We start from the raw sequence: 113,687 nt of genomic DNA on the forward strand, positions 1-113,687 counted from the left end.
CGTCATCCTGTGCATATTCCCTGATCTCGGAAAGCCATTTGGGATGTATGCAATCTCCTGTTGCCACAAGATTGATTCCCTTTTTGGCGGCTTCCCGGGCCATCACAGGCAGTTCCATCTTATTGGAACAGGCCATGGAATATTTGGAATGCAGGTGCAGGTCGGCATTAATTAACATGCTTACCCGATATAACCCAGGTCCTCATCACTCGGTGGTGTTTCCGGGAGCGTCTGTTGCTGTTGCTGCTGTTTGGCTTCTACGAGGTTGGCCATGATTTTCTCCATCTCTTTAGCACGTTCCTCAAGTTCACTGATATCAACCTCGATATCAAGTATACTGCTCAGCACAGCAAGCAGGGACTGGGCACTTTTAGGATCTACAAGATATCCTGACGTGTATCCCATAAGACATGCAGCATCAATATCCCTGAATTTGCTCAGGCCAAGGATCAGTCCCGAAGCTCCAACAATTCCGCCGTTGGGTTCTTTTTCCTTGAAGGTGACTCCGTGCTCTTTAAGACTTTCTGTAAGCTCTTCCTTATTCACGGCACCCATAACTTCATCAACATGGTCCAGCTGTCCCGTTGGGAATCCTCCGAGAGAATATATCCTGGAAACCCCGTACTCTTCGGCAATATCCAGGTACAGGTCACACAGCTCGTAATGTCCCTCTGAATTTGTACTTTGCTGGTCGCCTGCAAGCAGCAGGATGTCCTTGCCATTTACCTGGAATGTATAGAATGCGTTACTTACAAGTCTCACTGTACTATTTTCATCCACGAGTACCTGAGGTGGGAAAGAGGTGGAATATATTTCCAGAAGCTTTTCTGCTTCGAATTGCTCGATGAGATGATCAACAACAAGTTTGCCCACATGTCCCACACCCGGCAGGCCGACAAGCAGGGTAGAATCCTGAATTTCAATCTCAGTATTTTGACGCACGATTTTTGTATTCTGCATTGGAATCAATTCCTTTTGCTCAATCTGCGATATTTCCCGTAAGGGTCACGGGGAGAATAGCGGGCAGGTGAAGGTTTGATTGGCCTTCCCCCGCATTTGGGACACGTTTCCTGTAGGGTATATTCCCCGCAGGAAATGCATTTCAAAATCTTTTTACCCAATCGTTATCACGCCTTGGCAGTTTCGGCATGCCTGTGGAAGGCACCTTCTCCGCCAAGATATTCTATTTTTTCGATGGCTTTTTCTGCAGATTCCTTCAGGACAGATTCTGCGATCTTATAATCAGGAGCTATTACCCTGATACGGTATCTGGGTGCACCGGTATATGTTATATCCAGACGGACATCTTCCATCTTCACTTCACTGGCGGCCCGTAAGGCCTCCTTGATGATCTCGATCCCGTTCGGTGCAGAACTTGTAAGGTCTATATGTCCGGCAATCTCCACAAACGGCAGTTTGATATTGTCCTGTGCGAGTTTGACAATGATTTCAACAACTTTTTCATCGATCTTGAGGTTGCTGAAGGCATTTTCCCCGCGCATGGCAGCTTCTTCAAAGGCAGAATATTTGCTTCCGAATTCTGTGTCAAAAGAATCTTCTATTTCCTGAAGTTGCTGTTTGTCGAGTCTTGCTTCTTCTGCAACGAACTGAAGCCATTTCTCAGCCTTCTGTTCGTTCTTCCATTCCTGGATCTTAGCCCTTTTCTGATGTTCATTTACATCTTTGAGGGAAAGGTCAATATGGCGACGTGAGGTATCTACTCTCAGGACCTTGCAGACAATTTTCTGTCCTTCCCTGACGTGATCCCTGACATACTTGACCCATCCTGCCTTAATCTCAGATATATGGATGAATCCTTCTTTCCCGTCGTATTCCTCAAGAGTCGTGTAGGCGCCAAAGTCAGTAACATTTTTTACCGCACAGACTACAAAATCACCGACTTCAGGCCATTTGTTGTTGTCCATTAATATCCCTTATTCGAGTACTTCCAGTATATGTGTTGTAATTGCAGATTTTCCGCCTGTTGGTTCTGCAAGGGTCCTGCCGCATACAAGACAGGTGACTTTCTGGCTTGCACTGCCAAAAATAACCTGCTCATTGGAGCAATCATTGCATTTTACTTTCAAAAATCTACTTTTTGGTTCGGCCATTTATGCTCACTCCTTGAAATCGAATTTCTTTGCACGGAAGCAGGGTCTCTGATGTGCCTTGTTGCACTTGCTGCAACGGTATCGCAGGGCAATCCTTTTTGTTGGCTTGTCACCACTTGGGACCTTGGAGAACTTCCCACTGTTTCCTATACCAGTATGCCTTTTCTTCTGCCTTCTGATACGTGTGGTCATTGATTCCCTGCCCTTTTTAACCTTTTCAGCAACATGTTCTGTATGGGTTTTGCAGTAAGGGCAGTATGTTCTGAACCTTTTTGGGATCTTCATTATCTTCACACCTTTAATGTTGATTTTTATTCCTGATTTATTGGATATGCAGCACCACGTTTTACCAATCCCTGAGCATTCATGGAAGGCAAAACCACAACGTCTTCTGCTGCAAGTGTATAATTGAGATTATCCATCGCTTTTATGGTAGGAAGGTCTTTCAATATTCGGACAACAAAGTATTCCTTACTTATATTGTTTTTGCCCGTATCTTCCTCTGCAGGGAGTTCCTGCGAGATGGTCCCGGTTTCCTCTTCTTCATCTGTTTCATCAGATATTATACTTTCTTTCGCAAAACCCTTCTCCTGCCTATCCTGCGGGTTCATGATAGGTTCGAGCAATTCGGACCTTGCAATCTGGATTGCTGAAAGGGTGGCATCAAAAACTTTGCGTTCGGATTCCAGGAGTTTGTCAAGGTCCTGTCGGGATGAGATGTTGGAAAATGCATTTGAGGTTGCTCTGGATGTTATTTTACGGATTCTCCTGATAAAAATCGTTTCCACATCATTGAGGGCACTTTGCATTTCGTCTTCTAAAATCTTTGATTCAACTGATCGCGGATTGTTGATCTTTTTGATTTCTTCTTCCAATTCCCGTATATATTCATCAACCTTTTCATAAAAATCATAGGGAAGGGAATTTAAAGATGAGCTGTTTTCCTGGCGGAGAATACTCTTTAATTCAGTACGATCCATATTCAGCAACCCCTCTGCACATCAAATACACCGCTGCATATTCGGGAAGTTCCTGTACTCCCTCTTCAACCCGGATATCCAGATCCTTCATTTGTACTTCAAAAGGTTTTATGGCTTTTAACGTTACCGGCTTATCCGAAAAAGCAACAGCATCCTGAAGTGGTTCGAAATCCTCCATGTCTTCCAGACCTAAAGGAATTACCTTCATCCCTGAGCCGCCGTGCAGGGAACCCGGTAATCGTATCAATCTTTTTATATCTGCGGTGACCGGTTCATCCACCTGTGCTGATCCCGCCAGCGTGACTCGATGCTGGTCGATGGTATTATCAAAAAATTGGGCCATTATGGCTTTGAAATCCTTAATTTTTCCAAAATCCAGTCTTCCTCTGCGTATGTCTTCCAGGGCTTTACTGTCTTTGGATATCCGGTTCATCCGTTGCTGTGTTTTTTTGCCAAATCCCTTTGTATTTTTTATATCCGCAAAACGCTCCTTTTCTTCCTTTTGTCCTTCTTCTTCAAGATATGAGGCAATATATTCAGCAAGTCTTTTCCCCCAGCCGGTATCGGGGTTTTTGATGACATATTTGGAAAGTATCTCAGTTCGGTCATTGAAGGTACGTGTTCCGGTTCCATGGTCTCCGATCATGAATTCTTTCTGGTAGAAATATTCAGATTTAATCCCCTTTCCTCCCACATAATCCACAATTTCCCTTCTCTGGGAACTTTCCAGATTCCATATTAAGGGGTCAGTTATATGGAAGTGGTATCCCCTCCCACCGGAAAAGACGGCTTTTATATTATCTTCGTCAAAACCAAAATCATCTACCAGGAAATCCAGCAGTCTCAATGATTCTGTTTTTACCATATCCAGCATTGCTGCATAGGAAGAAGGGGCATCCTGCAAGTGATCAGCATCCAGATCAAAAATCAGGTCTGCACCCTGCCATTTTTTCTCTTTCATTGTGGGTGCATCCGGATAATCATAAAGGGCAACCGAATGATACACATGGGCCGGTTGCATCGATACAAGATAATCTCTGAGTTCTCCTTGCGTACCGAATGCTTTATGCCTGTACATCATGGTTTCCGGCATGGAATCATACGATATGAATCCCCATTCACGGTTGGTCAGGGAATGGGGGGCATGTATCTTTGCCTCCCTGTAATAATCATGGAACCTTGATTTGAGATAGCGTCTTGTTGATGTGTTCATCTTCTGTGCCTTTTCCATCTCTAATTTTAATCGGGGATATTAATCTATTGCACAAAACTTTATAGCCCCTTCCCCAATTAGTACAGTTTATGAAAGAAGAGATGACAAGTGCGGATGTGGCTGCACTGGCAACGGAACTTGGCACAGGGGAGGATTCCCTGGTCGATTCCAAGATAGGGAAGATTTATCAGCCCGGTGAGAGCCTCCTGCGTATCCACCTCTATATTTTTAAGAAAGGTAAGGCCAATCTTTTAATTGAAGCCGGAAGCAGGTTGCACCTTAGTGAATATATCCCTCCCAGTCCTAAAAACCCACAATCCTTTCCCATGCTTTTGCGTAAACACATAATGGGTGGACGTATAACTTATTTCAGGCAATATGATTTTGACCGTATTATTGAGATTGGTATAAAAAGAGGGGACGATGAGACCGTTCTTGTCGTAGAGATATTTGGACAGGGCAACATAATATTGCTGGATTGCGACAGAAAAATCATTCTGCCTATGAACCCTGTTACTTTTAAGGGCCGACGTATCAGGAGTGGTGAGATCTACCAGTACCCTGAAGCGCAGTTGACACCTCTTGATGTGAATGAGGACCAGTTATGTGAAGTATTTTCCCATTCCGACTCGGATGTAGTGCGAACCCTGGCAACGCGTTTTAATCTGGGAGGCATCCTTTCAGAAGAAGTCTGTCTGCGAAGTGGTATCGACAAAACCCTTCCTGCTTCGGAAGTTAATCCGCAGGTCGCCTCTAGATTGATTGAAGCAATAGGTTTCCTTTTCTCCCCCCTGGAAAAAGGGGAGTTAAACCCCTGTACTGTTAGCAAACCTGACTCAAAAGAGACTTTTGATGTAGTGCCCTTTGATCTGGAAAAATATTCAGAGTTTGAAAAGAATTACTATGATTCATTCAATAAGGCTCTGGATGATTTCTTTGGCAAAAGAGCTGCTAAATCCCTGGAGCAAAAAAAGGAAGCCACTGTGAAAGAAAAAACAGAAGATGTTTTCCTGCGCAGGCTCAAACAGCAAGAGGGTGCCATTAAGAAATTTGAGAAGGATATAGAGAAAAACACCTCCATTGCCGAGAAGATATATGAACACTATCAGGACATAGAGCAATTACTGCAAACGCTGCTTGATGCCCGTGAAAAAGATTATTCCTGGAAAGAAATCCAGTCAATAATCTCGGATGCAAAGGATCAACTGCCTGCGGCTAAAAAGATAATAAATATCGATGGTTCACAGGGTCTTGTAATGCTGGATCTTGACGGCAAGAAGGTGAATATTGATGTAAGGCTGACCGTTCCCCAGAATGCCATGCGCTATTATGAGAAAGCCAAAAAACTGGAAAAGAAACGTAAAGGTGCCCTTGCTGCAATCGAAGATACGAAAAAGGCAATGAAAAAGAAAAAGACTGCACCGAAAAAGCATTTCAAGGTAGTTCATAAGAAACACTGGTATGAACGTTTCCGATGGTTCTTTTCTTCTGATGGTTTCCTTATTGTAGGGGGCAGGGATGCCACAACCAACGAAGAAATTGTAAAAAAATACATGGAAAAAAGGGATCTCGTATTCCATACTCAGGCACCGGGTGCCCCTATTACTGTTATCAAGACAGAGGGAAAGGACATTCCCGAAACAACCCTGCAGGAAGCAGCAGAATTCGTGGTTTCATTTTCAAGTATATGGAAAGGCGGCCAGTTTAGCGGGGATTGCTACTGGATCTATCCCGAACAGGTCACAAAGACACCGGAATCCGGGGAGTACCTCAAGAAAGGTTCCTTTATTATCCGTGGTGAACGTAATTATTACCGGGATGTGCCTGTCAGAGCTGCCGTGGGGCTGGAACTCAAACCTGAGACCCGGGTAATTGGGGGCCCTGTAGCCTCTGTAAGATCACGGGGTGAACATGTTGTAGAACTCACACCCGGCAAATTCAACCAGAATGATATAGCAAAGAAGATATATCGTATATATGTGGACAGTCTAAAAGATGTGCATTTTGTAAAGCAGATAGCATCCCCTGATAAGATTGCCAATGTATTACCCCCGGGCGAATCAGATATCAAAAAGTGAACCGTGATTGTATGAGAGTTACCAAAAAAAATCTGAAAGGAAATGAAGGGGAAATCACCGTCGTACCGGAGACCCTGGATGACCTCTGGCATCTTAAGTACATAATCGAGAAAGGGGACCTTGTATTCGCCTTGACCAAACGCAAATCCGACTCTTCCAACGATAAGATACGTCCTGAAAAAACCGAGAAGAAGACTGTGCGGCTTGGTATAAGGGTCGAAAACCTGGAATTCCATAAATTTTCCAACCGTCTCAGGCTTCATGGTCCCATTGAGCACGGTATGGATGCCGGTTCTTATCATACCCTGAATGTCGAGGACGGGGTTGATATTTCCATAATAAAGCGCTGGAAAAAAGACCAGATTGAAAGGATTAATGAGGCAGAGGCATCCTCGAAAAAACCGGGCGTGATAATTGTTGCAGTCGAGGAAGGGGATGCTGACATTGGGCTTGTGCGCCATTATGGTGTGGAATCCTATGCCCATATCTGCCAGTCTTCGGGAAAAGGGGAGGGCACTCTCAGAGAGGTCTTTTTCAATGAGATTCTTGACAAGCTTAAATATGTGGTTTCAGATTCTCAATCTGTCGTGGTTGCAGGACCCGGGTTTACCAAGGATGATTTTCTCAAATACATTGAATCAAATGACCCTGAGCTTGCGGCAGGTATTATCGTGGAGGATACTTCTTCGATAGGCACATCTGGTTTTCAGGAAGTGTTGCGCAGAGGTGCGGTTGACAGGATAATGGAACAATCACGTATAGCCCGGGAAGCATCCCTCATGGAGTCCCTGCTAAAGGAAATAGCTATGGATGGCAAAGTTGTCTATGGGGTAGAGGAAGTTAAGCGGGCCAACAATTACGGTTCCATTGAAACGCTTCTCATTTCCGATGAATTCCTGCTTCATGAACGGGAGAAAGGCGAAGGTGGAGGAATTGACTCTTTCATAAGGAATGTAGAATATTCTCAGGGTAAGCTTGTGGTTTTCAGTACAGAGTTTGAACCCGGGCAAAAACTGGAAGCGCTTGGTGGAATTGCCGCACTCCTGAGATTTAAAATTTGATCAGTGTTTGCGAATGGCCCTGTCGTTACACTCTATAGAGGCCATTTCCTTGCCATCCATGAACATCCGTACTGTTCCGCCACTTTCTGAAACAGTTATTGCAACTGACACGGTGTCCCTTGTTATAGCAGCTGCTGATACATGCCTGCCTCCCAGTCCCTTATTTATCCCTATGTCCTTTGCATCAACATCCAGATAACGACCTGCAGCATGCACTACTCCTTCTTTGGATATTATAAATACGCCATCAAGCAGAGCAAATTCTTTAATGGATTCCCGGTTGTTTTTCTTTAAGATGTTCCTTTCATCTTCAGGATGGCCTGAATAAGGGTTGAGGATCATCTGGTGGGAGCGCTGCATCACTTCTTCAAGATCACCGATTATAAAAGCTGTACCTACGGGGCTGCCTTCCCTGCCCATGGAAGCAATTTCCAGAGCAATTTTAAGAACTGCTCTTATTATTTCAGGGGAGACTCTCTGTTCAAATTTTTCCAGCGCTTTTAATAGTGGATTCCCTGAAATATTATGGATTATTACAGCCCCTGAATCATCTGTAATTATCAGTCCTACAACATTTCCTTTTTTAATATTCCCGATTGCCTGCTCAATAGATGCTGCATTTTCTACATCTTCTATGGAAACCGCGGCATCTCTCTGGATCTGGTTGACAATTTGTTTTAACCTTCCTTCTTCTTCGTCAAGAGGTATCAGGCTTTCAACGGCATTTCTTGATGGATTAGCAGCAAAGTAGACGGGCAGGTCGCAATCAAATAAATTTCTGTCAACATCTCCTGATACGATTATTGCAGTAGCCTTAATTTGTGTTGCAGTTTCAATTGCGGATTTTACAAGTATGTCAGCGGTGTCCATTTCATCCCCGTTTTCTTTTGTATAGATTATATTTTTGCTACTATTAATTTTTGTCTATATAATAAAATAAGGTTTAGTATCCTGTGTCGTTATTCTATTAAAGAATACCATTAATTTCAATATGGTGATTTGGTTTGGTAAGGATATTTGTTGCTGTGGAGTTGCCGGTGGATTTTACACAGGTAATAAAAGAAGTACAGGAAAATTTCAGGGAACTGGGAAAGATGAAAATTGTCCCTGCGGAATTGGTCCATGTAACCTTGAAATTTCTGGGGGAAGTTGATGAAGACAAAATTGCGGAAATAACACAATCACTTGAAAATATTTCCTGTGAGCCTTTCACATGCCTTATAAAAGGGGTGGGGATATTTCCCAATGCCAAAAGACCGCGTGTATTATGGCTTGGTATCGAAGGCGATTTTGGCCCTTTGTATAAGCAGGTTGAATACTACCTTGAAAAAGAAGGTTTTGAATCCGATACGCGTGAATTTACTGCTCATGCAACTATTGCACGAATAAAACACATTCCTCGCTCCAATATGAACCAGTTTGCCAGTATAGTTGAGGAAACGGAGGATGTCGAATTCGGGAAATTTACGGTTGACAATTTCAGGCTAAAAAAAAGTATATTGACTCCAGAAGGGCCTGTATATGAAACCCTCCGGCAGTTCAATCTTTAAGTTGTTCGTATTTAGCAAACCCGCTTGACCTGGTAATCTCTTTCTCACTGTTTATAAGGAGGCATTCCACCCCTTCCAGCTTTTCTATCATTTCAAGCCCCTTTTCTTCTTCCATCACAAAAACAGTAGTTGCAAGTGCATCTGCCTCTATGGCTGTAGGAGCTATTATAGTTGCACTGATCAGGTGTGAAACGGGATAGCCTGTGCGGGGATCCGCAATGTGTGATACGCTGGCGGATTTGTTATAGTAGCGTTCGTAGTTGCCGCTGGTCGCAACAGCTATATTGCGGGCATTGATTATGGTTATTGGTTCTGCTTGTTTATCCGGGTCCTGAAGCCCGATAGACCATTCCTGTCCATCGGGTTTTTCTCCTATATATCGTCCGTCTCCACCAGCATTGACAAATCCATCATCAATTCCGTTTTCCTGCAGGCTCCCGATTGCCCTGTCTACGGCATATCCCTTGGCAATTCCTCCAAGAACGATTCCCATATTCTTTCCAATAATTATTGTGTTGTCATTTATGGTGATATTTGAGGAGTTTACGAGGGAAAGTGTGTTGTTTATTTCGTTCTCTGTAGGGGGAATATTAGGTTTATCGGGTCCGAATTTGCTTGCCCACAGGTCCAGTACGGGTTTTACAGTTATGTCAAATGCCCCATCGCTGATCTGTGAATAATAAATTCCACGTTCAATTACGTATATTATATCATCACTGGCATTTTTGATTTCCTTGTTTTCATTGAGGATGTAGGTCTCACTGCTTTTGTTGTAGGAATCAAGCAGATTGGATGCCCTTTCCATTTTCATGAAAGCATCTTCAATGCTGTTATATGCATGTACTTCATTGTTGTCCACAACAGTTATTGTGACACTTGTGTCCATCAGCATTCTTGTCTGGTTATATGTACGGTATTCTTCAGAATTATCTTCAGATGTGGATTGCACGTATGCAAACCCAACAGTTATAATGATTATTAATGTAAGAATCAACAGGTATTTCGGGTTCATGCGAAGGGAAATGAGGTGTTTTATTTTAAACTTAATTCGAAATCTATAAATATATTCAATTGGTCAGTTCTGCCTTAATAATAACGAATCACGATTATGTCATCATTCCTGCTTTATGGATGTATACTCGCCACAATGGCGGGTGTCTAATGCGAGAGCAGGTTATATAGAAGGAATATATTGTTACCTGAATGGTTAGATTGGTATTATGACCAGTATCTGAAGAAGTTGCAAAATTATAATGTGTGATCTTTATGGCAAGTTTGAAAGCAAGTCTCGTTGCGGTTTCATTTATCGTCCTTGTATTAGCAGGGATAAACCTGTATTTGGGATACAGTGGAAACGATCTTCTTGCACACCACTATATGACAGATGGTGAATGGACAGACTCAAGTTGTGGTGGCTGTCATATGGGTGTGTATGAAGAAGTTGCTGAATCCTCTCATGTACAGAGGGACATCGCTCAGTGGGAACCCCTGACCAATTATCACGTTGAGGTCCAGGGAGAAGAACAGTGGGTGAAAGAATATGGTCGCTATCATCCTGGCGGGGGTGAACTGGAAGAATACGGTGTTGATATTGATTGTATGAGCTGCCATGAACAATATGGCTTATATGATGCTGAAAAGAGAGCTATGGCTTTTGAATCAGGGAATTTCTCCGCTGCCAATGATGCTGCTTTGGAAGATGCCATACCTGTGGTTCAGCAGGATCCCTTACATGTGGCCACCTATACCCTTGATGTGGTAACACCTCTGCCAATGCTCATAGTTTTCCATGATGCTGTGAATGCAGCTCCTACCAAGACTTCATGCATCGACAGCTGTCATGAGATGAATGTCCCGACAACTGCTGTGATGTGGGCTTCAGAGGACTATGAAGAGTACGATGTGCATGCTGAAGTCAATTGTGTTGAATGTCACACTACAGAAGAACACAACATTGCCACAAGCGAGGTTCATGCACCTGAAACAACTGAAGAGGAGTCGGTGCACGGTGAACTGGGTTCCATGAAAAGTTGTGAGGATGCAGATTGTCACGAGGGAATATCCCACGGCCCAATCGCAGATGCTCATCTGGAATTCCTGGAATGCCAGTCGTGTCATATTCCTGCCCTGCCGGGTGGTGAATTGCCCGGAGGCACTCCACTTAAGTCTTTTAACTGGTCATCAGGTGAACGTGTGGATAACTACAGAATGGAAGACTTTGCTCCACAACTTGCCTGGTCCGATGGTGTACAGGAAGGTAAACTCAATTTGCCTGACAGTAAGAATGATAGTGATGTCAAGCTTACTTCTTTCAATGTGGTAACAGGTAGCTGGTGGGACGCAGGCCAGGATTCCGATGTCCTTGCCAATCCACATACCAGTGCTTCAATGGGTGACCCGATACCTACGGCTGAGGTAAAAGCAGCTGATTCAAATGGTGATGGAACGGTAACTTCTGAGGAAATGCAGGCTTATGATGGTGACAGTGAAGATACACCGGATTATCCGAATGCTATCTTGAGGCAGGTTGATCTTCACTATAAGCTGGGACACAATATTGCAGGTTCTGAAACCGGAATGGCAGACCCTCTTATGTGTGATGACTGTCACGGGGTCTCTGCTTCAGAAACCCTTCAGCAAGTCCACTTTGAGGAAAGGCCGGATTGCCAGACCTGTCATGAAGTGCAGCCTGTAATTGACTGGGCAGCCCTTGGATATGACAGTGATCCTGCAGAAACCGATCCTCCTACCAATTTCTCTGCAAAGACCATAGATATAAAAATACCCGGGGCAAAGCCACCTGAGGTAGAAAGGGAGCCTGCATTCTAAGGAGCTGGTATCAAATGGCAGAAATTAATGTAATGGAAACAATCCCTGAAAAAATGATTATTCCTCTCAAGCAGCACAATGGGGATATTTGTGAACCGCTTGTAAGTAAAGGGGAAGTTGTTAAGGTTGGCCAGAAGATCGGTGAATGTCCTTCTGATAAATGTGCTGCAATCCATTCTAGCATCTGCGGGGAAGTGGTTTCAGTTGAGGAAAGCTCACATCCATCCGGCAACAGGATAAACAGCGTAGTTATCCAGCCCATAGAAGAAACAGAATGTGAAGATTTCACTCCCTTCAAAGATTCCGGTAAGGAGCAATTAATCTCGGCTATCAAAGAGGCAGGTATCGTGGAAAATTACGGTACTCCTACGCACCTAGTATTGAATCCTCCTGATTGTGATATCGATACAGTCTTGATCAATGCCACTGCATCGGAATGGGTCGGCCATAGTTATGAAACTCCTCTGGAATATGCATCACAGATGCTTGATTCGCTCCGTTTGTTGATGAAAGCCGCCGGTGCCAGCCGGGGGGCCATTGTTTTGAGAAATGATGATAAGGATTCAATCGATGCCTTTAATGGACTGGATTATGAGGGTAAAACTGTAATGGTGGCCCCTCTTATCGGTAAAAGAAGGGTTGATTATTATTTCAATGACCAGAATACTGATATCATCGTAGTTTCACAGGACAAAATATACGGCAAAAATATTTTTGAATATTTCACTTATAATGTTACAGGCAGGAAAGTACCTTTCCGTTGCACTCCGGCCAGCGCAGGGATTGCTATATGTGGGGTGAAATCTGCAAAAGCCATTCATGACCTGGTCAATACCGGAATGCCATATATAGAAACTGTGGTTACTGTTTCCGGTCAGGTGAATAATCCTCAGCATCTACTGGTAAAAATAGGTACTTCTTTCAAAGATGTTATCGAAGCCTGTGGTGGTTATAGTGGTGAACCTGCAAAACTTATCTCAAATGGGGTAATCACAGGAGTGGCACAGTATGAAGAAGAAGTCCCGGTTACCAAAATGACCACTTCGATTATAGTTCAGGGCAAAGATGAAGTACTAAAGGATATTTCAAAGGAATGTATCCATTGTGCCCGCTGTGTAGATGTGTGCCCCGTAGATCTGACCCCAAACAGGATAGCAGCTCTTGCAAATCAGGGTCGGTTTGATGAATGCAAGCAGATGCATGTGGAAAATTGTATAGAATGTGGTAGATGTTCCTCGGTCTGTCCCAGTAAGATACACATAATGCAGTTGCTGCAGTATTCCAAGGAAGCGATTGCAAAAGCATACGAAGATTTGTCTGAAAAAGAATCATCAAATCTTAAATTAGGATGTGCATGCGGAAGTGAATAAAATGACTCTTACAATATCAGCTCCCCCTCATATCAAGCAAGACACTACATTCAGAAAAATAACCTGGATTAAATTTTTGGCTCTTCTGCCGGTAAGTCTTGTATCAGTTTACTTTTTCGGACTATATGCCCTTGCTCTCATTCTTGCAGGAATTGGTATGGCGGTAGTTACGGAAGTGGTAATACAGAAAGCCTTCAAAAAGGAAGTTACAGTAACCAATGGCCATGCTCCATTGATTGGACTAATGGTTGCCCTATTGGTGCCAGGTGAAGCTCCTATATGGATTCCGATAGTCGGTGCCTTCTTTGCAGTGGCTATTGGTAAACACGCTTTTGGAGGGATTGGTTCATACATTTTCAATCCGGTGCTTGTTGCCTGGGTTTTCCTGCAGTTGGCTTACTGGTCTGCTATGTATCCTGCATCTTTCCCCGAATTGGGTGGCATATCCGATCTGTTTCTTGAAAATGGAGCAGGTCTGCTTGTCGGCGTATCCCCGATTGCTTTAGTTGGCGGATTATATCTGATTTTAAAAAGATATGTAGAATGGAAGGTCCCGCTTTTTTACGCATTGACGACCCTTGTGCTTGCCCTGTTGATTGGGGACAAGCTCAGTCATGTTGTAACCGGTGCATTTGTTTTTGGTGTGTTATTCCTTGCAACTGATTCTCCTTCATCTCCCGTTACAAAGAATGGAAGAATTATTTATGGTATTTTCTGTGGGCTGTTGACTGTGATATATGGTCACTTTGCAAACTACATATTTGCGGTTTTCTATGGTATATTCCTGGCAAACTGTGTAGCATCATTTATTGATAATAACACTCTGCCTCGGTCATTTGGAGAAGAATCCTTACTTCAACGTAAATACCGCCTTATGGTGGATAAAATACCCCTTGAAAAACTGGGGGTGAAAATTGATGACTGAGTCCCCTAAAGACATTGCAGTAATCATAGGAAAGCTGGTTCTTGTTAGTCTGGTTGCAGCTTTACTGCTAGGCCTGACTTATGTACCTACACAGGAGCAGCTTGAGAAAAATGAAGTAGCAGCTAAAAAAGAGGCCCTCTCGCAGGTAGTTCCTTCTGCGTCTGATTTTGAACCAGTGTATGGCAATGAGGTAGATGAAGAAGGGAATCGCAATATTCTTTATTACAAAGCAGTGGATTCTTCGGGTAATCTGGTAGGTTATGCTTTCTTCAAGACACAGTCCGGTGCCCAGGACGTGATTCAATTGGCCGGAGGTGTAGATCCCTCTTTCAATAAAGTCACAGGAATGGAAGTAATGAAACATTCCGAAACACCGGGTCTTGGTTCCAAAATTGCGGAAGAGGACTTTAAGGGCCAGTTTAGGCAACTCCCCATCGGTGACCTTCAGCTTTCTAGTGCTGGTGGCTCAATTGATGCTATTACAGGTGCAACAATATCCTCGCAGGCTGTGGTGGACGGGCTAAATACAAAGATCGATGATGTAAAGGAGCAAGAAACGTAAAACAGGTGATATTATGAGTAAAGCATTCAACGAATTCATTCGTGGAATTACAAAAGATAATCCCATATTTGCCCTTGTACTGGGTTTATGTCCTGCTCTGGCTGTAACTACATCGGTTGATAATGCGATAGGAATGTCTGCTGGTACAGCTTTTGTATTGGTTGGAGCCAACCTTATGGTTTCGGCCCTGAGGAATTATATTCCTTCCACTGTAAGGCTACCGATATTTATCCTGATCATTGCTACATTTGTGTCTATTGTAGATATGGTGATGGAGGCGTATACTCCTCCACTATATGCGGCACTGGGTGTTTTCATCCCTTTGATCGTAGTAAACTGTGTGATAATTGGAAGGGCAGAAGCCTATGCTAATAAGAATAATACGTTTTATTCCCTGATAGATGCATTGGGAATTGCTGTGGGTTTCCTTCTGGCTCTGGTTGCAATAGGTGGTATCCGTGAACTTCTGGGTACCGGTCAGATTGTGGTATTTGGCCAGATGATATTGAATATTCCAATGATAACTCCTGCTTCTTATATGATCCTGCCTCCTGGAGCTTTCCTTACAATAGGTATACTTATGGCGGTTATCAATCACAGGCGTGCAAAAAAACTTGCAAGAGGTGAATAAAATGGTAGAAAAAGCTTTATTTGCCATTTTCATGGAAGGTCTTTTCATAAAGAACTTCCTTATAATACAGTTTCTTGGACTGTGCTCATTCCTTGGTGTAACCAAAGATACCAAGAGTGCAGCAGGTATGTCCGGTGCTGTTATTTTTGTAATGACAATGGCTTCGATTGTTTCATATGTAATTTATACTTTCGTTCTCATTCCACTGGATCTTCAGTTTTTGAGACTTATCAGTTTCATTGTAGTAATTGCTGCACTTGTGCAGCTTGTAGAATTCGTAGTGCGGAAGAATATCCCTTCCCTTTATAGGTCCCTTGGTATTTACCTTCCTCTTATCACAACAAACTGTGCGGTTTTAGGTGTGGTTTTGTTGAACGTTATGAATGAATTTTCATTCATGCAGAGTCTTGTGTTTGGTATATCGGCAGGTCTGGGTTATACAATCGTTATGGTAATGATGTCAAGTATAAGGGAAAAAACCACAATTCTTCCTGTACCTTCTGCAATGAGGGGGCTTCCGCAAGCTTTCCTGATTGCTGCAATGCTTTCAATGGCTTTTGTTAATTACTTCAAGGTGATACCCTTATGAGCATGCCAATCTTGCTAATTCAATCAATGGCCACTCTTGGAGGTCTTGCCCTTGCAATCGGTGTAATGCTGATTGTTGCTTCCAAGAAATTCAAGGTTGATGTAAACCCTCTTGTGGAAGAAGTAAATGAAATTTTGCCTGGTGTAAATTGTGGTGCATGCGGTTATGCCGGTTGTGCTGACTTTGCTGAACATGTGGTGGAGGACAATGCCCCACTTACCGGGTGCCCGGTTGGTGGTTTTGATGTAGCAAAGGAAATAGGAGGTATTCTGGGCCAGGAAGTTTCCGAAGGTGAAGCTGAATACCCTTATGTTAGATGCGAGGGCGGCGTGCATTGTGTGGACCGATTCAATTATGAAGGTATTGAAGATTGTAAAGCCGTAATGATGCTTTCTGAAGGTGAAAAAGGTTGTAACTACGGATGTATGGGCCGTGGGGCCTGTGTACGGGCTTGTCCATTCGATGCTATCCATATTGGTGATGACCGTTTGCCTAAAATTAACAAGAATTTGTGTACAAGCTGTGGTCTTTGTATTGAATCCTGTCCCAACGACATCCTTGTGTTTGCAAAGGAATCAGAAAAGGTGCATGTAGTTTGCATGTCCCATGACAAAGGAAAGACTGTAAAAGCAGTATGTGAAAACGGTTGTATTGGTTGCAAACTTTGTGAGAAGGCATGTCCTGTAGATGCAGTACATGTAACCAAATTCCTTGCAGAGATCGATCAGGAAAAATGTATATCCTGTGGCAAGTGTGTGGAAAAATGCCCTCAGGGCTGTATTGAAATGAGGTGATTTGATGAGTCGTCTTGGTTATTCAACAGTTACCGGCTTGGATGAAAACGTTGAAGCTGTGCTTTGTTATGTAGGTTTCTGGATCACAGGTCTTATCTTCCTTCTCATAGAAAGGGAAAACAGGTTTGTACAATTCCATGCATTGCAGTCTATTCTAACATTTTTGCCTCTTTCCGTAGGTATCTACCTTATTGGCTGGATTCCATATGTAGGCTGGATACTTGCTGATTTTGCAGGATTCTTTTCCCTGTTCCTGACACTTGTCCTTGTTATTATGGCATGGAGGGGTGCAAAGTTCAGGTTGCCTTTTTCAGGAAAAATTGCCTATGAAAAGATTTATAGATGAAGTCACTTATGGCTTCATCTCCTGTCATGTTTTGCGAAAATTTAAACTCTAATTAACACTTATTCTTGCCCCCCTTGCGCTCGCCGAATTTGGAGGATAGCTATGAAAGAAGAAATATGGATTGAAAAATACAGGCCTTACAGGCTTGAAGATGTGGTGGGACAATCAGATACAATTGAAAGATTGAGATCCTATATAAAAACCAATAATCTTCCACACTTGCTTTTTTCAGGTCCGCCCGGTGTAGGAAAAACAGCGACAGCCGTATCGATTGCTAGGGAACTATTTGGTGATGATTGGCGGGAAAATTTTACTGAACTTAATGCCTCGGATGAGCGTGGTATTGATGTGGTCAGGACCAAAATAAAGAATTTTGCAAAAACTTCCCCAATCGGTGGAGCGGATTTTAAGATAATCTTTCTTGACGAGGCCGATGCTCTCACGCCTGATGCACAGTCAGCATTGAGGCGTACTATGGAACGCTATACGAACAATTGCAGATTTATTCTTTCATGTAATTATTCTTCCAAGATCATTGAGCCAATACAATCCAGATGTGCTGTTTACAGGTTTCGTCCTCTTTCCGACGATGCAATAGGTAAACGTTGTCGGCATATAGCAGAAAAGGAAGGTCTGGATATTGCAGATGATGGCATCGAAGCCATCAAATATGTTGCAGAAGGGGATATGCGCAAAGCAATAAATGCCGTTCAGGCTGCTTCAATGTTTGATTCCAGTATCCATGCGGACAGTATTTATCGGATTACTGCCACGGCTCACCCTGAAGAAATAAAAGGCCTTTTGGAAAGTGCTCTTGGGGGCAACTTTATTTCATCTCGCAAAAAGCTTGAAGATTTAATGGTTTTAAGAGGTTTGTCGGGAGAAGATGTTGTAGGTCAGGTTTACAGGTCACTTTTTGATATTGATATGCCTGACCGGAAACTTGTCTCAATTGTTGATGTGGTGGGTGAGATCGATTTCAGGATAACTGAGGGGGCTGACGAGCGCATCCAGCTGGATGCTTTACTTGCCCATCTCTCCATTGAAGGCGAGGAATAAGGGTATTGAATGCTTTTTGGTGACCACCTTATAGGTTTACTGGGTTTGGTTCCTTCCTGGCTTGCTACCATAGTAATGGCTGCTTTGCCGGTAGCCGAGCTCAGGGGTGCAATTCCAATAGCTATAGGTTTATACAATATGTCTCCTCTGGAAGCATATTTTCTGGCTGTTTTTGGTAATATGCTTCCAGTGGTTCCTCTTTTATTGTTTCTTGAGCCGGTGTCATCCTGGCTCAGGCGTTTTTACATTTTAGACAGATTTTTTGGCTGGCTTTTTGCACGCACCCATCGTAACCATTCGGAGAGGTTTGAAAAATACGGAACAATGGCACTGGTGATGTTTGTGGCCATTCCGCTTCCGATTACCGGTGCATGGACCGGCTGTGCAGCAGCTTTTGTTTTTGGAATTAAATTCAGACACGCTCTCATTGCCATTATGGGAGGGATCTTGATTGCCGGTTTTATAGTGACCATATCCACACTGGTGGGAATTGGTTTTATGGATCTTATATTTTAAAATTAGTCGCGTGTCTTGCGTGCAATATCAAATGCCATTTTTATGTCTTCTTCTTTAACTGTTTTTCTTCCTGCATGCCTGGCAAGAGCAATGGCTTCACTTGATATTTTCATGCCGTATTCTTCCAGTATCCTGGCAAGCTCCTCACTTGCACTTTCACTAATTCTCTCTGCCCCTGCTTCTCTGATAACTCTTCCAACTGGTGCAACTGGTATTATTGTCATTCTATTCTTTGTCTCCTGTTAGCAGATAATTTATATGTTTATGTTTTAGTCATCAATTTCTTCATCAAAATCGATACTGACGCTACCTGATTCTTTTGCCAGTGTTTTGGAAATGAATCCTGATTCTAGGTGGCAGGCATGAATTGCTCCACTGGGTACGATACAGGTCGGACATGTGTGTGCTTCCTGTGCCTTTTTGGTGATGTAGTTGTCCCGGATGTCAAAAATTTCCATTCTTGGTACTTCCATATTTGACATTGCCTGTATTTTTTTGCAGTCACTGGCAATATCGACGTTAATCTTTTTACCTTTTTTTTCTGCGTTAATTTTATGCTTGTAGCCACAGATTCTTGAGTTTACAGTAACTTCTGTCATATTTCCACTCCTTTTAAGATTGGTGCTCTATCTGATAATTATATTTGGTGGTCTTATATAACAGTTATGCATATATCTCACAAAACCACTGTGATTATGTTCGTAGCTATAGTTTTTAACCGGCAATAATTCGACATCCTTAAATATCCAAAAGAAAGAGATTATTAGCAGTTCGTTAAAATGACTTAATCATTCTTTTATGAGGGATACAAATTGGATAGAGATAAAATAACTGAAAAGGTTCTTGAAAAACTGGGTCAGATTAAAGGTGTAGGTACTACAAATTTACTTTCTTCAGAGGACAGGGAAACCATAAGGAAAATGGAGAAAAAGGCTGACCAGATGACTTTAATGGGACTGGGCAGAGGTGATAACCAGGGTGTGAAAAAGGTACTTGATATGGATGTACTTGTGTCTTTCCTTACGGATATGGACTATGAATGGCCCTGTGGCCCAAATGTAATCTTAAAGCATAAAGATAAAAAAGTGGGTGAAGATACGGAGGATGCCGAAAGGATCAAAGAAGTGGAAAAGTGTGCCGATTCTCTTGTAATAGGCAATATTATCATTTATGACAAGGGGGTCCTTATGGAGGCCAATAGCAGCAAAGAACCGCTTATAGTTGTCCTCCCCCCCAAAGAATGTGAACCTGTCGGCTGCATTGAAGGCGTTAGTGATGCAATTCTGGCTTCCCCTTCACCTCCCACTGACGAATACATTAAAGAAAGGATGTGTGAGAAGAACGAATGTGGGAGTGGTACATTCCTGCTGGGATTTGATTTTGAGAACAATGGCTGATTTACAGCGTATGTCAATTTAATTATTATGTAACAGTGTGGTTTTGTGATTACTTCACAAAACCTTATATACCTTCGGATTTTATCTTCTTTCTGTATTACTTTCTGTATTGATAGAGGTGTATAACATGTATGGTATTGCTCTAGATTTGGGAACAAGTGGTTTTCGGGCACAATTGATTGATCTTGATACGAAGGATGTTTTAAAGACTGCTATTACAATGCGCCACCCTTTGCCGGGTGGCAACGTGATGGATCATCTGGATTTTTCTATTCAGGTAGGTCCGGATATTTCACATGAAATAATGATGGATACGGTAAAGAAAATAATCGAAAGATTCGATGTTGATCCGGCAGATATCCGGCGTATTGCTATATGCGGAAACCCTATACAGCTTTCAATTTTCCAGAACATTGAGATCCGCGATCTTGCTTATGCAGGTAAAAACAAACAAAAGAAGCTTGGTGTCGAAAATGTGGTGCGGGATGCTCGGGTTTTCAATGCTTCTGAGATATTTGAGGGTGTGATCTCTCTTCCAAATTGTGAAATTATTGTCCCTCCTGCAATCAAACATGAGATTGGTGCAGATGCATTGGCAATGATGATTATGACTGATTTCTATGAGCAGGAAAAACCTTCTCTTGTAACGGATTATGGTACAAATGCCGAAATGGCACTGAAAATAGGGAACAAGATTATTACTGGCAGTGCAGCTGCGGGTCCTGCAATTGAGGGTCAGGGTATTTCCTGTGGTATGCTTGCAAGTCCCGGTGCAATATCCGATGTAAATCCTGAAGGTGATTATTGGAGAATCACTATTCTGGATAAGGATATGTCTCCCCGTAAAGCCCATCTGGTTGAGCCGATTACCGGTGATATAAAAGAATCCAGTGACATGATTGCAAAAGGGATTACCGGTACAGGAGTAATTGCGGCGATTTCGGTTGCCCTGGATACTGGATTAATAAAGAAGCTTCCAAATCTGCCCAACGGTAAAGTTATTCTGGCTGAAGGTGTGGAAATTTATGACCGGGATATCGAAGAAGCAGGCAAAGCGATTGGTGCGATACGTGCTGCACACCTGACTTTACTTGTTGAAGCAGGTCTTGCATATGAAGACCTTGATTATATGTATATGTCCGGCGCAACAGGTGCATATATTGATGCGAACAAGGCCAGAATACTGGGGTCCTGCCCAAACTTCTCCAAATCAATCGTGCAATTTGGTAACACTTCGATCTCCCTTGCAAGGGAGCTTGTGTTTGATGGAGGTCGTCTTGAGGAAGTAAAGGAAGTAGCCAACAGAATAAAGGCTGACCATTTGATGATGGCCGAAAGCAATACTTTTTCGAACTTCTATGTTTGTGAACTTTCCTACTGGACACAGGGAATGCCCATTGAAACATACAATCAGATGCTTGAAATGTATGGTCTTCCAACATTACCCGAGCCTTATAAGGATCCTGTAATTGAAAAAAGGGTAATAAAGGATATCGATGAAGTAGGCAAAGAAGGCCTTGAAGTTGTGAGCGATCTGGGTATCGTAATAGAAGAGGAGGCTCCCAAGTGTATCCTTTGCCGTAAGTGTGAGGAGGAATGTCCAGAAGATGCTATTGTGGCACTGGAAAAGGACGGTAAAAGATACGTGCATTATGATAGTGAAAAATGCCTTGGAACTGCCTGTCATCGTTGCGTGACAATTTGTCCGGTGGACGCAATTCATTACATAGACATTGATATCAAAACACTCTGATATCTCTTTTTTTTTTGAGCGGGCGCGTGTGGAGCGCGCTTTTCTTCCTATTTATAAGTTCCGTTTGTGCCATTCATAATTCTGTATTCCTATTGTCACTCTATACTGATATTTAGAAACAACATTGTCTGTATAATCAATATTAATATGTCGAATAATACTTGTGTATTATTGGGGAGTTTGGAGCAAATTGCCTTGTTTTTGTTACGCAATTTTGTTGCAAAATTGATTTGATATAAATGGTATCCATTATCATCGATAATTCAAAATTGAGAATATTGGGCCAATGACAAATCTAATTGATTTTTAGTTGATTTCTAGCTCATGAATCGATTAATATCTATGATTCTTTCCCTTTTGTGATAATTAGTGGTGACATCATGGTCTGCTTTTCACCGACAAATATATATGGGCGTATTAAAAATCAGATTATGACAGCTAGTAATGGAGATGGAACTTACAGCACTACAAATTTGACGGATATTCGGCAAAGTTTGTTATGTTTATTTATGGAGGTTGTAAGTTTGTCAATGAATAAGGGTTGGTTTTCCTTCCCGTAATTTGTTGGCTAAAAAATTGCATAGGATGCGGATTACCCATCTCCTGGTCCGATGTAAACCTGTGCTGGTGGTTATCCACCAAACCGCGAAATATCGAATAAATATAGGAGTGAAAGGAAAATGAAAGAACACTACTATCCAGGCTCACGCCCATTGGAAGGTGTCGAACTTAATCTCTTCTCCGAAGATGATTTAAGAAAGATCCATTATGCAACAATGGAATGCTTCAAGAACCCTGGTATTCAGGTTTCTGATGCTGAAGCAAGGCAGATCTTCAAGGAAGCCGGCTGTGAAGTCGATGAAAAGAATCAGGTCGTAAAGATCCCTGAATTCCTTGTAAACAGAGCTCTTATGGACTCTCCTTCAAAGTTTACTCTCTGGGGACGTGACAAGAAAAACAATACTGTGCAGGAGCATAAGGGTAAGGTCAACTGGACTTGCTTCGGTACTGGTGTCAAGATGTGCAACTATGAAGCACCAGGCAAGTACAAGACTGTCGATTCCGTTGAGCAAGATGTAGCAGACACCGCCAAACTTTGTGATTGGGCAGACAACATTGACTACTACTCCCTCGCAGTATCTGCCAGAGACTGGGCAGGCAAGGGTGCACAGGATGTTCACGAAACATTCACACCATTGACCAACACCTCAAAGCACTTCCACCACATCGATCCTGTAGGCGAAAGTGTTGAGTATTACAGGGACATGGTCCATGCCTACTATGGTGGAGACGAAGAAGAAGCTCGTAAGAAACCAATTTTCTCCATGCTTCTCTGTCCAACCAGCCCTCTTGAACTCAGCAGCAACGCATGTCAGGTTATCATAAAGGGTGCACGCTTTGGTATCCCTGTAAATGTCCTGAGTATGGCTATGTCCGGCGGTTCATCTCCAGTATTCCGTGCTGGTACCCTCGTTACACACAATGCAGAGGTCCTTGCAGGTATCGTACTTGCACAGCTTGTAGTACCAGGTACTTCAGTATGGTATGGTAGTTCAACCACAACCTTCGACCTGAAGAGGGGTACTGCTCCAGTAGGTGCACCTGAACTTGGTCTTATCAGTGCGGCAGTCGGTAAACTTGCACAGTTCTATGGTCTTCCATCCTTTGTTGCAGGTACCTAGGCTGATGCCAAGGTCCCAGATGGCCAGGCAGGTCACGAGAAGACAATGACTACCCTGCTTCCTGCATTTTCCGGATGTAACACCCTTTATGGTGCAGGTATGCTTGAACTCGGTATGACCTTCTCTCTTGAGCAGCTCGTATTCGACAACGACATGATCGAGATGACCAAGTCCGCAATGCGTGGAATTCCTGTTGACGAACTGACCCTTGGTGTAGAATCCATCCAGAAGGTAGGAATTGGTAAGAACTTCCTTGCACACAAACAGACAAGGAACTACATTGACAGAGTATCTGATCCAAAACTCATCAACAGGGATATGTTCGGTGACTGGGAGGCAGCAGGTTCCAAGGATCTTGCAACCGTTGCTCACGAAAAGGTTGTTGACGTCATGAAGAACCATGAAGTTACACCTGTCGATGCTGACCTTATGAAAGACATGAAAGCTGTCATGGACAAGGCAGACGAAGATGTCAGGAACGCAATGTAATTTAATTTCAATTTAAATTTTTAGGAGAATAAAAATGGCTACACAGGAAGAGTTACAAGAAAAAGGAAAAGCTGCAGTTATGGATTTTGATGACGAAGCAGTTGTAGAAGTTGCAGAAGAATGTATCTCTGCAGGACTTGACCCGGTCGCACTCATTCAGGAAGGCTTCACTGCTGGAATGAACGAGATTGGTGACCAGTTCGAGCAGGGTACCCTTTTCCTTCCACACGTAATTGCTGCATCCGAAGCAATGAGTGCAGGTGTTGAAGTTCTCACCCCCGAACTTGAGAAACTCAGTGCAAAATCCGAAGACAAAGGTACAATCGCAATCGGTACCATCGAAGGTGACATTCACACCATCGGTAAGGATATCGTTGCAACCATGCTCAAGATCGCTGGTTTCAATGTCATCGATCTCGGAAGAGATGTACCAATTGCTGACTACGTCACCGCTGTAAAAGAAAATAAACCAGATATCATTGGTTCCTCTGCCCTGATGACCACCACAATGGTCCTTCAGACCCAGGTAGAAGAGCAGCTCAAGGAAGCTGGTGTACGTGACAGTGTCAAGACAATGGTCGGTGGAGCACCCGTTACCCAGGATTGGGCAACCAAGATAGGTGCAGACATCTACGCCGAGAACGCAACTGACGCAGTCGTCAAATGTAAGGCAGCAATGGAATAATTCCGTTGATGTGCGTGGGTGTATTGTTTAATACACCCACAAATTTATAACCTCTCTAATATCTATATATATTTGCTATATCAACTATAAATATTTGTAAATGAACTGGAGGAGTTTGTTTGGTAGATCTATAAGCATTAAGACAAGCAGAACATGGAAGACGTATCCGCTTTGGATATATGTGGGCACTTTTCTGTGCTGTACTTTGGGGTCTCTGGTATATACCAGGTACCGTCGTATGGGGTCTCGCACCCTTCGTTGAAATGTATACTGAAGTCGCATCAACAAGCGGCGACAGTATGGCATTGATAGTTACTGCAGTATTGATTACTGCATTAAATGCTGTGACAGTTGTACTTGCGCTATTCGTATGGAATGGTGTGCTTGGTAATTATGGTGAAATGATAAGGACAGCCAAGTCTTTCCACCCCTGTTCCAAGTGGTTCTTATTTGCATCTGTATTTGGTGGACCGGTTGCAATTCTTGGTTCCTTTATGGCAATGGGATTTGTCGGAGGAGCTTTTGCAGCGGTTGCCGCATTGCTTTATCCTGTTATTGGTGCTGGCCTTGCTAATGTATGGCATGGTGAGAAGATCAGTAAGAGGGCAGCAATGGGTATTATTGTTATCATCGCCGGTGGTATTACCATCTTTGGTGGCGGTGTGATTTCCGAACTCCAGGCCGGAAGTGTTGGCTGGATTGGATATGTTGGTGGCCTTATGGCTGCATGTGGATGGGGTATCGAAGGTGCTGTTGCTGACAAGGGTCTTGACGTTGCAAATGCCGATGTCGGTCTTCACTTGAGATTCATCGCGGAACTTGCCATCTGGATAATCATTGCGCTGCCTTTGCTCGCAATCATGGGTTACCCGGTCTTCACATATGCATTCCAGGTATTCCAGCCTTGGACAATACTCATGTTCGTATTTGCAGGAATCACTTTCGGATTCTGTTATGTGTCCTGGTACAAGTCCTTCCCACTTATCGGTGTCGGACGTGGTCAGGGTATTGCAAACCTGTACGGTATGTTTGCTGTGATTTCCACAATTTTGTTCTTCGGTGATGTACCACAGTGGACCGTGCTGGTTGGTGGTGCTCTCTGTATCGTTGGTAGTTTCATAATGTTCTCCGAAGAGAGTCTGGAACTCGAAACACTAAGGAACTGAAGTGATCAGGAGGTATAAAGAATGTCTAACTTACCACGAAAAATTAGATTGATGGAAATCATGCAGGATGGCAGCGAATACTGGAATTATGAAGTCATCAAGCAGGCAATGCAGGACTTTGGTTTTCAGAGCGATTTTTCTCGCGACACTTTGAACATGGACCTGATTGAACTGGCAGCAGTAGCTTTCATCAAGGAAGTCGATCTCAAGGTCGATGATGAAGGTGTTTACAAGAAGGGTTTCCTTCTGCACAAGTATGTAATCACTGAAGCTGGAAAAACCAGACTTTCCGATGCATGTATGTACGCAATCTAAGGAGGCTTTGTAAATGACACAAATGGAAGCATATACAGCATTCTTTGACTCTGCATATGTCCCTGCAGGGGAATATGTATGGTTGTTTGTTGTACTGGCTATTGCCTTTTTGGCAATCTGGCAGGCAAGGACTTGGGTATCGAATTTCTAAACTTTAAAACGTAAAATATATATAGATATTAAGCAGTTGATGGAGTTGGCAGGTGGGTGTTCACATGCCAATATCCATCGCTGATTGTGTTTTTTCTATAGTTTCACTATAGAACTTTTTAAGGAGGTTGTAACAACGACAAAAGAAGAATTATACAAAGAATTGTCTGACGCTATTGTAAGTTGCAAGAAAGATCAGGTTCTTGCTGCTGTCGAAAAAGCCCGTGGTGAACTCGAGGCTCCCGACATCATTGAGAATGGTCTTGCAGCAGGTATGAACGAAGTTGGTACCCTTTTTGAAAGGGGTAAATTATTCCTTCCACATGTCATGATGGCTGCAGAAGCCATGCAGGCCGGTGTGGATGAACTTAAAGACGATATGCCTGAATCATCCGGAAAAGCGGCTGGTGTAATTGTCAATGGTACAGTAGAGGGAGATGTCCATGACATCGGTAAGGCTATTGTATCCACCATGCTCCAGACATCAGGATTCGAAGTCTATGACATTGGCCGTGATGCACCTGTAGCAGATTTCATTGCCAAGATCAAGGAAACCAATGCAAACATGGTTGGTGTTTCCGCACTTATGACCACCACTCTCCAGGGCCAGAAGGAAGTAATCGAAGCCCTCGAAGAAGAAGGTCTCCGTGACAAGGTAAAAGTAATGGTAGGCGGCGCACCTGCAACCAATGCATGGGCCAAAAAGATCGGTGCAGACTGCTATGCAGAAAATGCAACTGAAGCTGTAGCCAAAGCAAAAGAGCTTCTCTTGTAAGGTGATTATTTATGGCAAACGAATATTTCTTAAGAATGGGAGATGGCGAGCGTATCTCCATGACCAAGGACCAGATCATTGCAGACCTCCAGGAAGGTAGTGCAGATGCAGCAGACCTTGGTAACATTCCTGAACTTTCCGGGGATGAACTTGACAAACTCGCAGATATCATAATGGATTCCAACCGCCTTGTCAGTGTCGAGCCTGGTATGGAAATCCCGGTTACCCACGACATTGGAACCCTCAGGATCGATGGTGACCAGGGTAACAGCGGAGTAGGCATCCCATCCAGCCGTCTTACTGGCTGTATGATGCACGAGAGAGGTTTCGGTGCTGACACAATGGAATTGGGTCATATCGACTACAGTTTCAAACCTGTCAAACCAGTAATTGCCCAGGAACAGCAGGCAATGGAAGTCTGTCAGCAGAACATGACTGTCCCCCTTCTCTACGGTGCAATGCCAAACCTTGGTCTCTATTATACACCAGATGGTCCATTCGAAAACCCTGGTGACCTCATGAAGGCTTTCAAGATCAACGAAGCCCGTGAATCCATCGAGCATGCTGGTGACCACGCAACCCGTGACATCACCTGGATCATGCAGCACCTTCAGAAAGTAGGTTGTGACGGTGTCAACTTCGATACCATCGGTGCAGCCGGTGATGGAGATGTATATGCATCCCTGTACGCAATGAAAGCACTCAGGGAAGAATTCCCTAACATCTACATCGAAGCAGGTATGGCCGGAGAATGTACCCTTGGTATGCACGGTGAACTTGAGTTCGAAGGTAAGGCTCTTGCAGGCCTCTGGCCGCATGAACAGGTGCCACTTGCTGAAGAAGCCGGTGCGAACGTGTTCGGCCCGGTCTGTAACACCAACACCAGCAAGACCTCTGCATGGAATCTTGCTCGTGCAGTAACCTTCACCAAAGCAGCCGTTTCAGCTGCAAACATCCCCTGTCATGTTGATATGGGTATGGGTGTCGGCGGTATTCCAATGTTCGAGACTCCACCGATCGATGCAGTAACCCGTGCCAGCAAGGCAATGGTTGAAGTTGCAGGTGTCGATGGTATATAGATCGGAGTTGGCGACCCAATAGGTATGCCAATCTCACACATCATGGCATCCGGTCTTACAGGTATGCGTGCAGCCGGTGACCTTGTTGCCAGGATGCAGTTCTCCGAGAACATGCGCATAAATGAAGCCAAGGACTATGTCGCCAAGAAACTCGGTGTACAGGCACTTGATCTGGGTGACGAGCACATCATGAGGGAAATCCGTGAAGACCTTGATATTGGCGTACTTACATCCGTTCCAGGATGTGCCAAAGGTATCGCATCCAAGATGAATATTGAGAAACTTCTCGATATTGACATCAACTGCTGTGACAAATTCAGGGAAATCACAGGCTAAATAAAATAATGTTCTGTCTGCTTCTTGCAGATAGGACTTCTTTCTTCTTTTTTGAACTAAATATTAACGATCATTTATGGATTCATGTTTTTCATAAAAGATTTATATATGAAAACCTTTTTTTTGTTATCATATTAACCTCATCGGAGATAACAGGGTGGATTCAATATATTTCTTACAGGTTGCACTTGCTGTGCTTCTCATGACTATTATAGCCCACCTGTTGAGTATGCGCTTTCGTATGCCTATATTGATTTTCCTTTTGATTGAGGGAATAATCGCAGGCCCAGAGATTCTTAATATATTGGATCCCACGATTTTGGGTGAAGGCCTAACAGCAATTGTTGCCCTCTGTGTGTCTGTCATTGTTTTTGATGGTGGCCTTCATATTGATCTTCGTTCTATACGTAGTATTCAAAAAAGTGTATTAAGACTTGTTATATTTGGCGTTGTTGTAACATTTATACTAGCTACGACAGCCAGTTATTATATTGCAGGCCTACCTCTGAATATTGCTGCCCTATTTGGTGCACTTGTAACAGCTACCGGTCCAACTGTAATCACTCCACTTGTAAGGAACGTCAATGTTCCCCATAAAGTCAGTAAGATACTTGAACTTGAAGGTGTTCTCAATGATGCTGCAAGTGTCATATTGGCAGCACTTATTTTTGAATTGATTGTTTCACCTCTTTCAGGTTTGGAACTTGTCGGTTTTTTCATACAACGAGTAGGAATGGGGCTGATTTTTGGGCTAGCCAGTGGCTTTTTGCTGCGAAATATCCTTGGCAAAATACTCCTTACTGAACAAACAGTACGGTTCATTACCTTTACAATGGTGATTGCCACTTTTGTGATTGCTGAGTCTTTTGCCAATGAATCGGGCATTCTTGCTGTTGCAATATTTGGTATTATGGTGGGTTCATCCAAAGTTCCCTATAAATCTGCACTAAAAGAGTTCAAGGCTGATCTTGTATTGATGATGTTGTCTTTGATCTTCCTGTTACTTGCAGCATTACTGCGTTTTGATTATATTATACAGATAGGGCTTGTGGGTGTAGCGGTTGTAATGGTCTTGATTTTTGTGGCCAGGCCAATTTCTGTATTTCTTTCTACCCGTGGCACATCTTTTAATCGCAATGAAAAATTATTCGTTTCCTTTGTCGGTCCAAGGGGTGTGGTTCCTGCTTCGATTGCAACCTATTTTGCAGTAAAATTAAATTCAATGGGGATGGTAGGCGGCGATGCCCTTGTAGGACTTATATTTATTACTATCATTATTACGGTTTTAATGACCGGTTCCTTTGCCAATCGTGTTGCTAAGTTCTTAGGAGTGATTCCAATGGAGATACTTGTTGTAGGTGGCGGTGAGGTTGGAAAGATTCTCGCCGAGCGTTTTGAAAAGAGAGGGGAAAATGTAGTGGTTGTAGACCCTTCCGAAGAAAATTGCCAGAAATTGATGAAATCTGACATAAGAGTTGTGCATGGTGATGCGGAAGATATTAATGTCCTTAAGGAAGCAGGAATTGATCATGCTAAATATGTGGTTGCAACTACTGACAAGGACAATACTAATCTTTTAATTTGCCAGATTGCCAAGACCAAGTTTAATTTTGATAAGGACCAGATCGTTGCACGTGTAAATAATATTGAAAACCTTCATGCTTTCTGGGACCTTGAAATAAGAGCAATGAGTCCTGCAATGACAACTGCTCTTGTGCTGGACAATATGGTAGGCCGTCCTCATATGTTCTCCATGTGTGAAGTTGGGGAAGGAGCCGACATCATAGAGGCACATGTAAGTAATCCCAAAGTTGTAGGCAAAGCTATAAGTGAACTTAACTTGCCTGAAAACAGTCTTCTGTTAATGGTCCGCAGAGGTAATGAATCCTTTATCGCCAACGGGAATATTGTACTTGAATATGACGATATTGTAACTGTAATTGGTGAAGGCGATTCAGCACAGAAGGTTGCAGACCTTTTTGAGCGTTGATTACTTTCAGCCCACTTCAAACATCTATATATACCCAAACGCCATATTCACCTTTGCCTCTCTAGAAGGAAAAACAAGAGGTCAAGGTGATTTTATGGAAGACATTGCAAAAAGCATACAGACCCAATTTAAAGATATGGGAATAGAAGTTCCTCTGGAAGAAATTGAAGAACGGCTTGATAAACTTATTAACAAATTCAAAGTTCCCGGTAATGAGGCACGAAAAAATACTGTAAATGTTTTGCTTAAGCAGTATAATGTCGACAAGAATGAATTTTTCAACCAATCAAAACCCGCAACCATGTCTAATATTGCGGATGTGAAAGCAGACCAATGGGTAAATGTCGACATTAAAGTGTTACAATTATGGGATAATTCAAACAGTTCAATTTCCCAGGTAGGCCTCGTAGGCGACTCTACCGGTCGAATAAAATTTATCAAATGGGCCAGGGATAATCTTTCTGAAGTTGAAGAAGGTAAATCATATCGTTTTAGTAACGTGGTTGTTAATGAATGGAATGGTAAACTGGAATTAACCCTGAATCGTACCAGTTCCATAGAACCGCTTGCTACAGATATTGATGCAGGTTCAACTTCCGCCGGTTCTCCTGAAGAATGTCAGGTTTCAGATCTGAACCAGGAAAACATGTGGGCCAATCTCAAAGCCAAAGTTGTCCAGTTATGGGACAATTCCAATGAATCAATTTCCCAGGTTGGAATTCTTGGGGATGAATCCGGTACTATCAAATTCATCAAATGGTCTCGTGATGGTCTGCCTGATGTAGAAGAAGGTAAATCTTACCTTTTCAGTAATGTGGTGGTCAATGAATGGAATGGTAAGTATGAAGTTACCCTAAACCGCACCAGTAGCATTGAGCCCCTGGAAGAAGATATTGATACCTCCTTCCAGCCGGCCGGATCGGCTGAAGACCGCTCACTTTCAGAATTACGTCAGGAAAATATGTGGGCCAACATTGAATCCAAGGTTGTCCAATTATGGGACAATTCCAATGATGCGATATCCCAGGTAGGGATTCTTGGTGACAAAACAGGTACTATCAAATTTATCAAATGGTCTCGTGATGATCTGCCTGATGTAGAAGAAGGACGGGTTTATCGCTTCAATAACATTGTTGTCAATGAGTGGAATGGAAATTATGAGGTAATTCTCAACCGTACTACTACAATTGAACCTCTCTCTGAAGAAATAGAAGTTGGAGCTAATAGTTTCCAGGGTGCAATGATTGATATCCAGGATGGTTCCGGTCTTATTAAACGCTGTCCTGAATGTAACCGGGCACTTACAAAAGGAGCCTGTATGGAGCATGGCAAGGTTGATGGAAATTATGATCTGCGTATCAAAGCTGTGCTTGATAACGGGGAAACTGTGCAGGATGTTCTTCTGAACAGGGAAATCACCGAAGAATTGACCGGTATCACGCTTGAGGAAGCAATAAATCTTGCAGCGGATGCCCTTGATCAAACTGTAGTGGTAAGTAAAATGCGTGAGGACCTTGTGGGAAAATATTATTGTGTGGAAGGATCCCTTGCTGATCGTTACTTAATAGCAAAATCCATTGAACCATTATCCACTGTTGATATGGAAAAGATTGACGAGCTTATTGCAGATCTGGAGGTGGCCTGAATGTCTACCTATGTACGTGAAGTAGCAAAAAGAATGTTTGCAAAAGAATTTAGGAATTCGGATCTCTCATTCAGGGAAGGTGACGATGTTTATTCTCCCCAGTATCTGTTAACACCAACCGGGGCCAGGGTAAATCGCCTTTTTATTGTAGGGACTCTTATCGAGAAGGAAAATATAGGCAATGAAGCGGAATACTGGAGAGGTCGGGTTACAGATCCTACAGGTACTTTCACAATATATGCAGGTCAGTATCAACCGGAAGCAGCACAACTGTTGTCAGAATGTGAAACTCCCGCATTTGTAGCTGTTGCAGGCAAACCCAGTGTTTATGAAACTCCTGATGGGGACACTATTACTTCCATAAGACCTGAATCCATAAGCATAGTTGATGGTAACACACGGGATATGTGGGTTGTTGATACTGCCATTCAGACAATTAATAGATTACATGATCTGGATGGTTCGGATACATATGTTATTCGTGCTAAAGAACATTACAATACCGATAAGGGAAGTTATTCATCCATGGTACTGGATGCTTTGAAATCCCTGAAAGAACAGATTTGATGTGTGTGCTTCATGCACACCTTTTTTTGCATAAGTATAATAAATGAGTAAATCTATTTTAATTCAGGTGATATTTGTGAAAACTTATCTGTTGGTGTGGTTTAACAGTGAAGGTGCAAGTCCCTCAGAAGTTAACCGTCGCCTTCTGTCTCTGGGGTTTAAACCAATTCAGGGATATTATGACTATGTCTATGAATGGGGCAATAATGTTCATGTTGAGGAAATCCTCCAGTTTGGAGATAAAGTACACCTGAGCCTGAATGAGCTTGGAGTTATATTTAAAATAGAAACGATTGATGGGAAAAAGTAAACGTATTAATTGTCCGCTTTTTCGAGTTCTCTTGAAAATCCGACAAATCCACAGGATTTTCCTTTTATTTCTATAAATCTTGCTTTTACTTCACCTTTTTCAATATTTAGTTCGGCGGCCATAGGGTCTGACATGCGTGGAGATGTCGGGGAGCCGGGACACAATACCAGTACATCTGTTTTTTCCAGGATTGGTCTGTGTATATGGCCGAATATAAGCACATTAACACCCATTTCAAGGGCTTTGTAGCGCAGGGCAGTTGTATCATTTATTGATAGGGCGGCTTCGTGGACCACGCCTACACTTACGCCTCCAATATCTAGTTGCAGGGTTTCGGGAAGTATCTCTTTTAATTCGTATGTATCGGAATTTCCATATACTGATTTGAGTTTCCCCGTATCGTTGAAAGCCTTATAACATTCAAGTGTAGTAAAATCTCCGGCATGTATTACCATGTCATATCTGTCAATCAGGCCTTTCAACCCTGGAGGAATTTCTCCACTTTTGAGATGTGTATCTGAAATAACAAGTACCTTCATGTTTTTACCTTAATGAATACTCAGGTCTACAAGTTCGTATTCCAGGTTTTCCATTTCAAGTTTACTCATTATAGTGGGTACCTGCTCATCGATTGCAAGCACAAGGGATGAAAGTCCATGGAATGCAGCTTCTACGACCGATTCCTTGGCCCCATACATAACATCGGGTTGACTTCCAATTTTTTTGAGTGCCACGAGTGATTCAACTCCAATCACCGCTATATAGTCCTTTGATTCGGTGAGTTTTTTCAATCGTTCCAAATCTACATTTCTGGACCCCTGCCTTTCACTGCGGGGAATCTTGCAGACTGTAATACTTGCTGTTTCCAGATCGATCATCCCGGTCAGGTTGGTGACACCTACATCTTCTCCTTTTCCTGCATCAGATACGGTGACACCCCGGGCATCTGCTTCTTCTTTAGTGTCAACATATAGCAAACCGTTTCTCATATGAAGATAGACATCCTCGCCTTTATCCAGATTTTCATCGGCAATAGCAGTCCAGGTAGATACATGGCTTATAATATCACTCATTACGAATTTGGCATATCTTTTCATGTCAGCAGCATTTTCCAGAACCCATTCTACTCCATTTTTTGTAATTCTGTAACGTACCCTTCCGTCAGAATAAATGTATCCTTCTGATGTAAGTTCCTTTATATATTCTGAGACTGCCTGAGGAGTCACTCCGACTTTTTCTGCTATTTCTTTCTGTCTGACATTGGGTTGATGGGCGGCAACTTCGATAAGTATCTGGAATTTGGTAATGCCGCTTTTACTCTGGAGAATGTCAATCATTTCTTTTCCTCATTTATTTTCAATCTCTGGCCCATAACCGTTAACTTATTTGCTCTTCTGGCAAGGGATCTTATGTATAATGCACTTCTGTTGAGCTTACGTGTAAGAGCACTCATAGAATGGTTGCCACTTTCTACTTCCTTTTCAAGTTCTCCTATCAGATCTTTTATTTCTTCGTAAGGAGTGAATGTTAAAGTAATTATTTCACTGAGGTCGTCAAAAGAACACTGGAAATTCGCCTGTACTTTTGAATACGATGAGTGATATTCCTTATCCGGTTTCTCTCCAGGTTTGGGCATGCGCCACTGGCTTTCCAGTAACCCGCATTTCTGGAGTATATCGATACTTTCCTCTGTGTCAATTCCCATTTTTTCGTCAAGCTGGCCTTTTGTCATCCACTCTGAACTGAGTGCATTGAAGACATGTTTATGCTCCTTTGACCTGAATGTTTGTAAGAGGGGTACCATTTCAGATGGGTCGTTTATTATTCGGGTTCTCCTGGGCATCACAAAACCTCATATGTAGGTTATTGATTCGATTAAGAAAAGGCTAATACAGCTATACTAATATGGTCTTAAGATTAATAAATGTGTTGTAGTATTGATATTGATAATTATCGCAGTTTTTCGTCATACATTTATACCGTTACATTTATTCAATCCTGTTAACAATACTGTTCAGTTATTATGACAGAGGCACTGTATTCTAAAATTTTCAGGTTGCTTGATAATCGACAACTTTCAATTAGTGGCATCACGAGAGACCTCAAATCAGAAGGTATTGATGAACATCGATTAATTATGACCGGTTATTTGAGGGCATTAAGAGATCTGAAAAAACTTGATGAAATAGAGGTGCCTCCATCAAAGACCTATAAACTTTCAGATAACGTTGAGAAAGAAGAAGATAATATTTATTCTCTTATAGGCCATCATCTGAAAGATGTTCCTGCATCCAAACGCATCTATGTAGCAATCTATGTATTTTCTTATCTGTTGGAAAGGCCGGTTTTCAAGGCTGAGTTAAAATCAATGGGGTTTCATGAAAATACTATCATGGATGCAGTGCAACTGGGCAATCCTATAATAGAAGTACCTGAAAAAGATATTAGGCCTTTTCGCAATTCCATAACGCGAATCACAATACCTTCATTAGACCCAGCTTATGAGTTAAAAGTTGAAGATGATAGCTATCTTCAATATACTGGAATAGTTCTTTTACCGATACTCAAGGTTTTTGTAAATCTGGAAGGACTGGTTCCCAAGACAAAACAGCTGAAATTGACGATGTAATTACTCGTCCAGTTTTTTTTATTGACGTCAATTATTGTTCATGCTGTCAGTTCTTAATTCTTAGTATATCTTGTGCATTGACTTTTCAAAAATTTTATGTTACCCATTTAGATAACATGTATTACCCAAATCCTCGTTTTTTTATTATAATATTTTGTATCACCAAGAGTTGTAAAACAAGTTTTGTTTAATATAACTCTAAAGGTGATTGTATGAGATCTTTAAATAGAAAATATGGAATACTTTTTGTATCATTTTTATTTGTCGTCTTGACATGTTTGACCGCAACGGCTCACGAATCTCACTCCGATGCTCCTCATGCCCTTGCTGAGATTGAAGAGCATGCCGGAGAACTTGTTGAACTTTCCGATACTCTGCATGTTGATTCTGCGCAGATTGCAGACGATGAATCACTGGATGAAGACCTGCGTGCCACTGCTGAATCTGTTCATCTTTCCACCCATGATATGAAGCATATCGGTGAACATATTCTCTCCCATGTGGAAACCCTCGAGGGTCTGTACTCCGACTCTGAAAACAATGCAGATGAAATAAATTCCGAGATTGCAGCCATTGAATCTGAAATAGATGAACTTAAGGAAATAGTCAATTCCAATGCTGATGCTGTACACACTGTTGAATCCAATACTCCCGCTTCCCATCAGGAATATGCTGAATCCCTTCATGAAAATTTCCATGAGGTTGGGCACATCGGCACCCATCTTGTAAAATACACGGATGAACTTGGAGGGGAAGATTCCCATGTATCTGACCATGATAGCTCAAATGCATTGATGGAAATCGAAGAGCATGCCGGTGAACTTGTAGAACTTTCCGATACTCTGCATGTTGATTCTGCGCAGATTGCAGACGATGAATCACTGGATGAAGACCTGCGTGCCACTGCTGAATCTGTTCATCTTTCCACCCATGATATGAAGCATATCGGTGAACATATTCTCTCCCATGTGGAAACCCTCGAGGGTCTGTACTCCGACTCTGAAAACAATGCAGATGAAATAAATTCCGAGATTGCAGCCATTGAATCTGAAATAGATGAACTTAAGGAAATAGTCAATTCCAATGCTGATGCTGTACACACTGTTGAATCCAATACTCCCGCTTCCCATCAGGAATATGCTGAATCCCTTCACGAAAATTTCCATGAGGTTGGACACATCGGCACCCATCTTGTAAAATATACGGATGAACTTGGGGCAAGTATGACAACAGAAGATTCTACAACCTCTGTTGATGCAGCTAATGAAGAACAAAGAGAACAGGAACCTTCCGCCACATCCAACCAGGCACCTGGTTTTGGAATTTTGATGGCAGTATGTGGACTGCTTGCTGTAGGTTACTTAAAGAGACAGTAAACTTTCAGGAGGGTTATAGGTATCTTTTACCTATTCTCTCCTTCCAAATATATGTTGATTCAGGAGTGAACTAAATAATGCATATATCAGATGGTATCCTCTCCACCACTGCCATAACCGGTGGCTGGGTTGTAACTATAGTCATAGCCATACTGTCTTTTTGGTGGAGGTATAGGGAAGTTGATGTGGTAGAAGAAATTCCTAAGTTTTCAGTAATGACAGCCGCATTTTTTGTTGCTTCTCTTATTCATATTCCCTTAGGGCCTACAAGTGTACATTTGATATTTAATGGCCTTGTAGGTGTGATTCTGGGTCCCCTGGCGTATGTGGCAATGTTGGTAGGTTTGACTTTACAGGCTTTCCTTTTCCAGCATGGCGGAGTCACAACCATTGGTGTCAATACTATGAATGTTGGAATCCCTGCCCTGTTATGCTTTTACATTTTCAAAAAAGGGATAGATTATGGTTTTTCTGAAAAAATAATGGGAGGCATAAGTGGGGGCCTTGCAGTATTTTTTACAACAATCCTTCTCTCTATAAGTTTGTTGACTACAGGAGAGGAATTTTTAGGCGTAGCAGGAGTAGCAGCAGCAGCTCATGCCCCGGTAATGATTATTGAAGGAATCGTAACTGCTTCAGTAGTAACTTATCTGGCAAAAGTTAAACCTGAATTATTACCTGTTAAATTAAATAAGTGAGGAGTGTGATGAAAATGAATTCTAGATTCAAGCAAATTATGTTTTTTGTATTGGTATTATCTTTAATATTAATGCCAGTAGCTTCAGCACATAGTGTCTTCATGGATGTAATAGAAAAATCGGAGAGTAATATAAAGGTAAAGGCATATTACGGTGGTGGAGACCCTATGAAGGATGCAGAAATAAATGTGTACATTATTGGTGAAAACGGTGAATCACTTTACATTGAACAGGCAACCAGTGATGCAAATGGATTTTATTCCTTTATTCCTGAAGAGGGTGAGGACATGTACAAAGTAGTTGCTTCTGATTTTGGCCACAGGGCAGAAAAAGAGATAGATATAAGTAGTAAATCATCTACTCACTCGTCTTCCGGTACTTCTTCCAATCTGCCATTGTCTGCCAGCATTGTTGCTGGTTTTGGATATCTTGCAGGTATTGCTGGTGTAGGGATGATGATAAGTGCCAGAAGAATGAAGAAGAAATACGAAGAACAATAATTGAAGTGTGGGTGTACTGGAATGAATTATCCAAGGGTTGATGAGTATTCTGGAATAGAATCAATAGTACACAATTTTGACCCAAGGGCCAAGATAATTACATTTACAACCCTTATTTTTTCCTTTGTTTTTATTGAAAATATTCCGTTGGCAATATTAGCTATATTCTTTTCCGTTGTTCTGGTCTCAATATCAAAGTTGCCAACAGAATTCGTATATCAACATTTGAAGTATCCCGTTTTATTTCTGTTTTCTATTTTTCTTGTAATGGCTTTTACAATGAAAGGAAACGATATCCTTAATTTGCCTTTCTTAGATTTAACTATAGAGGGGATATATCTGGGATTCCTGATATTTCTCAGAGGTGTTGCAGCTTTATTACTTGCATTTTTGATATTTTCTACAAGCAGGTTTGATGCAATAATCAAAGCTATTTATATGCTGAAAATCCCCAATATTTTTGTCCAGATGATTGCTTTTTCTTATCGGTATATATTTGTAATTATTGATGAATTCCAGAATATGAAAAAGGCACTCTCATCGAAAGGGTTTGTCTTTGGGTTCAATCAATATAGTTTATCTTTAATAGGAAATATGATTGGAGGATTGCTTATAAGGAGCTATGAACGGGGAGATCGAGTTCACAGTTCCATGGTTTCCAAAGGTTATGGCGGTGCTCAACAACTGTTTTTTGAATATAACATGAAGGCAAAGGATTATTTTATGGGCACCTCATTTATTATAATAGCTCTCTTATTCCATATTTATCCGGTGATTCTATGAAAAAAGAAGCAATATGCATATCCAAACTAGAGTATTCATATCCGGATGGGAAAAAAGCATTGAACAATGTTAATATGAAGGTATTTGAAGGTGAAAAAGTTACTATAATGGGACCAAATGGAGCCGGAAAAACCACGCTTTTATTAAATATTAATGGAACAGTGAAAAACCCCTCCTCATCTGTATCGATATTCGGTAAATCTATTTCTTCAATGGATATTTTAGAAAGGATTCAAAATGTGGGTGTGGTATTTGAAGATCCCGATGACCAGCTTTTTATGCCGACTGTTTATGATGATGTAGCTTTTGGCCCCGCAAATATGGGGCTGGATAAGGATCAAGTGGATAAAAGGGTAAAAAATGCTCTCTTAAGGGTAGGAATGGAAGATTTTGAGGAGTATGTCCCCCATCACCTGAGTAGTGGGCAAAAGAAAAAGATAGCATTGGCTGCAGTTCTATCAATGGAACCTAAAATTATAGTCCTTGATGAACCCACAGCAAACCTGGACCCCAGAAGTAAATCAGAATTAATCAATTTACTTGAAAAACTTAATCAAGATAAACAAACAACGATTATTACTGTAACTCATGATGTGAATACAATATCCCGGCTTGCTGAAAGGATATATGTATTGAACCAAACAGTGGTTGCTGAAGGCACTCCTTATGAAATATTCTCTAACAAGGAACTGTTAGCAGCACAAAATCTAGAATCGCCTGATACTCTGCAGTTATTTTATATGTTAGCACACCTTGGTTATAGTTGTAGCCAACATCCATTGTCTGTGAATGAGGCAGCAGAAAACCTTATTTATACAATGCAGCAAAATAATAATTTAATTCAATTGAATATGAATAGTTCTGCTTATGAAAACATAAAAGAGCTGACAAAATTACAGACGGATAATGGTTAATATATTTAACCAATACCCATCTGGTTTCCGATATCATTCAAGATAGATAGCCGGTCTCATTGGTGCTGCAAAGCGGGCTTTCTTTTCGGGATCATACGTCTCTTCTCCTTCCCTGGTGATCTGCACTTCACAACCAATTTCCTTTTCAAAGAAACTTATTGCTTCATTCAATGTTTCTTTTTCGTCCAGGTTGAAACCGCATACCATCTCGAATTTCTCTTCTTTCATGGCCTTTATGTCGTCAACAACTTTCTTTGCAAACTTAGGTACTTCTTTACCATAAGGTCTCATTTCGGGATCCTGCATGAGATTCTTTATGAGAATTCCCGGGTTGAGATTTCCCTGTTGCTGGAGTTCAAGAGCCTGTTTAAAAGCCTCTGATTTCCATTGGGAAGCTGTATAGAGTACAAGTTTTTGCGGCTTTATACCGGTGACTTTTATTATTTCCTCTACATCTGAAAAAGTGTTGCTGATAAGTTCTTCTGCAGATTCTGCATCCCTGTCGATAAGTTGCGGGTCATACTCAGGATATTTTTCCAGGGACACATAACCTTGCGTTTCTTCCATTTCACTCCAGATTTCCTCACATATATGGGGAGTGAAAGGTGCCATCAGGCGCACCCATGTATCAAGTATATCATACTGGAGAGTCTTTCCTCCTCTTCTCTGATACCATTTCACATCATTAAGAAGCAGGAAGAAAGAATTCTGTAGGGCCTGCCGGGTACGTATACTTTTAAGTGCCTCGTTTGTCTCACTGATACGCTGCTGCAGGCGGCTCTGTATCCACCTATCTATCAGTTGTTTTTCCTTGCAGGCCCCAGGGGTACATTTGCTATCGATAGTATCTTTTGCAAAATGGTAGAACCTGTCCACCTGTCTCCTGGCGGACTCGATACCACTGTTCTTCCAGTCAGCATCCTGTGTCTGTTCGGCACTGGACAGGATATACATTCTGGAAATATCCGCACCGTAATCTTTTACTGCTTCACTGAGTGTTAGCAGTGGTCCCTTGGACTTACTCATTTTCTGTCCTTCAAGGGATACGAAACCATTGATTGCAATGGCACGAGGCCAGTTCTCTTCTCCAAATATAGCAACATGATGGAACAGGAAAAACAGGAGGTGGTTGGGTATCAGATCTTTTCCTGAAGACCTGAGATTGACGGGATACCAATAGTTGAAATCCTCTCGAATGTTTTCAATTACAGAGGCATCAATTCCACTTTTTTCTGCTGCATCATGCACACTTCCCTTTCCAAGAAGCACATAATCAAAGAGTTCGGGCACAAGTTGCTCGGTTTTAATATCTTCATTAAGAAACTTTGCAACTATGTAGTAGGACATGTATACCGTGGAATCTCCCAGGGATTCGATCAACCAGTCCTTATCAAAGGGCAGGCGTGTTCCGAGTCCTTTTTTACGGGCACAGGCTTTGTCTTTTAACCAGTCAACTTTATTATTGAACTCCACCCTGAGTTCTTCGGGGATTATGTCCATATTCTCTATGCAGCGATATACTTTGTCCTTCCATTCAGGATTGGAATAATTGAGGAACCACTGGCCCTTAACCATGTTTACTACACATGGGGTTCCACACCGGCAGACCACAGGTTCACTGAATTCATAGAATATCTCGCCGATTTTCTCCTCGATCAAATCCTGTGTAAGAAGGTCTTTTATCTTTGAGACCTTCGTGCCTGCATATTTTCCAGTATTTTCTTTCAGGACTCCTCCGTGGAATTCCCGCCTATAGACCATTTTTGTTGCAGATTCGGCTTTTGGATCATCCTGGTCCTGTACTCCAAATTCCTCTACCGCTTCAACTGCCGGATATTCTCCGTATTCGGGAACATCGATAAGGGGTATGAGCTGGATATTCTGGAGATTTTCTGTAATGCCGTATTCTGAAAGATCTTTATCATAGAGGTCCTGCAGGGCAAGATAATCATAAGGTGCATGGGCGGGCACACTCATTACAACTCCGCTTCCGTTACCTCCCTTGACAAAAGATGCCGGAAGGGTGATTACTTCCGAGTCTGTCAACGGGTTCTTGACCTTTATTCCGATGATGTCCAGGCCATTTATTTTCTCTATGAATTCGACTCTACGATCGGTGTAGGTAAGTTTGTTGTATGCTTCTTCACTTACCACCCAGGTCTCTTCATACTCGTCGGTTTTCACTTTCGCCTTGACATATTCCACATCGGGGTTTATCCAGAGGTTGGTGACTCCGAAAGTGGTTTCCGGACGCAGGGTAGCACAGGGTAATACCATACCACCGTAGGTGAACTTGATCAGGGTATAATCCACGATTGTGGCTTCTTCTCCCCTGAGGATGTCATGATCTTCCACAGGATTATCATCATTGGGGCACCATTTGACAGGATGTGAGCCTTTAACGATCAGTCCTTTTTCGTAAAGCAGATTATATTGCCATTCAATGAATTTTTTATATGTTTCATCGGTGGTGGTGAATTTTCTTCTCCAGTCGATGGAATAACCGATGGATCGCATGGCTTTTTCTGCTTCCACACTGAAATATTCCACGATTTTTTCCGGGGAATCAAGTCCTTCCAGAATATCTTTTGGGATGCCGTGGAAATTGGAGTACACATCCATAGTCTGCGGCTCTCGGTTGGCTATTAGTTCGGCAAGTCCTACAATGGGTGTACCGGTTACGTGGAATCCCATTGGGTAGAGCACATTGTATCCCTGCATCCTCTTGTGCCTTGCAATAACGTCCCCTATAGTGAATGTCCTGGTATGGCCTGCATGTAAATTCCCGTTAAGATAGGGGTAGGGAATTGTTATGAAATATTTATCCCGGCTGTCGGGTTCGGCCTCGAAAACTTTGTCCTGAGACCAGATGTTTTGCCACCTTTTTTCAATGGTGGCAGGGTTGTAGTCCTGTTCCATTATCATTTCCCCTCAGTACAGGACCTTTCTGATAGCTTCCATTGTGGCATCAACTACAATGGGTTTGGGTGCAACAGATATTACTTCTTCCGGATCCTTGAGAAGGTGTCCTGTAGTCACGCAGACCACGGATTCATTTGCACCTATTACTCCGGTCTCTACAAGTTTTTTCAGGCCGGCAACGGAGGTGGCACTTGCAGGTTCGACACCGATTCCTTCAAGTTGTGCCAGATCGATCTGGGCTTCCACTAATTCATCATCAGTAACACTTTCCGCACCACCATTTGATTCGGAAATCGCTATAAGGGCCTTTCTGGCATTAACCGGATTCCCTATCCGGATTGCTGTTGCGATAGTTTCGGGGTTCTTTTCGGGGGTAATATCAGTTTTTCCTTCCCTTACGGCTTTTACTATTGGACAGGAACCTTCAGTCTGTATTCCCATCATCTGTGGGACTTTATCGGTAAGTCCCAGATTCTTGAATTCTTTGAAGCCTTTATGGATTGCAGTAATGTTACCTGCATTACCTACCGGAAGTACCAGTCGGTCAGGCATTTGGAAATCCAGCTGGTCTGCGATCTCAAAACCTATTGTTTTCTGTCCTTCCAGCCTGTAAGGGTTAATGGAGTTTAAGAGGTAGATCTTTTCCTTATCACAGAGTTCTCTTACAAGTTCCAGAGCATCATCGAAATTGCCGCGTATGCTAAGCACTTTTGCGCCGTGCATCAGGGCCTGTGCAACCTTGCCCAGTGCAACTTTCCCTTCCGGTAACAGGACAATGGCAGGAACTGCCGCCTTTGCACCGTAGATGGAAAGGGCTGCTGAAGTATTACCTGTAGATGCACAGGCAATTGTTTCCATCCCTAGTTCCAGTGCTTTGCTGACACCTACGGTCATACCCCTGTCCTTGAAGGAACCGGTAGGATTCATGCCTTCATGTTTGACATACAGTTCCCTGACACCTACCTTTTCGGCTAACCTGTCACATTTATAGAGAGGTGTGCCACCTTCCTGTATCGTTATAGGTTTTCTGTCAACAGGAAGAAGTTTTGCATATTTCCATACAGAAAGTGCAATTCCCTTTAAATCTTCCTTTTTTATATCAATCTGAGAATAATCATAAATTACATCAAGCAAACCGCCGCATTCACAGGTATACAGTACCTCTGTTTTAGGATATTCCTTACCGCATTCGATGCATTTTAAATAGTACATTGGAGTTCTCCTGATAGTTTTAAAGCTTTAATAGGGTGAATCTTATAACCTAATCAATTCCAATATAAATAAAGTACTCGGAAATGGCGCCTGACCCGTTCTATTATGTAATTGTTATTAAATCTGTTGAAAGACCACCGTTATCTTTATTGTAGGGAAGCCACCTCCATCCACCATGTATTGGAAGACTGTTCAGGGTACTCTTTTTATTGATGACCTGAATGCTTTTTTGCAAAACCTGATTGCCCTTTCGGATGAGTATGATGTCACCATACAGGCAATGGATGCAGGTAAAATAGCAGGTATCTCCCATATCGAACTTGCTATAAAAAAAGCCGGAAGAGCATTTGAATCCGGCAATAACGTTGCCAGGGATATTGGGGTTGAAATACTCCGGTATGCTTCCGGAAAGAGGCAGATAGTTGAAGCTTTTTCCATAGGGATAAAGGAAGGGGACATTTCTGTTGTTTTTCTTGTCCTGGGTGAAAAAGATAAAGTAGATGCTGTCTTACCCGAACTGGATTCAATGGTATGCAAGAGTGATGTGGCTGATTATTCAGGTGAAAAGGAAGATGCAATAAGGTCTCATTTTGACATCAGCACTGAAGAAACAGATGCCATAGATGTATCACGGATACCCGACATCGTGCTGGAGCGAGTGGCACTGGTGGACATCCTGAAATAAGCCCATTGGTAAACTTATTAATAAGTACATACAGATTATTCGTCTATATAACTATCAAATGAGAGGATTACTAATGCCACACCCCAAGACTGCAGAGAATATTATGAAAAACGCCGGTCCGATAGAAAGTGCTTTACTCCCCAAACTGATTCATGTCACAGAAGCTGCTGCTATTGCTGCTGCCCATCAGATAGGTAAGGGTGACAAAAATTATGCCGATCAGGTATCTGTGGAAGCAATGCGCAGGATGCTCAATTGCCTGGATATCAGGGGCATCATCAAGATTGGTGAAGGTGAAAGGGATGAGGCACCAATGCTCTATATTGGTGAAGAAGTTGGTACAGGTAAAGGCGACCTTGAGGTAAATATTGCAGTTGATCCGCTGGAAGGTACCAACCTCTGTGCAGACGGTGTACCGGGTTCAATCTCAGTTATGGCCATGTCCGAACCCAACGGCTTGTTCCATGGTCCAGATGTCTATATGGATAAAATCGTGGTAGGTCCGGAAGTCGTAAAGTATGAACGAGAACACCCCGGAGAGGAAATTGATCTGGATGCTCCGGCAATTGACAATCTTGAGATAGTGGCCCGTGCTTTAAACCGCAGTGTAGAGGAACTTGTGGTTGTGATTCTGGACCGTGAGCGCCATAAGGATAAAATCGAGGAAATCCGGAAAACCGGTGCCAGGGTAAATCTGGTTTCCGATGGTGACCTTATGCCCGGCGTATCAACGGCTATACGCGGCTCAGGTATTCATGTGGTAATGGGTTCGGGTGGCTCGGGTGAAGCTGTACTTACAGCTTCTGCAATGAAGATCCTGGGTGGTAAGGTTCTTGCACGCCTGGTTTTACCTTCAGTTGCCAATCACAAACCCGATGATGTAATTGCGCGGGAGGTAGAGGAAAAGATGCCCCGGCTTAAAAAGATGGGCATAACTGAAGACAACATGCATGATGTTCTTGACACTGAAAAACTTGTACCCGGCAAAGATGTAATCTTTGCTGCAACCGGTGTGACCTCCGGGCATTTCCTCAAAGGCACCAACCTTTTTGGTTATGGGGACGCAAGGGTACACAGTATATCAATGGGTAGTTCAGGTATTGTCAAGTTCTCAGATTCGGTTTATATACATGATAAGGAAAATACGCCTCTCAGGCTATAATATGGAGTTTTTGTCCTGTTAAATATACATATTGCAACCTTTGGCTGTACTGCCAACCAGTCCTCTTCTGAGATCCTTGAGGCTAAAGCGGTGGACCTGGGCCACAGGCTTGTATCTGAAAGAGAAGCTGACGTGATCATATGCAACACCTGTACAGTCAAGGATACTACAGAGCAGAAGATATTGCACAAGATTAAGGAATGGGGCCTTCAGGGCAGGGAAGTAATTGTTACAGGTTGCATGCCTCAGGTTCAACTGGACGAAATATTAGAAAATAATCCAGAGGTTCACGTCCTGGGCATGAATTCCCTTCTTAAGCTTGGTGTAATACTCAACCGGGTTCATGAAAGGCTGAAGGGATTCACATTGAGGCCCATAAGTGTCTTTGAAGATTCCCCTGGAGGTTTACTCAATGTTCCCCGCAAGAGGTCCAGCCCGAATATCCATATCTGTCAGATATCACAGGGTTGCAATAACCGTTGTTCCTATTGTATTGTCACACTTGCCAGGGGTCCACTTTACTCCTTTGACGCCGATTCGATTGTTACAGACATCGAGCAGGCTGTTTATGAAGGGTGCAGTGAGATATGGCTGACATCCCAGGATAATGCACAGTATGGTTTGGATAAAGGAATTCGTTTGCCTGCCCTTTTAAAAAGGATTACTGCAATTCCCGGGGATTTCAGGCTACGTGTGGGTATGATGAATCCTGCTTCTACACTTGAAATTCTGGATGAGTTGTTACAGGCTTATTCCAGTGAAAAGATCTACAAAGTTTTACACCTTCCCATCCAGTCAGCTTCGGACAAAGTTCTTGGGAGGATGAAACGCAAACATACAATGGAACAGGCAAATATTATAGTCGAAAAGTTCAGGGATACATTTCCCGAAAGCACCCTTTTCACAGATATTATTGTGGGTTTTCCCGGGGAGAATGAAGAGGATTTCGAACTTACGCTGGACTGGATTCGAACCTATCGCCCTGATAAGGTAAATATTTCACGTTACACACCCAGACCGCACACTGAAGCACTGCAATTCAGAAACATTGATACACGTATCGTTGTGGAGCGTTCGGGCAAACTCCATCGGCTCTGTAATCAAATCAAGCTCGGAAAAAAGGAAGATATGGTAGGAAGGGAAGTTGACGTATTCATCTCACAACAGGCAAAGGTAAAAGGATTGATGTCCCGTACTGATTCTTATAAACCTGTTGTGATCCCTAAAGCAGGTAAATTTAGTCCCGGTCAGCGTTGCAGGGTGAAGATAGAGGAAGCAACCCCCGGTTACTTTATCGGCCACCCGGTTTAAGATTATCATCTTCACCTTTTTGCATTCTGTTGACAATTTCTCGGTCATAGGATTTCACGATATCACTGCGGGTTATTATTCCGATCAGGGTTATTCCATCATTTCTGGAAACAACAGGTAATCTGCCCACATCATGTGCTGCCAGTCTTTTGAGTACGATGTCAAGGGATTCATCAGGATAAGCAGTAGCAACACCTTTAGTCATTATTTGAGTGACCGGTTTTTCCAGTTCTCCTTGCTCTACCTTATCGCGCATATCATGGAGGGTAACAATTCCTGCAAGTTTTCCCTGATTGTCAAGTACAGGGAAACCTGCATGTTTGCTTTTCTGCATTAGATTAAGAAGATCGGCAGTTGTATCTTTTACGTTAAGGACTAACACATCTCCTACCATATTATCCCTGACAGTCAGCGATTCCATCAAATTGATCTCGGTGCCGGCTCTGATTATGTGTCCTCTTCTCCTGAGCAATTCTGTATATATCGACTCTTCATGAAGGTGAGTTGATATTACATTGCTGATCACACAGGCCAACATCAGGGGCAGGATAAGGCTGTAATCACGGGTAAGTTCAAAAAGGATAAGCATGGCAGTAAGAGGTGCACGTACCACTCCCGCAAAAACTGCCCCCATCCCGACAAGGGCATATGCTCCTGCAGGTGCTGTAGATAAAGGAAAAATATAATTCACCAGATTCCCAAAACTCCCTCCCAACATGGAACCCACAAAAAGGGATGGAACGATTGCTCCTCCTGAACCCCCTGAACCAACAGTGAAAGCAAATGCCACTATTTTCAGAACGAGCAATATCAACAACATTTGCATGGCAAGTTCGTTGTTGAGGGATTGCTTGATAACATCGTAACCGATTCCGAATATCTGGGGATAGAAATAACCAATACATCCGACTACAAGTCCACCAAGACCCGGTTTAAGGTAGGGTTTGATCGGGATTTTTTCAAAGGAATCCTGGGTGAGATACGTATACTTTATGAATATCGAAGATACAATTCCTGCAAGTACACCCATAATTATGTAGAATGTTGGCTCGTAAAACGGATTTTCCATCCCGTAATAGGAAACCTGTATGGGCTGGATGCCAAAAATGATGTCAGTTACAAGGGTAGAGAACACTGAAGAAAGAACTACCGGTATAAGTGTCCTGGCCTGCAATTCTCCGAGAATTACCTCCACTACAAAAACCACACCGGCAAGAGGGGCATGAAATGCTGCTGCAATTCCTCCAGATGCCCCACAGGCAATTAATATCCTGAAACGGTGGTCCGGACTTTTCAGCCGGTTGGCTACAGTGGCTCCTACTCCGGTTCCCGCGAGTATGCCGGGAGCTTCTTTGCCTACTGATCCTCCTGTACAGATTGAGATCATTGAAAGAAATACTTCATAAAAAGCAAATTTACTCTGTATCTTCCCGCCTTGAAGAGCTGTTGCCTCCACAACCTCTGCCACTCCACAACGACTTTTTTTCATAAATTTATGGGATATCAGGCCAACACATAATCCTCCGGCAGCGGGAAGGAAGATAATATATGTAGGGAGGCTGTTATCCGGGGAACTAAAAAAAAAGTTTGTAAAGTAAAAGGTAACCTGATCATAGGCCACAAAAGCCAGGCCTGTCATAATTCCTATTATTATGGCAAGGAAATTAGAAATGAACCCTTCGGTGTAATACCGATCCTGTAACTCGCTTTTGAAGTTATTCAAAAAAGGTCGCCTTCATAAATAAAAATGTAATGAGGAAAAGAGTCCTCATTTATGTTTTCTTCATCATTTCGAGTAAGTCACACACCTTTTCAATAGTATCGTCCAGCGTCTTGGTACCGGTCTCATCTTCGCTGAATGGCTTCTTGACAATGCCGCCGAAATGTCCGCCATCTCCCACAACAACCATTCCATGAATATGCATCCAGTCCTGGATTACCTGAATTGTCTTTTCCTGTCCTCCATTTCTGGAGCCACCAATAGCAATACCTGCACCAATCTTATTGCTGAGCTTGAAGTTATCTCTCCTGAGAAGGACGCTTCTGTCAAAAAGGGCTTTCAGCTGGGCAGTGGGACTTCCGAAATAGACCGGGGAGGCTACAATAATTGCATCGGCCTCATCCAGTTTTGGATAAATTTTTTCCATATCATCTTCGATGGGGCATTCATCGCTTTCCCTGCAATTGCCGCATGCAATACAGGGTTTGACTTCCATCTCTGAGAGGAATACCTTATCAGTGGTAAATCCTCTTTTTTCAGCCATTGCGAGGACCCTGTTTATCATCTGTTCACTGTTCCCATTTCTTTTAGGACTGCCTGATATGCCCAGAATTTTCATAAGATCACCTGTCTGCCCGTATAGGTTTATGTTAATATTAGCTTTTGGGTGACTTTGGTATAAATTTATTAATCATAGGCCCTTCTCCTTATTATAAAGAGGGATCCGGGAATAATCATGTTATCCAGTCTTTTTAATCCTAATTCAGTGGCTGTGATCGGGGCATCAAGGAAAAAGGGTAAAGTGGGAAATGCTGTCCTTTCCAACCTGGTAAAGGATTTCAGAGGTAATATCTACCCTGTCAATCCCGGCGAGGAAATGATTGAGGGCCTTAAATGCTATACTTCCGTCCTTGATGTGGCCGATGACGTGGACCTTGCTGTTGTAGTCGTGCCTGCAAAAGTGGTGCCTCCTACGCTGGAAGAATGCGGCAGGTCAGGGGTGAAATACGTGGTTGTAATCTCTGCGGGTTTCAAGGAGGCAGGTGTTGAGGGAGCAAAAATTGAGCGCAGTGCTCTGGAAATATGCAAAAAATACGATATGCATATGGTTGGTCCCAACTGTCTGGGAATCATGGATCCGGTTGCAGGTCTGAATGCTTCTTTTGCCGCATCGATGGCATATGAGGGCAATATTGCAATGATGTCACAATCCGGTGCCATATGTACTTCCACCCTTGATTGGGCAGAAGCCAACGGGATAGGTTTTTCCAAATTCGTAAGCCTTGGGAATAAGGCTGATCTGGGGGAAAACCAATTTCTGGCCGAATTCCGGGATGATCCGTCTACTTCGGTTATTGCGGCCTATCTGGAAGGTATCAAAAATGGGTCACAATTCATTGAAATTGCCAGGGATGTTTCCAGAGAAAAACCCGTGATTTTGGTCAAATCAGGCCGTACAGCTGCCGGCTCCCGGGCAGTATCATCCCATACCGGTACTCTTGCCGGCTCAGACCAGGCCTATAATGCCGCTTTTGATAAAGCCGGTGTGGTGCGTGCAGATACTTTGGAAGACATGCTGGATTACATAAGGGCATTTTCAACCCAGCCAATCCCTGCAGGCAGGCGAATTGCCATACTCACAAACGCAGGTGGCCTGGGTATTCTTACGGCAGACGCATGTTATTATGAAGGTCTGGAGCTGGCTTCACTCTCTACTGAAACAATTGAAGGGTTACGTGAGTTCCTGCCGGATGCTGCCAGTTTTTACAATCCTGTGGATGTACTAGGGGATGCAAGTGCAAAACTCTACGGGGATGCCCTTGAAATTGTGTTAAATGATCTAAATGTGGATGGTGTTATCCTGTTGACTTCTCCCCAGGCTATGACTGATGTGGGAAGCATCGCAAGGATCGTAATTCAAAAGATGGAAAACTCTGAAAAACCGGTACTTTGCAGTTTTGTAGGGGGGACAAGGGTCATGGAAGGCAATTCCATCCTTGTAGCAGGAGGAGTGCCCAATTACACCTTTCCCGAAAGAGCAGTAGCCAGTATGGGTGCCCTGTGTGATTACGGAAAAAGGCGAAATATGACTTACCCTTTACCCAAACCGGTTCATTCAGACAGGGAAACAGCATCAGCACTGCTCGATGAAGCAGCATCAAAGGATAAAAAAATTCTGGGGCTTGAATCATTTGATCTTTTGAAAGCCTATGGTATTCCAGTTGTGGATATCGGGAAGGCTTCCACGGTGGAAGAAGCGGTGGAGGAATGTGAAAGGATTGGCTATCCTGTAGTTATGAAAGTCCTGTCTCCTGACATTTCACATAAGACCGATGTTGGAGGTATCCGGCTTTCACTGATGAATAAAGATGATGTCAGGCGTGCATATCATACAATGATGTCGGATGTACGCCGCTACATGCCTTCTGCACGAATTACAGGTGTGCAATTGCAGAGAATGATTGAAAATGGCCGGGAAGTGATAATAGGTATGAACAGGGATGTCCAGTTCGGCCCCCTTCTTATGTTTGGTCTGGGTGGGACATATGTAGAAATCCTTAAAGATGTGTCTTTCAGGCTCGCCCCACTCAATGAAAAGGATACTCATTCAATGATTTCTTCCATCCGTTCCTATCCTTTACTTACGGGTGTGAGGGGAGAAAAAGCATATGATGTGGATGCTGTGGCGGATGTCCTCATGCGTGTTTCCAGACTTGTGGAAGATTTCCCGCAGGTTCTTGAGTTTGAGATAAATCCGCTGATGGTCCTTCCGGAAGGTGAAGGTTGTTTTGCTATGGATATGCGTCTTACATTGAAAGAATCAAATTGATAACAGGGAGGGTTTGTATGGCTTCAATACTTGTAAGTTCTTCTGAAAATTATTCTGGTAAAAGTTCGATATGCAGTGGCCTTGGCTTGATACTTAAAGAACGTGGGAATAGTGTGGGCTACATGAAACCGGTGGGCAACCTGCTGGTGGATGTTGATGGTGTTCTCTCAGATGAAGATGCAGAACAAATGCGAGATCTGCTGGCTCTTGAAACCCCACGCAGTTGCATCACTCCGATTATGCTTACCGAGAATCTTACCAATGATGCTTTGCTGGGAGTGGAAAAACATCTGGATGAAACCCTGAAACAGGCTTATTCGGAAGTTTCCAGAGATAAAGATATGGTGATTATAGAGGGGGAAGGAGGTATCGGCAGTGGTGCCATGTACAATTTGTCAGATCCCCAGGTAGCTTCCATACTGGACAGTAAGATCCTGCTGATTACCCGTTTTGATTCGGTTAGTGCAGTGGACCGGATTCTCTGTGATATTGAATTGATAGATGACAGGAATATGCTTTCAGGTGTCATTCTCAACGAAGTGGAAGAAGACAAACTTGGAATGGTAAGGGATATGGTCGTACCCTTCCTTGAAAAGAAGGGGATAAAGGTATTTGGTGTAATTCCCCGGGATCACACCCTTGGATCGGTTTCTATAGAAGAAATTGTGGAAGATTTAAGAGGAGATGTCCTGACGGGTGGACAGGAAATGGACAAACTTGTTGAACATTATCTTGTGGGTGCTATGGAGGTTAATTCAGCGATCAAGTATTTCCGGCGCACACCAAACAGTGTAGTAGTGACAGGTGGGGACCGCGCGGATATACAGATGGCGGCTATAGAGGCCGGGGCAAGGGCACTGATCCTGACGGGCAATCTCCGGCCCAGCGAAGCTGTACTTGGAAGTGCTGATGAAGCAGGCGTGGTTGTTGTACTTGTAAGGGGCGACACCCTTTCCACGATAGAAAGAATGGAAAACTTAATCGGGCATGCCCGGATACAGCAGAAGGCCAAAATTGAAACAATCTCCAGACTGATTAAAGAGAATGTGGATGTTGACTCTATACTGGATTCAGCAGGTTTATGAGAACATATATAATATGGATATGTATATAGGGGCTTGGCTGAAGTAGCCTATGTTAATGGAAAGGTTGACTGGTGATGGATACCGTGCAGGACAAGGATTATTTCACTATTGATGATTTTGATGTGGACGACAAAACAGTGCTGGTGCGAGTCGATATCAATACCCCGATGGACCCCGAGGGCAGTATTCTGGATGACCTGAGGATAAGCAGCCACATTCCCACAATACAGGATCTTGAAGATTCACGGGTAGTATTGCTTGCCCATCAAAGCAGGGCGGGAAAAAGTGATTTCACAACTATGCAGCCACATGCAGAAAGGTTAAGTCACTATCTGGGCAGGGAAGTGGAATATGTAGATGATATTTTCGGCTCCCATGCCCGTTCAAGGATTGCAGCAATGGAAAAAGGGGATGTGCTCTTGCTTGAAAATGTACGTTTCTATTCCGAGGAAACCATTTCAAGATCTGCCAAAGAGCATGCAAACACGCATATGGTGAAAAATCTGGCCCCGTTTGCGGACATCTTTTTGAATGATGCTTTTGCGGTATCCCATCGTTCTCATCTTTCTTTAATGGGTTTTACACATCTCCTTCCGTGTGGTGCAGGCCGTTTAATGGAAAAAGAGATTACTTCTCTGGACAGGGGAATAAAGGGAGGGGGCAGACCCTGTATTTTCGTACTGGGTGGTGCCAAAGTTGACGATTCCCTTACGGTTGCTGAAAATGTACTTTCAAATGGTGGTGCTGACCGCGTACTTGTGACAGGTGTTGTTGCAAATGTAATGCTGGCTGCATCAGGTTTTGATATCGGGAAAGCAAATAAGGATTTCATTGAATCCCAGGGCTACCTTGAACAGATCGACAGGGCAAAAAAAATTCTTGATGATTTTGACGGAAAGGTGGGTTTACCTGTTGATGTAGCATTGAATGATAACGGCAGCAGGATTGAAGTATCGGTCGAAGAAGTTGGGGGTTCAATACTTCCAATCAATGACATAGGAATTGAAACGATTGTTGCTTATTCCCGGGAAATCAGTCAGGCAGGCACTGTGATTCTCAATGGGCCTGCCGGGGTTTCCGAATTTGATGGATTTGAACTGGGGACCTATGAAATAGTAAAAGCTGCCACAGAAGCCGATTACTCCATTGCAGGAGGCGGCCATATTTCTGCCGAGGTGAGGAATATGGGTTTCGATCACAGTTTTTCCCATATAAGTACAGGGGGCGGCTCATGCATCGACTATCTTGCAGGTACTCCCCTGCCAGCAATCGAAGCCCTTAAAAAAGCTGCTGTCCTAATTTCAAAACACGATTGATTGGAGGTAATATTATGCTTGGCCTGGATGAAGGCAAAATGGCAGTAAATCTTGCCCGGAATACAATTACTGAATTCCTCGAGAGCGGTACTAAGCTGGAGCCGGATTCTGAGTCCCTCACTCCGGTCTTTGAAGAAGAGCGCGGAGTTTTCGTAACCCTTTCCATGGAAGGAGATTTGAGAGGCTGCATTGGTCATCCCTATCCGGATTCATCCCTGAAGGATGCAATTGTTGATTCTGCCATCTCAGCATCAACAAGGGATCCGCGTTTTCCTCCTGTAAATCTACAGGAGATGTCTGTAATAGCGGTTGAAGTTACCGTCCTGACCCCGCCGGAAATGATTGATGCGGCTCCTGAAGATTTGCCCGGTCTAATAGAGATAGGCAGGCATGGGCTTATAATCAAACATGGTTTCTATCAGGGTTTACTCCTGCCACAGGTGGCCCCTGAGCAGGGATTTAATGCTGTGGATTTTTTGAATCACACCTGCATAAAAGCCGGACTTGCACCGGATGCATGGCTCACAGGCGCCGAAGTGTACTGGTTTGAAGGACAGGTCTTTTCCGAAGAATCTCCCCGGGGGCAAGTCGTGGAAAAGCAGTTCTAAACTGCTTATCTTTTCATATTTTCAAGTTCTGTAAGCAGTTTATCGGTTGAATACATAAGTTTAATTAGGGTTTTTTCTATCATCAGGTTGACCGTACCTTCGATTCCAAGTGTGCGGAAATCAGTCCTCAGCCCCATTACCGGGATGTTTTTAGCATAAGCATAGCCGATTTCCCAGGCTGTACCGGAATCCACATCACTGCCTCCATCCAGTATAGCAATTACAAGATCGGCTCTGTCTATGGCTTCTGAATTTTTCCGGAACAATTCTGCAGCATTCTGTTCTTTGCGCATACTTTTCGTATCTGTTGAATCCCTCTGTGGCAGGAATACGTCATATCCTGCAATTTCGATTCTCTTTGTGAGTTGTTCATTGAAATTCTTCTCAGCCTCGGAAAAAAGAGGGCCTGCCAGGTATATTTTTTTGCAATTCATTGTGTCCCTTGCCTGCCTGTATGGTAATAACTTTAATTAGTGGTAAAACATAACACTAAGGCATGAAAGATAAGGTTAATGCAGGCATAATCGGTGCCTCCGGCTATACCGGGGGAGAATTGATGCGCCTTCTTCTCAATCATCCTCATGTAAATCTTGAAATGGCGACTTCAAGAAAACTTGCCGGACAAAACGTATCCAAAAAACATGCCCATCTGGCCGGCATGACAAGTCTTGAATTTGAAGAACTTGATCCGGTTGCTGTAAGGCAGAGGTGTGACGTGGTATTTCTGGCGGTGCCTCATGGCAGTGCGATGGACATTGTACCTCAACTTATTGACAGTGGCCTTATTGTTGTGGATTTGAGTGCGGATTATCGTCTGGATGTGGACCAATTTGAAAAGGTCTATGGTATTAAACACCGTGATCCCCGCAAGGCAGTATTTGGGTTGGTGGAACTGCATCCCGAGGTAAAAGGGAAAACCTTTGTTGCCAATCCGGGTTGTTATCCCACAGGAGCCACCCTTGCGGCTGCTCCTGTTGTGAAAGCAGGGCTTGCAGACATTACGGTTTTTGATTCCAAATCCGGCATAACAGGCGCAGGTGTGAATCCAAGCCAGGCATCCCATTACCCCAATATGGCGGAAAATATCCAGCCCTACAAGCTCACAACCCATCGCCACCAGGCGGAGATATGGCAGGAATTGAATGCCCTTGGAAACATTGATAGTGTTAATTTCACTCCCCATGTAATCCCTGCTATACGCGGGATACTGACTACAGCTCATATCTTTCTTAAGGAAGAGTGCTCAAAAGAAGATATCCGGCAACTATACGATTCTTTTTACTCCGACTGTCCCTTTGTAAGATTGGTCGATGATATACCTGCGCTGGGTAATGTACGCGGTTCCAATTTCTGTGATATTGGTTTTGAGATTGACGCAAACAGTAACAGGCTTGTCGTAATCTCGGCAATTGACAATCTCGTAAAAGGAGCTTCAGGACAGGCTATACAGAATATGAATCTCATGTGTGGTTTCAGGGAAACCGATGGTCTATGGAACGCGGGCCTTGCGCCCTGATTTATTTGGAGGTGGATTTATGCTTGTAAAGGAAATTATGAACAGTGATGTGATTTATTGCAGTCCCGAAGACAAAGTGAGTGATGCTGCCAGGTCGTTGAAGGATAATGACATAAGTGGTATGCCTGTAGTGGACAACGGCAAGATTGTAGGTATACTCTCAGAGGTTGATTTGCTGGCTCTGCTGGAAACTCCCGAACATGGTGATTTCTGGCTCCCCAGTCCCTTTGAGGTAATAGAAATTCCTATCCGGGAATATATCAGCTGGGAAGATACCAAAAAAATGCTTTCGGATGTAGGTTCAATGCCGGTTAGCAAAATAATGCGCACCGGGGTATTCACTATCTCTCCTGAAGATTCAATAGAGGATGCTTCCCACCTGATGTCCAGACACAAGATAAACCGCCTGCCTGTGGTTGAAAATAATAAAATTGCAGGCATAATTACCAGGGGAGATATTATAAGGGGTATAGGCAGTCTGTGAGGTTTACGGTTATGAGATCAATTGATGGTGGTATATGTGCGGTACGTGGGGTCCATGCTGCCGGTTTGAAGGATGATTACATGGGCCTTGCGCTGATTGAAGGTGCAGGTCCTTCAGCAGGCGTTTTTACGCGCAATAAGGTTGTAGCGGCTCCAGTAGTGCTTACCAGGGACAATCTTGAAAACCATAAATATGTTGCAGGCACAATTGTAAACAGCGGGAATGCCAATGCCTTTACCGGTGAAAAGGGAATGGCCGATGCCCGTGAGATGGCAAAGGCTGCTGCCAGCAAACTGGGAGTTCACGAATCCCACATCGCAGTTGCATCCACAGGTGTGATTGGTCGCTTTCTTGATGTAGGTTGGGTAAAAGATCATCTGGATGAGGTTTACGGGGCACTTTCTGCAGATCCTCAGGAATGCCGCAATGCTACGAAAGCCATTATGACCACTGACCTGATGGAAAAGGAAGTTTCTGTAGAACTGGAGTGTGGTGTACGTATCGGAGGCATTGCAAAAGGTTCCGGTATGATCGAACCCAATATGGGAACAATGCTTGCTTTTATCTATACTGATGCTATTCTTTCAGCCGATACACTGAAAGCATGTCTTGTAAAAGCCAACGATTCCAGTTTCAACATGATGGTAGTCGATGGTGATACCAGTACCAATGACATGGCTTTGCTAACCGCAACAGGTGCTTCTTCAATAGCTCCTGATGTAGCAAATTTCCAGAGAGGACTTGATTATGTCCTTGTGGAACTTGCAAAGAAAATCGCCCGCGACGGGGAGGGTGCTACCAAACTTATCGAAGTACAGGTAAACGGTGCCTCTGACCTGGCCGATGCACGCAAGGTTGCCAAAACCATTGTACGGTCCCCTCTTGTAAAATCTGCGATATACGGGCATGATCCCAACTGGGGCAGGGTTATTGCCGCAGCTGGATATTCAGGTGCCTCTCTTGACCAGGATAAAATTTCCCTGGAATTTTCGGATGGGAAAAATGCAGTTACTCTGGTGGATCACGGTCAGGTTGCGGATACTTCTGCCAACAGAAAACTAAAATCCATAATGGAAAGTGATACAGTCATAATTTCAGTGGATCTTTCACTTGGTGGAGCTTTTGCGGTTGCCTGGGGTTGTGATCTTACATATGATTATGTACGTATTAATGCGGAATATACTACGTGATATTGTTTCAGGGGAATTTTAATGGACATATCTGAGTGGGATAAAAGATACATTGAAGCTTATGAGTCGGTTGCACGAAATATTTCCTGTGTAAACGGAATATTTGTTGCCTATAACAGTAATGTGGACGCCATCAAGCATATTGGTCCTGGTGATGTGGAAAACCTGCTGAGGAAGGTGGATGTGGAAACTGTTCAGCAGCGAATATTTTCCTATCCCCGACAGATAGATTCTCCTGTAGATTTCCTTGCACGACTCCTTATTGCGATGAAGGATGGTAAAGCTGCGGAAATTCCCACCTATTCAACTGATATCCATGAATGGTTGACCGATAATCTTGTTTTTGATGAAGCCAGGATGGGGGGACAGGCCGGGATAATATCCAACCTGCTTGCCAACATGGACCTGAATAAAGTAATTGCTTATATCCCCTGGCTTTCCCCTGAGCAGGCGGATTACTTTGTATCCTCTCCGAATCTTTTACATCCTTTTGTCAGGGAGGGCAGGATGGAATTGCTTCCTCCTGCAGAGGCCAGTAATTCCGATTATAAAGCCAAGGTCAACTGGATTATCGAATTCAATAAAGGACTCTCTGTAAAATATGCCGAGGACAGGATAATAGTTCCTCGCAATAATCGCCTGATCATTTCATCACGTCCCCCCTGGATTCGTATCGATATGTCCGATGAGGTCTATGAGCATCTCCCCGAGATGGGCAAAACCGTCGATGGGGCTATTCTCTCAGGTTATCAGATGATAAAAGAAGCATATGAAGATGGCAAGACTTACAGGGATTATGTAGAACGTGCGGTAGGGGCAATAGGCCAGTTAAAAAAAGCCAATCCTGATATTTGCATACATGTGGAATTCACTTCCATACAGAATAAATTCATTCGCTCGGCAATTCTGAATGATATTGTGCACAATCATGTCCACTCACTGGGTCTTGATACTGTGGAAGTTGCCAATGCACTGAATGTTTTAGGTTATGAAGAACTTGCATATTCGGTAATCAAAAAGGAAGAAGATGCTATAGTAGCCCTCTATGAAGGAGCTGTCCGGCTGCTTCATGAGCTCAAGTTGCAGAGGATACATGTACACTCATTGGGCTTTTATATCTGTGTTGTTTCCAAAGATTGTCCTATTGATGTTGAACAACATCTTGATTCCCTGCTTTTTGCATCCACTACAGCCGCTTCCAGGGCTCTCCAGGGCGGGATAAAAGGTTTTGAGGACATAAAAGCAGGTCTTGATGTGCCTATATCCACACAGGGGATGGATCAAATTGACAAACTGGGTGCCTATCTTGTAAGGCAGGGAAAATGTAATCTGGAAGATTTTGAAAAAGGTTGTATCTGCACCCGTAATCATGATGTATTGATCATTCCGGCCAGGGTGGTGGATCATCCTGTTGATACAGTAGGCATAGGAGATACGATTTCAGCAAGTGCCTTTGCGGCTGTGCTGGCAGGTATGTGCAGTCCGCGGGAGAATTGAATGAATATCCTTTGCGGTTACAACGCTAATATCGATGCAGTTTACAGGATAACCGGCAGGGAGGTGGAATCCATCCTTGGTGAGGTGGATAAAAATGAACTGCTGATGAAGATTGAACATCAGCCGCATATCATCAATTCCCTCGAAGATTTCCTTGCCGGTCTTATATATTGTATGGAGTATGGCAGGGGTGCAGAATGGTTCATTTATTCCCGGGATGTCCTTGATTTTCTCAAGAAACGTTTTTTTGAAAGGGCAGAGATCAGGATTGGGGGAAATATGGGTATAATGGCCAATGTCCTCTCTGGACTCAATGTGGATGTGATTGTACCAAATGTTGTTTACCTTTCCGGGACACAGGAGGCTCTTTTTTCAAAAAAGGGAATGGTGCTCCCTCCAAAATTCGAAAGCCAAAGTGGCGAGGAGGAGCCGGTACATTTTGTTTTTGATTTCCGTCAGGGGGATAGTTTCGATTTATACGGTCGCAGGATAACTGTATCCCGGGAAAACAGGTTCATTGCGACATTTGATGAATTCAACCCCCAAATGACGATTTCTTCCTTCTTCAAGCAATATGCAACCGCACATATTGGGGAAATGGATGGTGCAGTTGTATCCGGTTTTCATATGCTCCAACCCTTCTATCCGGATGGTTCTTCCTTCGAGGAAAAGTTATCCCCTGTCCTTGCACAGATTGATGAATGGAATTCGATGGCTGGTTTTTTCACCCATGCTGAGTTGGGTCATTTTGCAACAACGGATATCGCCAAACATGTTTTCCTTAAACTTGCAGGGAGGGTTGATTCTATGGGTTTGAATGAAGATGAACTTGCAACCCTGGCGCAAAAGATGGGTTTTGGGATTGAAGGCATACATGAAATGGATATTTCTGCGATGTTTCAAGCGGCCCACGATTGCATTAAAAGTTGTTTGGCCAGAGCCCTTGTTGTCCATACCAGGGATTTTGTTTTTTGCCTCTCTGCTTCAGATCACATGGATGAACAGAAAATAGATGCTATTGATTTTGGTTTGAAGTGTGCGGCATACTTTGCTTCTTCAGGCTCATTGCCGGACAGGTCTGAACTGGAGGAAAGGTGCAGCCAATTCAGGCGCAGCGAATATGGTAGGCTGCAGGTCAAGAGAATAGAATCTATTACTGGAGCCAAGCAGTACGGTTTTGGGATATATGGCAGTTTCAATGAGTATTATTTTTGTGCGATTCCCACACTTGTGGTCAATGAGCCGGTAGTGACGGTTGGATTGGGAGATACATTTACTGCGTCTTCTTTCCTGCGCTTGCTTGAATTACGCAATAAATCCTAAATTTATAATTTATCCATTCCGTGTTACTATTTTAATTAATTTTATCGGATTCGAGTTAATCTTAATATAGTCTCAAGTACACTTGCCATAAGTTAAAATAATCAGGATTCTATTTGTGACTCAGGAGTATTTTTCTTATGATTGGTATCTCTTCATTTGCTTATCACGACTTATCTCTTGGTGAAGCTTTACAAAATATTGAAAATGTTGTCAATTGTGCAGAAGTCTTTTCCGAAGGAAAACATGACCTCTTCAGGCAGAATGAAATAGCCTTTTCCTATGACCTTGAATATACGGTTCATGCTCCCAGTACAGACCTCAATCTTGCAAGTATTCGTGAGCCTATAAGGAATGCAGCTCTTCAACTTGTGGAAGACATGGCAGATATTTGCAATGAAATTGATGCTGAAGTCATGGTTGTCCATCCCGGTTATTTCCCCTTTGCTTACGATAGGGATTTTGCACTTGCTGCATTCCAAAAATCATTACCTGTGCTGGAAAGGATCGGTGAAGATGCCGGTGTACGGATATGTGTGGAAAATATGCCCAAATGGGAATGTTTCCTGTTCAGGAAACCGGATTTTGAGATAGGAACAAATGATTTTGTACTGGACATTGGTCATGCCAACACAATGGGTAATCTGGAGGCTTTTCTTGAACGTGAGATTTCCCATTTTCATATTCATGATAACTATGGGGATAACGATGAACATTTGCCCCTTGGTGAAGGCAACATTGATTTTTCGGCCATACAGGGTTTACTCCGCCAAAGCAATTCCATTAAGATAATTGAAAATAAATCAGCTGAAGATGCTCTTCAGAGTCTTTCTGCTCTGAAAAATATGGGTATCAAATGAACAAATCCAGTTAAATTTATATATTTACAATTCACTTGACTTGTATATGAGTTCTATGGGATGCAGGATATTTCATGCACTTGGCAGTGAAACCCGGATAAAAATACTGGAACTCTTAAGCAGCAAAGAAATGCATATATCTGAAATTGCCCGGAAGCTGGATATTTCAGTACCGGTAGTTTCCAAACATGTAAAGGTGCTTGAAGAATCCGAACTCCTTGAGAGGCACATTTTCGGTAAATCCCATGTATTAAAACCCAACAGGAGAAATATTCATCTGGCCGTTGATTCGTTTGCTCCCATCAGGCATGTGGAAGTCGAGAAAGGTGCTTCCCTTATGGAAGCCCTGCGCAACGTGGCAGATATTGATGTCAGGAAAAAGGGAGATAGGGAGATGATTGTTTCTACTGATGGGGAGGAAGGTCTTTTTGTTTATGAGATTGATGGTAAATTCGGGGATAAAAACGTGAATGATTGCTTGCTGAAAGATGATACAATAGTGGACTGGAAAAAGCTGGAACCGGTCACAAGGATTCGGCTCGATATTCACATCAAGGAATGAAGGTGCCCAACGAATACTTTCAATCCACTTTCTTGTCTCTTATATAGGCGATGAACTTAGTTACATGTAATGAGTATTCCTTCAGACGGCTATCATTTCACTTTGCATGAGAGGATGCAATACCTTTCCTCGGGTACAAAGTATGACAGCTGTAACCAGAGTGCAGTATGCCATGCTTTCGGGCCTGACGGGCGCTGTATACAATTATACAAGACATTGCTGACCAACTACTGTGCCGGAGAGTGTACCTATTGTCCGAATCGCTGCCATAGGGATGTGCGCAGGGTTTCCCTGTCCCCGGAAGAGATTGTGAAGATTACCTGGGATTTTTACAGGAAAAATGCTATTGAAGGCCTGTTCCTTTCCTCCGGTGTTATCGGGGATCCTGAAACAACAACTGAAAAACAACTTCATGTGGCCCGGCTCTTGAGAAGTCAGGGATTTAATGGTTATATACACCTTCGGCTCATGCCCGGTACACCTTTGCATTTGCTTCAGGAGGTAGCCGGGGTTGCAAACAAATTCGGGGTAAATGCAGAAACAACTGGTTCAGTAAATTATTCGGAAATCTGTCCCAATTTCGATTACAAGAATGATGTCCTTCAGCGTTTGAACTGGACCTGCAAATTGATCAAGAAACAGAGGAAACTGCACAGATATGATCGTAAGATCATAGGTGCCAACGATACCCAGTTTGTGGTGGGTGCCCTTGACGAACCCGACAGGGATATTGTGAATACTGTGCATGATTTCATGGAAAAATACCAGTTGCGCAGACCCTATTTTATGAGTTTTGACCCGGTACCTGATACGCCGCTTGAAAATGGTTCAACATCTCCTAAATGGAGAGAACAGAGGCTCTATCAGGTATCCTATCTTTTGAAAGATTATGGCCTGGATTCCGGGCATATTGATCAAATCTATAATGACGATGGTTTCCTTTTGAATGATGATCCAAAACTCGAACTTGCCCGGATCAACCCGGAAATGTTTCCTGTAGAAATAAACAGTGCCGATTACTCTACCCTCCTCAGGGTGCCGGGTATAGGGCCCATAAGTGCTTCCCGTATTCTACGATCCAGGCCAATTCGCGGGGAGGATGAACTTGCACGTATGGGTATTGTTATAGGCCGTGCACGTCCCTTTATCAAAATTGGTGGTTCCGGGCAGGCTAACCTTACACAGTTTGCAGGGGAATGCACATGATAATTCTTTTTAAGGCAACTGTAACAGGTGTCTTACTGGCCTGTCTGGAACTGAGGCAACGGCCTGAAGCAGATCTGGTTTTTGCCTGTGATCCCAAAGAAGGGGAGGCTAAATTGAAAATGTCCAATCCGGTATCTGAAGTAATTCGGGTTGGATTCAATAAGAAAATTGATAAGCAACAGTTGATCAAAAGAATTTTTCCCGATGGATGGCACAGAATAACCAACTTTGATTCCTCTCCATTGAATTATATTGACTTGGTTCTCAGGCACAGGAAATGCAATCCTGCAGAGCTTGTAAGACTATTACGTGGGTGTGAAGGGGAGGTAGATGGTCTTTATTGTGGTAAAGAAAGACTTTGCAAGCGATATTACAGGTATATGCGTGAGGTTAAAAACAATTATCACAGACTTTGCATGTTTGTGCGGCCAGTTTGCGGAGAAACAGTCCTTTATGTACATGTAACTCCTCCAAACCGTATTTCTGATATGCTTTGCAGGTGGCTTGCAGTACGCAATCCAGATAGGGCGGTAATTGTTGTTGATGGAAAGTTTGCTTATGTATGCAATGGTGAAATCCTGAAGATGCAGCACTTCCTGAAAACATCTGTGGATTCAATACAACATTTGATTCCTTCTGAAGATTCTGCTAATCTGGAAGAATTGTGGGATACTTATTACAAAAGCCAGATGATAGATAACAGGCGCAATCACTCACTTTCAAAAAAATTACAGCCACGCGCGGATTCGGGTTATAGTCCAATGTCTAAAAAAGATCGGTATTTTGTAGAACGGGGTATTCCCACATCTACATTACTTGATTTTGTGAATGAAAAGCAAGGTGGCCAATAATATGCAGTCACTGGTTGATGCTCCACGTATAGGAGAAAAGATGGCACAGCGCTTTATATCTCATTTTGGCTGTGAAGAGGATGCCATGGCGGCAATTCTCAGAGGTGATATCGCCAGTATATCGGAGATCGAAGGAGTAGGAAGAAGATATGCCATATCCCTTGTACACGATGTGAGGTCTGCACAGGATGGTCTTGATATCTCCTCTTTTTTGAAAACCAGGGATTCAGTCGATATTTATGAACGGGTAATCGATTCTATCAAAAATTATGCTTCCACCCCTTATGCAAGGGATAAGTTGCATACCTATATCCCATATCCTTCAAGCAGGAAAGACCTTATTGACATAAACCGGGACTGGGTTGAAAACCATATGGAATATCTCTCCATGCTCGATGATATGGATAGGATTTCAACAATTCTTTCCAGGATAAAACCCCTGAAAAACTCTCCTTCTATTCCCCGAATCAGGGATAGGGTAATTGTCACTTCAAATACCGATGATTACAGCACTTTAAAGGAAAAATATGGAAAAAACATTGAGGTCCAGCTGGTGGAGGATCCCCTGGAATTTGCAGATGTTGCACGCAGTTATCCCCATGTAATTGCCATAGGAGAACCCTTCCTGGAATATGATTTTCCAGAGAGTACGAATCCTGAAATAGTAACAAATACCCGGGATATTGAGGAATGGCATATTTTACCCGAAAAACAAATTTCTTTTTTTGCTTTCAATCATGAACGAATAATGAATGCATTGGATCTTGCAATTACACTGGATAAAGCGGGCATCTCTTCAATAATCAATACGGATCTTTCGGCTCTTTGCAATCTCATGGCTGCCATTAATCCTGAAGGAAATATTGTTGAAGGCAGGGACGTGGAAATAGACCGGTTAAATCATATTCTGGACAATGTGGATTCAGAACTTACAAAATATGTAGGGCAGTGCAACCGGGAAATAAATGATCTCCTCCAAAAAAGTAGTATTACCCTCAGTGGGAATGACATGTTGGGTGTTATCAGGGATGAGGTGGAGTTAAAGGACATCCTTTCACGCAATATATCGGCATCTTTCAGCCAGATAATTAATGATGCCAGGAAAGAATTCATTGAAACCCTCTCACTAAAGCGAAATGAATCCCTGTTTGTGGATTATTTCTTCCCCTCTGAACTTTGTTATCCGGTAGAAGCCGACACTTCCCAGTTACAAAAATTCAAAGACCAGATCAAACAGCAGATATTCCGCAGGGAAGTGACTCATAAAAGGGATATTGCATATGAGCTACATGAATTCAGGCAACCCCTGAAACAACTTGTTATGAGATTACTTGATCTGGATGTGGGTTTGGCGGTGGCTCGTTTTGGTCATTCCCTGAAGATGCAACTTGCCGGTTTTGAAGATGAATGCGGTATGGGGCTCAAGAATGGAAAAAATATTTTCCTTTGCGAAAAAGGCGTTGCTGTGGAACCTATAGATTATTCCCTGGGATCGATCATGTCTCCTTTGCAAGTGCCCTCTTCTCCGGTAGTTCTTTTAAGTGGTGTGAATTCCGGAGGAAAAACATCCATGCTGGAGTTAGTGGCTCAATGTACAATTCTTTCCCACATGGGTTTCCCTGTACCGGCAGATGAGTTAAAGATCGGGCCGGTTGATAGTTTGTATTATTTCAGCAAATCCAGGGGCACTCTTGATGCGGGAGCTTTTGAAACGACCTTACGCTCATTTTCAGCTCTTGCTGGGGCGGGATCCAAACTTGTGCTTGTCGATGAACTTGAATCCATTACCGAACCCGGAGCTTCTGCAAAAATAATAGCCGGGATCCTTGAGACTCTTTCTGAAGAATCCAATACAATGGCTATTTTTGTTTCCCATCTTGCCGACCAGATACTGGAAAATACGGATGCCTCCATCAGGGTTGATGGAATTGAAGCAAAAGGACTTGATAATGAATTGAAGCTGATTGTTGATCGCAATCCGATTTATAATCATATTGCAAAGAGTACTCCGGAATTAATTGTGGAGCGTCTTTTCAGGAGTGGAGGGGAAGTTGAAAGGGAGTTTTACAGACGTTTGAAAAATAAATTCGAAAAAGGATGCTAATCAGAGACATCCCTTTGTACTTTTGACCCCTTTGCCCTCGGTAACTGTTGCTTTTTTCATTGCATGAGCAAATGCCTTGAAAAGGGCTTCGATTTTGTGGTGGTCATTGTAACCATATACATTGGCATGAAGGGTGACTTTTGCATTGGAGACAAATGATTCAAAGAAATGCCTTGTAAGCTGGGTGTTAAATTCCCCTACTTTTTCGGATTCAAAAGTCGTGTCCATCACGAGATAACTGCGCCCTCCTATATCCACTACTACACTGGCAAGGGCCTCATCCATTGGTATTCTTGCTTCTCCGAAACGGGCAATTCCTGACTTTTCTGCCATTATCCGGTCAAAAGCCTGCCCCATCACGATCCCAATATCCTCAATCAAGTGGTGACCGTCTACTTCCAGATCACCTTTAGCATCGATTGTAAGGTCAAAACCTGAATGTCGTGCAAAACATACCAGCATGTGGTCAAAAAAACCGATGCCTGTATTTATCTGTGAATCCCCTTTGCCATCGATGTTAATCGTAAGTTCTATACTTGTTTCTCTGGTAGTACGGGATACAGTGGAAGTTCTTGGCATACTTACTCTCCACCAGAGATTTCCTCTCTGATTGTATTTATCGCTTCTGTAAGGGTAAAATTTCCTGCATAAAGAGCACTCCCGACCACAACACCGCAGGCACCGGTTTTTTTCAGGGTCTGGATATCTTTCAGGGTGGTTACTCCTCCTGAAGCAATCACCGGTATTGTAAGTTCATTTACCAGCTCTGTTGTGGGTTCTGTGTCCACACCTTCCATTAATCCTTCTTTGTCGATGTTGGTGAACAGAATGCTTCCTGCGCCCTTTTCTTCGAACATTTTCCCCAGTTGTACCGCAGTATATTCGGATTGCTCGGTCCATCCCTTTGTAGAAACTTTTCCATTTTTTGAGTCCAGAGCAACATTAATGTTTTCGGGTTTGAATTCTCTGGCAAGTCTTTCAACCAGATCCGGATTTTGAACAGCTGCGGTGCTTAGTATCACCCTGTTAGCCCCCATGTGGAGCAGGTTTGCAGCATCCTCAAAAGAGCGAATTCCACCGCCTACTTGTACTTCGACTCCTTGTCTTTCACATAGCATAATGATATTTTCTATAATCGGGGCGTTTTTCCTTTTACCTTCGATGGCGCCGTCAAGGTCTATCAGATGCAGGGTTTTTGCTCCTTGTCCGATCCACTTAATAGCAACTGCTTCAGGATCATCAAGTGAAATACGTTCCTGGTCTGGTAGACCCTGTATCAACTGGACACATTTCCCGTTTTTCATATCTACAGCGGGTATGACCTCAAATTCCATTATTTACTCTCCTCAGGGTATCATTCTTTCGATTGGTACAACCAGTATGTCTGATGCACCTGCTTTTTTCAGTTCACTGACTATTGCAAAGACCTGGTCTGCATCAATAACTGCATGTACTGCATGGGTGGAATTTTTTGATTCTACTTTCATAACAGTCGGGCCCCCAAGACCGGGGAGGATGTCTTTGATAGTTTCCAGTTTGCCTGATGGCACATTCATCATAAGATAGCGTTTTTGCTTTGCATGGAGTACGCTTTCAAGGGCTGTTTTTATGTGCTGGATTTTTTCTTCCCTCTGGGAACTTTCGGCATTTGAAATCAGGTACACAGACGAGCTGAACACATCTGTAATTTTCCTGAGATGGTTTGTCACAAGAGTTGTGCCGGAACTGGATATGTCAACAATCGCATCGGCAATTCCCACGTGGGGTGTCATCTCGCAGGCACCACTTACTTTGATCACTTCAACTGGTATGTCAATATTTTTAAAATATTTCTCTGTAATATTTGGGAATTCAGTAGCAACCCGCATGTTTTTCAGGTCTTCAGCAGTTTTAATCTCTGAGTCTTCAGGGACTGCAAGTACCAGTTTTGCTCTCCCGAAATGCAGGTCCAGCATAACTTCAACTTCTGCATCAGTTTCATCTATAAGATCAAGCCCGGTAATTCCCACGTCTGCAGCTCCGTCCTGCACATATTCGGGAATATCCGCCGCTCTTGCAAATAAAAATATCATTTCGGGGTCTGTTGTTTTTGCAAAAAGTTTCCGGCTTGATCCCTCAAGTACCGGGAGACCTGCTTCTTTGAAGAGTTTCACGGTCGGATCGTGGAGTCTGCCTTTATTTGGTATTGCAATGCGTATCATCCTGGTTGCCTCTGGAATCTGGGTCAACATTTCCAATACTTTCATTGCATATAAAGGTTTGATGAAGAAAAAGTATCCATGAGAGATATTACTTCTAGTAATTAATTCATTTTCATATAGTATCCAATTTATATAGAATGGGTTTTTCATATCATCACGGATTTGATACTGGGGCCTTAATTCATATTTCATTGTTTTCATGAGGTTTGTTTATGCGGAACATAAAAGTTGAACAACTTGTCCAGACACCTGTGGAAAATCAGGAGATAGAGCTTGTTGAACGTAAGGGTCTGGGACATCCAGATAGTATATCTGATGGAATTGCAGAGGCTGTAAGCCGTGCCCTTTGTGCGGAATATATTGAAAAATGCGGTGCTGTACTTCATCATAATACGGATGAAACCCAGATTGTTGCAGGCCGTTCTTCCCCTGCTTTTGGAGGTGGGGAGGTCATCAAGCCAATCTATACTCTTCTTGTGGGGAGGGCTACAAAGGAATTTAATGGTGTGGAAATCCCGGCTGAAACAGTGGCACTCTCGGCAGCACGTGATTATCTGAGGAATAATATTGTAAATCTTGATCTTGAAAAGGATATTATCCTTGACTGCAAACTTGGTACAGGTTCTTCTGATTTGAGGGATGTTTTTGACCGGGAAAAAGTTCCCACTGCCAATGACACATCTTTTGGTGTTGGTCATGCATCATTTTCCGAACTTGAGCGTATAGTCTATGATACCGAGAAGCAGCTTATAGGCGATCTGAAAGGGAAATTACCTGCAATAGGTGAAGACATCAAGGTCATGGGATTGCGGGATAAAGATGATATTTCCCTGACTGTTTGCTGTGGAATGGTTGACAAATATGTTGATGATATGGATGCCTATGTTAGTTTCAAGGAACAGATGAAGGATTATATTCTGGATATTGCGGGCAAATACACTGACAGGGATGTTAACGCATATGTCAATGCTGCCGATAATACCGGAGGTGGTTGTGGCTGTATCTTCCTGACGGTAACAGGCACCTCTGCGGAAATGGGTGACGATGGTTCTGTTGGTCGGGGTAACCGTTGTAATGGTTTGATAACCCCGAACAGGCCCATGAGTATGGAGGCTACAAGTGGTAAGAACCCTATCAATCATGTAGGTAAGATTTACAATTTGCTTTCCACTCAGATGGCCTGGGATATTGTGGAAGCCGTGCCGCAAGTAGATGAAGTATATGTGCGATTGCTATCCCAGATAGGAAAACCTATTGATCAGCCCATGGCTGCCAGTATCCAGGTAATTCCTGAAGAGGGGGCAAATTTTGCTACGATTCAGAATGATGCCGAAGCGGTTGCCGATGAGTGGCTTGGTAATATTACCAAGATTACCGATCTTGTTATAAACGGGGGAATGGGCACTTTCTGAGGCAAGATTCCCTCTTTTTATTCTTTTCATTGGTTTTGAATTCTGTTTTTTTATTTTTGTTTTTAAGCGCTGGTGAAATTTCCTGCGGGCATTGGATTTATATGCCTTTGAAATGGGGATTCGGCGAAAAGTCTATATAAGATTGTGAGGATGAGAGTATCTCGCTGAGTAATGTCCCGCCTTAACTCAGTTGGTAGAGTGCGCGGCTGTAGTATGGTTTGTGTGGATTATCCACATACCGCGCGGTTACCGCGATGCCCCCGGTTCGAGTCTGGGAGGCGGGACCAAACACCTCTTTTAAAGGGGTGTAAACAAAACCCTTATATACAATTAAATGTATTTGGGTGCTGCTCTTGTGAGCGGAAAAGTGTGCCCGGACATTGTCCGAATAGTGTAGAGGCCTATCATGGGGCCCTGTCGAGGCCCCGACCCGGGTTCGAATCCCGGTTCGGGCGTACAAAACTTTTCCGAAAGGCTCCGGTTCTGCCGGGGCCAAAACTCACATCTAATTTTCTTTTCTATAATTTTATAACAGAGTAGTATCATTATTATTTTAATAACACGTCTGCTCATGTGTATATACAATTAGTTAGTTCTAAAGTGATAATTTTTATATAGTTTTCATCCTTATTTGTTTCAGAATGTCGGATAAAATATTGCCATGGAACAGAAACACAGATCACTACGTATTCAGATTGCTCTGTGCCTTTTTCATTTTCACAGTATCTTTTTCTACAGGCGTGCTTGCCAATGATTCCTATGAAGTGACTGAGGTCTATTGCAATGGTGAATTATATCCAGGACATTTCACCCCTTCTCCTGTTCTGGATGCAAATGAGTCGTTCTCTCTGACAGTTGATATGACCGTAAAGCAGGCAAGTATTGTCGATATTACTCTCAATCAACATGTTTTGGATTCTGGCGCTTCTCTGGAAATACAGACAGGGGCATGTGCATTCAATTCAACTCATTCACGTGAGTTTGCCCCAAATGAGACTTTTTCTTATAAGTGGATAATCAGGGAGGCAGAAAATAAGACATGTGGACAGGTTCCGGTTGGATTCCAATATTCAATTAAGCCGGTAGACACTCCTGAGTTAACTGTTGAGAATTCTTGTATTATTGTCACTCCCCATATCACGAATGAATGTGTTAACGATGAGATATGGAATGATAATTATCCTCTCTCTTTAAATTCCTATATCCCACGTTCAGAATCATCTTCAGGGTTTTCACTTGTTGGGTTTGTCAGTCCTCTTTTTGCTTTTGCAATAGTGGGTCTACTATTGCTTCGTCGCAAAAAGTGAATAATATTGTGATTTATTGTTTCAAGAACAATTGAAAAGCTACAAATATCATTAGTAAATTGAAACCATCGGATAGACTTTTATACGTACATCTCTCCCTTTTATCCAATAATCGTTGATGTGGTCATATGTCTTATAATATAATTGAAACACGCAATCTTGTTCCTGATGTGAACCTCTTGAAGGTCGAAGCTCCGGATATAGCAAAAGCAGCGAAGGCGGGGCAATTTGTAATATTACGTATTGATGAAAGCGGAGAACGCATTCCTCTCACAATAGCCGACTTTGATGCTGATGAGGGTTCTATAACTGTAATATATCAGGTAATGGGCAAGACTACCAGGCAATTAACAACCCTTAAGACAGGTGAAACGTTGCGGGATTTTGTCGGTCCTCTGGGCACTCCCTCGGATATCCGCAAACTCGGCACAGTAGTAATGGTTGGGGGTGGTGTCGGCGTGGCTCCTGTTTACCCACAGGCACGTGCCTATCGCGGGGCAGGTAACCATGTAATATCTATAATTGGTGCCCGCAATGAAGAAATGCTCATTCTTGAAGAGGAAATGGCAGAGGTGAGCGATGAGCTTTATGTGGCTACTGATGATGGGAGCAAAGGCCATCACGGTTTTGTAACCGATATTGTCAAGGATATTCTTGATAGTGACCAGCAGGTTGACCGTATTGTAATAATCGGGCCGCCCATAATGATGAAAGTAGGGGCGGGTGTAACCGCTCCATATGGCGTGGAAACCCTTGTAAGCCTCAATCCAATTATGATCGATGGTACCGGAATGTGTGGCGGTTGCCGTGTATCTGTTGGTGGGGAAACCAAATTTGCGTGTGTGGATGGGCCGGAGTTCGATGCCTCTGGTGTGGATTTTGACCTTATGATGAGCAGGCTTTCCATTTACAGGCCACAGGAAAAGGAAGCCCTTGAAAGTTACAACAAAAAATGCGGGGGTGATTGTAAGTGTCACTGAAACAGGAAATGCCTGAGCAAAAACCAAAGGAAAGAATTAGAAACTTCGGTGAAGTGGCATTGGGTTACACAGAACAACAGGCTGTAATTGAGGCGGGACGCTGTCTTGAGTGCAATGACCCCCAATGTGTGGCAGGATGTCCTGTTAATATTGATATACCGGGTTTTGTATCACAGATTAAGAACAAAGACTTTGATAAGGCTATAGGTATACTCAAGGAATCCAATGCCCTGCCGGCAATCTGCGGACGTGTTTGCCCTCAGGAAGAGCAGTGTGAGAAACTCTGTGTACTTGGGAAAAAGGGTGCCCCTCTTGCCATTGGAAGGCTTGAGCGTTTCTGTGCGGATTATGAAAGGGATGAAGGAGTAAAATCCCCTGAAAAACCAAAATCCAGCGGGAAAAACGTGGCTGTCATTGGTGCAGGTCCTGCGGGACTTACTGCAGCAGCAGAACTTGCAAAAGCAGGGCATGGTGTAACTATTTATGAAGCCCTCCACGAGCCGGGAGGGGTATTGACCTACGGTATACCCGAATTCAGGTTACCCAAGGACATTGTCAGGCAAGAAGTAGATTATATCCGTAATCTTGGGGTTGACATAAAAGTGGATTATGTCATAGGAAAAATAAAAACCCTTGATGAACTCCGCGATGAATTCGATGCCGTCTTTGTTGGTACGGGTGCCGGTCTCCCCCGGTTCATGGGTATTGAAGGGGAGAACCTCAACGGTGTCTATTCTGCAAATGAGTTTCTCACAAGGGTCAATCTGATGAAAGCCTACCGCTTCCCGGATTATGACACACCAATCAAATGCGGAAATAAGGTTGTTGTAGTAGGAGCCGGCAACGTTGCAATGGATGCTGCCCGCAGTGCCCTGCGGCTGGGTGGCGAGGAAGTAACAGTTGTATATCGTCGCAGTGAGGCGGAAATGTCTGCACGTATTGAAGAAGTTGAACATGCAAAGGAAGAAGGTGTGATTTTCGACCTGCTTACCAACCCGGTCCGTATCCTTGAAGGTGAAAATAAGACCGTTACAGGTGTAGAATGCGTAAATATGGAACTCGGCGAACCTGATGATTCCGGCAGGAGGCGTCCCATCCCAATTGAAGGTTCTGAGCATGTGATCGATGCTGACATAGTGATAATTGCTATCGGGACTTCCCCAAACCCGGTTATATTTGCAGGTTCTGAAGAACTTGAAACAACTTCGAAGGGTACAATAGTTGTCAATGAGGATACTATGTCATCATTGGCAGGATTATGTGCGGGTGGCGATGTGGTAACCGGTGCTGCAACCGTAATCAGCGCAATGGGTGCAGGCAAACAGGCAGCTTCAACCATTAACCGGTATCTGGGCAATCAGTTCTGACAAAAGGTTAATTGAAGAAAGGACTCATATAACTATAAAATGCAAAAAAAACGCTCCACATTTACCTTTGCTTCCGCAGGCAAAAAGAGTCGTCCAAAGGCCAGGAAGACTCGAAAACGCTCCGATAAGCAGGTGCTAGCCGACCATATTTTCTGGTGCAGTTCCTGCAATGTGCCTTTAATAGGTCCTGTCTGTGATACTTGTGGCAGTGAAGGTACGAAATTAACCCTCACTTCTCCTTCAGATGTGAGATTTGTTTCTGCTTATGAAAGGGACTTACTTGATGACCTGCTACGGCAACTATATGGTTGTAATCCTTTTGTTGATAGGGTCATTCTGTTGAACAAAGTTGCCGGGGATGACCGCAATGATGAGGTGCTGGTTGATGGTATACTTATCGGTCATATGTATTTTGATATCCTGCAAAAAAAATCCAAGTTTGAACCCACGGACATGGGTGCCAGCATCCTGATAAATCATACACATTCAAAAATTGCACATCTTCATTATACCGGTCGCCATCTTAACGGTAAAAAAATCTCCATGGAGGGTATCGACCATTTTTCCCTGGATATCGAAAAAGGTGATCCTGTGTTGCTGCGATGTGGAAAACTGGTGGGTATTGGCATCTCTCTTGAGGATTCAGCTAATTTCAGGCCGGGCAAACCTTTGCTTCGGGTCAAGAAAATCAAAAAAATTTCTGCAAACCTGAAGCAACCAGTGCCTTCCATGGATTCTGTCATCAAGGCCAACCAATCGTCTCTCAAAAAAATAGAATCCAATGCTATAAACATGATAAAAGGGATTGGCAATGATCCTGCTTATTCTTCTTTTCCTGTCAACGTATCATTCAGTGGTGGCAAGGATAGTCTGGTTGTGCTGGACCTTGCCCGAAGGGCATTGGATGCCAGCCGCCTCAGGGCAATTTTCCTCAATACGGGTATAGAATTTCCTGAGACAGTGCAATTTGCACATGAGTTTTGCAATGACAATGGGATAGAACTTATTGAAAAAAGGGCAGAGAATGCTTTCTGGGATAATGTGGAGAGTTTCGGTCCACCGGGCAAGGATTTCCGCTGGTGTTGTAAAGTCTGTAAACTGGGCCCTGCTAATTCGGCTTTTGAGTCCTGCAGTGCGGAGAATCCCTGTCTTGCAGTTGACGGAAAACGCAAATATGAGTCATTTTCCAGGCAGGAGACCGCTGCAACCGAGGTCAATCCCTTTGTACCGGGCCAGTTGAATGTTTTTCCAATCAGGCAATGGAGGGCTATTGAGGTCTGGCTGTACATCTACTGGAAAAACCTTGCTTATAACCCCCTCTATGACATGGGTTTTGAAAGGGTAGGTTGCTATCTATGCCCTTCGACCCTTGAATGTGAATTTGAGAGGGTCAGGCAATTGTTCCCCGAATTGTATGAAAGATGGATGGCATACCTGCAAAAATGGACGGCTTCAAAGGGTTTGCCCCCGGAATATGCCGAATATGGCTTCTGGCGCTGGCAGCAGCATCCTCCTAAAATGCTTGCCCTGGCAAAACAGCTGGGAATATCTATCAAACCCGTTGAAACAGAAGATTTCAGCATAAGTGCAGTTTCCGGACATTCTGTCTGTAGTGGAGGCGATTTTTCCGTTGAGGCCCGGATACGCGGAGTGTCACTATCAGAAGCATCGGATGTACTGAGAATGATGGGTAATGTCGTATATTCCCCGGAGATGGGTGTTGTCCTCGCAAAGAGCCGCTCATGTACGGTTAAATTCTTTGCATCGGGCAATTTGAAAGTTACAGCTGCTGACAGGAAAATTGCAGACAGGATGTACAGGAATGCATGTTTGCAGTTGCTACGTATTGCCCGTTGCAGTGGCTGCGGGGTATGTCTCAATGCATGTGCCAAAGGTTCCATTGAATTGAAAAACGGGAAAATAAAAATACATGACTCATGCACAGGGTGTGGAAAATGCAACGAGTCCTGTGTTGTAATCCGGTATGCTAATCGTATCATTCCTGATATTTAATGCGCTGCTTTTAATATAATGAAATAGTAATATGAGATAGTTTATTAAGAGAACATTACCAGTAATGTAAGGGAGTTTCATGGAGTTAAAAGATATAGATGGTGTATCTGTAATTATCGAAAACAGATGGAAAATAATTGCTTCGCTTGCTTTTTTTATTGTTTTCCTGGCTCTTGTGAAAATTCTTCTCCCTCTTGCAGACGGTATCGTGTTGGGTCTGGTTTTTGCCTATATATGCAGGCCTATATATGACAAGATAAACAGGAAAAACCATTATGGGGCATTCATTGCGACGATGTTTATCGTAACGCCTCTTGTTATCATAATCGGCACCGGTTTTGTAGAGATTTTCAGACAGCTTATCTGGGTTATTGAAAACCAGTCACAGGTCCTTGAGATCATATTTGATTTTGTAAGGGCAATATTACCGGGCACTTATTTTGAACGTATCAACCAGCTTGTTTGGGACTCATCGCTTTCGATCCTTTCTTTTGCAGGTAGCCTGGGTTTTGTTTCGTATGCCAAAAGTCTGGGTATGTTTATGATCAATCTGGTTGTGGCAATCTTTGTTTGCTATTTCCTGCTGCTTGAAGGTGAGAAACTGTATGCATCCGCAGTGTGTATCGCTCCGAAGGGTACCCAATTAAATGCAGGCCGCTACCTGCGGGAGCTGGACCGGATACTGAGTGGGATATTTATAGGTAATGCCTACGCTGCTCTGACTGTAAGTACGATTTCAGTAATTGTGTTTTATGCCTTTGGTTTATCTCATATACCGGCACTTGCGACCCTGATATTTATTGCTTCTGTGATTCCCCTTTTTGCGGGTTATATGGTGCTTCTGGCACTGTCTGTTATCAGATACATAGAAATGGGCGCAGAGGCTGCAATTGTCTTTTTCATTGTGTCATCTATAGTAATATACGTCCCGCCTGAGCTCTTCCTGCGTCCGTATTTTGTGAGCATGAAATCCCAGATACATCCGGTAGTACTTGTCGTGGTATTTCTGGGTGGAGGCTTTGTAGGGGGAATAGCTGGATTTTTTGCCGCACCGGTACTCCTGGGAGCTTTGGTAGCTGCTTACCGGGTATATATTGACAATTCGAACAGTCAGGATACAGAAGATTCCGACACGGATTCGGAGGAAGCGTGCCTTACAAAAGATTCCATTTGAAAAAGGTTAATAAGGATTGTTCCAATTTATCCAGAAGACCCGAGGTGAGTTCATGCAATTATTGCTTATCCATTCCGATTATATTGAATACGAAGTAAAAAAAAGTACTCCTGTTGCAGAGCAGATAGAGGATTCCTTCAAAAAAGGTAGACTAGATGAAGCTTTGACCGCTTTCATGGCGGTGGAAAGTAGTGATGAAGCAAACCCGAAAGATGTAGCTGAAAAAGCAGTTGCTGAGATCAAAAAGACTGCATCCCAGGTAAATACTGACAATGTAATGCTTTATCCTTACGCCCATCTAAGTTCCGACCTTTCTTCTCCGAAGATTGCGGTTTCTGTAATGAAGGATATTGAAAATAGCCTTGTTGATTCATTTAATGTAAAACGTGCTCCTTTTGGATGGTACAAAGCATTCAAAATAAGTTGCAAAGGTCATCCTCTCTCCGAACTTTCCCGAACTATCAACCCGGAAAGTGAATCTTGTGGTGAAGGCGTAGATACAGAGGAAGAAGTTGTATCTGAAGCTCTGAAAGCCGAAAGTACGGCCAAATCTTACTGGAAAGTCCTGACCCCGGACGGTATGCTGCATGATGTTGATGGTTTCGATTTCAACGATCATGAGAATCTAGGTACCTTTGTGGATCATGAAATCTCCAAAAGCAGGGCTGTGGAAAAGGTTCCTCCTCATGTTGAATTGATGCGCAGGCTTGAGATTGCGGATTATGAACCCGGCTCTGACTCCGGTAACATGCGTTATTATCCCAAAGGCAGGCTGATCAAATCCCTGCTTGAGCGGTATGTGCTGGATTCTTCTTCCAGGGAAGGAGCAATGGAAGTAGAAACACCTTTGATGTACGATATGAACCACCCAACTCTCAAGAAATATCTGGACAGATTCCCTGCACGTCAGTATTCTATTGAATCCGATAAACGTCAGATGTTTTTGAGATTTGCTGCATGCTTTGGCCAGTTCTTGATGAGCCATGATATGACCATTTCCCATCACAACCTACCCATGAAAATGGTGGAACTTACACGTTACAGTTTCCGTAAGGAACAGAGGGGTGAACTGGTGGGCCTGCGCAGGCTGCGGGCTTTTACCATGCCGGATATGCATACCATGTGCGGGGATATGGATCAGGCTGTCGAACAATTCGGTCGCCAGTACCAGATGTCAATAGATGTGTTGAAAGATGTCGGAATCGATGTCTCTGATTATGAAGTTGCAATCAGGCTTACCCGGGACTTTTATGAGGAGAACAAGGACTTTATAACTGCTCTTGCAAAGAAAGTCAATAAACCTGTTCTTGTGGAAATGTGGGAGAAACGTTTCTTCTACTTTGTGCTCAAGTTCGAATTCAATTTTGTAGATGCCCTGAAAAAGGCAAGTGCGCTTTCCACCGTCCAGATAGATGTTGAAAATGCAGAACGATACGATATTAAGTATATCGACCAGGCCGGAGAAGCCAAAAGGCCCGTCGTATTACATTGTTCACCCAGCGGAGCAATTGAACGCTGTATTTATTCCCTGCTGGAAAAAGCCTCGATGAAGGCTGAAGAAGGAGAAGTCCCGATGCTTCCTGTCTGGTTATCTCCCACACAGGTCAGGGTCATACCCATTGCAGAGCGACATATGGAATTTGCCGAAGAGATTGCATCACGTCTTCAGTGTCGTGTGGATATAGATGACAGGGAAGAAACAGTCGGCAAGAAAATACGTAATGCAGGGCAGGAATGGGTTCCCTACGTGGTAGTTGTCGGTGACAGGGAGGTCGAGAGCGGTAATGTCAATGTTACTGTGAGGGAAGAATCCATGCCAAAGAAGCCTTCCAAAATTGAAATGACTGTGGATGAACTCAACAGCCGCATTCTTGCAGAGACTGCCGGGATGCCCCACGGTCACTTGCCTCTTGCACAAAAACTTAGCATGAGACCAAGATTCATATAATATCGTATCGAAAATCCATTTATGGATATGGAACGTGCAATAATACATGTATCCGGTGTTGTGCAGGGTGTTTTCTTTCGCTCCTTTACCATGCAGAAAGCATCCGACATCGGACTTAACGGTTATGTGGTAAACCTCTCGGACGGCAGGGTTAAAGCTGTTGTCGAAGGTAGCAAGGGAAAAATAGATGCCCTGTTAAATGCTCTCAAAGAGGGCCCTCCTGCATCCAGGGTCAGAGATGTCGAAATAGTTTGGGAGCCACCAACAGGCGAATTTAAAGATTTCAGTATCAGGAGATAATTCATCTCCTGTCCACTACTCTTTTTGGGCGCCCCTTTACTTTATAGAACTCCATCTCCCCTTCAGGAAGGAAATTGAATAATATCTCAAAGCCCTCTTCATTATAGGCATCCTGCAGGCCAGGTTTGTATTGCAGGAAACTTTTAAGGAAGTTCTCCTGGACCTTTTCGCGGTCACATTTTTCAGGTTCTTCACACTCAAGGCTTACCCGTAAAGTGGTGTTTCCTGTTTCACCGTAAAGGAATGCCTCATATTCACCGGTCAGGTATTCCATGTTATCTCTCTGGAATACTCCTTTTTCGACGTCCACGCGGTTGAAGGGTGTTCCTTCCGCCCAGTATGTCTCGGCTTCCCTTTCAGGGTTTAGTATTCGCATGTGTGTCCTTCCACATTCACATTTGTCCCTGGACATAACTACGGTTGTGTCTTCAGTATCGTAATTTAACAGCAGGCTACCACATTTTTCACCCGGTGCAAGTAATGTCGTTAATACGATTCTGCCACATTCACCATCTTTTACAAAGGTCTTTTTGTGTGGGTCATAGACATCCAGGTGCACAATATCTTCGGGTACATGCAATCCGTTTTTCATTTTACACTCACCGCACATGGTGCCTTCGGTGCTTCCATAAGTGTTGTAAACCGGGCAGTCCCATACCTCTTCAAGATATGTCCTGGATTCTTCTGCAAAACTTTCTCCGCCGACCACCATTTTGTTAATTGAGGTCTCGGAGGGTTCTATCCCCTGTTTCCTGAGTCTTTTTGCAAGGCGTAGCAGTTTGAACACACTTGCAACTATCCCTGTGGGCTGGTAACTTTCAAGTATTCGGGGAGGGAAAGTGCATTTTCCTTCAGGTATGATTGCCATGCCAATATCCCGGGCGGCAAGGGTCATCGTGTTTGCTCCCACGTTCATTCCATAGGAAGCGCACATGATTACCCTGTCATCTTCATTAAAATTCTGTGATACAAAACTCCTGCCATATTTCTGGGCGTACCTCTGCCAGTCCTCCCATGTAAGGAAAAATGATTTGGGTACCCCGCTGGTGCCACTGGTCTCATGCACGGTATAAACATCTTTCCAGTCTACACTCTTGAAACGAAAATCCGGTGTTTCAGGAGGCTGGTTGTTTCTTATGATATCACCTGTAACAATTGGTAATTCCAACAAATCCTCATGGGTGGAGATATCGGCGGGTGTGACATTATTTTCCCTGAACCATTTCCTGTAAAATGGTGAATTTTCTGCTGCATATTTGACAGTATATTTTATCCTTTCATCAACAAGGTTATCCAGTTCTTCTCTTCCGAGGTTTTCCATTTCAGGGTTAAAATAAGGTATACAATCATCCTCCTTATTTATTAGCGGAAAGTTTCTTCAACTATCTCATATTCTACGGAAGAAACTTCCCTCTCAAGAGAGGTGACTCCCAGTACGTCTCGCAATTCTTCGATACAGTCCATACATATATGGACTTTCCCTATTATTTTTCCCGGTTCTGCATCTTTTTCGGATCCGCCCTCTATGTCGTAATCCATACACTCTTTTCCACAAAATATACAGCTCAAGAAACCCCCTCCTTCTTATTATATTTTGAAAAGATTTGTATATATTACTTTCGACCTTAACAGAAGGGTTATTTTTATAAGTTCTCCCTTTATATGGCTATTGATGTCTTCTTTTTTGAACAATAGTTCCCTGACTCCCTCTTCGATGTATGAAATTAAGAGAAGATATGAACTGCTTGAAGAATTGCGAAAAGAGCTCATCAAGTGTTCTGATGAAGGTGACATTATCCTGGTTGAAGGAAAAAGGGATGTTTCTTCATTGCGTAGTCTCGGCATACATGGTATTATTAAAAAAGTAACTCATATTCCCCTGCTTGATCTATCCGAAAAACTGCGGGAAATGGATCGCTGTGTTATTATTCTGACTGATTGGGACAGAAGGGGAAATATGCTTGCAGAGAAGATTTCTACAGATCTGGAATATATGGATGTCGATGTGGATACTTCTATCAGAAATAGATTTGTGTCCCTTGTCCAAAAAGAGATAAAAGATGTAGAAAGTCTTGACAGACACATGAAAAAAATGAAAGATACTGTTTTACAACAGTATTAGTGAAGTAACTCCCGGGAAGTTGTCCTGCCACACTTGCGGCAGTAGTAAAGGACATTGGATTTCATCTTCATTACGTTTAACTTTTCCCTGCATTGAGTGCATGTCTTACAGGAGGCTGCTTGCATCATACTACCTCCTCACGCAAGCATAGTTATGGAATCAAGGCGCGCTGTTCCCTCTACTGTCCAGTAATCGCACACATTGCAGTATTCTATTCCATTTTCGTTGACTTCCATTTCGGAATGACATTCCGGACATCTTTTTAGTCTTGTCATATTTATCTCCCCATACATTTTTGAAAAAGGATTAATACTAAAAGTAAATCATTTGTACCCCACTTTTTTAGTAAACCCTGTTTGTACTTATAGGATTTTTTTTGTATTTAAATGTAATGGAACAATTCAACTTGTTTTTCTTCAACTGTTTTTTCGATGTATGTTTGGTCTTTCGGGTATTTCGCAGGAATGAATATCAAAAAAGCAGGATGCTTGCTACAAATCCGGCGAATCCCAGTTTACTGGTTGCCGTGTCTGCGAACCTTTCTTAGCATCAGCCGTTTTTGCATTTTCCTTATTAAATATGTATTGTTATATTTTGTGGAATAGGTTTAATTAACATATGTGAATATTTCTTTCCATGAACAATATAGTCATTATAAGATACGGTGAACTGTCCCTCAAAAGTCCGGGTGTGCGTAATTTTTTCGAACGTACACTGGTCAATAATCTTAAAGCAATGCTTGAACAGGAGGCAGTTTCATATAATAAAGTTATCAGGGACAGGGGGCGTATTTTTGTTGAATCAGATGAACCGGCAGCCGCAGAGGTGTGTTCGAATGTTTTCGGGGTAGTCTCTACCTCTTTTGCCCGTAAAGTCGATCCAAATTTGAAGTCAGCCGCAGAAGAATGTGCTGCAATCGCTGGTGACTTCATCGCAGAATCCGAATCATTTGCAATCCGTCCACGTCGCTCGGGGAATCACTCTTTTACATCTGCGGATTTAGGAAGAATTTGTGGAGATGCGGTTTATGAGATACTTGAGTCACTGGGAAGGAATCCTTCGGTGAATCTTGATAACCCTGATAAAGAGATCTTTGTGGAAATGAGGCAAAACGCCGCTTATGTGTTTACGGGTATTTCCAAAGGTGTGGGTGGTCTGCCGGTGGGTACTCAGGGGAAAATGGTGGTTCTGGTATCGGGAGGAATCGATTCCCCGGTTGCTGCCTGGTTGCTGATGAGAAGGGGTGTTAAAGTCATTCCTGTATTCTGCAACAATGAACCCTTTTCCGATGAGGCAACCCGCCAGAAAGCCATCAAATGTGTGAAAGTGCTTAACGAGTGGTCTGCCGGCAACCCCATGAAAATGTATGAAGTTCCCAATGGAAAAAATTTGCAGGCAATTCGGGACAACTGCTCTCTCAAAAATACCTGTATATTGTGCAAGAGGACGATGTACAGGATTGCTTTTGAAGTTATGGAAAAAGAAAAAGCATCAGGCATTATTACCGGATCATCCCTGGGACAGGTGGCTTCCCAGACAACTTACAACCTGCATGCTGAAATTTATGGTCTGGGATTTCCGATATACCATCCCCTGATAAGTTTTGATAAGACTGAGATTATTGATATGGCCAAAAAAATAGGTACTTTTGATATATCCATTCTCAGTTCTGCAGAGTGTGGAGCTGTTCCTGAACGTCCGGAGGTAAAGGCCATGTATGATGCGGTAGTTAAAGAGGAAGCAAAACTGGATATTGATGGTCTTATTGCCGATTCCCTGGCAAATGCCAAGGTATTGTATGAGTTTGAGTGAAAATAAGGCTTGAAGGGATGGACCTGGCGGGATTCGAACCCGCGGCCTTTACGTTGCGAACGTAACGATCTTCCCCTGATCTACAAGCCCAAAAAAAGACTGTGAAGACCTTCAGACAGGTCTTCCTACTTCTTCTACCTGTACGCTCTCGACGCCTTCGATAGTTGCTATGGCTTCCTCAACAGGCTCGGTTCCGCCTTCCAGGTCGCCTACAAGAACTGTAGCTTTAATGGCCTTGAGGCCAAATGCAATAGGCTCTTCGACAGTTCCGAAGAGTTCTGAACCTTCAGGTAAAACATCTGCGATCTTTGCTTTGATCTCTTCAAGATCTCTTTCTACGCCATCGGGCATTATTTTAATAGTAGCTGCAACATCTCCCATATTTACACCTCATGGACCCATGAATCCACATTTAGGACAGACGTAATTGTTACTCTGCTGTCTGCATTTTATGCATCTTCCAAGTTCGGTGTCACATTCGGGGCATGCAAAACGTGCAAAACCCTTGTCCGAAAGGTGTACACCGCAGGAGGTACAGTAATTGACCTTCTCCATTGTATTTCTCCTTATTGTGATTTTACTATAAGTATGACGGATTGAGTACATAATCCGTATATAATTTAAAATTTCCCCCTGATGTAGGTACTTGTGTCTCTGTTTCCCATTATAGTCTCTGTTATTCTGGAAAAATAGTTGCCATTTACAATAGTGCAATTCATTTCATGTTGTATGAGGTAGTATGGAAGATAGGTATCCACACAACTCTGTTCCATTTTTATGATGTCAGAAGCGGTAATTTCCCGTAACAATTTTCCCTGTTGCAGGATTCCGTCAACATCTGTTATTTTAATATATTCTGCTCCTGTCATTTGGGCAAATTTCGCACCGATAGTGTCGGATGTGACCTTCCATGAATGAGGCAGGTCGTCCCTATCTGTAAGAAGCCTGTAAGGTAGCAGAATTCGTACCCCTTCAAAAGGTATGAGGGTAGCAGTTGTTTCAATTTTCGTCTTTTCCCTGAGGTATATACCATATTGTTCCATAGACAGGATTGCCAACCAGTGAGAGGTATCATCATCAAAACCTGCTGTCTTTTCCATGTCCCTTATTCGATCTGCAAAGGGTCCTCCACCGGGAACCACGAGCAACTGTACTTTTCTATCCTTTGCCCAATTTTTTAGTGACAGCAGTATTTCCGGTCCCCGTTTTATCAGACTCCCGCCCAGCTTTAGTACAACTTTTTCTTTCATGTTTTTGTCAGTTTTATTCCAGCAGATTTGCTACTGCATAGGCGGGGAATACTTTTGATATATCCGGGCTCCATTCCTCTGCCAGTGAAATGCATTCAACACCCAGTTCTTCACATACGTTTTTGATCAAAAATTCACCAAGCCCTGCTGCCAGGACGGTATTTATGTCGTGTTTGTGGCAAAGTTCTGATATTGCTTCTGAGAGCCTTTCTTTCTGTCTATCCTTAACAGCCACTGCTATATTTCTGACATCTACCATGTCAATTTCATTCAGGTCTGCGCAGACAACCCTTGCAAGTCTCCTGGCAGCCTCTTTTTCTGATTTCCCGTGCCCATCAGCAGTTTCACATGTGTATGCACCTTCATCGATATCTGACAGGAGGAGGTAAGCATCCGCGCTTGTGGCAAAGAATTCAGAGGCGACTCGGCAATTCCCTGGCTTTATCGTCACACTATCCAGCAGGGCCGCTATATTTGTCCTCAGGACCCCCTGATATAGTAATTCGCTGTTTGCAAGACGTTGTGTATCGGTATTGTGTGCAACTACTTTCCCGTTTTTGACAGGGATTAAATCACTTGTAGTACTTCCCATATCCACAAAAAGGCAATCTTTCATTTTCCTGGCAATAAAACTTGCAGAAGCCATCCAGTTTGCTGCGGCGAGGGAGGCTGGATTTTGTGTATGTTTTATAAAATTGCCTTCCTGGTCTAGAAAATCAATCTCACAGTCAAAATTGTCTCTTACAATATCCATAATGCCAATAACCCCTTCCGTTTTGTCTTCGTAACAATCGGCAAGTTCTCCGGTCATCACAACGCCCACATGAGATGGATTGTGGTTTTCAGAGATATTTTTCAGAACCGTTGGAAGTTTTGTTTCTTTCCAGAGGGGTACATAGTAAAGTTCACAGACAGCGCCGCCTGGGGAGGCTATTTTTGTGTTTGCCCCTCCGATATCTATCCCGAGTTTTTTCATAAAAGATCCTCCTTTCGGAATTCATAATTGCCGGTAATATGTACTGTTGGGGGTAAGTTATCTCCTAGGGCATCAATCAACAATTCTCCTATTTGGGGTTTGATTATTTTGCAGATGCCCACAAGTGAAGTGGTTGGCCTGGGATTTATGTCTATTACATAGGGCCTGTCACCCATCACAATATCAACACCTGTGTATCCCCTGCATCCAAGTGCCTGGGCTGCCCTTTTTGCAGTATCGATAATCAATTCCCTGTCGGGTGTCTCATAGGGGGTTATCCCCCCCTTGTAATTGATGGCGGTTTTATCTCCTCTTCCTGTAATTTCTATGTACTGGCGATTGATTGTCAGGGGAAGAGGCGCATCGGCACAGACAAGACTCACACTCAGGTGTTTTCCTTCCACATATTCGGTTACGACCATGTCATGGGATATTGAAGGATTGGATGTAATGGTCGTGTTTTCCGCAGCACATCCATAACGGGGCTTGACCACATAATTGGTATCTTTTTTGAGATCTTCCACCGTTTCAACAAGTTGAGGTGCAGGTATTCCATTGTTTTCAAGGATTTTTCCGCACTTGAATTTATCCGCACATTTCCGGATGACTGCCGGGGATGATCCCATATTTGAGGTGTGTTCTTCTATTTCTTCCACAAGCCCCGCAAGCAGGTCATCGGGGGCAATTACCAATGCGCAATCACATTTTTTTGCCTCGGCCTGTAAAACCTTCTTTATGTTTCCTTCGTTACAATATACGGGTTTGCCTACCTGAATTTCGGTTGCAGATGTCGTATATTTGATCTCATGATGGCCTGCCGCAAAGCTTTCTGCAAGACTTTTTAGCATGGCTTTGCCCTCAAGCAGGAAGGTACCTCCCATCCCCGTACTTGTGGCATATTCGCAAATCAGGATGTTCATATTCCGAGAAATGTTTTATTTAATATATGCTTTGGGTTTATATCAATGAGACAATAAATATATACTATCAGGACCTCTTTTTTGCAGAGAGGGATGGATTTGGAAATGTCAGAAAATCCTTTTATTCAGGCACTGTTAATATCTTTTGCAATGGCAATTTTCATGGTGGGTATGGCCATGGGTATAATGCAAATAGTAACCACCGGTTCAAACCCCGTACCTTATGCCATTATACTTTTGGTATTCGCCGTCATATTCATTCTTGGCTCTGTTTTCTTTGAAAAGAGAGGAGCCGACGAATTGGGATCAATTGCTGGTGCAGCACTTGTTTCCTCGGTAAGTACCTTTTCAATCATCTCTTTTCTGGGAGGACTGAGTTTTGCTTTTAATGATGGTCTTTTTTCCATAGGATGGAATAGGCTAGTTTCAGCACTGGCGATTTGTATGATTGTTAGTATGTTGGTTGTCAAGTTCTTTTCTTACAGGATTCAGAACCAGTATTCCTGATTAGATGCTTGCAGCCCGCAAACTATTTATAGAACATCATACAATCCAATTCCTTGCAATTTCTATTATAAGTTGGACCGCTCAATATACAGGCGGAGATGTCAGTGATGGTAGGTAAAGATAAACAAGAAGATAATAACTCCTCAGACGCGGGAAATTCTCCTGAAGAGCTGGAACAGCTGGTTCAGGAAAAGGATGCGGAAATTGCATCCCTGAAGGAAGACCTTTTGCGTAAGAGAGCAGAATTTGATAACTTCCGCAAACGTACCCGCAAGGAGCAGGAAGAATTCCGCAATTTTGCGGTGGAAAACCTAATGGTGGAATTGCTTGATGTCTATGATAACTTCGAGAGGGCTATTGAGTCCGCTCACAATACTGATGATGTGAATTCGGTGGTCGAAGGGGTAGAAATGGTGTTCAAGCAATTTGTATCGATCCTGAAAAAAGAAGGTCTCAAAAGGATTGAATGTGAAGGTGCGGAATTTGACCCATCCAAGCATGAAGCCATGATGCACGTTGAACATGCGGATCATCCTGACAATACTATCATTGATGTTTGTAAACCTGGATATAAGTTAAATTCCAGGATAATCCGGCCCGCTATGGTGACGGTTTCCAAAAACACTTCTTCTGACAAAGAGGAGAAGTAAAGTGCATTGAAATGAATCGATAAGAAATATCAACTATAAATCTGATAATATTACAAAGAGGTAATCTATATGGGTAAAATACTTGGAATTGATCTGGGAACTACAAATTCCTGCATGGCAGTGATTGAAGGCGGCGAACCAACTGTATTACCGAATGCAGAAGGCAGCAGGACGACTCCCTCTGTAGTGGGATTCTCAAAGAAGGGAGAAAAACTTGTGGGTCAGGTAGCCAAAAGACAGATGGTAGCAAATCCGAATAATACGGTAAGCTCAATCAAACGTCATATTGGAGAAGGGGACTATCAGGTAACTCTCAACGGCAAGGAATATACGCCACAGGAAATTTCTGCAATGATACTGCGCAAACTCAAGGAAGATGCAGAAAGTTACCTTGGTGAAACAATTACTGATACTGTAATCACAGTTCCTGCTTATTTCAACGACTCCCAGAGACAGGCTACAAAGGATGCCGGTAAGATCGCAGGGCTTGAAGTTAAGAGGATTATAAATGAGCCCACAGCAGCTTCTCTGGCATATGGACTGGATAAGGAAACCGGTGACCACAAGATTCTTGTTTACGATCTTGGAGGCGGTACTTTTGATGTGTCCATCCTTGAATTGGGAGATGGGGTTTTTGAAGTACTTTCCACAAGTGGTGATACCCATCTTGGAGGAGATGACTTCGATGACAGGATTGTCAACCACATCATAAGCGAATTCAAAAAGGAAGAAGGTATCGATTTATCCGGTGACAAGGCAGCAATGCAGAGATTCAAGGATGCTGCGGAGAAGGCCAAGATTGAACTATCCGGTGTCGGTACCACAAATATCAACCTTCCTTTCATTACAGCTGATTCAAATGGCCAGCCAAAACATGTCGACATAGATATTACGAGGGCACAGTTCGAAAAGATGACAGAGGACCTTATTGACAAGACCCTGCAATCCATGAAAAAAGCTCTCAGCGACGCAAACCTTAAAACTTCAGATATCGAAAAGGTGCTACTTATCGGTGGTTCTACCAGGATGCCTGCAGTCGTCAGGACTGTGAAGGAATACATCGGTAAGGATCCGTACAAGAATATCAATCCTGATGAAGCGGTTGCTGTAGGTGCTGCCATACAGGCCGGTGTAATGGGAGGAGAAGTTGAAGATGTATTGCTGCTGGATGTCACTCCTCTGACCCTTGGTATCGAAACAATGGGTGGTGTCGCAACACCCTTGATTGAGAGAAATACCACAATTCCTACACGTAAGAGTCAGGTATTCTCGACAGCTGCAGATAACCAGAGTTCTGTGGAAATTCACGTATTGCAGGGTGAAAGAGGCGTTGCTTCTGCCAATAAGACCCTCGGACGTTTTATCCTTGACGGCATACCACCTGCACCGCGAGGAATGCCACAGATTGAAGTAACCTTCGATATAGATGCCAATGGTATCCTCAATGTTTCTGCAAAAGATAAGGGAACCGGCAAAGAGCAGTCTATAACTATCGAGAAGCCAGGGGGTCTTTCTGATGAGGAGATCGACCAGATGGTCAAGGATGCAGAGGCACATGCTGAAGAGGATAAGGCAAAGAAAGAAGAGGTTGAGGCAAGGAATAATGCGGAAACCCTGGTAAGTTCTGCTGAGAAGGCTCTCAAGGAGGCAGGAGACATTGCTTCGGACGAGCAGAAATCCAAGGTAGAATCTGCGATTTCAGATCTTAACACTGCTCTTGAAGGCAGTGACATTGAAGCAATCAAGAGTAAAACCGAGGCTCTGCAGGAAGCAATGTATGAAATCTCTGCCCTTCTTTACCAGAAGGCACAGGAAGAGGCTGAGGCATCCGGACAAGCAGCAGGCGGAGAAGGTGCTTCTACATCTGATGCTGAAGGTGGATCAGATGAAGATGTTGTCGATGCTGACTTTGAAGAAGTAGACAACGACAAATAATCTAAACCAGTGCAGGGAATTCCCCTGCAATTTTTATTTAATTAATTACAAAAGATTCACGGGTTTTCTATGTCTACCAAGCGAGATTATTACGAAATACTGGGTGTTTCCAAGGATGCATCAGCTAGCGAGATCAAAAAAGCTTATCGCAAGCTTGCAATGAAACATCATCCGGACAAGAATAAGGAGCCTGATGCTGAGGAAAAGTTCAAGGAGATATCCGAGGCCTATGCTGTCCTTTCCGATGAGGGGAAGAGAGCTCAATATGATCGCTTTGGACACGCAGGAATCGATAACCAGTATTCTGAGGAAGATATCTTCCGTTCAGCTGATTTCGGTGGTTTTGAAGACATCCTGGAACATATTTTTGGTGGAGGCTTCGGTGGTTTTGGCGGAGGCTTTGGAGGCTTTGGTGGCGCAGGCCGGACCCAACGCGCCCCTCGCAGAGGTTCTGACCTGAGATATGACATGGATATTACCCTCAAACAGGCTGCATTCGGAGACAAGGTTAACATCGATGTTCCAAGGTCACATAATTGTGATACCTGTGGTGGGACAGGGGCCAAACCCGGTACAGAACCAGTCAACTGTTCTAACTGCGGTGGTAGTGGGCAGGTAACCCATGCCCGTCGTACTCCCCTTGGTAATTTTATGACAGCCACCACCTGTGACAAATGCCACGGTAAGGGACAGATAATTGAATCGCCCTGTGAAACCTGTAATGGTACCGGTAAAGTCAGAAAGACAAAGACCATTGAGGTAACGATTCCCAAAGGTGTGGAAACCGGTCTGCGTTTGAAAATGGCTGGAGAAGGAGAAGCCGGAAGTCCAGGTGCCCCTCCGGGAGATCTTTATATTGTACTTCATGTTAAGCCTCATGAACGCTTTGAAAGAATGGGTGACGATATCGTATGTGAAATTCCCATCTCATTTGCACAGGCTGCTCTGGGTGACAGCATACAGGTTCCCACTCTTTACGGGGATGTAAAGATGAATATAAAACCCGGCACCCAGACCCATTCAGTATTGCGTCTGAAAGGCAAGGGGATGCCCCATCTGCATGGGCATGGGCAGGGGGACCAGCTTGTAAAAGTTATCGTAAAGACCCCTACAAAGCTCAATGAGGAACAGAAAAAGCTCCTCAAGGAATTTGACAGTCTGGGTGGAGGATCCGCCGGTTCAGGTAAAGGTGGAGTTTTTGATAAATTCAAAAATGCTTTTGAATCCGTAATCTCCCCTGATGACTCGCCGGGCGATTCTCCTGCCTGATTTTTCTTTTTTTACTTTTTTCAGTAAGCTTTAACAATAATAGCATATATTATCGCTCAATCCAGTTTATTATTGTATGTTAATTGGATAGAGGTGCCTTTATGAAAATCATTGTCATAGGTGCAGGTGAAGTTGGTTATCATATAGCTAAATCACTGTACCTGGAAAATGATCTTGTTATCATTGATGAAGACGAAGATGCTTGCCTGAGGGTCGATGAATTCGATGTTCAGGTCATCCGGGGCAACGGAGCAAATGCTGCAATTCTTGAAAAAGTTTTGATCGGTGCAGATCTTCTTGTGGCTGTAACCGGTGATGACGAAGTAAACATAGTTTCATGTATGGCTGCTAAATTGATAAAACAGTCCAATAAGAACTTCAAGACCATGGCAAGGGTCAGTAATCCTGATTATATAGATAGGCCGGTAGCCAAACGTACACAGGTTGGTATTGATGTAATGGTGTGTCCTGAACTTGCTCTTGCATCTGAAGTTGCTGACATCTTATCAATTCCTTCTGCTATTGATTCTGAATCCTTTGCAGATGGAAAAGTAAAAATGATGGAGTTTGTTGTTAAGGACAATAGCAATATTGCAGGCAAACATCTTCGGGACATAGATTTGCTCGATTGCTGTATCGTAAGCGCTCTTTTCAGGGGTTCGCAACTTATCATTCCTCATGGTGAAGATATAATTCAGGCTGGCGACCACATCGTAATTATTGGTAAAGCAGATGCAATGAAAGATATTTCTTCCTTTTTTGGTGAGATCAATAAGTCACGCAGCCGCGTGATGATAATTGGCGGGGGCGTAGTCGGATTTTATCTGGCAAAGCTGCTTGAAAATACCCGTCTGAACGTAAAGATTATTGAAAGAGGTCGCCAGAGATCTGAAATGGTAGCCGATAATCTTCAAAAGGCACTTGTTTTGCGCGGGGACGGTTCCGATCTGAATCTTCTAAAGGAAGAAGGTGTCGGTGAGATGGATGTAGTAATCTCTGTTACGGACAGTGATGAAAAGAATTTATTGTGTTCGCTGATGGCCAAACAGCTGGGGGCAAAGAAGGTAATTGTCAGAGCTGATCACTTTGATTATGTACCACTTTTCGAAATGGTAGGTGTGGACCGTGCTGTAAGTCCAAGGGAAGCCACGGTTAATGAAGTACTCAAACTTACTATGGGAACGGGAATCGAAGCCCTGACGACCATTGAAGGCGAAAAGGCAGAAATAATCGAATACACCGTATCTCGCAAATCAAGAGTGACAGGAAAACTTCTAAAAGATGTGAATTTCCCGGATGATTCCCTCGTAAGTATGGTAGTACACGGAGGAGTAACTATTATCCCCCGGGGTAACTACAGGATAAGGGAGGGAGATCATTTGCTTGTATTTTCCCTGCCCACGGCACATCAGGCCGTAGAAAAACTGTTCAAGTAAGGTTACATTTCTGGATGTCCATGGCCCTAGGGATCGATAAGTAGAAACTCCTGCATTCTGGAAAAAATAAAATAATCAGTCAAACTGATTCTTTTTATATTTGAACTCAAAGTTGTTGTTAACAACATCTTTGAAAAGTCCTCGCAGGTCCCATAATAATTTCTTATTTGCTTTGAATAGGGCATAAAGCAAGTCCCTGAGACTGAGGCTATAAAAATTAACATTGGACAGGGATTGTGCAAGGTGATTGAGGTCCTTGTCTGTAAATTTGACAAATGTCTCTTTTACTACCAGGCTATATTCGATTTCCTTTCCGATGGTGGATCTCCAGAGAGTTTCATATTCGTTCAGGGTATCTGTGGTGTAATCCCCTCTTTTGATGGCATCGGCAGCGACTTCTGCAGCAATTTTTCCAGCTTCCATTGCATTGATAATACCTCCTCCTGTAATTGGATCAGACTGGCGTGCAGCATCACCCACAAGGATTAAGCCATCACTAACTGTTTTCTCGATGGGGCCACTAACGGGAACTCCTCCGTAGACCATTTCGATGACCCTCCCATCGGGGTAAATATCTTTCATAAATTTGTTAAGATAGTCAATGGCTCGGTGGTCACCTGATTTACTTCCCAGGATGCCAACACCTATGTTTGCCATATTTTCACCCTTCGGGAATACCCAGAGGTAGCCTGCTGGTGCAATTTCGTTTCCGAGATAAAAATCACAGAATTGTGGATCAATATCAATATTAGTAACAAGATACTGTACGCAGGTTTCCATATCAGTTGGTTTCAGGGAGGTGTCAATTCCTGCCCATCTGCCTACCTTTGATTCCATACCGTCAGCGCCTATCACGATCTTTGAGCGTATTTCGTACTCCTCGCCCAGGTGCATTGCATAAATTCCGCATACAACACCATTTTCCATTATAAGCCCGGTTGCCCGGGTCTTGACTCTAACTTCTGCACCTGCCCTGGCACATTGGTCCACAAGGGCACGGTCGAAAACTTTTCTCTCAAGGACATAACCTACTTCCCCTCCGGACATTTCTTCACTCATTTCAACCATTGTGCCGTCCGGGGAATATATGCGGGAGCCTGTAAGATCTGCGCATATCCATCGTGGATCAGGTTCAATGTGGTCACTGAGGCAGATTTTAGAAACTCCCTCTGCACAGCGCACAGGGTCTCCTATTTCCTGTCTTTTTTCGATAAGGAGTACATCAAGTCCGAGTTCTGCAGCATTTTTTGCGGCGATTGCTCCCCCGGGTCCACCACCTACGACTATTAAGTCATAAATTTTTTTCATCTATTCACCTCAATAGCCCCTACGGGGCATATTTTAGCACAGAGGCCACAACTTGTGCAGCAATCATTAGCTTCCACCCATGTTTCTACAAGCTCTAGGGCTCCGCTGGGGCATACACCCACACATGCACCACAGTATCCGCACTTGTACCTATTTATGTTAATACTCATCCAATCACCGAAATAAGATATGAATTGACCCTAATAACACATGTAAAGATATATGTTTTGTCAGTAAGGGTTTAAAATTATTACATTTTACCTTTTCCAGTATCATATATGCAGGAGATTTATAAATTATTGCATGCTACCATTTATTATGAAATTTATTATTGTTTATATCACAGCTTCAGGTACAGTTGAGGCACACAATATAGCATCCGAGTTGGTTTCCCGGGGTCTTGTAGCCTGTGTGAATATGTATCCTATCAGGTCAGTTTTTATGTGGAAGGGAGAAGTAAACGAGGATGATGAAGTCGTTCTTTTTGCCAAAACTACCAAGAACAATTTTGAACCTGTGCGGGAACTTGTGCGCAGCATACACAGTTATGAGTTACCTGCAATTGTTTCATGGGATATTGAAGGCGATTCTGAATTTTTGGAATGGATCAGGACATCGGTATCTCATTAAAGGGGCTTATTTTCACCCTTCCTTTACCTTCTTTTTTTCCGAATCTTTTTTCGGCATAATCCTTTGCAATCCCCTGTCCGTGTAATAGGAGTTCTGTGATATCTTGTGGTTCATCAATATCCGTACTTGCAAGGAATGAATCATATACTCCAATTGAGAGATTTTGTTGTGCGGCAATCATACAATGATTCTCAAAACTTGAACCATAGTATTTGACCCTGAAATTCTCAGGTTTGCGGATGAACAATATATTTGTGCCGCCTCCCTTACCCGGGACGATTGTCACATCCGGTTTACTGGATACTATATCTTTTATATGACTGAACTTCACAAGGGGCAGGTCCGCCATAATTATCAGTATCGGCTCTTCCTTTTGAGAGAGATATTTATTCAAGCAATCGTTGAGGTCTGTGTCATCCTCAATTATATTTGCTTTTACTTCCTTTTTCACGTCACAGGCGTTGGTGGTGATTATATCTATATTCCGGATTCCGCCTTTTCTTAAGGTTGCAACAACATCCAGAAGCATTTTTTCGACAAAGATCTCCCTCTGCTCCTTTGTCATAACAGTTGAAAGCCTGGATTTGGCATTTTCTTTTTTGTAGGGTATTACTGCTCTCATTTATATTCCCTTTACTGTGTATCACGTTTGACGGGCCTGCACCTGATACCTTTGATTATCCATTGCATCTCAGTGAAAATCATTGCCCTGTCACCACAGGTTCATAGAGTGTATTCCTTTGCACAGGCTGGCGTCCTGCCGTTTTTATCAGCCACTCGATCTCTGCAACTTCCATGTTTTCCCCGTTTTTTGCACCGGCAGAGCTGGAAATCTTCTCTTCCATCAATGTGCCGCCGAGGTCGTTGGCCCCGCAGGTGAGGGCTACCTGGGCAAGTTTTTTCCCCAATTTTACCCAGCTGGCCTGGATATTGGGTATGTGTGTATGCAGCAGGATGCGTGAAAGAGCATAGAATTGCAAATCTTCGATGCCTCCAGTGGCATATTTGCCTTCACTGATCATCTTTTTGCCGATAGGGTTATTGTAGGGCATGAAAGGCAAAAGAACAAATTCGGTAAAACCGCCGGTTTTTTGCTGGATCTCCCTTATTTTCAGTATGTGATCTATCCTTTCTTCCTTTGTCTCCACGTGCCCGTACATCATGGTCGCAGTAGTGGCAATTCCAAGCCTGTGAGCTGTAGTGATTACATTTTCCCACTGGCGGGTATTCAATTTTCCGGGACAGATTATTTCCCGCACCCTGTCTGAAAGGATTTCTGCGGCGGTACCGGGCATAGTTTCAAGGCCACTGCTTTTGAGCCTTTCAATTGTAGATTCGATAGAAAGCCCGTTTTTCTTTGCAAGGTGGAAAATTTCCATCGGGGAATAGGCGTGAATATTTATATCGGGAAAATTGGCTTTGATGGAACTGAGAATATTCTGGTAAAATTCCAGGTTTGCATCTTCAAGTAACCCGCCCTGGATACAGACTTCGGTGGCTCCCAAATCAACGGCATCTTTTGTTTTTTCGAGTATATCCGATTTTTCCAGAAGATAACTTTCCTGATGCTTGAAAGCACAGAAACCACAGTTGCCTATGCATCGGTCTGTGAAATTGATATTTCTGTTGACAACATATGTCACATCATCGCCGACGGCTTGCTTGCGTAATCTGTCGGCAAAGGAAAATAGTTGCAAAGGGGGAACTTCCAGCAATTTGAGGGCATTTTTTTTTGTGACTTTTCCCTCATATGTTTGCTGTATAATATCATCAGGTATCGTGGTTTTCATATAAATCCTTCTGTTATTTTCGATATCCTTCGGAATTTGCAAGGGAATTTATCAATCCATCAAGTTGCTTACTATACCATCCACTTCTTATGTATTGCGGGTAGATTGGTAATCTTTCCTTTAATGGGATATCTCTTGCCATAGTTTTCAATTTTTCAACATCCGGCCATTCAGCTTCGGGATTTATCCAGTCAATCGTTGTGGGAGATATTCCTCCCAAATCTTTGGCACCGGCTTTTATCAGCAGGTAAGGATCAATCAGGTTTGGGGCTACCTGCACTTCTACATCTGCAGGCAGGATGCTTCTTGCCAGTTGTACGGTATCGAGCATCTCTTCTTTTGAAGGTGGCCTGGTCCTTTCCATCCTGGTGCCAGGTTTGGGCATGAAATTCTGGATAATTACTTCCTGGATATGGCCATATTTGAATTGTAACTCTGCAATGGTTTCAAGGGAATCAATACGATTTTTGCGGGTTTCGCCGATACCTACAAGGATGCCTGTTGTGAATGGGATATGTAATTTGCCTGCATCTTCTATCATGGCAAGGCGAATTTCGGGTTCTTTACCCGGCGATAGTTCATGGGCAGGTAATCGTGCAGTTGTTTCGAGCATAAGGCCCATACTTGCGTTTACAGGTTTAAGGACCTCCATCTCTTCATAGGTCAGTATTCCGGCATTTGTATGGGGCAACAGTCCTTTTCCAATCGCCATTTCACACAATTTGTAGACATAATCCACAGTTGAAGAATAGCCTCTTTGTCCCAGCCACTCCATGTATTCGGGCACTTCCTCGGCATACTCTCCGAACACGAACAGGGCTTCAGTACAACCCGCCTTTTTTCCATGGCTTAGAATATCACCTATCTCCTTCTCATCCATCAAATGTGCATCGGGATGGGATGGCTCACGACGGAAGGTACAGTAATGGCAGTTGTTCCTGCAGATGTTTGTGACAGGAATGAATACATTACGTGCGAATGTGGCATACTCTGGCATGAATGGAGAATGAAATGATATATATCCTACATAAGATTAATGCAACATAAATATGGGTTTATATCATGGGATGTACATTTCTTTTCAGGAGGTCCAAATAATTGATTGAAGCACGGATTGAAAATTGTCCCCGTGTGGGCGGGAAGAATGTACTGTACTCTTAGTGTCGCTCTTGTGAAGACTTTGTGAAGGTGGACTGCATTTACATAGTCTGTGGCTACAAAGGCTATGCAAAGAGACGGTTTATTTATAAGCAGCATTGAGGTCTGGCAATGCGCAGGATAATTCTGGCTTCTTCCTCTCCCCGGCGAAGGGAATTGCTTAAGCAGCTTATTGGAGATAACTTTGAGATAATCCCCTCTGTTTACAATGAGATCATGATTGAGGGGTTGGACTCTGCATCCCAGGCCCTTCAGCACGCTCTGGGAAAAGGCCGTGATGTTGCGGCAAAATATCCGGATTCTGTGATAATCGCAGCTGACACGGTTGTATTATGTGATGGCAAACTTCTCGGCAAACCTGCATGTAAAGAAGATGCCATGTCGATGCTGGAGATGATAAATAGGAGGGCTGTGGCAGTTTTAACCGGAATTGTAGTTATTGATTCGGGAAAAGGGATTGAGAATACTGACATAGTTTCCACTCAGGTTAGGATGGCGAATATCTCCCGGAAAGAAATTACAGCTTATTTGAAAACCGGTGAACCCATGGGCAAAGCAGGGGCCTTTGCAATACAGGGATTTGGTGCTGTGCTTGTGGAGAAAGTGGAAGGGGATTTCTTTAATGTGGTTGGTCTTCCCCTTTTCAGGCTTTCTCAGATGCTTAAAAATATTGGTGTAGATGTATTTGAACTCATGCAGGCCGATTCCTGACCTTTTCCTTTAATAGATAATAGATTGCACCGGTTGATAGGAGAGTGGCAACCATATAGACTATCCAGCCGATGTATGGGATGCTTCCCAGTAGCAGTAGTATGAATATGCCAACTGCCATCTCCTGCCATCGTGTAGTAGTCCTGTCCAACCATCCGAATAGTTTTTTTCCCAGCCATAAGCCGGCTATTACCCTTGCACAGTAAAGCAAAAACACCAGTATCAGGAATAAAATCAGTGCCGGGGGAATTCCGATCATTGTTACTGCAAGTAAAATGGACCCCATGAGAATTCCCAGCAGTGATAAAAGGCCGGCCAGGGTCTTGTGAATCGGTTTATCCGTGAGTTGAAAGGTCATGTCTTCAATGCTATTTGTTGCCAGGTAGAGAATTATCCAGCCGGTCAACAGTAACATTATGTAACGCAATAACCAGAATACAATATCTATGAATCCGTATCCATTTTCATCGGATTCTGTTTGTCCCGGGTATGTATCTGTAGAGATGATTCTTTCCCCTTGAAAAGTGGCATCAGGAAGGGTTTGTATATTATCTGCGTCAATATCCATTTCTCCTGCGACATTCCCGCCAAGTATTATAGTCCCGAAGTTTCCTGAAACATTGCCCGCAAGATCCCCGTAGAGATATGCCTTATCAGTGCCTGCTACCAGGTCTCCTCCAATTGTTGCATTTTCTTCCAGGATGATTTGGCTGCAACCCGCAATGACATCATCTCCGATACTTCCTGATATGGTCAGTTTCCCGGCTGCTATCCTGACATCATCGGCTATGTTTCCTCTTATTGCTATTGTACCGCCCGCAGCTATCAGGTCTCCGGAAATGTCGCCATTGACGGTAATGTTGCCGCCGGTAACTACGAGGTCACCGTTTATATCACTGTTAATCTGCAGGGCACCTCCTGCAGCATAAACATCATCATCTATCTGTTGTAAGATTTCCATATCCTCTTCAACATCATATGAGGTGAAGGCCAAAGCAGGTTGGATGCTTAACAGTACACATACCAGTAATAGGATAGTGAAACTTCTGATTTGCATAGTATACCCCCTCTTAATGATTGGCTGAAGAGTTATTTAAGGAACACTGTCAATCCACATTTTGTTGCTTTATAATATCCAGCGTATTCATAACACCCAGGGCGACACCTTCAACTTCGATACCTCCCTTTCCCTTTGCTCCGTCACCAACCACGTAAAGATTGTTAATAGGCGTGGTATTACCTATATCTGAGCCGGAAGATGCCCTGTTTACAGGCCAGCCGTCATAATATGACTGGGTGAGAATTACTTCATATTTTTTATTGGGGAAGACTTCCTTTAGATCCTTCAGGCCAATTTCGATCTCCTCCTCAATTTTATCGATTTTTTCCTGCTGGACACTTTGATGTGCCATTACCAGATGTTTCCCCGCCGGTGCAAGGTTGGGGTCTGTGTTGGTCACTTCATTGATTCCATTGACCCGGCGACAGTAAGGTGTCAGAAGAATCCCGTTATGGCCAATCAAAGGCTCTTCTGCGGCCAGGCATATCTTAATTCCCGCAGAAGGTTTGGCATTGTCTATTTTTTCTTCATAAGCATTATCTATGGCACCTGAGTCATAAAGGTCTCTTGTAAAAGGGTGTCCAATATTGCTTATTACAATATCAGAGTAATTTTTTATTCCATCTGTTATTACTCCCCGGGCCGTATTGTCTTCCACAATTACCTGACTCACTTCTGTATTTTTATGAATTTTTCCGCCATTTGAACGAATTATTTCCACAAGAGCATCCGTAACCCCTTTGCATCCACCTATTGGGATGCCTGTTCCTCCATAGCGGTAGAGATTCTCAAATATTTCAAAAGCTTCCTCTGCAGGTACATCTCTGTTTGTAAGGCTCAGTGCCCAGCCACAGAATGAGTTGGCGGTTTTGTGTGCACTATCTTCATTCAGGTATTTACAAATCCAGTTTTCAAAAGAAATATTTTTAGGAGGCCACCTTCTGGTGGTAACTAAAAGGATTGAAAGCTTGAGCCTGTTCCACATGGAGAATTGTGAGCCATACTGATTGAAAGATATATCTTTAAATCCTGATTTGTAATTATTTGAACCATCTACAGGTATACGGATAATGGCCATTGGCTTACAGGGTACGATTGCCACATCTGCACCTATTTTCCTGAGCAGGTTGCCCAGGGGGCCTGTAGAACCATGAGGTATCATGTGCAATGCTCCCGTGGACAGGCTAAAACCGTGATATTCGATGTTCGTGAATCGGCCACCTGTAATGGGTAACCTTTCAAACACCTCGATTTCATGCCCTTCGGTTGCGAGTGAAGCCGCGCTTAAAAGACCCCCGAGACCTGCTCCGATGACATTGATTTTCATTTTCCAGCCTCAATAGCCTTAAGGGGGCAGTAAAATGCACATGCGCCACAGTTGGTACATTTTTCTGTAATGTATGCATTTCCTTTAACTAAAATGGCGTCCTGTTTGCAGAAAGCGGTACATTGTCCGCATCCAACACATTTTTCATTGACTTGCATATGATTCTCCACTATTCTGGTAGGTGTACTATGTTTTGAATTACGATATGAATTGGAATTGGGATGAATACACAATTTATTAATATTTAGTTTTCGTTACTTTAAAGGTAGTAATGGTGGAAGCAGGCCATTGTTAATTATCAATGGTGATAGTTATATATCTCCTTGTTCATATGTTCTTAAATGGTGATTGGATGTCTGCAGAGATAATACAGGTAGTATCCCGGAAAAAGGGTGAAATTGTTTCAAAAAAAGTTAAGGCAGCGCCCTATGAATTTACTATCGCAACTCGTGCAAGATGGGAAATGGTGATTGCGGATAACGATTTGGAAATCAGGGCAGGAGAATACAAAAAGATTCCTGTAAGGGAAATAACCCTTGATCCCGATACTCTTGCAATGCCGTGCGCTTTCACGTATCATGCGGTTGCTTCTGTTCTCAAGATTGCTTCTACTGAAGGGGCATGTCCGGTGGATAAAGAGCGCACTGTCAGGTATGCATATGTCTTCGGCCAGACAAATGGAAAAATAAGGGAAGGCGACCTGCTTGGTGTCTTGAATGTTTTCCCGATAATGTTTACCAGGGAAGCAATGACTCCTACTGAAGTTGACTGAGGGGTATTTGGATGGAAACCTGTTTGATCTGTGGAGAGACTCAGGACTATAAACAGTATGGTAATTACAATATCTGCACTACCTGTGCTGATGTTATGGAAGATGTGATGGGGGAATTTTTCCTCCGCACAATTTGCAATTGCTCCAAGCCCCAGTCCCATGAGACATATTTTAGTTATTTAAACAGTACTTCGAAGTACATTTCTGATTACAAGAAAATCACATCCCGTTCGAAAAAATATGAAAGACATATTTCTGAAAAAGCTTCGGATGCAATTGAAAAAGTGGAAGTCCCTTCAAAGCAGCGATATTTTGAAAGAATGCAGGCTGTTGTAAAATGGCTGGAAGACAACCCGGCATTTTATCATTATTATTTTAAGAAATATTATGTCTGTCCTGCCTGTGGAGCTTCTATCTTTGACAGGTATTCAAAAGAGGAAGTAGGGGATTGGATCGTTATTTCCTGTTCTGAATGCGGTGAGCTGATTAAGAAATACTTCGCTCCAAAAACTCTTTGATGTATACATCTCCAACTATCTTTTAATTTCGGCCATATTTGTATTTTGTTTTTCTCACGTCTTGTGTAATGCCCTTTTTTAAATTTCAATTTTGATTATAAAGCGTGATAAATCCAATATGTTTTTATGTGATGATTCATTAGAAGATTCAAAATAAAATCCAGTGGACCATTTATTATACAAATGCAGTGACGTTACATAAAGTCAATTGGTTCACATTTATTTGATATTCATAATCAGGTGAGTTATATGTCAGGAATTGTCGATAGTAATATCGTATATAGTTACATCCCGGTTGCGGTGTTTCTTGTCGTCTCACTACTGATGCCTCCAATGACGATGTTGATCGTTAAATTGCTCAGTCCAAGGAGCAAGGGTGCGGAGAAATATTCCACTTATGAGTCAGGATCGGTTCCTACCGGCCCGGCACGTATTCAGTTCAATGTGGAGTATTACCTCTATGCGATCGCATTCGTATTGTTTGATATCGAAGTCCTCTTCCTTTACCCGTGGGCTATGATATACAGAGGTAATACAGGAGTAGATACGACGGTAGCGGTAGTCGAAATGCTTGTGTTCATTTTTGTTCTCCTGTTCGGTTATGCATTCTTATGGAAGAAGGGGGCCCTTAAATGGATGAAGAATTAAAAGAAAAATCCTATGAACAGCCCGTTGCTAAAGAACAGGTGGAAGAGGAAGAAAATATTCCCGGTGTGGTAACTACCACTTCTCAGGAAATAAATAAATTCCTCCAGAAAACCAAAGCTCAGGACTTCATAAACTGGGGTCGTAAGAACTCTCTATGGTTTATGGCCCAGGCAATGGGATGCTGTGGTGTGGAGATTATTGTAACAGGTATGTCTCCTATGGATACCGATCGTTTTGGTATCATTCCCAGGAATTCCCCCAGACAGGCAGATGTTATGATAATCAGTGGGTATGTTACAAAGAAATATCTTCCCGCTCTCAAGAAATTATATGATCAGATGCCTTCTCCTAAATGGGTAATCGCTATGGGTGACTGTTCTATAAGTGGCGGTCCATTTTACGAGTCCTACAGTACCGTACAGAACATAGATGAGATATTCCCGGTTGATGTTTTCATCCCCGGGTGTCCTCCCAGGCCTGAAGCATTAATTCAGGGCTTCCTTGAAATCCAGAAAAAGATTGAAGCCAGGGAAGATAAGGGGTCAGGATATGACAGGTGATATCATGGATGCGGAAAAGATTATTGATTCACTGACTAGTAAGTTCCCGGAAGCAATCTCAGATACAAATATCGAGTCTGAAAGACGTATTTCTGCATATGCTGATGCTGATAATATTGTGGATGTATGCCAGTATCTAAAAGATGAACTCCAGTTTGGGCACCTTAGTTCTGAAACAGCGGTAGATTTGATTCAGAAAAACGAAATTGATGTCGTATATCACATAGGTTCCTATGATCATCCGGTAGTACTGACATTGAAAGCTAAACTTCCCAGGGATAACCCACAGATTGAATCTGTTGTGCCGGTTTACTGGAATGCCAACTGGTATGAAAGGGAAACCTATGAGTTATTCGGTGTACAGTATACGAATCATCCGGACCTGAGAAACCTTGTGCTTCCGGACGAATTACTGGGAGAATGGCCTCTGCGTAAGGATTACAAAGGTTTCCCCCAAAATACTGCTAAAAACCTGGTGTGAGTGATAAATATGGATACTAATGTTGGTCCTGATGAGATGCTTATCCACATGGGGCCTCAGCATGTTGCACAACCCGGACCTTTCAGGCTGAATGTTAAAGTGAAAGGTGAGACTGTGCAGGACTCTGAGGTCGAGCTGGGTTTCATCCATAAGGGCATTGAAAAAATACTGGAAAGCAAGACCTATCTTCAAGGCATTCCTGTGGTTGACAGGGCATGTTACCTTGCAGCCCTTTCCAATGAAGAAGCATTCGTAGGCAGCGTAGAAAAGCTTGTCGGCATTGAACCAACTGAAAGGTCACAGTATATCAGGGTTATAGTTGAAGAACTTTCCAGGATACAGAGCCATCTGCTTGGATATGCGGAATATGCTTCTTTCCTTGGATTTGTCTCAATGTTCATGTACCCGATAGCTGTAAGGGAAAAAGTCCTGGAACTCCTTGAAATGACCACCGGTGCAAGGATTACGCATTCATACCTTCGTTTTGGTGGTGTACGTGACGATCTTCCAGAAGGTTTCGAGGCAAAATGTAAGGAAACATTCGAGTACGTCAGAAAAGGTGTTGAGGAATGGGGCGAGTTGATGAAAACCGATATGATCTACAGGGAACGTACTGTAGGAGTCGGTGTCCTTACTCCTGATTTAGCAAAGGATCTTGGAGTTTCCGGTCCACCGCTGCGTGCAACAGGTGTTGCTTTTGATATAAGGAAAGATGATCCTTATCTTGTTTATGATGATCTTGACTTCAAGGTTTGTACCGAAACTGCGGGAGATATTGACGCACGTATCTGGGTGCGTGTCGCTGAAATATACGAAAGTATGTATATTGTCGAGCAGGCTCTTGACCAGATACCTTCCGGCCCACTGTTCCCGGAGAACCTCCCGTATGATCGCAGGTCCCCTGTCATGAGAGTTCCGGAAGGTGAGGTATTTTACAGGGTTGAAGATCCAAGGGGAGAAATGGGATTCTATATGGTCTCCGATGGTTCTGACAAACCCTATCGTGTAAAGATCAGAGGTCCCGTATACCCTACAATGCAGGCACTGCCACCCCTTATAAAAGGCACCCAGCTTGCAGATGTTGTAGCGATTGCGGGAAGTATGGATGCATGTACCAGTGAGGCGGATAGGTGAAAATATGTTCGATATTCCAGCAAACATTTTTCCATGGGTAAAAGCAATCGTTGGTCTTGCGCTGATAGGAGCTCTTTTCGGAGCCGGAATGGCCGCTATCTGGATTGAGCGTAAACTTGCCGGTGATATACAGGAAAGATATGGTCCCAACAGGGTAGGTCCGATGGGTCTGCTGCAGCTTGTTGCGGATGCAATTAAACTGTTTACAAAAGAAGATATTATTCCTGCCAGAGTAGACAAGATTTTGTATATAGGTGCACCGATTGTAATTATGATGTCGGTCTTTTTGATGCTTGTTGCTATTCCATTCGGGGCTGTTTACATAAACGGTGTCGAATATGTATTGGCAGCAACCCAGATGGACATAAGTATTCTCTACATTGAGGCCGTTTCTGCTATTGCCGTTATCGGTATATTTGTACTCGGATACGGACAGAATAACAAGTATGCAATGATGGGTACTTTCCGTAACTTTGCAAGAATGATCGGTTATGAGATCCCTCTGGGAATTACCATTGTAAGTGTTGCCGTGATGGCAGGCTCTCTTGATGTGGTTGAGATCGTCCATGCCCAGAGCCCCATATGGTATGCATTCCTGCAACCGATTGGTTTCATAGTATTCTTCATTGCTATGATGGCTGATATGGGTCGTCTTCCTTTCGACCAGAATGAGGCCGAAGAAGAACTTCAGGCTGGTGTTTTTACTGAATACAGTGGCATGAGATTCGGTCTGGGATTCTTCGCAGAATACTTCCATTTGATTCTCGGTTCATTCCTGATTTCACTGCTTTTCCTGGGTGGATGGAACCTTCCGGGATTTGTAACTGATAATATTGTACTTGGAATAATCCTTCCAACACTGTTCCTCATAGCCAAGGCAACGATTGTTATGATGTTTATTATCATGATGCGTTGGGCTGTCCCGAGGTTCAGGATCGACCAGGTGGTTGATCTTAGCTGGAAGAAACTCCTGCCCCTCTCCCTGTTGAACCTTGGATGGGCTATTGCATTAGGTTTGTATCTGGGAGCGTGATTAGATGGTTCTGAAAAATATCACAAGAGCTTTAAAGAACATCCGAAAGCCCCGTGTTACCAGAATGTATCCTGAAATACGCTCGGAATTGCCTGAAAGGTTCAGAGGGCTGCAAAAACTTGATAAAAGTAAATGCATCGGATGCGGAATATGTGCAAATACCTGTCCCAACTGTGCAATCAAGATTGTGAGGGCCAGGGTAAGTAAAGATAGTACCAAGACCCGGTGGTTCCCCGAAATAGATGTCGGACACTGCCTGTTTTGTGGTTTGTGTATTGACCAGTGTCCACAGGAGGCCCTCTCAAGTTCAAAGATTTATACAGATGGTATAATCAAGTGGAAACATGAGGATCTTCTCTTTACACCGGATAAACTGGCAAGGGAAGAACCTATTGACGCACCGGAGGCTGAACAATGATTGGAATAGGAGAAGCTTTGGTCTTTTTCATATTAGCAGCCGTGGTAATTTTCTTTTCCTTGGCTGCAGTGCTGGCTAAGGATATAGTCAGGGCGGCACTAGCGCTCGTCTTTTCGATGTTTACAGTGGCAGGCCTGTTTATCACGCTGAATGCCCAGTTTTTGGGTGTCGTACAGATCCTGGTATATGTAGGTGCAATAGGTGTGCTGATCCTCTTTGCCGTGATGCTTACAAAGAATACAATGGGAAGTGATGATAATGGCAACTGATAAGCCAGATATCTGGGATTCGTTTGTACACCAGTTCAATCCCCGCAGGTTCCTTATCCGTCTTGCACATATGGAAATCCCTCCACTGGAAGTAATTGGAAGGGCATTTGTAAGGGCAGCAGTTGTAGGTTTGTTCCTTGCGGTGGTTCTCGTATCCCTTTACGGAACATCCTGGACAACAGTTGACCAGCTCCCACAGAATCTGGAAGACCAGAGTAATATTAAAGCCATAGGTACCCTGATATTCACTGATTTTGTAGTACCATTTGAAGTTCTTTCAATTGTACTGCTGTCTTCACTCACGGGTGCTATTTACATGGCAAAAGGAGAGGATGACCAATGATTCCCCTTAATTGGTATCTTGCACTTTCTGCAATAATTTTTTCCATAGGACTCTATGGTTTCATTTCACAGAAAAACGGTATTCGTATCCTGATGTGTGTGGAACTTATGCTAAATGCAGCAAACATTAATCTTGTAGCTTTTTCCAGTTACAATGACGACATGAGCGGCCAGGTATTTGCTCTCTTCTCGATAGCACTGGCAGCAGCAGAAGCAGCAATAGGTTTCGCAATCATGATGTCCATTTACAGGATGCGGGATGCTATCAATCTTGACGAGCTTAACTTGTTGAGGTGGTAATGATATGGCTTATGATAATTTAGCGTTTTTAATACCACTTTTACCCGCACTCGCCTTTGTAATTACCTTCTTTGTAGGTAAGAAAACCCCATATGGCGGAGCATTAATTCCGATATTCGCAATAGCAGCATCATTTTTGATCTCTCTATTGATCACTATAGGATTGCTGCAGAACCCGGATCAGGTAATTAGCCAGTCCTACCACTGGTTTGCAATTCTTAATCTGGGTGTTCTGATAGATCCGCTTGCAGCGGTAATGCTCACAATGGTGACCTTTGTAAGTCTGCTTATTCACATCTATTCAGTAGGCTACATGTCACATGACCCGGCCAAATCAAGGTACTTTGCAGAGACCTCCCTTTTCACTGCGTCCATGCTCAGTCTGATTTTGTCCGACAATATTCTCCAGTTGTTCATAAGCTGGGAACTTGTGGGTCTGTGTTCTTATCTGCTGATCGGTTTCTGGTACCAGAAACCCAGCGCTGCTTCAGCGGCAAAGAAGGCTTTCCTCACCACGAGGATTGGAGATGTCATGTTCCTTGCAGGTATTATTGTCCTGTTTGCCGATCTTTTCAAACTGGTAAACGGCAGTATTCCCGAAGGTGTCTACCTGCTCCGCTTCGATGAGATTTTCTCATACATCCCCGAAATAGCTGCCATGAATGCAACTATCCTCGGATTTGAGGTCAGCCATCTTACGATAATCACCCTTCTGTTCTTCGGAGGGGCCGTTGGTAAATCCGGTCAGTTCCCGCTACATGTGTGGCTGCCTGATGCAATGGAAGGTCCAACAACGGTTTCGGCCCTTATCCATGCTGCAACAATGGTTACAGCCGGTGTGTATCTGGTTGCAAGAACTTTCCCGATGTTCATAGCTGCACCACAATCCCTCATAATAGTGGCATATGTGGGTGCTTTCACTGCACTGTTTGCTGCAACAATGGGAATTGTGATGAACGATTTGAAACGGGTACTTGCCTATTCTACCATCAGTCAGCTTGGTTACATGATGCTGGGATTGGGTATGGGAGCAGTCATCGGTGCAGAAGCAGTCGGTGTATCTATATTCCACCTTATCAGCCATGCATTCTTCAAGGCACTTCTTTTCCTTTGTGCCGGTAGTGTGATCCATGCTGTTGGAACCCATGATATGAGGGAACTCGGTGGTGTTGCAAAGGTCATGCCGATAACAGCTGCAACAATGGTGGCCGCATCTCTTGCCCTTGCAGGCTTCGGTATACCCGGAACCTCTATAGGAAGTACTGGTTTCTTCAGTAAAGACCCAATAATTGAGAATGCATATCTCTTTGGAGAACATGCAGGCAACTGGTTCCCATATCTCTTTGCAATCGTGGCAGCACTGCTTACTTCACTTTACATATTCAGGCTGCTGTTCATGACATTTGCCGGAAAGCCCAGGACCAATTATGGTGGACATGAATCTCCTGCATCAATGACAGTTCCGCTTTCCATACTGGGTATACTTGCCCTGGTCTTCGGAGCTATCGTTGTTGAGCCATTCAACAAGTTTGTAAGCAGTACCTTTGTGAACAATTTTGTTAACATGGATATCCCTGCTTTGGCAGAGGTGGGTAACTATGAACTTGTCCATCATGCAGGCCACGAACCACTTCTCATCCTGTGGATGCCTGTTATCGTTGCAGTAATTGGTCTGTTGATCGCCTTTGTGATCTACTACCAGAAAGCAATAGACATGAGCAGGTTTGTTTCAAAAAACAATGTTGTTTACAAACTCCTCTACAACCGCTACTATCAGAATGAGATCTTCACCCAGCTCTTTGCTGTCAAGTTTGTCTATGAAGGTCTTGCTATGGCAGGTTATCACATAGACAGGTTTATTGATGGTATTGTCAACGTAATCAGTTACCTGACAATAGAGGTAGGGGATTCCTTCAGGAAGATACAGACAGGAGTTATACAGCACTACTCGGTGGCTGTCATTACGGGAGTAAGTCTCCTGGTAATATTGATCAAGCTCGTCATGGAGGTCTTCTAATGTTGCCGGTATTATCACTCATAGTGCTGATTCCGCTATTGTTCTCAGCATTTGCATTCCTTACGAAAACAAGGGAGCAAGCTCGTGTGGTGGCCCTTATGGGTACACTTATCACTCTGGTATTGACCCTTTACATGTATTTCAGCTTCGACAGTTCATCAGCTGCGATGCAGTTTGAAGAAATGGCAAGCTGGATTCCAAGTCTTGGTATAAACTACCACCTTGGTGTTGATGGTATCTCAATGCCTCTTATATTGCTCAATGCAATAGTAATTCCACTGCTTATACTGTTCACCTGGGATGATGTCAGATCAACTCCCAACAGGTTTTACGGCCTTATCCTTGCAATGCAGGGAGCAGTTATCGGTGTATTCATTTCCCTGGACTTCTTCCTCTTCTATGTATTCTGGGAACTTACACTGATCCCGCTGTTCTTCATGGTGAACATATGGGGCGGTCCGAATAAGAGGCATGCTTCAATCAAGTTCTTCATTTACACCCATGTGGCTTCCCTGGTGATGCTTCTGGGTATCTTTGGACTTTACTTTGCTGCCTGGGACCAGACTGGTGTGGCAAATATGGGCATTGCCCATCTCATGAGCCAGTTCCCGATGATTGGGTCAGGTATTGCCAGAGATGCAATATTCCTTGCACTTCTCTTCGGTTTCCTGGTGAAACTTCCAATAGTGCCATTCCATTCCTGGTTGCCCGATGCTTATGCAGAGGCACCGACTGCCGGCAGTGTACTGTTCATCCTGCTCAAGATTGCAGGATACGGGATCTTCCGTGTTATCCTGCCAATGCTTCCTGCTACAGGAACCCCGGATATGATGATTACAATCCTGGGATTGCTTGGTTCTGTAAGTATTGTGTACGGTGCATTCCTAGCACTGTCCCAGAAGGATCTCAAGAGAATGGTTGCCTATTCCAGTGTAAGTCACATGGGCTTTGTGGCCCTGGGAGCTGCAGGACTTGTTGCATTGTCTATATCCGGAGCAATGTTCCAGCAGTTTTCCCACGGTTTGATAATGAGCATAATGTTCATGTCCGTAGGAGTAATTCAGGCCTCTACCGGTACCAGAATTATCAATGACCTTGGAGGCCTTGCTACAAAAATGCCCAAACTGGCGGTTATAATGATGCTGGCTTTCATGGCTTCCCTGGGATTGCCAGGTTTGACCGGTTTCATCGCTGAATTCATGGTTTTCACTTTCAGTTATGTAAACGTGCCAACATTTGTAATACTCGCACTGTTTGGTGTAGTCATAACTGCTGGTTACCATCTCTGGGCAATGCAAAGAACTATGTTTGGCGTCTATAATGGAAAGATCGGAGAGGTCTTTGACCTGTCCAATGTACAGACCTTCTCCATGGCAGTTATAGCCCTGCTGGTACTGTACTTCGGATTGAACCCAAGTCCGGTGCTGGATATGATGATTACAGGTTCGAATGAAATAGTCAGCCTTATGGCTGCAATGGGGGTGTAAGAATGGTAGATTTGATGTTACTTGCACCTGAAATTATAGTTGCATTGACTGGATTGATCGTACTCACGATTGGTATTTTCATGGGTTCGTCATCCAAAAACGTACTTGGCTATATCGCAACAGCAGGCTGTCTGGCAGCCCTTGCAATGGTGATTGGCAACTTCAGTGCTTCTGCATTGATGTTTTCCGATACCCTGAGTGTGGACCCCCTTTCCCAGTTCTTTAAACTGGTGTTTTTGGTGGTTGCTCTTATTGTGTCCATTGCATCGATCAAGTACACTGAAGACAATAAAGACACGGAAATCTTCTATACCCTTGTGCTGTTTGCCACCTTCGGTATGATGTTTGTGGCATCTGCCAATGACCTCATGGTTCTTTTTGTGGCCTTTGAGCTGGCAAGTATAGCAACATATGCCCTTGCCGGGTTTGAGAAGAAGAACCCCCGGTCTGTCGAAGCATCAATGAAATACCTGCTTATGGGTGCTCTCTCAGCAGCCCTATTGCTTATGGGAATATCCTTTGTTTACGGTGCAACTGGTACCACATCCATTCCGGGCATCGCCCAGAATATGGATGTATTGGCCTCCAACGCAATCGGTTTACTTGCAATAGTACTCCTGATAGCAGGTTTTGGTTTCAAGATTGCTCTTGTACCATTCCACATGTGGGCTCCGGATACCTACCAGGGTTCACCTTCTGTTGTATCGGCCCTGCTGGCCGCAGGCTCCAAGAAGATGGCATTTGTTGCCGCATTCAAGGTATTCATAGTAGCCCTTCTGGCAATCCAGGCCGACTGGAGGATGGCTTTTGCGGTACTGGCAGTAATTACCATGACATATGGTAATGTAGTGGCCCTGTCCCAGAGAAGTGTGAAACGTATGCTCGCTTACTCCTCTGTTGCACAGGCAGGCTACATTTCAATGGCATTTGTTGTACTGACCCCGATGGCACTGACCGGAGGTATACTTTATACCCTGGCCCATGGTTTCATGAAAGCCGGTGCTTTCATAGCTACGGCCGCTGTAGTCTACATGGTTATAAAGGAAAAGAGGGATACGGAAATCCCTGATCACCTTGATAACTTCAAGGGATTGGGTAAGAAAATGCCAATAACGGCACTGTGTCTTACAGTATTTGTACTTGCACTTGCAGGAATTCCCCCAACAGCAGGTTACATGAGTAAGTTCATCCTTTTCTCCTCGACTATTCAGGCAGGAATGGTATGGCTTGCTGTAATCGCAATCTTAAACAGTGCGGTTTCCCTGTATTACTATGCAAGGCTTGTACGATACATGTATGCAATGCCTCATGAAGGTGAAAAACTAGCCGAGCCTGCTCCTTATGTAGCAGCTCTTCTGATTTCCCTTGTGGGTGTACTGGCTATTGGTTTATGGCCAGAGCCATTCGTTAAAATTGCAATGCAAGCAGCCAGCGTACTTGTCGGAGGTATCTAATATGGCAGATTGTGATCTGTGCGGTGTGTCAATACCCACCGTTTGTCCGGTAAAAGTGTTTGAACCCCGGTTCGAACACTCTTATCCTGAAGGAATCTGGAAAGGTCTTTGCGAAAAATGTCTTGATTCTGCAAAAGGCACATTTGACGAAAAAAGAGATGAGGAAGGCAAATGCGTTCCCGGTAATAAATTCGAGAATTGTGATCTTTGTGGGACCACTTGCCAAATCTATGATATAGAGGTCTTTGTTCCCTCATTCAAGAATGTATACGATGAAGAGGTAAGACATCTCTGCAGGCGCTGTCTTGAAAGCTGTAATGAGGCCTATGACAGGAAAGATGAGTGTTTTGGAGAACACCACTAAAAGGGGATTCTCCCCCCTTCCTCTATTTTTTAAGCTATACTGAGTAATATAACCAGTATCGTAAATCTTGTTAGAATACTCATTCCGGTTGATATTGTTACTATTTTCACGCCCAGTTTTGGACCGAATATAGATATATATCTTGGCAATAGAGTCCTTATACTGAATATCGGCAGCATGAACATACTTCCAAGCATTATGACGATCATGGCCTGCAGATAGGATATACTTCCCTCACCTATCATGGGGCCAAGCAAGGACACTCCCAATATGGGGCTGGCAATATAAGTTGTCAGGGGAATGATGCTTTCTGAAGGAATCCCAAAAAGGTCAGCCAGAGGCAGCACACTGAATATTTCAAAAAAACCTCTCTCCCTCAGTGCAAAAACAAGGGTTGTCATACCCAGGTATATTGTGGCAATCTTGAAGAAAAGTTTCTTTTCTTTTTTGAAACTTGCTTTCATTGCTTCCTTTAGTGGCGGTCTATTACCGTTATGTCCGTCATCCAGTGTACAGTTTTTTTGTTCCTTTATCCAGAATTTGCTCAGTATAATAACAACTGAAAACTTCACAACGGCTGATATAATGAATACCATCACGTAGAATCCACCAACTACAGGTCCCAGTGCAGGTATTATTATGGGTATCTGATACGTTATGATCCCCCTTACATAAGCAGGTGTACTGTTGAGAAGGGCACATAGTATTGCTTCCCTGTCATTAACACACCCTTTATCCTTTGCCTGGACCACCATGCTGTTTGCAGCAGCCGTTGATCCGATAGCAACTAAAAAAGCACTTCCGCAGGACTCGGGCAGATTGGTGTGCTTGAGGAGAGGTCTTGCGAGGCGGGATAATTTTTTCATCAGCCCCAATTCTATAAGGAGTCCGGCACCCCATAATCCAATAAAAATCATTATAAGTATGGGAACTGCAAAATCAAGAACCCTTAATAACAGGTCGATCATATCATTTTAGATAGGAATCCCTGTAAATTAATCTATTTATCCCTTTTTTATTAATACCAGAAGTTTGATATTATTAGTAATAATATCTGGAGATGTGAAGATCATGAAAAAAGAAATGATGAACATCCTTGCCTGTCCCCTGTGCAAGGGGGAGCTAGTTCTAAATATAAGCAGTGATGAAGGGGAAGAGGTTATTAGTGGTACTCTCTATTGTGCTGCATGTGACGAATATTATCCCATCGAGGCAGGCATTCCCAACATGCTTCCTCCTGAAATGAGAGACTAAACAGGTGAATCCCCATTGCAACAGATACATATCAACAGACTTGGTGTAAATTCCATTGAATTTGATATTCCTTCTGTTGAGGTTTCCCTCTCACCCGGTGGAGAACAGAGTTTTGAGATCGTGATTATCAACTATGGTTCGCCGACTCATGTCAATTTTTCCATTTCAGAAAATCTGGATGGTTATGTAACTTTCCTTGATGACAATCCTTATGTGACCCATGAAGAATATGTACCAGTTGTTGTCAGGATTCCTCATGAAGGCAGGGTATTCAGTAGTGGCACAATTTTTGTTACCATGGGATATGGCTCCAAAACAGAATCATTTGGTATAAACATAGGCCAGCAGGACAACGTACGAATTCCTGTAGAGGAAGAACCGAAAATAGAACCTGTCCATATTCCTTCCCCTCCTTCTTCTGCATCAAAGACTAAATGGAGCATGGATTTTGGCCAGTTCCTTAAGAAATCCATCTCTCCAAATGATATGAAATTAATCACCCTTTTGTTTATGTTAATTGGTTTCCTCTTTGGTGCCTATTATGTAATATCATCTGTTAATCTAAATCCTGCCGGTTTTTCAACCAGCTTTTATACATCTCTGGCAATCGCTATTCTTCTGACTTTATTATTTGCTTATATGTTAACCAAACTACCTGTTTTCAGAAAATAACGAGGTACTTAGAATGAAATATATTATAATCACAGGCGGTGTTATGAGTGGTCTCGGTAAGGGGATTACTGCTGCTTCTGTAGGACGGAACCTGAAAAACAAGGGAC

The 113,687-nt window shown here is 43.2% G+C and carries 123 protein-coding genes, 3 tRNA genes and 2 pseudogenes (2 of these 128 only partly in view); 86 read left to right on the plus strand and 42 right to left on the minus strand.

What is annotated here, in order from left to right:
• The 8 genes in view from BHR79_RS05245 to priS are tightly spaced (at most 26 nt apart) and all read right to left on the minus strand, a layout consistent with a single transcriptional unit that may run on beyond the window.
• Positions 1-178: the 5' portion of a TIGR00375 family protein gene (locus tag BHR79_RS05245; RefSeq protein ID WP_072561377.1), read on the minus strand. It extends 1,076 nt beyond the left edge of the window; 178 of the gene's 1,254 nt are visible here — the first part of the coding sequence; its start codon is at positions 176-178; its stop codon lies off the left edge, out of view.
• A gap of 2 nt (positions 179-180) precedes the next feature.
• Positions 181-960: a proteasome assembly chaperone family protein gene (locus BHR79_RS05250; RefSeq protein WP_072561378.1), complete on the minus strand. Its 780-nt coding sequence runs from the start codon at positions 958-960 to the stop codon at positions 181-183.
• Positions 961-965: 5 nt separating this feature from the next.
• On the minus strand, positions 966-1,121 hold the full coding sequence (locus BHR79_RS05255) for an RNA-protein complex protein Nop10 (protein WP_072561379.1): 156 nt from the start codon (positions 1,119-1,121) through the stop codon (positions 966-968).
• A gap of 6 nt (positions 1,122-1,127) precedes the next feature.
• Positions 1,128-1,925: a translation initiation factor IF-2 subunit alpha gene (locus BHR79_RS05260; RefSeq protein ID WP_072561380.1), complete on the minus strand. Its 798-nt coding sequence runs from the start codon at positions 1,923-1,925 to the stop codon at positions 1,128-1,130.
• A 9-nt stretch (positions 1,926-1,934) separates the two neighbouring features.
• Positions 1,935-2,111, minus strand: coding sequence for a 30S ribosomal protein S27e (locus BHR79_RS05265; protein WP_072561381.1), 177 nt, complete (start codon positions 2,109-2,111; stop codon positions 1,935-1,937).
• A gap of 6 nt (positions 2,112-2,117) precedes the next feature.
• Positions 2,118-2,396 carry a 50S ribosomal protein L44e gene (locus BHR79_RS05270; RefSeq protein ID WP_013038141.1) on the minus strand — a complete coding sequence of 93 codons (279 nt, stop codon included), beginning with the start codon at positions 2,394-2,396 and terminating at the stop codon, positions 2,118-2,120.
• 26 nt (positions 2,397-2,422) lie between these two features.
• Entirely contained in the window at positions 2,423-3,091 is a 669-nt protein-coding gene (locus BHR79_RS05275; RefSeq protein ID WP_072561382.1) for a hypothetical protein, read from the minus strand.
• Complete coding sequence (gene priS, locus BHR79_RS05280) at positions 3,078-4,304, minus strand: DNA primase catalytic subunit PriS (protein ID WP_072561383.1); 1,227 nt, start codon at positions 4,302-4,304, stop codon at positions 3,078-3,080. Before priS ends, BHR79_RS05275 begins: the two co-directional genes overlap by 14 nt.
• A gap of 89 nt (positions 4,305-4,393) precedes the next feature.
• Here priS and rqcH point away from each other — a divergent pair, with 89 nt between their 5' ends.
• Together rqcH and BHR79_RS05290 are read left to right on the plus strand one after the other, a co-directional pair.
• Entirely contained in the window at positions 4,394-6,382 is a 1,989-nt protein-coding gene (gene rqcH / locus BHR79_RS05285) for a ribosome rescue protein RqcH (RefSeq protein ID WP_072561384.1), read from the plus strand.
• Between the two features lie 11 nt (positions 6,383-6,393).
• The gene (locus tag BHR79_RS05290; RefSeq protein ID WP_072561385.1) at positions 6,394-7,443 is read left to right on the plus strand and encodes an mRNA surveillance protein pelota; all 1,050 of its coding nucleotides are present in this window, start codon (positions 6,394-6,396) and stop codon (positions 7,441-7,443) included.
• On the opposite strand, the gene BHR79_RS05295 is transcribed toward BHR79_RS05290, so the two are convergent.
• The gene (locus tag BHR79_RS05295; RefSeq protein WP_072561386.1) at positions 7,444-8,313 is read right to left on the minus strand and encodes a DNA integrity scanning protein DisA nucleotide-binding domain protein; all 870 of its coding nucleotides are present in this window, start codon (positions 8,311-8,313) and stop codon (positions 7,444-7,446) included. It abuts the gene before it with no gap.
• A gap of 134 nt (positions 8,314-8,447) precedes the next feature.
• On the opposite strand from BHR79_RS05295, the gene thpR reads away from it, so the two are divergent.
• Positions 8,448-8,993: an RNA 2',3'-cyclic phosphodiesterase gene (gene thpR, locus BHR79_RS05300; protein WP_072561387.1), complete on the plus strand. Its 546-nt coding sequence runs from the start codon at positions 8,448-8,450 to the stop codon at positions 8,991-8,993.
• Here the strand turns inward: thpR and BHR79_RS05305 are convergent.
• Positions 8,983-10,005, minus strand: coding sequence for an FAD:protein FMN transferase (locus BHR79_RS05305; RefSeq protein WP_072561388.1), 1,023 nt, complete (start codon positions 10,003-10,005; stop codon positions 8,983-8,985). The genes thpR and BHR79_RS05305 overlap by 11 nt on opposite strands.
• A gap of 254 nt (positions 10,006-10,259) precedes the next feature.
• On the opposite strand from BHR79_RS05305, the gene mmcA reads away from it, so the two are divergent.
• From mmcA to BHR79_RS05355, 10 genes are all read left to right on the plus strand, one after another.
• The gene (gene mmcA / locus BHR79_RS05310; protein WP_072561389.1) at positions 10,260-11,822 is read left to right on the plus strand and encodes a methanogenesis multiheme c-type cytochrome; all 1,563 of its coding nucleotides are present in this window, start codon (positions 10,260-10,262) and stop codon (positions 11,820-11,822) included.
• A gap of 14 nt (positions 11,823-11,836) precedes the next feature.
• Complete coding sequence (gene rnfC, locus BHR79_RS05315; protein WP_072561390.1) at positions 11,837-13,192, plus strand: Rnf electron transport complex subunit RnfC; 1,356 nt, start codon at positions 11,837-11,839, stop codon at positions 13,190-13,192.
• Between the two features lies 1 nt (position 13,193).
• Positions 13,194-14,117, plus strand: a complete 924-nt coding sequence (gene rnfD / locus BHR79_RS05320) for an Rnf electron transport complex subunit RnfD (protein ID WP_072561391.1) — start codon at positions 13,194-13,196, stop codon at positions 14,115-14,117.
• Entirely contained in the window at positions 14,110-14,679 is a 570-nt protein-coding gene (gene rnfG / locus BHR79_RS05325; protein WP_072561392.1) for an Rnf electron transport complex subunit RnfG, read from the plus strand. The genes rnfD and rnfG overlap by 8 nt, the downstream gene beginning before the upstream one ends.
• A gap of 13 nt (positions 14,680-14,692) precedes the next feature.
• Positions 14,693-15,310 (plus strand): Rnf electron transport complex subunit RnfE, encoded by a 618-nt coding sequence (gene rnfE / locus BHR79_RS05330; RefSeq protein ID WP_072561393.1) that lies wholly within the window; start codon positions 14,693-14,695, stop codon positions 15,308-15,310.
• 1 nt (position 15,311) lies between these two features.
• Positions 15,312-15,899 (plus strand): Rnf electron transport complex subunit RnfA, encoded by a 588-nt coding sequence (gene rnfA, locus BHR79_RS05335; protein ID WP_072561394.1) that lies wholly within the window; start codon positions 15,312-15,314, stop codon positions 15,897-15,899.
• A complete protein-coding gene (locus tag BHR79_RS05340) occupies positions 15,896-16,693 on the plus strand; it encodes a Fe-S cluster domain-containing protein (protein WP_072561395.1) in 798 nt (265 codons plus the stop codon). Before rnfA ends, BHR79_RS05340 begins: the two co-directional genes overlap by 4 nt.
• A gap of 4 nt (positions 16,694-16,697) precedes the next feature.
• Complete coding sequence (locus tag BHR79_RS05345) at positions 16,698-17,039, plus strand: DUF4870 domain-containing protein (protein WP_072561396.1); 342 nt, start codon at positions 16,698-16,700, stop codon at positions 17,037-17,039.
• 102 nt (positions 17,040-17,141) lie between these two features.
• Entirely contained in the window at positions 17,142-18,098 is a 957-nt protein-coding gene (locus BHR79_RS05350; protein WP_072561397.1) for a replication factor C small subunit, read from the plus strand.
• A gap of 9 nt (positions 18,099-18,107) precedes the next feature.
• On the plus strand, positions 18,108-18,614 hold the full coding sequence (locus BHR79_RS05355; protein ID WP_072561398.1) for a COG2426 family protein: 507 nt from the start codon (positions 18,108-18,110) through the stop codon (positions 18,612-18,614).
• A 2-nt stretch (positions 18,615-18,616) separates the two neighbouring features.
• Here the strand turns inward: BHR79_RS05355 and BHR79_RS05360 are convergent, their stop codons facing one another.
• Positions 18,617-18,838, minus strand: a complete 222-nt coding sequence (locus BHR79_RS05360; RefSeq protein WP_072561399.1) for a histone family protein — start codon at positions 18,836-18,838, stop codon at positions 18,617-18,619.
• A gap of 45 nt (positions 18,839-18,883) precedes the next feature.
• Positions 18,884-19,213 (minus strand): DUF6951 family protein, encoded by a 330-nt coding sequence (locus BHR79_RS05365; protein ID WP_072561400.1) that lies wholly within the window; start codon positions 19,211-19,213, stop codon positions 18,884-18,886.
• Between the two features lie 213 nt (positions 19,214-19,426).
• On the opposite strand from BHR79_RS05365, the gene BHR79_RS05370 reads away from it, so the two are divergent.
• The 13 genes and pseudogenes from BHR79_RS05370 to BHR79_RS05435 all read left to right on the plus strand — a co-directional run bounded on the left by BHR79_RS05370 (position 19,427) and on the right by BHR79_RS05435 (position 32,953).
• Positions 19,427-20,011 carry a hypothetical protein gene (locus BHR79_RS05370; protein WP_072561401.1) on the plus strand — a complete coding sequence of 195 codons (585 nt, stop codon included), beginning with the start codon at positions 19,427-19,429 and terminating at the stop codon, positions 20,009-20,011.
• 127 nt (positions 20,012-20,138) lie between these two features.
• The gene (locus BHR79_RS05375) at positions 20,139-21,764 is read left to right on the plus strand and encodes a methylamine methyltransferase corrinoid protein reductive activase (RefSeq protein WP_072561402.1); all 1,626 of its coding nucleotides are present in this window, start codon (positions 20,139-20,141) and stop codon (positions 21,762-21,764) included.
• 680 nt (positions 21,765-22,444) lie between these two features.
• A pseudogene (gene mttB, locus BHR79_RS05380) lies at positions 22,445-23,935 on the plus strand ([trimethylamine--corrinoid protein] Co-methyltransferase).
• A gap of 34 nt (positions 23,936-23,969) precedes the next feature.
• The gene (locus BHR79_RS05390; protein ID WP_072561405.1) at positions 23,970-24,620 is read left to right on the plus strand and encodes a corrinoid protein; all 651 of its coding nucleotides are present in this window, start codon (positions 23,970-23,972) and stop codon (positions 24,618-24,620) included.
• A 179-nt stretch (positions 24,621-24,799) separates the two neighbouring features.
• Positions 24,800-25,786: a DMT family transporter gene (locus BHR79_RS05395; protein ID WP_072561406.1), complete on the plus strand. Its 987-nt coding sequence runs from the start codon at positions 24,800-24,802 to the stop codon at positions 25,784-25,786.
• A gap of 21 nt (positions 25,787-25,807) precedes the next feature.
• A complete protein-coding gene (locus BHR79_RS05400) occupies positions 25,808-26,101 on the plus strand; it encodes a hypothetical protein (protein ID WP_072561407.1) in 294 nt (97 codons plus the stop codon).
• Between the two features lie 13 nt (positions 26,102-26,114).
• A complete protein-coding gene (locus tag BHR79_RS10640; protein ID WP_169818158.1) occupies positions 26,115-26,252 on the plus strand; it encodes a hypothetical protein in 138 nt (45 codons plus the stop codon).
• Positions 26,253-26,414: 162 nt separating this feature from the next.
• A complete protein-coding gene (gene mtbC / locus BHR79_RS05405; protein WP_083433116.1) occupies positions 26,415-27,026 on the plus strand; it encodes a dimethylamine corrinoid protein MtbC in 612 nt (203 codons plus the stop codon).
• A gap of 11 nt (positions 27,027-27,037) precedes the next feature.
• A pseudogene (gene mtbB / locus BHR79_RS05410) lies at positions 27,038-28,441 on the plus strand ([dimethylamine--corrinoid protein] Co-methyltransferase).
• A 157-nt stretch (positions 28,442-28,598) separates the two neighbouring features.
• Entirely contained in the window at positions 28,599-30,431 is a 1,833-nt protein-coding gene (locus BHR79_RS05420; RefSeq protein WP_072561410.1) for a cation:proton antiporter domain-containing protein, read from the plus strand.
• A gap of 94 nt (positions 30,432-30,525) precedes the next feature.
• Positions 30,526-32,076, plus strand: a complete 1,551-nt coding sequence (locus BHR79_RS05425; RefSeq protein WP_072561411.1) for a hypothetical protein — start codon at positions 30,526-30,528, stop codon at positions 32,074-32,076.
• Entirely contained in the window at positions 32,077-32,643 is a 567-nt protein-coding gene (locus BHR79_RS05430; protein ID WP_072561412.1) for an RPA family protein, read from the plus strand. It begins immediately after the preceding gene.
• A gap of 76 nt (positions 32,644-32,719) precedes the next feature.
• Positions 32,720-32,953 carry a hypothetical protein gene (locus BHR79_RS05435; protein WP_072561413.1) on the plus strand — a complete coding sequence of 78 codons (234 nt, stop codon included), beginning with the start codon at positions 32,720-32,722 and terminating at the stop codon, positions 32,951-32,953.
• Positions 32,954-32,958: 5 nt separating this feature from the next.
• Here the strand turns inward: BHR79_RS05435 and BHR79_RS05440 are convergent, their stop codons facing one another.
• From BHR79_RS05440 to BHR79_RS05450, 3 genes are read right to left on the minus strand one after another with little or no spacing between them, the layout of a single operon-like run.
• On the minus strand, positions 32,959-33,492 hold the full coding sequence (locus BHR79_RS05440) for a metallophosphoesterase (RefSeq protein ID WP_072561414.1): 534 nt from the start codon (positions 33,490-33,492) through the stop codon (positions 32,959-32,961).
• A 9-nt stretch (positions 33,493-33,501) separates the two neighbouring features.
• A complete protein-coding gene (locus BHR79_RS05445) occupies positions 33,502-34,290 on the minus strand; it encodes a DUF7839 domain-containing protein (protein WP_072561415.1) in 789 nt (262 codons plus the stop codon).
• Positions 34,287-34,796, minus strand: a complete 510-nt coding sequence (locus BHR79_RS05450) for an ArsR family transcriptional regulator (RefSeq protein WP_072561416.1) — start codon at positions 34,794-34,796, stop codon at positions 34,287-34,289. The genes BHR79_RS05445 and BHR79_RS05450 overlap by 4 nt, the downstream gene beginning before the upstream one ends.
• A gap of 180 nt (positions 34,797-34,976) precedes the next feature.
• Here BHR79_RS05450 and BHR79_RS05455 point away from each other — a divergent pair, with 180 nt between their 5' ends.
• The 6 genes from BHR79_RS05455 to BHR79_RS05480 all read left to right on the plus strand — a co-directional run bounded on the left by BHR79_RS05455 (position 34,977) and on the right by BHR79_RS05480 (position 39,853).
• On the plus strand, positions 34,977-35,582 hold the full coding sequence (locus BHR79_RS05455; RefSeq protein WP_072561417.1) for a hypothetical protein: 606 nt from the start codon (positions 34,977-34,979) through the stop codon (positions 35,580-35,582).
• A gap of 278 nt (positions 35,583-35,860) precedes the next feature.
• Complete coding sequence (locus BHR79_RS05460) at positions 35,861-36,958, plus strand: PGF-CTERM sorting domain-containing protein (RefSeq protein ID WP_157198646.1); 1,098 nt, start codon at positions 35,861-35,863, stop codon at positions 36,956-36,958.
• A 77-nt stretch (positions 36,959-37,035) separates the two neighbouring features.
• Entirely contained in the window at positions 37,036-37,656 is a 621-nt protein-coding gene (gene cbiM / locus BHR79_RS05465; protein WP_072561419.1) for a cobalt transporter CbiM, read from the plus strand.
• Between the two features lie 71 nt (positions 37,657-37,727).
• Entirely contained in the window at positions 37,728-38,156 is a 429-nt protein-coding gene (locus BHR79_RS05470; RefSeq protein ID WP_234970473.1) for a hypothetical protein, read from the plus strand.
• 21 nt (positions 38,157-38,177) lie between these two features.
• A complete protein-coding gene (gene cbiQ / locus BHR79_RS05475) occupies positions 38,178-38,939 on the plus strand; it encodes a cobalt ECF transporter T component CbiQ (protein WP_072561420.1) in 762 nt (253 codons plus the stop codon).
• The gene (locus BHR79_RS05480) at positions 38,936-39,853 is read left to right on the plus strand and encodes an energy-coupling factor ABC transporter ATP-binding protein (RefSeq protein WP_072561421.1); all 918 of its coding nucleotides are present in this window, start codon (positions 38,936-38,938) and stop codon (positions 39,851-39,853) included. Before cbiQ ends, BHR79_RS05480 begins: the two co-directional genes overlap by 4 nt.
• 33 nt (positions 39,854-39,886) lie before the next feature.
• On the opposite strand, the gene leuS is transcribed toward BHR79_RS05480, so the two are convergent.
• The gene (leuS, locus tag BHR79_RS05485) at positions 39,887-42,772 is read right to left on the minus strand and encodes a leucine--tRNA ligase (RefSeq protein WP_072562307.1); all 2,886 of its coding nucleotides are present in this window, start codon (positions 42,770-42,772) and stop codon (positions 39,887-39,889) included.
• A gap of 12 nt (positions 42,773-42,784) precedes the next feature.
• Positions 42,785-43,987, minus strand: a complete 1,203-nt coding sequence (gene thrC / locus BHR79_RS05490) for a threonine synthase (RefSeq protein WP_072561422.1) — start codon at positions 43,985-43,987, stop codon at positions 42,785-42,787.
• 175 nt (positions 43,988-44,162) lie between these two features.
• Here thrC and cgi121 point away from each other — a divergent pair, with 175 nt between their 5' ends.
• From cgi121 to BHR79_RS05505, 3 genes are all read left to right on the plus strand, one after another.
• Positions 44,163-44,672, plus strand: coding sequence for a KEOPS complex subunit Cgi121 (cgi121, locus tag BHR79_RS05495; RefSeq protein ID WP_072561423.1), 510 nt, complete (start codon positions 44,163-44,165; stop codon positions 44,670-44,672).
• Positions 44,673-44,745: 73 nt separating this feature from the next.
• Positions 44,746-45,834 (plus strand): class II fructose-bisphosphatase, encoded by a 1,089-nt coding sequence (gene glpX, locus BHR79_RS05500; RefSeq protein WP_072561424.1) that lies wholly within the window; start codon positions 44,746-44,748, stop codon positions 45,832-45,834.
• Between the two features lie 30 nt (positions 45,835-45,864).
• The gene (locus BHR79_RS05505) at positions 45,865-47,145 is read left to right on the plus strand and encodes a tRNA (N(6)-L-threonylcarbamoyladenosine(37)-C(2))-methylthiotransferase (RefSeq protein ID WP_234970478.1); all 1,281 of its coding nucleotides are present in this window, start codon (positions 45,865-45,867) and stop codon (positions 47,143-47,145) included.
• Here BHR79_RS05505 and BHR79_RS05510 read toward each other — a convergent pair.
• Positions 47,126-48,868 carry a chloride channel protein gene (locus tag BHR79_RS05510; protein ID WP_072561426.1) on the minus strand — a complete coding sequence of 581 codons (1,743 nt, stop codon included), beginning with the start codon at positions 48,866-48,868 and terminating at the stop codon, positions 47,126-47,128. The genes BHR79_RS05505 and BHR79_RS05510 overlap by 20 nt on opposite strands.
• 49 nt (positions 48,869-48,917) lie before the next feature.
• Positions 48,918-49,484, minus strand: coding sequence for a flavodoxin family protein (locus BHR79_RS05515; RefSeq protein ID WP_072561427.1), 567 nt, complete (start codon positions 49,482-49,484; stop codon positions 48,918-48,920).
• Positions 49,485-49,601: 117 nt separating this feature from the next.
• Here BHR79_RS05515 and acs point away from each other — a divergent pair, with 117 nt between their 5' ends.
• The 4 genes from acs to BHR79_RS05535 all read left to right on the plus strand — a co-directional run bounded on the left by acs (position 49,602) and on the right by BHR79_RS05535 (position 54,704).
• Positions 49,602-51,695, plus strand: coding sequence for an acetate--CoA ligase alpha subunit (gene acs, locus BHR79_RS05520; protein WP_072561428.1), 2,094 nt, complete (start codon positions 49,602-49,604; stop codon positions 51,693-51,695).
• Between the two features lie 17 nt (positions 51,696-51,712).
• Positions 51,713-52,780, plus strand: coding sequence for a phosphotransacetylase family protein (locus BHR79_RS05525; RefSeq protein WP_072561429.1), 1,068 nt, complete (start codon positions 51,713-51,715; stop codon positions 52,778-52,780).
• 71 nt (positions 52,781-52,851) lie between these two features.
• The gene (locus tag BHR79_RS05530; RefSeq protein WP_072561430.1) at positions 52,852-54,096 is read left to right on the plus strand and encodes a phosphoglycerate kinase; all 1,245 of its coding nucleotides are present in this window, start codon (positions 52,852-52,854) and stop codon (positions 54,094-54,096) included.
• 14 nt (positions 54,097-54,110) lie between these two features.
• Positions 54,111-54,704 (plus strand): TIGR00296 family protein, encoded by a 594-nt coding sequence (locus tag BHR79_RS05535; RefSeq protein WP_072561431.1) that lies wholly within the window; start codon positions 54,111-54,113, stop codon positions 54,702-54,704.
• A 5-nt stretch (positions 54,705-54,709) separates the two neighbouring features.
• On the opposite strand, the gene BHR79_RS05540 is transcribed toward BHR79_RS05535, so the two are convergent.
• Entirely contained in the window at positions 54,710-55,138 is a 429-nt protein-coding gene (locus BHR79_RS05540) for a nucleoside 2-deoxyribosyltransferase (protein ID WP_072561432.1), read from the minus strand.
• Between the two features lie 62 nt (positions 55,139-55,200).
• Between BHR79_RS05540 and argC the strand changes: the two genes are divergently transcribed.
• From argC to BHR79_RS05590, 10 genes are all read left to right on the plus strand, one after another.
• The gene (gene argC, locus BHR79_RS05545; RefSeq protein ID WP_072561433.1) at positions 55,201-56,220 is read left to right on the plus strand and encodes an N-acetyl-gamma-glutamyl-phosphate reductase; all 1,020 of its coding nucleotides are present in this window, start codon (positions 55,201-55,203) and stop codon (positions 56,218-56,220) included.
• 19 nt (positions 56,221-56,239) lie between these two features.
• Complete coding sequence (locus tag BHR79_RS05550) at positions 56,240-56,704, plus strand: CBS domain-containing protein (protein ID WP_072561434.1); 465 nt, start codon at positions 56,240-56,242, stop codon at positions 56,702-56,704.
• 11 nt (positions 56,705-56,715) lie between these two features.
• Positions 56,716-57,894 (plus strand): bifunctional ornithine acetyltransferase/N-acetylglutamate synthase, encoded by a 1,179-nt coding sequence (gene argJ, locus BHR79_RS05555; RefSeq protein ID WP_072561435.1) that lies wholly within the window; start codon positions 56,716-56,718, stop codon positions 57,892-57,894.
• Positions 57,895-57,915: 21 nt separating this feature from the next.
• Positions 57,916-59,391, plus strand: a complete 1,476-nt coding sequence (pfkC, locus tag BHR79_RS05560; RefSeq protein ID WP_072561436.1) for an ADP-specific phosphofructokinase — start codon at positions 57,916-57,918, stop codon at positions 59,389-59,391.
• The gene (locus tag BHR79_RS05565; protein ID WP_072561437.1) at positions 59,392-60,714 is read left to right on the plus strand and encodes an ADP-dependent glucokinase/phosphofructokinase; all 1,323 of its coding nucleotides are present in this window, start codon (positions 59,392-59,394) and stop codon (positions 60,712-60,714) included.
• Positions 60,715-60,851: 137 nt separating this feature from the next.
• Entirely contained in the window at positions 60,852-61,571 is a 720-nt protein-coding gene (locus BHR79_RS05570; RefSeq protein WP_072561438.1) for a sugar phosphate isomerase/epimerase family protein, read from the plus strand.
• A 46-nt stretch (positions 61,572-61,617) separates the two neighbouring features.
• Positions 61,618-62,133 (plus strand): ArsR/SmtB family transcription factor, encoded by a 516-nt coding sequence (locus tag BHR79_RS05575; RefSeq protein WP_072561439.1) that lies wholly within the window; start codon positions 61,618-61,620, stop codon positions 62,131-62,133.
• Positions 62,134-62,202: 69 nt separating this feature from the next.
• Complete coding sequence (locus BHR79_RS05580; protein WP_072561440.1) at positions 62,203-63,339, plus strand: radical SAM protein; 1,137 nt, start codon at positions 62,203-62,205, stop codon at positions 63,337-63,339.
• Positions 63,336-64,190, plus strand: coding sequence for a DUF4130 domain-containing protein (locus BHR79_RS05585; RefSeq protein WP_072561441.1), 855 nt, complete (start codon positions 63,336-63,338; stop codon positions 64,188-64,190). Before BHR79_RS05580 ends, BHR79_RS05585 begins: the two co-directional genes overlap by 4 nt.
• A gap of 1 nt (position 64,191) precedes the next feature.
• The gene (locus BHR79_RS05590) at positions 64,192-66,294 is read left to right on the plus strand and encodes a MutS-related protein (protein ID WP_072562308.1); all 2,103 of its coding nucleotides are present in this window, start codon (positions 64,192-64,194) and stop codon (positions 66,292-66,294) included.
• Here BHR79_RS05590 and hisB read toward each other — a convergent pair whose 3' ends face one another.
• Genes hisB through hisG form a run of 3 tightly spaced genes read right to left on the minus strand, consistent with a single transcriptional unit; the run spans position 66,295 to position 68,495 of the window.
• Positions 66,295-66,873, minus strand: a complete 579-nt coding sequence (gene hisB, locus BHR79_RS05595) for an imidazoleglycerol-phosphate dehydratase HisB (RefSeq protein WP_072561442.1) — start codon at positions 66,871-66,873, stop codon at positions 66,295-66,297.
• A 2-nt stretch (positions 66,874-66,875) separates the two neighbouring features.
• Positions 66,876-67,628 carry a 1-(5-phosphoribosyl)-5-[(5-phosphoribosylamino)methylideneamino]imidazole-4-carboxamide isomerase gene (gene hisA, locus BHR79_RS05600; RefSeq protein ID WP_072561443.1) on the minus strand — a complete coding sequence of 251 codons (753 nt, stop codon included), beginning with the start codon at positions 67,626-67,628 and terminating at the stop codon, positions 66,876-66,878.
• Between the two features lie 12 nt (positions 67,629-67,640).
• A complete protein-coding gene (hisG, locus tag BHR79_RS05605) occupies positions 67,641-68,495 on the minus strand; it encodes an ATP phosphoribosyltransferase (protein WP_072562309.1) in 855 nt (284 codons plus the stop codon).
• Between the two features lie 212 nt (positions 68,496-68,707).
• On the opposite strand from hisG, the gene BHR79_RS05610 reads away from it, so the two are divergent.
• The 10 genes from BHR79_RS05610 to BHR79_RS05655 all read left to right on the plus strand — a co-directional run bounded on the left by BHR79_RS05610 (position 68,708) and on the right by BHR79_RS05655 (position 78,996).
• On the plus strand, positions 68,708-69,907 hold the full coding sequence (locus BHR79_RS05610; RefSeq protein ID WP_072561444.1) for a methionine adenosyltransferase: 1,200 nt from the start codon (positions 68,708-68,710) through the stop codon (positions 69,905-69,907).
• A 175-nt stretch (positions 69,908-70,082) separates the two neighbouring features.
• A tRNA-Tyr gene (locus BHR79_RS05615) sits at positions 70,083-70,194 on the plus strand.
• Positions 70,195-70,289: 95 nt separating this feature from the next.
• Positions 70,290-70,362, plus strand: a tRNA-Asp gene (locus BHR79_RS05620).
• Between the two features lie 186 nt (positions 70,363-70,548).
• Entirely contained in the window at positions 70,549-71,214 is a 666-nt protein-coding gene (locus BHR79_RS05625; protein ID WP_083433037.1) for a sarcinarray family MAST domain-containing protein, read from the plus strand.
• 128 nt (positions 71,215-71,342) lie between these two features.
• Complete coding sequence (locus BHR79_RS05630) at positions 71,343-72,194, plus strand: sulfide/dihydroorotate dehydrogenase-like FAD/NAD-binding protein (protein WP_072561446.1); 852 nt, start codon at positions 71,343-71,345, stop codon at positions 72,192-72,194.
• The gene (gene gltA, locus BHR79_RS05635) at positions 72,185-73,561 is read left to right on the plus strand and encodes an NADPH-dependent glutamate synthase (protein WP_200796374.1); all 1,377 of its coding nucleotides are present in this window, start codon (positions 72,185-72,187) and stop codon (positions 73,559-73,561) included. Before BHR79_RS05630 ends, gltA begins: the two co-directional genes overlap by 10 nt.
• A 39-nt stretch (positions 73,562-73,600) precedes the next feature.
• A complete protein-coding gene (locus tag BHR79_RS05640; protein ID WP_072561447.1) occupies positions 73,601-75,574 on the plus strand; it encodes a phosphoadenosine phosphosulfate reductase domain-containing protein in 1,974 nt (657 codons plus the stop codon).
• Positions 75,575-75,653: 79 nt separating this feature from the next.
• A complete protein-coding gene (locus tag BHR79_RS05645; RefSeq protein WP_072561448.1) occupies positions 75,654-76,748 on the plus strand; it encodes an AI-2E family transporter in 1,095 nt (364 codons plus the stop codon).
• A gap of 52 nt (positions 76,749-76,800) precedes the next feature.
• Positions 76,801-78,696 (plus strand): threonine--tRNA ligase, encoded by a 1,896-nt coding sequence (locus tag BHR79_RS05650; RefSeq protein WP_072561449.1) that lies wholly within the window; start codon positions 76,801-76,803, stop codon positions 78,694-78,696.
• A 21-nt stretch (positions 78,697-78,717) separates the two neighbouring features.
• Positions 78,718-78,996 carry an acylphosphatase gene (locus tag BHR79_RS05655; protein ID WP_072561450.1) on the plus strand — a complete coding sequence of 93 codons (279 nt, stop codon included), beginning with the start codon at positions 78,718-78,720 and terminating at the stop codon, positions 78,994-78,996.
• Between the two features lies 1 nt (position 78,997).
• Here BHR79_RS05655 and ftsA read toward each other — a convergent pair whose 3' ends face one another.
• Both ftsA and BHR79_RS10505 read right to left on the minus strand, forming a co-directional pair.
• On the minus strand, positions 78,998-80,359 hold the full coding sequence (ftsA, locus tag BHR79_RS05660; protein ID WP_268766010.1) for a coenzyme F390 synthetase: 1,362 nt from the start codon (positions 80,357-80,359) through the stop codon (positions 78,998-79,000).
• A complete protein-coding gene (locus BHR79_RS10505; RefSeq protein WP_143743594.1) occupies positions 80,359-80,565 on the minus strand; it encodes a hypothetical protein in 207 nt (68 codons plus the stop codon). The genes ftsA and BHR79_RS10505 overlap by 1 nt, the downstream gene beginning before the upstream one ends.
• A gap of 103 nt (positions 80,566-80,668) precedes the next feature.
• On the opposite strand from BHR79_RS10505, the gene BHR79_RS05665 reads away from it, so the two are divergent.
• Positions 80,669-81,118, plus strand: coding sequence for a toprim domain-containing protein (locus BHR79_RS05665; RefSeq protein ID WP_234970475.1), 450 nt, complete (start codon positions 80,669-80,671; stop codon positions 81,116-81,118).
• Here the strand turns inward: BHR79_RS05665 and BHR79_RS10805 are convergent.
• Both BHR79_RS10805 and BHR79_RS10645 read right to left on the minus strand, forming a co-directional pair.
• Positions 81,115-81,246, minus strand: a complete 132-nt coding sequence (locus BHR79_RS10805; RefSeq protein WP_268766008.1) for a hypothetical protein — start codon at positions 81,244-81,246, stop codon at positions 81,115-81,117. The genes BHR79_RS05665 and BHR79_RS10805 overlap by 4 nt on opposite strands.
• Positions 81,247-81,255: 9 nt before the next feature.
• On the minus strand, positions 81,256-81,393 hold the full coding sequence (locus tag BHR79_RS10645; RefSeq protein ID WP_164999314.1) for a hypothetical protein: 138 nt from the start codon (positions 81,391-81,393) through the stop codon (positions 81,256-81,258).
• Positions 81,394-81,754: 361 nt separating this feature from the next.
• On the opposite strand from BHR79_RS10645, the gene thiI reads away from it, so the two are divergent.
• The gene (gene thiI / locus BHR79_RS05670; protein WP_072561452.1) at positions 81,755-82,930 is read left to right on the plus strand and encodes a tRNA uracil 4-sulfurtransferase ThiI; all 1,176 of its coding nucleotides are present in this window, start codon (positions 81,755-81,757) and stop codon (positions 82,928-82,930) included.
• A gap of 18 nt (positions 82,931-82,948) precedes the next feature.
• Here the strand turns inward: thiI and BHR79_RS05675 are convergent.
• The 6 genes from BHR79_RS05675 to BHR79_RS05700 form a co-directional block, all read right to left on the minus strand.
• Positions 82,949-83,020 (minus strand) — tRNA-Ala (locus tag BHR79_RS05675).
• A gap of 21 nt (positions 83,021-83,041) precedes the next feature.
• On the minus strand, positions 83,042-83,311 hold the full coding sequence (locus BHR79_RS05680; RefSeq protein WP_072561453.1) for an elongation factor 1-beta: 270 nt from the start codon (positions 83,309-83,311) through the stop codon (positions 83,042-83,044).
• 9 nt (positions 83,312-83,320) lie between these two features.
• Complete coding sequence (locus BHR79_RS05685; protein ID WP_013038060.1) at positions 83,321-83,485, minus strand: HVO_2753 family zinc finger protein; 165 nt, start codon at positions 83,483-83,485, stop codon at positions 83,321-83,323.
• Positions 83,486-83,550: 65 nt separating this feature from the next.
• On the minus strand, positions 83,551-84,180 hold the full coding sequence (locus tag BHR79_RS05690; RefSeq protein WP_072561454.1) for an amino acid kinase family protein: 630 nt from the start codon (positions 84,178-84,180) through the stop codon (positions 83,551-83,553).
• A gap of 13 nt (positions 84,181-84,193) precedes the next feature.
• Positions 84,194-85,156 carry a hydantoinase/oxoprolinase family protein gene (locus tag BHR79_RS05695; RefSeq protein WP_072561455.1) on the minus strand — a complete coding sequence of 321 codons (963 nt, stop codon included), beginning with the start codon at positions 85,154-85,156 and terminating at the stop codon, positions 84,194-84,196.
• Positions 85,153-86,076 carry an ATP-grasp domain-containing protein gene (locus BHR79_RS05700; RefSeq protein WP_072561456.1) on the minus strand — a complete coding sequence of 308 codons (924 nt, stop codon included), beginning with the start codon at positions 86,074-86,076 and terminating at the stop codon, positions 85,153-85,155. Before BHR79_RS05700 ends, BHR79_RS05695 begins: the two co-directional genes overlap by 4 nt.
• A 105-nt stretch (positions 86,077-86,181) precedes the next feature.
• Here BHR79_RS05700 and BHR79_RS05705 point away from each other — a divergent pair, with 105 nt between their 5' ends.
• The 5 genes from BHR79_RS05705 (at position 86,182) to trkA (ending at position 91,873) form a co-directional block, all read left to right on the plus strand.
• Complete coding sequence (locus tag BHR79_RS05705) at positions 86,182-86,583, plus strand: heat-shock protein (RefSeq protein WP_083433119.1); 402 nt, start codon at positions 86,182-86,184, stop codon at positions 86,581-86,583.
• A 107-nt stretch (positions 86,584-86,690) separates the two neighbouring features.
• A complete protein-coding gene (gene grpE / locus BHR79_RS05710; RefSeq protein ID WP_072561457.1) occupies positions 86,691-87,233 on the plus strand; it encodes a nucleotide exchange factor GrpE in 543 nt (180 codons plus the stop codon).
• Between the two features lie 69 nt (positions 87,234-87,302).
• Positions 87,303-89,168 carry a molecular chaperone DnaK gene (gene dnaK, locus BHR79_RS05715; RefSeq protein WP_072561458.1) on the plus strand — a complete coding sequence of 622 codons (1,866 nt, stop codon included), beginning with the start codon at positions 87,303-87,305 and terminating at the stop codon, positions 89,166-89,168.
• Between the two features lie 69 nt (positions 89,169-89,237).
• On the plus strand, positions 89,238-90,437 hold the full coding sequence (gene dnaJ / locus BHR79_RS05720) for a molecular chaperone DnaJ (RefSeq protein ID WP_072561459.1): 1,200 nt from the start codon (positions 89,238-89,240) through the stop codon (positions 90,435-90,437).
• Positions 90,438-90,538: 101 nt separating this feature from the next.
• Positions 90,539-91,873: a Trk system potassium transporter TrkA gene (gene trkA, locus BHR79_RS05725; RefSeq protein WP_072561460.1), complete on the plus strand. Its 1,335-nt coding sequence runs from the start codon at positions 90,539-90,541 to the stop codon at positions 91,871-91,873.
• Between the two features lie 75 nt (positions 91,874-91,948).
• Here trkA and BHR79_RS05730 read toward each other — a convergent pair whose 3' ends face one another.
• Together BHR79_RS05730 and BHR79_RS05735 are read right to left on the minus strand one after the other, a co-directional pair.
• Positions 91,949-93,181, minus strand: coding sequence for an NAD(P)/FAD-dependent oxidoreductase (locus tag BHR79_RS05730; protein ID WP_072561461.1), 1,233 nt, complete (start codon positions 93,179-93,181; stop codon positions 91,949-91,951).
• Positions 93,178-93,351 (minus strand): 4Fe-4S binding protein, encoded by a 174-nt coding sequence (locus BHR79_RS05735; RefSeq protein WP_072561462.1) that lies wholly within the window; start codon positions 93,349-93,351, stop codon positions 93,178-93,180. Before BHR79_RS05735 ends, BHR79_RS05730 begins: the two co-directional genes overlap by 4 nt.
• A gap of 148 nt (positions 93,352-93,499) precedes the next feature.
• Between BHR79_RS05735 and cutA the strand changes: the two genes are divergently transcribed.
• Complete coding sequence (cutA, locus tag BHR79_RS05740; RefSeq protein ID WP_072561463.1) at positions 93,500-93,811, plus strand: divalent-cation tolerance protein CutA; 312 nt, start codon at positions 93,500-93,502, stop codon at positions 93,809-93,811.
• Here the strand turns inward: cutA and cofC are convergent.
• From cofC to cofG, 3 genes are all read right to left on the minus strand, one after another.
• Positions 93,789-94,433 carry a 2-phospho-L-lactate guanylyltransferase gene (gene cofC / locus BHR79_RS05745; RefSeq protein WP_072561464.1) on the minus strand — a complete coding sequence of 215 codons (645 nt, stop codon included), beginning with the start codon at positions 94,431-94,433 and terminating at the stop codon, positions 93,789-93,791. The genes cutA and cofC overlap by 23 nt on opposite strands.
• A gap of 79 nt (positions 94,434-94,512) precedes the next feature.
• Positions 94,513-95,601: a 7,8-didemethyl-8-hydroxy-5-deazariboflavin synthase subunit CofH gene (cofH, locus tag BHR79_RS05750; protein WP_072561465.1), complete on the minus strand. Its 1,089-nt coding sequence runs from the start codon at positions 95,599-95,601 to the stop codon at positions 94,513-94,515.
• A 13-nt stretch (positions 95,602-95,614) separates the two neighbouring features.
• Positions 95,615-96,598: a 7,8-didemethyl-8-hydroxy-5-deazariboflavin synthase subunit CofG gene (gene cofG / locus BHR79_RS05755; protein WP_072561466.1), complete on the minus strand. Its 984-nt coding sequence runs from the start codon at positions 96,596-96,598 to the stop codon at positions 95,615-95,617.
• Positions 96,599-96,870: 272 nt separating this feature from the next.
• Between cofG and BHR79_RS05760 the strand changes: the two genes are divergently transcribed.
• Positions 96,871-97,470, plus strand: coding sequence for a Maf family nucleotide pyrophosphatase (locus tag BHR79_RS05760; RefSeq protein ID WP_072561467.1), 600 nt, complete (start codon positions 96,871-96,873; stop codon positions 97,468-97,470).
• On the opposite strand, the gene BHR79_RS05765 is transcribed toward BHR79_RS05760, so the two are convergent.
• From BHR79_RS05765 to BHR79_RS05775, 3 genes are read right to left on the minus strand one after another with little or no spacing between them, the layout of a single operon-like run.
• On the minus strand, positions 97,451-98,527 hold the full coding sequence (locus BHR79_RS05765) for a bactofilin family protein (RefSeq protein WP_072561468.1): 1,077 nt from the start codon (positions 98,525-98,527) through the stop codon (positions 97,451-97,453). The genes BHR79_RS05760 and BHR79_RS05765 overlap by 20 nt on opposite strands.
• Before the next feature lie 49 nt (positions 98,528-98,576).
• The gene (locus BHR79_RS05770; protein WP_072561469.1) at positions 98,577-99,857 is read right to left on the minus strand and encodes a phytoene desaturase family protein; all 1,281 of its coding nucleotides are present in this window, start codon (positions 99,855-99,857) and stop codon (positions 98,577-98,579) included.
• Positions 99,854-100,015 carry a 4Fe-4S binding protein gene (locus tag BHR79_RS05775; RefSeq protein WP_072561470.1) on the minus strand — a complete coding sequence of 54 codons (162 nt, stop codon included), beginning with the start codon at positions 100,013-100,015 and terminating at the stop codon, positions 99,854-99,856. Before BHR79_RS05775 ends, BHR79_RS05770 begins: the two co-directional genes overlap by 4 nt.
• 194 nt (positions 100,016-100,209) lie before the next feature.
• On the opposite strand from BHR79_RS05775, the gene BHR79_RS05780 reads away from it, so the two are divergent.
• The 15 genes from BHR79_RS05780 to BHR79_RS05850 all read left to right on the plus strand — a co-directional run bounded on the left by BHR79_RS05780 (position 100,210) and on the right by BHR79_RS05850 (position 111,654).
• Positions 100,210-100,629, plus strand: a complete 420-nt coding sequence (locus BHR79_RS05780) for a DUF22 domain-containing protein (RefSeq protein WP_072360392.1) — start codon at positions 100,210-100,212, stop codon at positions 100,627-100,629.
• Positions 100,630-100,640: 11 nt separating this feature from the next.
• Positions 100,641-101,147, plus strand: coding sequence for a hypothetical protein (locus BHR79_RS05785; RefSeq protein ID WP_072561471.1), 507 nt, complete (start codon positions 100,641-100,643; stop codon positions 101,145-101,147).
• A gap of 249 nt (positions 101,148-101,396) precedes the next feature.
• Positions 101,397-101,795, plus strand: coding sequence for a F420H2 dehydrogenase subunit FpoA (gene fpoA, locus BHR79_RS05790; RefSeq protein ID WP_072561472.1), 399 nt, complete (start codon positions 101,397-101,399; stop codon positions 101,793-101,795).
• The gene (gene fpoB, locus BHR79_RS05795; RefSeq protein ID WP_072561473.1) at positions 101,780-102,355 is read left to right on the plus strand and encodes a F(420)H(2) dehydrogenase subunit B; all 576 of its coding nucleotides are present in this window, start codon (positions 101,780-101,782) and stop codon (positions 102,353-102,355) included. The genes fpoA and fpoB overlap by 16 nt, the downstream gene beginning before the upstream one ends.
• Before the next feature lie 4 nt (positions 102,356-102,359).
• Complete coding sequence (gene fpoC, locus BHR79_RS05800) at positions 102,360-102,836, plus strand: F420H2 dehydrogenase subunit FpoC (RefSeq protein WP_072562313.1); 477 nt, start codon at positions 102,360-102,362, stop codon at positions 102,834-102,836.
• A gap of 9 nt (positions 102,837-102,845) precedes the next feature.
• On the plus strand, positions 102,846-103,970 hold the full coding sequence (gene fpoD, locus BHR79_RS05805) for a F420H2 dehydrogenase subunit FpoD (RefSeq protein ID WP_072562314.1): 1,125 nt from the start codon (positions 102,846-102,848) through the stop codon (positions 103,968-103,970).
• A 4-nt stretch (positions 103,971-103,974) separates the two neighbouring features.
• Positions 103,975-105,003, plus strand: a complete 1,029-nt coding sequence (gene fpoH / locus BHR79_RS05810) for a F420H2 dehydrogenase subunit FpoH (protein WP_072360383.1) — start codon at positions 103,975-103,977, stop codon at positions 105,001-105,003.
• Positions 105,004-105,007: 4 nt separating this feature from the next.
• On the plus strand, positions 105,008-105,421 hold the full coding sequence (gene fpoI, locus BHR79_RS05815; protein WP_072561474.1) for a F420H2 dehydrogenase subunit FpoI: 414 nt from the start codon (positions 105,008-105,010) through the stop codon (positions 105,419-105,421).
• Positions 105,418-105,690, plus strand: a complete 273-nt coding sequence (locus BHR79_RS10810) for an NADH-quinone oxidoreductase subunit J (protein WP_072561475.1) — start codon at positions 105,418-105,420, stop codon at positions 105,688-105,690. The genes fpoI and BHR79_RS10810 overlap by 4 nt, the downstream gene beginning before the upstream one ends.
• On the plus strand, positions 105,680-106,033 hold the full coding sequence (gene fpoJ, locus BHR79_RS10815; protein WP_276309449.1) for a F420H2 dehydrogenase subunit FpoJ: 354 nt from the start codon (positions 105,680-105,682) through the stop codon (positions 106,031-106,033). Before BHR79_RS10810 ends, fpoJ begins: the two co-directional genes overlap by 11 nt.
• Entirely contained in the window at positions 106,030-106,332 is a 303-nt protein-coding gene (gene fpoK, locus BHR79_RS05830; protein WP_072360379.1) for a F420H2 dehydrogenase subunit FpoK, read from the plus strand. Before fpoJ ends, fpoK begins: the two co-directional genes overlap by 4 nt.
• 4 nt (positions 106,333-106,336) lie before the next feature.
• Entirely contained in the window at positions 106,337-108,349 is a 2,013-nt protein-coding gene (gene fpoL, locus BHR79_RS05835) for a F420H2 dehydrogenase subunit FpoL (RefSeq protein ID WP_072561476.1), read from the plus strand.
• Positions 108,349-109,836, plus strand: a complete 1,488-nt coding sequence (gene fpoM, locus BHR79_RS05840; RefSeq protein WP_072561477.1) for a F(420)H(2) dehydrogenase subunit M — start codon at positions 108,349-108,351, stop codon at positions 109,834-109,836. Before fpoL ends, fpoM begins: the two co-directional genes overlap by 1 nt.
• A gap of 2 nt (positions 109,837-109,838) precedes the next feature.
• Positions 109,839-111,290, plus strand: a complete 1,452-nt coding sequence (fpoN, locus tag BHR79_RS05845) for a F(420)H(2) dehydrogenase subunit N (RefSeq protein ID WP_072561478.1) — start codon at positions 109,839-109,841, stop codon at positions 111,288-111,290.
• Between the two features lies 1 nt (position 111,291).
• On the plus strand, positions 111,292-111,654 hold the full coding sequence (locus tag BHR79_RS05850) for a F420H2 dehydrogenase subunit FpoO (protein WP_072561479.1): 363 nt from the start codon (positions 111,292-111,294) through the stop codon (positions 111,652-111,654).
• Positions 111,655-111,683: 29 nt separating this feature from the next.
• On the opposite strand, the gene BHR79_RS05855 is transcribed toward BHR79_RS05850, so the two are convergent.
• Positions 111,684-112,622 (minus strand): nucleoside recognition protein, encoded by a 939-nt coding sequence (locus BHR79_RS05855; protein ID WP_072561480.1) that lies wholly within the window; start codon positions 112,620-112,622, stop codon positions 111,684-111,686.
• A gap of 103 nt (positions 112,623-112,725) precedes the next feature.
• Between BHR79_RS05855 and BHR79_RS05860 the strand changes: the two genes are divergently transcribed.
• The 3 genes in view from BHR79_RS05860 to pyrG are tightly spaced (at most 15 nt apart) and all read left to right on the plus strand, a layout consistent with a single transcriptional unit that may run on beyond the window.
• Complete coding sequence (locus tag BHR79_RS05860; protein WP_072561481.1) at positions 112,726-112,908, plus strand: methytransferase partner Trm112; 183 nt, start codon at positions 112,726-112,728, stop codon at positions 112,906-112,908.
• Positions 112,909-112,923: 15 nt separating this feature from the next.
• Positions 112,924-113,580 (plus strand): DUF7524 family protein, encoded by a 657-nt coding sequence (locus BHR79_RS05865; protein WP_072561482.1) that lies wholly within the window; start codon positions 112,924-112,926, stop codon positions 113,578-113,580.
• Between the two features lie 13 nt (positions 113,581-113,593).
• On the plus strand, positions 113,594-113,687 hold the 5' portion of the coding sequence (gene pyrG / locus BHR79_RS05870) for a glutamine hydrolyzing CTP synthase (protein ID WP_072561483.1). 1,493 nt of this gene lie beyond the right edge of the window; 94 of the gene's 1,587 nt are visible here — the first part of the coding sequence; its start codon is at positions 113,594-113,596; its stop codon lies beyond the right edge, outside the window.

This window comes from Methanohalophilus halophilus (genome assembly GCF_001889405.1).
Taxonomy (GTDB): domain Archaea; phylum Halobacteriota; class Methanosarcinia; order Methanosarcinales; family Methanosarcinaceae; genus Methanohalophilus; species Methanohalophilus halophilus.

What these genes read in the sequence shown, in the direction of transcription:
- BHR79_RS05250 (WP_072561378.1), bottom strand. Translation starts at nt 960, where the DNA reads ATGCAGAATACAAAAATCGTGCGTCAAAATACTGAGATTGAAATTCAG.
- BHR79_RS05260 (WP_072561380.1), bottom strand. Translation starts at nt 1,925, where the DNA reads ATGGACAACAACAAATGGCCTGAAGTCGGTGATTTTGTAGTCTGTGCG.
- BHR79_RS05265 (WP_072561381.1), bottom strand. Translation starts at nt 2,111, where the DNA reads ATGGCCGAACCAAAAAGTAGATTTTTGAAAGTAAAATGCAATGATTGC.
- BHR79_RS05270 (WP_013038141.1), bottom strand. Translation starts at nt 2,396, where the DNA reads ATGAAGATCCCAAAAAGGTTCAGAACATACTGCCCTTACTGCAAAACC.
- BHR79_RS05275 (WP_072561382.1), bottom strand. Translation starts at nt 3,091, where the DNA reads ATGGATCGTACTGAATTAAAGAGTATTCTCCGCCAGGAAAACAGCTCA.
- priS (WP_072561383.1), bottom strand. Translation starts at nt 4,304, where the DNA reads ATGAACACATCAACAAGACGCTATCTCAAATCAAGGTTCCATGATTAT.
- rqcH (WP_072561384.1), top strand. Translation starts at nt 4,394, where the DNA reads ATGAAAGAAGAGATGACAAGTGCGGATGTGGCTGCACTGGCAACGGAA.
- BHR79_RS05290 (WP_072561385.1), top strand. Translation starts at nt 6,394, where the DNA reads ATGAGAGTTACCAAAAAAAATCTGAAAGGAAATGAAGGGGAAATCACC.
- BHR79_RS05295 (WP_072561386.1), bottom strand. Translation starts at nt 8,313, where the DNA reads ATGGACACCGCTGACATACTTGTAAAATCCGCAATTGAAACTGCAACA.
- BHR79_RS05305 (WP_072561388.1), bottom strand. Translation starts at nt 10,005, where the DNA reads ATGAACCCGAAATACCTGTTGATTCTTACATTAATAATCATTATAACT.
- mmcA (WP_072561389.1), top strand. Translation starts at nt 10,260, where the DNA reads ATGGCAAGTTTGAAAGCAAGTCTCGTTGCGGTTTCATTTATCGTCCTT.
- rnfC (WP_072561390.1), top strand. Translation starts at nt 11,837, where the DNA reads ATGGCAGAAATTAATGTAATGGAAACAATCCCTGAAAAAATGATTATT.
- rnfD (WP_072561391.1), top strand. Translation starts at nt 13,194, where the DNA reads ATGACTCTTACAATATCAGCTCCCCCTCATATCAAGCAAGACACTACA.
- rnfG (WP_072561392.1), top strand. Translation starts at nt 14,110, where the DNA reads ATGACTGAGTCCCCTAAAGACATTGCAGTAATCATAGGAAAGCTGGTT.
- rnfE (WP_072561393.1), top strand. Translation starts at nt 14,693, where the DNA reads ATGAGTAAAGCATTCAACGAATTCATTCGTGGAATTACAAAAGATAAT.
- rnfA (WP_072561394.1), top strand. Translation starts at nt 15,312, where the DNA reads ATGGTAGAAAAAGCTTTATTTGCCATTTTCATGGAAGGTCTTTTCATA.
- BHR79_RS05340 (WP_072561395.1), top strand. Translation starts at nt 15,896, where the DNA reads ATGAGCATGCCAATCTTGCTAATTCAATCAATGGCCACTCTTGGAGGT.
- BHR79_RS05345 (WP_072561396.1), top strand. Translation starts at nt 16,698, where the DNA reads ATGAGTCGTCTTGGTTATTCAACAGTTACCGGCTTGGATGAAAACGTT.
- BHR79_RS05350 (WP_072561397.1), top strand. Translation starts at nt 17,142, where the DNA reads ATGAAAGAAGAAATATGGATTGAAAAATACAGGCCTTACAGGCTTGAA.
- BHR79_RS05355 (WP_072561398.1), top strand. Translation starts at nt 18,108, where the DNA reads ATGCTTTTTGGTGACCACCTTATAGGTTTACTGGGTTTGGTTCCTTCC.
- BHR79_RS05360 (WP_072561399.1), bottom strand. Translation starts at nt 18,838, where the DNA reads ATGACAATAATACCAGTTGCACCAGTTGGAAGAGTTATCAGAGAAGCA.
- BHR79_RS05365 (WP_072561400.1), bottom strand. Translation starts at nt 19,213, where the DNA reads ATGACAGAAGTTACTGTAAACTCAAGAATCTGTGGCTACAAGCATAAA.
- BHR79_RS05375 (WP_072561402.1), top strand. Translation starts at nt 20,139, where the DNA reads ATGTATGGTATTGCTCTAGATTTGGGAACAAGTGGTTTTCGGGCACAA.
- BHR79_RS05390 (WP_072561405.1), top strand. Translation starts at nt 23,970, where the DNA reads ATGGCTACACAGGAAGAGTTACAAGAAAAAGGAAAAGCTGCAGTTATG.
- BHR79_RS05395 (WP_072561406.1), top strand. Translation starts at nt 24,800, where the DNA reads ATGTGGGCACTTTTCTGTGCTGTACTTTGGGGTCTCTGGTATATACCA.
- BHR79_RS05400 (WP_072561407.1), top strand. Translation starts at nt 25,808, where the DNA reads ATGTCTAACTTACCACGAAAAATTAGATTGATGGAAATCATGCAGGAT.
- BHR79_RS10640 (WP_169818158.1), top strand. Translation starts at nt 26,115, where the DNA reads ATGACACAAATGGAAGCATATACAGCATTCTTTGACTCTGCATATGTC.
- BHR79_RS05425 (WP_072561411.1), top strand. Translation starts at nt 30,526, where the DNA reads ATGGAAGACATTGCAAAAAGCATACAGACCCAATTTAAAGATATGGGA.
- BHR79_RS05430 (WP_072561412.1), top strand. Translation starts at nt 32,077, where the DNA reads ATGTCTACCTATGTACGTGAAGTAGCAAAAAGAATGTTTGCAAAAGAA.
- BHR79_RS05440 (WP_072561414.1), bottom strand. Translation starts at nt 33,492, where the DNA reads ATGAAGGTACTTGTTATTTCAGATACACATCTCAAAAGTGGAGAAATT.
- BHR79_RS05445 (WP_072561415.1), bottom strand. Translation starts at nt 34,290, where the DNA reads ATGATTGACATTCTCCAGAGTAAAAGCGGCATTACCAAATTCCAGATA.
- BHR79_RS05450 (WP_072561416.1), bottom strand. Translation starts at nt 34,796, where the DNA reads ATGCCCAGGAGAACCCGAATAATAAACGACCCATCTGAAATGGTACCC.
- BHR79_RS05455 (WP_072561417.1), top strand. Translation starts at nt 34,977, where the DNA reads ATGACAGAGGCACTGTATTCTAAAATTTTCAGGTTGCTTGATAATCGA.
- cbiM (WP_072561419.1), top strand. Translation starts at nt 37,036, where the DNA reads ATGCATATATCAGATGGTATCCTCTCCACCACTGCCATAACCGGTGGC.
- BHR79_RS05470 (WP_234970473.1), top strand. Translation starts at nt 37,728, where the DNA reads ATGCCAGTAGCTTCAGCACATAGTGTCTTCATGGATGTAATAGAAAAA.
- cbiQ (WP_072561420.1), top strand. Translation starts at nt 38,178, where the DNA reads ATGAATTATCCAAGGGTTGATGAGTATTCTGGAATAGAATCAATAGTA.
- BHR79_RS05480 (WP_072561421.1), top strand. Translation starts at nt 38,936, where the DNA reads ATGAAAAAAGAAGCAATATGCATATCCAAACTAGAGTATTCATATCCG.
- leuS (WP_072562307.1), bottom strand. Translation starts at nt 42,772, where the DNA reads ATGGAACAGGACTACAACCCTGCCACCATTGAAAAAAGGTGGCAAAAC.
- thrC (WP_072561422.1), bottom strand. Translation starts at nt 43,987, where the DNA reads ATGTACTATTTAAAATGCATCGAATGCGGTAAGGAATATCCTAAAACA.
- cgi121 (WP_072561423.1), top strand. Translation starts at nt 44,163, where the DNA reads ATGTATTGGAAGACTGTTCAGGGTACTCTTTTTATTGATGACCTGAAT.
- glpX (WP_072561424.1), top strand. Translation starts at nt 44,746, where the DNA reads ATGCCACACCCCAAGACTGCAGAGAATATTATGAAAAACGCCGGTCCG.
- BHR79_RS05515 (WP_072561427.1), bottom strand. Translation starts at nt 49,484, where the DNA reads ATGAAAATTCTGGGCATATCAGGCAGTCCTAAAAGAAATGGGAACAGT.
- acs (WP_072561428.1), top strand. Translation starts at nt 49,602, where the DNA reads ATGTTATCCAGTCTTTTTAATCCTAATTCAGTGGCTGTGATCGGGGCA.
- BHR79_RS05525 (WP_072561429.1), top strand. Translation starts at nt 51,713, where the DNA reads ATGGCTTCAATACTTGTAAGTTCTTCTGAAAATTATTCTGGTAAAAGT.
- BHR79_RS05535 (WP_072561431.1), top strand. Translation starts at nt 54,111, where the DNA reads ATGCTTGGCCTGGATGAAGGCAAAATGGCAGTAAATCTTGCCCGGAAT.
- BHR79_RS05540 (WP_072561432.1), bottom strand. Translation starts at nt 55,138, where the DNA reads ATGAATTGCAAAAAAATATACCTGGCAGGCCCTCTTTTTTCCGAGGCT.
- argC (WP_072561433.1), top strand. Translation starts at nt 55,201, where the DNA reads ATGAAAGATAAGGTTAATGCAGGCATAATCGGTGCCTCCGGCTATACC.
- BHR79_RS05550 (WP_072561434.1), top strand. Translation starts at nt 56,240, where the DNA reads ATGCTTGTAAAGGAAATTATGAACAGTGATGTGATTTATTGCAGTCCC.
- argJ (WP_072561435.1), top strand. Translation starts at nt 56,716, where the DNA reads ATGAGATCAATTGATGGTGGTATATGTGCGGTACGTGGGGTCCATGCT.
- pfkC (WP_072561436.1), top strand. Translation starts at nt 57,916, where the DNA reads ATGGACATATCTGAGTGGGATAAAAGATACATTGAAGCTTATGAGTCG.
- BHR79_RS05565 (WP_072561437.1), top strand. Translation starts at nt 59,392, where the DNA reads ATGAATATCCTTTGCGGTTACAACGCTAATATCGATGCAGTTTACAGG.
- BHR79_RS05570 (WP_072561438.1), top strand. Translation starts at nt 60,852, where the DNA reads ATGATTGGTATCTCTTCATTTGCTTATCACGACTTATCTCTTGGTGAA.
- BHR79_RS05575 (WP_072561439.1), top strand. Translation starts at nt 61,618, where the DNA reads ATGAGTTCTATGGGATGCAGGATATTTCATGCACTTGGCAGTGAAACC.
- BHR79_RS05580 (WP_072561440.1), top strand. Translation starts at nt 62,203, where the DNA reads ATGAGTATTCCTTCAGACGGCTATCATTTCACTTTGCATGAGAGGATG.
- BHR79_RS05585 (WP_072561441.1), top strand. Translation starts at nt 63,336, where the DNA reads ATGATAATTCTTTTTAAGGCAACTGTAACAGGTGTCTTACTGGCCTGT.
- BHR79_RS05590 (WP_072562308.1), top strand. Translation starts at nt 64,192, where the DNA reads ATGCAGTCACTGGTTGATGCTCCACGTATAGGAGAAAAGATGGCACAG.
- hisB (WP_072561442.1), bottom strand. Translation starts at nt 66,873, where the DNA reads ATGCCAAGAACTTCCACTGTATCCCGTACTACCAGAGAAACAAGTATA.
- hisA (WP_072561443.1), bottom strand. Translation starts at nt 67,628, where the DNA reads ATGGAATTTGAGGTCATACCCGCTGTAGATATGAAAAACGGGAAATGT.
- hisG (WP_072562309.1), bottom strand. Translation starts at nt 68,495, where the DNA reads ATGATACGCATTGCAATACCAAATAAAGGCAGACTCCACGATCCGACC.
- BHR79_RS05610 (WP_072561444.1), top strand. Translation starts at nt 68,708, where the DNA reads ATGCGGAACATAAAAGTTGAACAACTTGTCCAGACACCTGTGGAAAAT.
- BHR79_RS05625 (WP_083433037.1), top strand. Translation starts at nt 70,549, where the DNA reads ATGTCGGATAAAATATTGCCATGGAACAGAAACACAGATCACTACGTA.
- BHR79_RS05630 (WP_072561446.1), top strand. Translation starts at nt 71,343, where the DNA reads ATGTCTTATAATATAATTGAAACACGCAATCTTGTTCCTGATGTGAAC.
- BHR79_RS05640 (WP_072561447.1), top strand. Translation starts at nt 73,601, where the DNA reads ATGCAAAAAAAACGCTCCACATTTACCTTTGCTTCCGCAGGCAAAAAG.
- BHR79_RS05645 (WP_072561448.1), top strand. Translation starts at nt 75,654, where the DNA reads ATGGAGTTAAAAGATATAGATGGTGTATCTGTAATTATCGAAAACAGA.
- BHR79_RS05650 (WP_072561449.1), top strand. Translation starts at nt 76,801, where the DNA reads ATGCAATTATTGCTTATCCATTCCGATTATATTGAATACGAAGTAAAA.
- BHR79_RS05655 (WP_072561450.1), top strand. Translation starts at nt 78,718, where the DNA reads ATGGATATGGAACGTGCAATAATACATGTATCCGGTGTTGTGCAGGGT.
- BHR79_RS05665 (WP_234970475.1), top strand. Translation starts at nt 80,669, where the DNA reads ATGTCTTCTTTTTTGAACAATAGTTCCCTGACTCCCTCTTCGATGTAT.
- BHR79_RS10805 (WP_268766008.1), bottom strand. Translation starts at nt 81,246, where the DNA reads ATGATGCAAGCAGCCTCCTGTAAGACATGCACTCAATGCAGGGAAAAG.
- BHR79_RS10645 (WP_164999314.1), bottom strand. Translation starts at nt 81,393, where the DNA reads ATGACAAGACTAAAAAGATGTCCGGAATGTCATTCCGAAATGGAAGTC.
- thiI (WP_072561452.1), top strand. Translation starts at nt 81,755, where the DNA reads ATGAACAATATAGTCATTATAAGATACGGTGAACTGTCCCTCAAAAGT.
- BHR79_RS05680 (WP_072561453.1), bottom strand. Translation starts at nt 83,311, where the DNA reads ATGGGAGATGTTGCAGCTACTATTAAAATAATGCCCGATGGCGTAGAA.
- BHR79_RS05685 (WP_013038060.1), bottom strand. Translation starts at nt 83,485, where the DNA reads ATGGAGAAGGTCAATTACTGTACCTCCTGCGGTGTACACCTTTCGGAC.
- BHR79_RS05690 (WP_072561454.1), bottom strand. Translation starts at nt 84,180, where the DNA reads ATGAAAGAAAAAGTTGTACTAAAGCTGGGCGGGAGTCTGATAAAACGG.
- BHR79_RS05695 (WP_072561455.1), bottom strand. Translation starts at nt 85,156, where the DNA reads ATGAAAAAACTCGGGATAGATATCGGAGGGGCAAACACAAAAATAGCC.
- BHR79_RS05700 (WP_072561456.1), bottom strand. Translation starts at nt 86,076, where the DNA reads ATGAACATCCTGATTTGCGAATATGCCACAAGTACGGGGATGGGAGGT.
- BHR79_RS05705 (WP_083433119.1), top strand. Translation starts at nt 86,182, where the DNA reads ATGTCAGAAAATCCTTTTATTCAGGCACTGTTAATATCTTTTGCAATG.
- grpE (WP_072561457.1), top strand. Translation starts at nt 86,691, where the DNA reads ATGGTAGGTAAAGATAAACAAGAAGATAATAACTCCTCAGACGCGGGA.
- dnaK (WP_072561458.1), top strand. Translation starts at nt 87,303, where the DNA reads ATGGGTAAAATACTTGGAATTGATCTGGGAACTACAAATTCCTGCATG.
- dnaJ (WP_072561459.1), top strand. Translation starts at nt 89,238, where the DNA reads ATGTCTACCAAGCGAGATTATTACGAAATACTGGGTGTTTCCAAGGAT.
- trkA (WP_072561460.1), top strand. Translation starts at nt 90,539, where the DNA reads ATGAAAATCATTGTCATAGGTGCAGGTGAAGTTGGTTATCATATAGCT.
- BHR79_RS05730 (WP_072561461.1), bottom strand. Translation starts at nt 93,181, where the DNA reads ATGAAAAAAATTTATGACTTAATAGTCGTAGGTGGTGGACCCGGGGGA.
- BHR79_RS05735 (WP_072561462.1), bottom strand. Translation starts at nt 93,351, where the DNA reads ATGAGTATTAACATAAATAGGTACAAGTGCGGATACTGTGGTGCATGT.
- cutA (WP_072561463.1), top strand. Translation starts at nt 93,500, where the DNA reads ATGAAATTTATTATTGTTTATATCACAGCTTCAGGTACAGTTGAGGCA.
- cofC (WP_072561464.1), bottom strand. Translation starts at nt 94,433, where the DNA reads ATGAGAGCAGTAATACCCTACAAAAAAGAAAATGCCAAATCCAGGCTT.
- cofH (WP_072561465.1), bottom strand. Translation starts at nt 95,601, where the DNA reads ATGAAAACCACGATACCTGATGATATTATACAGCAAACATATGAGGGA.
- cofG (WP_072561466.1), bottom strand. Translation starts at nt 96,598, where the DNA reads ATGCCAGAGTATGCCACATTCGCACGTAATGTATTCATTCCTGTCACA.
- BHR79_RS05760 (WP_072561467.1), top strand. Translation starts at nt 96,871, where the DNA reads ATGCGCAGGATAATTCTGGCTTCTTCCTCTCCCCGGCGAAGGGAATTG.
- BHR79_RS05765 (WP_072561468.1), bottom strand. Translation starts at nt 98,527, where the DNA reads ATGCAAATCAGAAGTTTCACTATCCTATTACTGGTATGTGTACTGTTA.
- BHR79_RS05770 (WP_072561469.1), bottom strand. Translation starts at nt 99,857, where the DNA reads ATGAAAATCAATGTCATCGGAGCAGGTCTCGGGGGTCTTTTAAGCGCG.
- BHR79_RS05775 (WP_072561470.1), bottom strand. Translation starts at nt 100,015, where the DNA reads ATGCAAGTCAATGAAAAATGTGTTGGATGCGGACAATGTACCGCTTTC.
- BHR79_RS05780 (WP_072360392.1), top strand. Translation starts at nt 100,210, where the DNA reads ATGTCTGCAGAGATAATACAGGTAGTATCCCGGAAAAAGGGTGAAATT.
- BHR79_RS05785 (WP_072561471.1), top strand. Translation starts at nt 100,641, where the DNA reads ATGGAAACCTGTTTGATCTGTGGAGAGACTCAGGACTATAAACAGTAT.
- fpoA (WP_072561472.1), top strand. Translation starts at nt 101,397, where the DNA reads ATGTCAGGAATTGTCGATAGTAATATCGTATATAGTTACATCCCGGTT.
- fpoB (WP_072561473.1), top strand. Translation starts at nt 101,780, where the DNA reads ATGGATGAAGAATTAAAAGAAAAATCCTATGAACAGCCCGTTGCTAAA.
- fpoC (WP_072562313.1), top strand. Translation starts at nt 102,360, where the DNA reads ATGGATGCGGAAAAGATTATTGATTCACTGACTAGTAAGTTCCCGGAA.
- fpoD (WP_072562314.1), top strand. Translation starts at nt 102,846, where the DNA reads ATGGATACTAATGTTGGTCCTGATGAGATGCTTATCCACATGGGGCCT.
- fpoH (WP_072360383.1), top strand. Translation starts at nt 103,975, where the DNA reads ATGTTCGATATTCCAGCAAACATTTTTCCATGGGTAAAAGCAATCGTT.
- fpoI (WP_072561474.1), top strand. Translation starts at nt 105,008, where the DNA reads ATGGTTCTGAAAAATATCACAAGAGCTTTAAAGAACATCCGAAAGCCC.
- BHR79_RS10810 (WP_072561475.1), top strand. Translation starts at nt 105,418, where the DNA reads ATGATTGGAATAGGAGAAGCTTTGGTCTTTTTCATATTAGCAGCCGTG.
- fpoJ (WP_276309449.1), top strand. Translation starts at nt 105,680, where the DNA reads ATGGCAACTGATAAGCCAGATATCTGGGATTCGTTTGTACACCAGTTC.
- fpoK (WP_072360379.1), top strand. Translation starts at nt 106,030, where the DNA reads ATGATTCCCCTTAATTGGTATCTTGCACTTTCTGCAATAATTTTTTCC.
- fpoL (WP_072561476.1), top strand. Translation starts at nt 106,337, where the DNA reads ATGGCTTATGATAATTTAGCGTTTTTAATACCACTTTTACCCGCACTC.
- fpoM (WP_072561477.1), top strand. Translation starts at nt 108,349, where the DNA reads ATGTTGCCGGTATTATCACTCATAGTGCTGATTCCGCTATTGTTCTCA.
- fpoN (WP_072561478.1), top strand. Translation starts at nt 109,839, where the DNA reads ATGGTAGATTTGATGTTACTTGCACCTGAAATTATAGTTGCATTGACT.
- BHR79_RS05850 (WP_072561479.1), top strand. Translation starts at nt 111,292, where the DNA reads ATGGCAGATTGTGATCTGTGCGGTGTGTCAATACCCACCGTTTGTCCG.
- BHR79_RS05855 (WP_072561480.1), bottom strand. Translation starts at nt 112,622, where the DNA reads ATGATCGACCTGTTATTAAGGGTTCTTGATTTTGCAGTTCCCATACTT.
- BHR79_RS05860 (WP_072561481.1), top strand. Translation starts at nt 112,726, where the DNA reads ATGAAAAAAGAAATGATGAACATCCTTGCCTGTCCCCTGTGCAAGGGG.